The sequence below is a fragment of the Sorangium sp. So ce1335 genome (assembly GCF_051521615.1).
Lineage (GTDB): Bacteria > Myxococcota_A > Polyangia > Polyangiales > Polyangiaceae > Sorangium.
The window spans coordinates 12,246,661-12,362,003 of the sequence record NZ_CP150363.1 but is presented as its reverse complement, the minus strand read 5'-3'; the positions used below and the strand labels follow the sequence as shown (position 1 = coordinate 12,362,003).

Sequence of the window (115,343 nt, the reverse complement as noted above, 5' to 3'; positions counted from 1 at the left end):
GCGGGCGGCTGTGCACCGAGCTGGAGTGGGAGCGCGCGTGCAAGGGCCCCGAGGGGACGCCCTACGCGAGCGGCGCGGCGTGGGATCCGGCGTGCGCCACGGCGCCGGCGTCGTGCGCGTCGGGGTTCGGCGTCCTCGGCATGGGGGCCGCGCTGCGCGAGTGGACCGCGAGCGACGTCGCGCCGATCGAGAACCTCCAGCCCAAGGCGGCCGCCGTGCGCGGGGCGACGGCGAGCGCGAGCGGCGTGGATCACCGGTGCGCGCACCGCGCCGCGGTCGATCCGGGCGCGTCGGGCGACGACATCGGCTTCCGGTGCTGCCACGGCGCGCCGAACGCGGCGTCGATCCCGTCGCCGCAGTGGCAGCAGACGTTCCGGCGCGCGGAGATCGGGCCGCAGCAGGTCGCGGAGCTGCTCGCGTCGGTGCCGCAGCTCCGCGACCTCGGCGGGGAGATCGCGTTCTTCAAGGAGCCCGACGACGTGAGGGTCGTGCTCGGCCGCGCCCGGACGCGGCTCTCGCCGAGCGGGACCCCGGCGCTCCAGCCCGAGGCGACCCCGCCCCCGAACACGACGCTCACCACGTCGCCGCTGCTCTGGAACCCGGTCCCGGGCGAGGAGGTGCTCGTCGTGACGGGGAAGTCCGACGACGACGCGTTCATCGTCGCGTTCCTGAGGCTCCCCGGGGAGCGCTACCGGATCGCGTCGACGCTGCTGCTGAAGGGGGACCCGGGGCCGATCGCGCTCGGCTTCAACGGCTACGTGCGGCGGCGGCTCTCGTGGGCGACCTGCTGGGACTGCCGCGGCGAGTCGGGCAACGTGACGTACCGGGACGACAACCGCGTGGTGATCACGCAGAAGTGAGCGCCGCGACGCGGACGCGCCGCGGCCCAGGCGCGCGATGGCGCAGACGCGAGCGCGCGATGGCGCAGGCGCGAGCGCGCGATGGCGCAGGCGCGAGCGCGCAACGGCTCAGCCGGCCGCCGGCCGTCCCGGGCCTCTCAGGCGCCGGGGCCGAACAGCGTGTGCCGGTACGTCGCCGCGTACTCGATGATCCGCTCGACCGCGTCGACGAACTCGGAGCGGTCCAGCGACTCGGTCGGCAGCTCTGCGCACAGCAGGACCTCGTCGCGCTCGTCGAGGGCGAACTTGGCGACGCGCATGTCCCGGTTGGCCTCGAGCAGGTGCCGGAGCAGGCCGACCACCTGACCGGTGTCCTCGGCCAGGGGAGCCAGGGCAGCGTCGCCTTCGGCGCGGCCCTCCGTGTCGACCCCGTCGAGCACGCCGAACATCGAGAGCACGACCCAGTTCTCGGTGCACTGAACGTAGAACGGCGGGAGCTCGACGACCCCTTCCTCCCGCGGGCGGATGCGCAGGGTCGACGGCTTCTCCAGCTCAGCGCTGTAACCGATGTCCTCCGTCCAGCGCTGCAGCATCGTCACGTCGATCACGGCCCGCGTGATCGCCCTGCGGCCGCCGGAGATCAAGATCGGCACGCGGACGGGCCGGGCGCCGGTGCGCGCCGGGCGCGCGGCATCCGACAACGCCGGAGCAGGGCGCTCGGCGCGACGAGGGCGCGCGCTACAGGCTGAGCACCGCGTCCTCGCCCCGGTCGGCGATCTTCGTCTCGATGAGGCTGAGCAACGCCTGCCTGCGCTCCTCGAGCTCGACGAGGGCGCGCGGCGGCACCAGCTCCTCCTCGAAGCCGCCGGGGCGCAGCGCCGCGGAGGCCTGCTCGGGGCCGAAGCGCCGGATCGCGTCGCGGAGCGCCCGGGGAAACCGCGCGGCTTCCACGAGACGCTCGAGCTGTCGATCGAGCTCGCGGGTCCTCACGTGGAGCGGAAAGGCGCTCGCGTTGGCCTCCAGGCTCAGCGCCCCGGCGCCGACGTCGAGGATGATCTCCTTCCGGAGCCCGTTGCCGGCGAGGTAGTCGAGCGCGAGCACCTCCAGGTAGTCGCGGAGGATCGGGGCGCGCTCGCCGCGCGCGGGCGAAGGGGAGCGCGCCCAGCGCGCCCAGACGTCGAGCTCGGGCGCGTCGTCGAAGCGTATCGACCGCCGGCGAGGCGCCATCCAGCGCGGGCCGGGCGGACCGGGCGCGGGCGCGAGGACCAGCGCGTCGACCGTCCCGTCGTTCATGACCGCGAAGCGGCGCAGCAGCTTGCGCGCGGCCGGATCCCGACCGATGAGCGACGCGAGCTCGCCGATGCCGATCCGGCGCGCCACGGCCGCGGGCACGACGCGCGCGCCGAGCGCCCGCGCGAGTCGATAGAACGCGACAGGACGCCGGAATGCGAGCGGGTTCTTCTTCTGCGCCGGCGCGAGCTTCACCTTGGCCTCGCGCGGGGCTGCGCCGTCCTCGGCCGCGCCGAGCTCCAGCGTCGCCTCGAAGCGGCCGTCGGCCGGCTTGCCCGTGAGCCGCAGCGCCCGCAGCGGCGCGCGCTGGAGATCGCGCGCGGTGCGCCCGTCCGCCGCGGCGACGGCGACCGTCGCGGGGGCCGCCGGCGGCTCGCCCGACGACCGCGCCGGTGACGCGCCGGTCGCGGGCGCGGCCTCGGCGTCGGCCAGCGCCGCGATCGCGCCGGCAGGCGCGCCGCTCCGCTCGGACGAGCGCCGCGCGCACGAGGCCGCGAGCAACGCCGCGGCGACGAGCAGGCCGCGCGCAGCCGCGCCGACCACGCGCCGCAGCGGCCCGCGCGCTGGTCCGGGCGCGAGCTCGCCTGGCGCGCGCCGGCTCATGGGTCCTTCGCGAGCCCGCGGGGGTCGCCCGGCGAGGAACCTGCGTTCGCCGGAAGCTGCGAGCGCACCGCGTCGTCCGGAGGCTGCGAGCGCACCGCGTCGTCCGGCGGCTGCGAGCGCGCCGCGTCGTCCGGAGGCTGCGACGGTGGCGTGTCCGCGCGCTCTGCGCGCGCGGCCCCGCCGAGGACGCGCTCGTGCAGGAACTGCTCCACGCGCTCGATGACCATCTTCTTGCGCTCCAGCGGCACGACGTGCGTCCCGCCGCTGACCATCATCAGCTCCCCGCGCGGCAGCGCCGCCGCCATCTCCTCGGCGAGCCGAGGCGGGGTGAACGTGTCGCGATCACCGGCGATCACCAGCGCCGGGATGTCGATCTGCGGCAGCAGATCGAGCGTCGAGTGCTCGCCCGCGCTGCGCAGCATGTGGAGGAACATCGAGAAATCGATGTCGACCATGTGCCGCATGTACGGCAGCAGATCCGCCGGCGTGACAGCGCTCGCGTCGACCTCGCGGGCGAGCAGCGCGATCCGCAGCGCCATCGGCGCGGGGACGCGGCTCCAGATCGCGCGCGCGATGTGGGGGTACGCGTCGACCTGCTCGATGAGGCGCGGCAAGAGCTGCGCGAGCACGTCGGTGCCCTTGAAATGATGCGTGATCCGGCCGGATGAGCCGCAGATCAGCACGAGCCCGCGCACCCCCTCGCGGTGGGTCCGCAGGTGCTCGAGGATGACCTGGCACCCCATCGAGTGCCCGAAGAGCACCACGGGGCCGCCGCCGATCGCCGCGCGCACCGCGGCGAGATCGCTCGCGTGGTCGCGCAGCTCGATCGCCCGAGCATCGACCGGCAGACTGCTCCGGCCGTGCCCTCGATAGTGCCAGTGGGCGACGTTGACCGTACGCGCCAGGTCGTCCCACAGGTACTTCCAGATGAAGCCGTCGCACGCGATGCCGTCGCAGAGCACCGCGGTGAGGCGGTCCGAGCCCCCCCCGATCCCGCTGGCCAGGCTTCCGATGCCGCCGGGACCCTCTCGGTAGCGGACGTAGATCCGCGTACCGTCCTTCCCGGCGGCGAAGAGCTCTCGAGCCATCGATTCCCGAGCGACGCGGCTTACGCGAAGCTCGCGGCGATGTTAGTCGCCGCTGTCCTCGTCGTCAGCCACGTCATTGACACTCGGAAGCTTTTTGATGTCTATCCGCGCCAGCTTCCAGGCGCGCTGCACGACCCAGGAAAGCGAGCGATCGAGCCGCGCCGCTTCCTCCTTGATTTCCTGCAGCATCGACTCCGGAAAGTAGAGGCTCTGCTTCCGCTTGTCCGTCTTCGAGGCTTCGTTGTTTTTTGCCAGCGTGTCCTTGTCGGTCATACGCTCTTGGGGCTCCTCCCGATCCGCCACAGAAGAGCACCTTAGCGTACGGCGCACTTCCGTGGAAAGCATTCGTTTTTCCGTGTTGCCGATTGCGGGCACTATGTATGTAACTCCGCGATAGGCGCTCTGCGTCATGGTTCAGGAAATGCGATCTTCCCCGCAATCGCGCTCGCCGCGACGATCAGGGGACTGGCCAGGTAGACCTGGCCTGGGCCGCTTCGGCCCGGGAAATTGCGGTTGATCGCCGAGACCGTGACCTGCTCCTTCCGGTCGGACACACCCGGCCCGGCCTTGATACAAGCTCCACAGGAGGGGTCAACGAGCTCAGCACCGGCCTTCTGGAATATCTCCAGGTAGCCCCTCGCCTCGGCGTAGCGCCGGATGTCCTGCGAGCCGAACTGGATGTAGAGGTGCACGCCCTCGGCGACGCGCTTGCCCTGCTCCACCGCGCGGCGCAGCACCGATGCGTACATGTCCATGTCGGCCTTCTTGCCGCCCGTGCACGAGCCGCCGTACGCGATGTCGATCTTCACGTCGCCGCCGGAGATCTCGCGGAGCGATCGCAGCGGGACGCCGTTGCGCGGATCGCCGGGCGTCGCGACCATCGGCTCGATCGACGCGAGATCGACGTCGAACGTCGCCGCGTACTCCGCGCCGGGATCCGCGCGGACGATGCGCGCGCGCACGTCGTCCGCGGCGAGCCCGCGCTGCGCGACGAGGTAGCGCACGATCTCCTCGTCGGCCTCGATGATGCCGGTGAAGCCGCCCGCCTCGACCGCCATGTTCGTGAGCGTCGCGCGCTCGTCGAGGCCCATCGCGCGCACGCCGTCGCCCGCGAACTCGAGCACCTTGCCGATGCCCTGCCCCGTCTTCCAGAACGGCTGCGAGAGCAGGAACAGCATCACGTCCTTCGCCGTGACGCCCGGCCCGAGCCGCCCGGTCAGGTTGAAGCGCACCGACTGCGGCACCGCGACGCGGACGTCGCGCGTGAGCCACGCGTTCGCCATGTCGGTCGAGCCGACGCCGAAGGCGAAGCAGCCGATCGCCCCCGCCATGCAGGTGTGCGAGTCGGTGCCGGCCACGATCTGCCCCGGCAGCGCGAGCTCCTCGATCACCTTGTTGTGGCAGATGGCCTCGGACCCCACGGTCCTGCCGTCGCGCTCGACCTCGCCGTACAGCTTGATGCCGTGCCGCTCCGTGAAGGCCTGCTGCACCGTCGCGAGCGAGGCCGCCTGCTCCCGCAGGCCGAGCTTGAGGTGCGCGTCCGGCATCACGCGATCGAGGAACGTGAGGTGGTCCCGGAACGCAAACACGCTCTCCGGCTCGCTCACGACCGCATCTTGCCCGAAGCCCGCCCGGAAGAGCGACTCGGCCATCGGCGTGACGTACTCGTGCGAGAAGCGCACGTCGATGCGGACGAAGAGCGCGTCGCCGGGCTTCACCGCGGCCGCCCCGATCTTGCCCGCCCGGGCGTCGACGATCGCGTGCGCCGCAATGATCTTCTCGCACAGGGTCATCGGCCGCGGCGGCGTGGCGAGCGTCGGCGGCGAGACCTCGCCGGCCATGCGCGCCTTGTTGTAGGCGAAGAGCCCCCCGTACTCGACGACGTCGGCGCTGATCGGATCGAGCCCGCGCGTGAACTCGCCGATCGGGATCTCGTCGCCGCGCGCGAGCCGATCGAGGAGCGAGAAGTCGGTCGTCGTGAGCAGCCCGATGTTCTGGCAGTTCTGCCCGTAGATCTTCTCGATGCTGCGCGCGACGACGATCTGGATGCCGGCCTCGCGCTCCGAGTACGGCGCCGTCTCGCGCGAGCTGCCGCACCCCTTCGAGCGCCCGCTGACGATGACCCCGAAGCCGCCGTTCTTGATCGCGTCGCGCTCGATGAGCCCACCGCGCAGCCCGACCAGGCAGTACCGGGCGAGCGTCTCGTCGTAGTAGTAACAGACCCAGCCCGGCGTGAGCTCGTCGGTCGAGATGTTGTCGACGAGCGCGTGCTGCGCCGGATCGAAGCGGAGCTCGCCGCCCGCGAGCTGCTGCTTCAAGAGCGCCGGATCCTCGGTCAGGTAGAGGATCCTCCCGGTGACGTGAACGGACTTCCGACGCGGGATGGGCATCTGCACCTCGGACGCCCCGGGGCGCGGGGCAGGCGCGCCGGGACCCGATCACACCTAGTCGCTCTGCGCGGAGGCGCCAACCGTGGTCTTCGCGGACGTGCTCGGCGTTCGGCGCACCTCACGCTCCTGGCAGGAAATCCAGTTGTGCAGCGGGCGCGCCGCGCGGGGTCCGCGCCTTGACGGCGCACCGGGGAGGTGGTGTCTTCGCGGCCGCCGTCGGTCCGCGAGCGATGACCCGACCCACGATTTCCAGCATTCCCGTCGCGATCCTCGGAGCCGGCCTGACGGGCATGGCGGCCGCGTTCCACCTCGGCCGGGCCGGCGTGCCGCACCGGGTCTTCGAGCGCCTGCCGCGCCCGGGCGGCCACGCGATCACGGTCGAGGACGACGGCTTCCGCTTCGACCGGACAGGCCACCTCCTCCACCTGCGCGACCCCGCGACCCGGGAGCTCGCGCTCGGCTGGCTGGGCCCCGATCCGCTCGAGATCGACCGGCGCTCGATGGTCTGGTCGAATGGCACGTACACCCGCTATCCGTTCCAGGCGAACACCTTCGGCCTGCCGCCCGCGGTCGCCTACGAGTGCCTGCGCGGCTTCATCGAGGCGCACTTCGCGGCGGACAGGCCCGAGCCAAGGAACTTCGAGGAGTTCTGCCTGGCGCGCTTCGGCGAGGGGATCAGCCGCCACTTCATGATCCCCTACAACAGCCGCCTCTGGGGGGTGCACCCGAGCGAGATCACCGCCGCGTGGTGCTCCCGCTTCGTCCCGCTGCCCAGGCTCGAGGACGTGCTCGCCGGGGCGGTCGGGCTGAACGACCGGGAGCTCGGCTACAACGCGAGGTTCCTCTACCCGCGGCTAGGCATCGGGCAGCTCACGAACGGCATGGCGCGGGCGCTCGCCGAGCAGCGGCCGCGCGACGCGGCCACACCGGCGATCGAGCTAGGCCGTGCGCCCAGGGCGATCGACTGGCGCGCGCGCGAGCTCGTGTTCGACGACGAGATCGTCCGGTACGACGTGCTCGTGTCGTCCGCGCCGCTGCCCGCGCTCGTGAGGCTCCTCTCGGACGCGCCCAGGGCGGTCGGCGAGGCCGCGTCGCGGCTGCGCTGCACGCACCTCTACTACCTCGACGTGGCGCTCGACACCCCGTGCGGGAAGCCGCTGCACTGGGTCTACGTGCCCGAGGCGAAGTACCCGTTCTACCGCGTGGGCTGCTACTCGAACTTCTCCCCGGCCATGGCGCCGCCGGGCAAGGCCTGCCTCTACGTGGAGCTCGCCGATCGCGCCGAGCCCGATCTCGCGGCCCTGCTCCCGCTTGTCGCGGACGGCCTCGTCGAGATGGGGCTCATCCCCGCCCCGAGCGCCATCCGCTTTGCCCGGCTGCGCCGCATCGACCACGCGTACGTCGTGTTCGACCACAGCTACTTCGAGTCGCTGGAGGCGGTGCGGCCGTTCCTCGAGGGGCAGCGCATCCTCTCGTGCGGGCGCTACGGCGGCTGGAACTACTCCTCGATGGAGGACGCGCTCCACTTCGGGCGCGACGCGGCGCACCGGGCCGCGGCGCTGCTCGGACGCGCGGGGGGCGCGGGGGGCGCGCCGTGACGACCACCGAGCCTGGCCGCGGGGGCGCGGGCGACGCGCCGGAGATCTCCATCGTCATCCCGGTCTACAACGAGGAGGCGATCCTCCACGCCGCCGTCGTGGATCTGCGCGAGCGGCTGTCGCCGCTCGGCTGGCGCTGGGAGCTCGTGCTCGCCGAGAACGGCTCGCGCGACGGGACCCTCGCCATCGCCGGAGAGCTCGAGCGCAAATACCCGGAAATACGGCATTTCTCGATCGGCGAGCCGAACTACGGGGCCGCGCTCCGCGCGGGCATCGAGCGGGCGCGCGGGCGCTTCGTGCTCTGCGACGAGATCGACCTGTGCGACGTGGAGTTCCACCGCCGCGCGATCGCGATGCTGCAGGCGGGCGGGGCGGACATGGTGATCGGGTCCAAGCTCATCCGGGGGGCGCGCGACGATCGCCCGTGGGCGCGGCACGCGGCGAGCCAGATGTACAACGGGCTCCTCCGCGCAACGCTCGGCTTCCGCGGGACGGACACGCACGGGCTCAAGGCGTTCCTGCGCGAGCCGCTCCTCGGGATCGCGCGCGAGTGCGTCGTGGACAAGGACGTCTTCGCCAGCGAGTTCGTCATCCGCGCCTACCGCGCGGGCCTCCGGATCGAGGAGATCCCCGTCCGCGTTCTCGAGAAGCGGCCGCCCTCGATCAACCTCACGCGGCGCGTTCCGAACGTGCTGCGCAACCTGGCGAAGCTGACCTGGGCGATCCGCGTCCGCGGCTGACGGCCGATCTCTGCCGGAAGTTGCAACGCCGCGCGCAGGCGCAACGCCGCGCGCAGGCGCAACGCCGCGCGCAGGCGCAACGCCGCGCGCAGGCGCAACGCCGCGCGCAGGCGCAACGCCGCGCGCAGGCGCAACGCCGCGCGCAAACGCGTCGCCGCATACGGCCGAGCCCGCTCGTGGAAAAATTCTGGCATGCTATACGCCGCAGGTGACGATCCTCCTTCCGAGCGCCGCACGGCCGGCTCGCCGCGCCGACACCGACGTGGACGTCGTCGTGATCGGCGGCGGTGTGAACGGCGTCGGGGTCGCGCGTGACGCGTCGCAGCGGGGGCTGAAGGTCGCCCTGTTCGAGCGGAACGATCTCGCGTTCGGCGCGAGCGGGAACTCGAGCGGGATGATCCACGGCGGGCTCAGGTACCTGACCAGCGATCCGCACGTGACCGAGAACTCGTGCCGCGACTCGGGGCACATCCAGGCGATCGCGCCGCACCTGCTCTTCCGGATCCCGTTCCTCGTCCCGTTCGAGAACGCGCGGCACGCGCGGGTCCTCTACACGCTCGCCGACGGGTTCTTCGAGGCGTACGACAAGTACCAGCCGCTCAAGCGCGGCAAGCCGCACGCGCGCCTGACGCCCGACGAGCTCCGGGCGCTCGAGCCGGGGCTCCACGGCGACCTCGTGGGCGGCTTCAGCTTCGACGAGTGGGGCATCGACGGCGCGCGGCTCTGCGTCGCGAACGCCGTCGACGCGATCGAGCGGGGGGCGAAGGTCTACGTGGGGCACACGGTCGAGCGGATCGAGCGCCGCGAGGACACCGGCGAGATCGTCGCCGTCCGGTACCGCGACCGGAAGACCGGCGAGGGCGGGCGGCTCCGGACGAGCACCGTCGTGAACGCGACCGGCGCGTGGTCGCCGATCACCGCGTCGCTCGCGGGCCTGCCCGCCGCGAGCTCGCGGGTGCGGCCGGGCAAGGGCGTGCACGTCGTGTTCGACCGGCGCCTCACGAACTACGCGATCATGGCGAGGACGATCGACGGCCGGCAGATCTTCGTCGAGCCGTGGGAGAACATGAGCGTCGTCGGCACGACCGACGACGATTTCTACGGCGACCTCGACCAGGTGCGCGCGACGAGCGAGGAGGTCAGGTACCTCGTCCAGGGCATCGCCCGCGTGTTCCCGCAGATCCGCGAGGCGCGCGCGATCGGCACGTTCGCGGGCGTGCGGCCGACGCTCTATGCCTACGGGCCGAGCGAGGACGCCCTGTCGCGCGACCACCAGGTGATCGACCACGCGGCGCACGGCGCGCCGGGGCTCTACTCGATGATCGGCGGCAAGCTGGCCAGCTTCCGGCTCTTCGCCCAGGAGATGACCGACGTGCTCGCGCGGCGCTTCGACCTCGGCGCGCGCTGCGCGACGCACGTGACGGCGCTGCCCGGCGGCGATCGCGCCGTCGACGCGCTGGCGCTCTCGCGGCGCATGGAGATCGACGCGGTGGCCGCCCGGCGGCTCGTGTACCGGCACGGCTCGCGCGCGCTCCGGATCGAGGAGCGCGCGCGCGAGCGGCCGCGCGAGGCGGCGACGGTGTGCCCGTGCGAGCCCGTGATCGAGGCCGAGGTGCGCTACGTCCTGCGGCACGAGCTCGCCCGCAGCGTCGCCGACGTCGCGCGCCGCACGCGGCTCGGCCTCGGCGCGTGCGGGGGCATGCGCTGCGCGGCGCGGTGCGGGCAGATCGTGGCGCAGGAGCTCTCGCTCCCGCCGCGCGACGGGATGCGGCAGGCGGTGGAGTTCCTCTCGCGGCAGGCGGTGACGCGCGCCGTCGCGCTCGGCCCGGAGCAGGCGAGGCAGGAGGCGCTCGCGATCGCGAGCGTCCGGTCGGAGCTCGGCGCGCCCGCGGACGACGAGGCCGCGGCGGCGGCGAGCGAGGAGAGCGAGGCGAGCGAGCGCCGCGCGCAGCGACAGGCGAGGGAGCCGGAGGAGAGGGCGTGGGGCGATCGATCCTCGTGATCGGCGCCGGCGTCGCCGGGCTCGCCGCCGCGTGGAGCGCGCGGCGGCGCGGGGCGCAGGTGACGGTCGTGTCCGCGGGCGTCGGGGAGACGGCGCTCGCGGGCGGCGCGGTGGACGACGTCCCGTGGGAGCAGGTCGAGCGGGCCGCGCGGCTGCTCGGCGGCGACCTGCCCGTCGGCGACCTCGCGCCGGCGGCGCGGCAGTTCGCGGCGGAGCTCGGCCTGTGGGACGTGCCGCACGGGGCGGCCGCGCGCATCGCGACCGTCGCCGGGCGGATCCGCCCGGCCCGCGGCAGGGATCGCGCGCTGCTCGACCTCGGACCGCTGCGCCGCACGCGCGTGCTCGTCCCGCGCGCCGCGCGCGGGACGTGGGACGCCGACGCGCTCGCCGAGGCGCTCTCGGACGAGCCGTTCGCCCGGGCGCGGGGGCTTCGCTTCCTGCCGGTCGACGCGCCGGTCCTGCGCTTCGACGACGAGCGGCGCATCGCCGACGGCGACCTCGCGGCGCGGCACGACGACCCTGCGCGGCTCTCCTGGCTGCTCGAGCGGCTCCACCAGGCGCTCGAGGCCGCGGGCGGCGCGGGGGCGATCCTGCTCGGCCCCTGGCTCGGCGCGCGCGCGCCGCGGGCCGAGGCGCTCTCGGCGCGGCTCGGCGTGCCGGTGGGCGAGGCGCTGATCGGCGCCGGCTCGCCCGCGGGGCTCCGCTTCGAGGCGGCGCGCGACGCGCTGCTCGCCGCGATCGGGGCGACGCATCGGCACGGCCGCGTGCGCGCGGTCAGCGCGGGCCGCGGCGGGCCTGGGGACGCGGGCGACGGCGTGCTCGTCCACGTGGACGGCGAGGACGTGCCGCTCGCGGCGGACGCGGTGATCCTGGCGATCGGCGGCCTCGCCGGCGGCGGGGTCGCGTACGCCCCGCCCGAGCGCGGCGCCGGCCCCGACCTGCCGGCGCGCGGCGCCCCGCCGTTCGCGCTCTCGATCGCTGCGCCCGTGGCGCTGGGCGACGGGCGCGGCCCGCTCGGCGTCGTGAGCTCCCTGCACGGCCCGGAGCTCGACGTCGTCGCCTGGCCCCGCGGCGATCGGCCGGGGGCGCTCGAGGCGGTGGGCGTGCGGTGCGAGGGCGTCCGCGCCGCCCCCGGGATCCTCGCGGCCGGGGCGACGATCGCCGGGAGGGCGCGCACCGTGCTCGACGCGGTGACGACCGGGCTGCGCGCCGGCGCCGAGGCCTGACGCGCGCCGGACGCCGAGCGCTACCGGGCCGCGGGGATCATGCGGAGGAGCTGCTGGTAGCCGACGGCGAGCGTGAAGTCGCTCCCGCGGCTGGGATCGGCGGGGACGTCGCCCTCGGGGCCGCGCGTCGCGGCCGCCTCCGCGCGCTTCTCCACGAGCACGGCGCGCGGCGCGCCGGAGATGCTCGACCCCTCGGCGGGGAGGTGCCCCTCGAGGTCCTGCTCGCGGAGGATGGCGGCCGGGGCCTGCTGCTGCGCGCTCTCGATGACGACGTCCGGGCGGATGCCCTGGGCCTGGATCGAGCGCCCGTTCGGCGTGTAGTAGCGCATCGTCGTGAGCCTCACCCCGGCGCCGCCGGGCAGCTCGTAGATGGTCTGCACCGACCCCTTGCCGAAGGTCGTCGCGCCGACGACCGTGGCGCGCCCGCTGTCCTGGAGGGCGCCCGCGACGAGCTCCGCGGCGCTCGCGGAGTACTCGTTCACGAGCGCGACGACCGGCAGCGCGGCGAACGCGCCGCCGTCGTGCGCCTTCGCCTCGTCGACGACCTTGCCGCGCTGGCGGGTCGAGTAGATCGTCCCCGACGAGAGGAACTCGTCGGCGATGGCCTCCGCCTCGTGGACGAGGCCGCCGGGGTTGTTTCGCAGGTCGAGGATCACGCCGGCCAGCGGCGCCTTCGAGGCGGCGCGCAGCCTGGCCGCGGCGCGGAGCACCTCTTCATGGGTGCCGTCCTGGAACTGCTTCAGCCGGACGTACGCCACGTCCCGGTCGAGGCGCTTGGCCGCGACGCTCGTGACGTGGATCTGCTCCCGCGTGAGGTCGAACGAGAGCGGCTCGCCCAGGCCCTGCCGGCGGATCGTGAGCTTCACCCGGGAGCCGGGCGGCCCGCGCATGATCTTCACGAGCTTGTCGAGGCGCTCGCCGCGCACGGGGCGGCCGTCGATCGCGATGATGCGATCGCCGGAGCGGACGCCCGCCCGCGCCGCCGGCGAGCCCTCGATCGGCGCGATCACGGTGATGTCCTCGTCCCTGGCGTCGACCTCGATGCCGACGCCTCCGAACGTCCCCCCGGTCTCCTCCTGGAACTGGGCGAACTCGGCGGAGCTCATGTACGCGGAGTGCGGGTCGAGCTCCGCGACCATGCCCTTGATGGCGCCGTCGATGATCTTGTTGCGCTCCGCCGGCTCGACGTAGTGGTTCTCGACGAGCACGAGCACGCGCGCGAGCTGCTCGAGCGGCGCGTAGGGGCTCTCGGCCTGCGTGCTCGCGCCGGCGATGTGCGAGGTCGCCGCCCCTCCGGCGAAGGCCGCCGCGATGAGCCCCAGGGTGCGCACCCAACTCGAGAAGCGTCGCATCCGCCGACCATAGCAGCGCCGCGGGCCGCCGCGGCCTTGGCGCAGGCGCGCCGGCCGCGCTCGGCCAGGCGCCCCCGCCGCCCCGGCGGCTGGGCGCGGAGGCGGCGCGACGGATGGACGCGCAGCGGAAACGTTGGAGCGCGCCAGCACGGGCATACTGCCCGGCGCGTGCTGATCCGACGTCGCGCCGAGGCGCCCAAGGTCCAGGGCGCATGGTTTGTCCTAGGAAGAGTGTTCGGCTATCTTCGCGCGCCTGAACGTGGAACTTGCCTCCTCATCGTCCTGCGTCGCCGCCGCGAAGCAGGGCTCGCCGCGAGGGGCTTCTCTCGCCGAGACGGTCAGCGGCCGTGGCGAAGGGGTGTCCGTGGCTGCGCGGCCGTCCGTGCGGGGGAGACAGTTCGCACCCCGAGGCGGCTAGGATGGCCAAACCCACCGATCGTGAGCTCGTCGATCAAGCCCGGAGCGGAGATGCCCAGGCGTTCGGGGTGCTGGTTCGTCGATATCAGAAGCGCATCTTCCGGCTCGCGTTCCACCTCGTCCGCTCGGGCGCGGAGGCAGAGGACGTGACCCAGGAGACGTTCGTCCGGGCCTACCAGGCGCTCGACCGGTTCGACGGCCGGAGCGAGCCGTTCACCTGGCTCTACCGGATCGCCGTGAACCTCTCGCTGAACATGATCCGGGCGCGCAAGCCGAGCAGGAACTCGACCCCCGCGGACGACCCGCGGATCGAGGCGCTGCTGCTCGAGACGCGCCCGAGCCACGGCGTCGATCCGGCCGCGACGACCCAGCGTCGCGAGCTCGCCGCCGCGCTCTGCGACGGCATCGACACGCTCTCGGACACGCTGCGGACGACGCTCATCCTCGTGTGCATCGACGGCGTGCCGCACGAGGACGCATCCAGGATCCTGGGTTGTCCGGAAGGAACAGTTGCCTGGCGCGTCCACGAGGCGCGCCGCAAGCTCCGCGTGTACCTCGCGGAGCGCGGTTTCGGAGGGGACGCCGAATGAACGTCACCAGCAAGCTCGACCTCGATGGGATGCTCAACGATTGGCCCGCCCCCGCCCTCGACGAAGCGGCGTGGGAGGCGCGGGCAGCTCGCATCGTCGAGGTCGCCGTATCCCGTCGTTCGGAGGACGCGGTTGCGCAGGCCGACCTCCTCGCAGCCCCCGACCTCGCCGTGGAGCCAGGCGAGGAGCAGGCGGGGGACACTCTGCGCGAAGTACATGCAGCAGGAGACAGCACCATGGCGGATGGATCACAAGCAGGCAGGGCCGCGAAGTCTGAAGCGAGCCTGTCGAGCGGCAGCACCTCGCGCCCGCCCGAGAAGAGACGCCAGTCGCTGAAGGAGATCGCCGAGCGGGCCAGCCAGGCGCCGGGTCGCGCGAGCGGCGCGCCCGGGACGGGCGGCGCGGCGCTCTCGACGCCGCTGCCCGCCTCGGGGCGCAGCGCGCTGTCCACGCCGCTGCCCGCCTCGGGGCGCAGCTCGAACCCGCCGGGGCGCAGCTCGCTGCACAACAGCGGGATCCGCGCGGCGCCGCCGTCGCTGCGGTCGGCCGAGGGGGTCACCGAGGACTCCGGCGTCATCGATCTCAACCGGCTGAGCGCGTCGGTGCCGCCGGAGCACGTGGAGGCCGCCGGGAAGGCGCAGCCCGTCGCGGCCGACGCGCTGGACGAGAGGCCGGCCGAGGTGGCGGCGCTGTCCGCGCGGAGGCCGCGCGCCGCGATCGCGTCCGGGGCCGATGCCCCGGCGAAGAAGCGCTCGGGCGGGGTGATCGCCGGCGCGGCGCTCGCGGCCGTCGGCCTGGCCGCGGCGGTCGCGGTCCTGGTGAAGACGAACGGGGCGCCGCAGCAGCAGGAGATCGCGGCCGCGCCGCCCCCCGCCGTGACGCTCGCCGCGCCGCGCGAGGAGAAGGTGGTGGAGCCCGCGGCCCCGGTCGCCGCGGCGCCCGCCGCGCCGGAGGCGAGCGCGCCGGCCGAGCCGCCGGAGCCCGCGGAGCCGGCAACGGCGGAGAAGCTGGCCGCGGCGCCGAGGGTGCCGGCAGCGTCTGCCGGCGCCGGCGCCGCCGCGCGGACGGCCCCCGAGGCGCCCGCGGCGCCCGCGGTGCCGAACGCGGAGCCGCAGAGCAAGGTGGCTGCAGCGCCGACGGCGACCGGAAAGCCCGGGGATCTGGGGTCTGCCATGCAGGCCGCCGTGGGCGACGACGGGGAGAAGCAGCCGTCGGTCGTATCGGAGTCGCCGGTGCCGGCCTCGGGCCCGCTCCGGCAGCAGAACATCCCCGAGCAGCCGTCGCAGGGCTCGGTCCAGGCCGCGCTCGGCGCGGTCATGGGCAGCGCGAGGTCGTGCGTGGCGGGCGCCGACGACGTATCGCGCGCGCAGATCACGTTCTCGTCGACAGGCCAGGTGAGCAAGGTCAACGTGAGCGGCTGGGCGGCGGCGAACGGCCAGTCCGGCTGCGTCCAGTCCGCGCTCAAGGCCGCGAACGTGGGGCCGTTCTCCAAGCCGTCGTTCTCGGTCAACGCGACGATCCGGCCCTGAGCGGCTCCTGACGAGGCTGACGAGCCTGACGCGACTTACAGACTGGCGGAACTCGCGGGATTCAAGGGACTGGCGCAATCTGACGCGACCCGAACGCGACCCGAACGCGACCCGAACGCGACCCGACGGGGCCTGCTGGGGGCCGAGGCCACGCACAAACGTCCCGGTTGACACGAGGGGTCACGCAGGTAGAATGCGCGCCCCCATGGTTTCCGCGACTCAGCAAACCCAGCGCATCCGCCAGCGCAAAGCGCGCACGGCGGGAACCCGCCGCAAGCGCTTCGAGCGCGCCAACGGCACCCCGAAGTTCCCGATCCATCCGGCGGGTTACGATCAGAACGCGCCGGACGCCCTGCGCGCTGCCACGCCCGCCGAGGCGCAGGCGAAGAAGTAGGAGAGCTTTTCTCATGGCCAATCACGCATCTGCCGACAAGCGCAACCGCCAGCGCATCACGAGGACCGAGCGCAACCGCGCTGCCAAGTCGGAGCTCCGCACGACGATCAAGAAGGCGCGCACTGCGCTGAAGGGCGTCCCGCAGGAGTCCGCCGCGGTTGTCACCGCCGCGGTGAGCGCGCTCGATCGCGCCGCCTCGAAGGGGACGATCCCTGCCAAGCGCGCGTCGCGCGTGAAGAGCCGCCTGGCCCTTGCCCTTCACAAGGCGAGCGTCGCCGCCAAGACCGCCGCCGCGAGCTGAGCAACACTCTCCCGCACGTACGCCCCGCTCACCGCAAGGTGAAGCGGGCGTCGTCGTTTTGTCTCCCCGCAACGCCGTAGCCCCCGCTCCCGTTCCGCCGCCGCCATTCCGCCGCCGCCGTTACGGCCGCGAAGAGCGTGCCTCCACCCTCTCCAATCTCTCCCATCTGACGACGTCAGCGGGCGGGCGCCCGCACAGGAGACGGGTCCAGCTCGGCGTTTTCGGCGCGGAGGCGTACTCCTGTACGCCGAGCACCGAAAACGTCGAGATGGGCCCGTATCCGAAGCGGGCGCCCGCCCCTTCAATGTGCGTCGGCCCAGGTGGGGGCGTGCCCGATGTCGACGACGAGCGGCACGTCGAGCGGGAAGACCGACTCCATCGCCTCCCGCACCTTGGCCTTCGCCTCGTCCACCGCGTCGGCCGGCACCTCGAACGCTAGCTCGTCGTGCACCGTGAGCACCATGCGCGCGCCGGGGACGACGGGGCGCGGGACGCGCACCATCGCGAGCTTCAGGAGATCCGCCGCCGTCCCCTGGATGGGGGTGTTCTGCGCGATGCGCTCCGCCTGCGCGCGCCGCATGCGATCGCTGCTGCGCAGATCCGGGAGCAGGCGGCGCCGGCCGAGCAACGTGCGCACCGACTCGGAGCGCTTCGCCTCGGCCATCGTCCGCTCCATGAACTCGTGCACGCCGCGGTAGCGCGCGAAGTACGCGTCGATGAAGCGCGCCGCCTCCGCGCGCGAGATGTCGAGGCGCTTGGCGAGCGCCGACTCGCCCATCCCGTAGATCACGCCGAAGTTGATCGTCTTGCTCCGGCGGCGCATCTCGTCGGTGACGCCCGCCTCGTCCACGCCGAAGATCTCCATGGCCGTGCGCACGTGCACGTCCTGGCCGGTCCGGAAGGCGTCGACGAGCACCGGGTCCTTCGACAGGTGCGCGAGCACGCGCAGCTCGATCTGCGAGTAGTCGGCGCTCACGATCACGCTCCCGGGCGGCGCGACGAACGCGCGCCGGATCATCCGGCCGAGCTCCGTGCGGATCGGGATGTTCTGCAGGTTGGGGTCCTGGGACGACAGCCGCCCGGTGGCGGCCACGGCCTGGCCCCAGCGCGTGTGGATCCGGCCCGTGACCGGGTGCACGAGGCGCGGCAGCGCGTCGACGTACGTGCCCTTGAGCTTGGCGATGGCGCGGTGCTCGAGCACCACGCCGGGGAACGGGTGGTCCTCCGAGAGCGCCTCGAGCACGTCGGCGTCGGTCGAGCGGCCGGTCTTCGTCTTGCGCTGGGAGCGCAGCTTGAGCTCGTCGAACAGGACGGCCTCGAGCTGCTTCGGCGACGCCAGGTTGATGTCGTGCCCCACCATCTCGCGCGCCTTCTCCTCGAGCGCCGCGAGCTCGGTCGTCATCTGCGCGCCGAGCTGCGCGAGCGCCTGCGGGTCGACGAGGACGCCCGTGAGCTCCATCTCGGCGAGCACCGCGGAGAGCGGCAGCTCGATCTGCACGAGCAGGTCCTCGAGCCGCTCGGCGCGCAGGCGCGGGCGCAGCTTGTCGGTGAGCGAGAGCGCGACGTCGGCGAACGCGGCGCCGTAGCTCGACGCCTCGCCGAGCTCGATCTCGTCGAGGGCGCGCTGCGCCTGACCGCGGCGCTTCGGGGCCACCTCGTCGAGGGTCCGCATCCTGGCGCCGAGCTCGCGCTCGGCGAGCTCGTGGAGCTGGTTCTTCCCCTCGGGATCGAGCAGGTAGCTCGCCAGCATCGTGTCGAAGGCGACGCCCACGAGCCCGATGCGGTGCCGCAGGAGGATCACCTCGCAGAACTTCACGTCGTGGCCGACCTTCGGGAGCTCGGGGTCCGCGAGCAGCGGGCCGAGCACCGCGTCGATGTCGCTCATCGAGAGCTGGGCCGGCGCGCCGAGGTAGCGGTGGCCCAGCGGGACGTAGACGGCCTGCCCCGGCTCGCAGGCGAGCGCGACGCCGCAGACGTGGGCGCTCATCGGCTCGCGGCTCGTCGCGTGGATGTCGAGGGCGAGCCGCCCGGCGGCGCGGGCCGACCTGGCGAAGCCCTCGAGCTCCTCGCGCGTCGCGATGACCCGGTAGGTCGCCGCGCGCGCGGCGGGCTCCGGCGCGCGGACGCTCTTCAGGAAGCGCGAGAAGCCGAGCTCGGTGAAGAGCTCCCGGAGCCTGCCGGTGTCGGCGCCGCCGTAGCGCAGCGTCTCCAGGTCGAGCGTGACGGGCGCGGCGCCGTCGAGCGTCACGAGCTTCTGCGACAGCAGCGCGTCCGCCTCGTGCTGCTTGAGCGACTCGCGGATGCGGGGCTTCTTCACCTCGTCGAGGCGGGCGTACAGCGACGCGAGCGACCCGAACTGCGCGAGCAGATCGGCGGCCGTCTTCAGGCCGACGCCGGGCACGCCGGGGACGTTGTCCGAGCTGTCGCCGACGAGCGCGAGCAGGTCGCGCACCTGCTCCGGCGGCACGCCGAACTTCGCGGCGACCTCGGGGGGCCCGTAGACCTTGTCGCGCATCGCGTCCCAGAGCATCACCCGGTCCTCGTCGACGAGCTGCATGAGGTCCTTGTCGCTCGACGCGATGACCACGCGCAGCCCCCGCTCCTTGGCGCGCGCGACGGCGACGGCGATGAGGTCGTCCGCCTCGAGCCCCTCGTGGATGAAGATGGGGATGCGGTACGCCTCGACGATCTCCCGGCACCGGTTCATCTGCACCCCGAGGTCGGGCGGCGGCGGCGGGCGGTGCGCCTTGTAGCGGGGGTCGAGGTCGTCGCGGAACGTCTTGCCCGGGGAGTCCATCGCCACGCCGAGGTACGCGGGCTTCCGCTCGTCCACGAGCTTCGTGAGCATCGCGACGGTGCCGAACGTCGCATGGGTCGGCTCGCCGCCCGGGCTCGAGAGCGGGCTGATCGCGTGGTAGGCGCGGAAGACGTAGCCCGAGAGGTCGATCAGGTAGAGGACGTCCGGAGCTCCGGCCGGGGGGAGCACGGTGGGGCGCGTCGACATGACCGACCCTTAGCACCTCGGCGCCGCCGGTTCAGCGGACCACGACGTCGCGCTGCATCGTCACATCGAGGACGCGACCTTCCCGCTCGACGCCGACGGTGACGCGCGTCCCCGCCGGGCCGCGGAGGCGCTGGATGCAGTCCGCGAGCGGCAGCTCCGTGGCCGGCTCGCCGTCGATCCGGACGATGACGTCGCCCTGCACGAGCCCGGCGAGCGCCGCGGGCCCGCCCTCGACGATGCCCGCGATCGTCACGCCGCCCGGCGAGAGCGAGAGCATCGCGCCGATGCCCGAGAGCTCCTCGCGCGAGCCGCCGTCGCCGAGCGGCCGGAGCTCGATGTCGGCGCGCATCGAGCCGGCGCCGCGCGCGTCGAGGCCAGGCACGATCTTGGCCACGTACAGCTCGTGGCGCACGCGCACCGAGAACGGCCCGCTCGCCGGCACGCCTTCGAGCTCGTAGTCGCCGTTCGAGTCGGTGAGCGCGAGCGAGATCGCGTTGGCGCCGGACGAGGTCGCGGAGTCGAGCTCGACCTGAGCCTCGACGATCGGCGCGCGCGACTCGGCGTCGATGACCCGGCCCCTCAGCGTCGCGCCCTGCGGCAGGACGATCCGCACGGGGCGCGTCGTGCGGCCCGCCTCGACGTCGATGGGCGCGCTCCGCGCCGGCGGGCGGCCGGCCGCGCTCGCCGTGAGCACGTAACGGCCCGGCGCGAGATCGTCGAGCTGGAACGCGCCGCCCGGGTCGGACACCTTGCGCGCGCGGCCGTTCACGCGGCCGTGCGCGCCGGAGCCGGCCGGCACGAACGACTCGATCGCCAGCAGGTACGCATCGACGGGCCTGCCCGACGGATCGACGACCTCGCCCGCGATCGAGCCGGCGGCGATCAGGTGGAGGGCGTTGTCGGCCCCGGCGGCGACGCGCGTGGGCGCGGCGTCGCCGAACGGAGGGTGCGCCGCGGTCGCGGTGCAGCCGTCGGCCTCGGGCGGCAGCTCGAAGCGCCCGTCGGCGTCGGCGCTCGCCGACAGGCCCGGCTCGTCGCTGCAGCGGACCGTGGCGCCGGCGGCGGGGCGGCCCTCCGGATCGAGGACCACGCCGCGGATCGGCCCCGCGCTCGCCGTCGTCGTCTCGCGCGGCGGCGGCGGTGGTGGTGGTGGTGGCGGCTCGACCTCGACCTCGCGCGGCGCGGCGTGCTCCGGCTGCGCCGGGGCGACGAGGGCCGGCGCGGGCCCGCGCGGCGCCGGCATCACCGGGGCGGGGCGCGGCAGGAGCAGCCAGACGAGGAGCGGCGCGATCAGCAGCGCGACGGAGAGCAGGGCCGCCGAGAGCCAGGCCCTCCGTTGCGCGCCTGCCGTCCAGCTCCCCGCCATGCTGTCCCCCGCTGCCCGCTCAGCGGCCGGACTCGGTCTGGTTTGCCGGGCCTTCGTTCTCGCCCTCGGGGGGCGCGCTCGGATCGGCGTCACCGGCGGGCGACGCCTCGTCGGCGGGGCCGAGCGCGGGGCTCTCCGGCTCTGCGGGCCACGGCGTCTCGCTGGAGGAGCCGCCACACGCGCCGAGGAGCAGCGAGAAAGGTAGGAGCAAGGTGCCGGGCCGCATGCCCGGCATCCTAGCTCGTTTTGGTGGGGAGGTCATGACGGCCGGGCTCTGCGCCCGCGCACGCGAGCGCCGCGGCTCAGCCCGTGGGCTCAGCGCGCGGGCTCAGCGCGTGGCCTCAGCGCGTGGCCTCAGCGCGTGGCCTCAGCGCGTGGAGAGATTCGTCCGGGCGATCCAGAGGCAGGCCGCGGCGTTGACCGCGCACCAGACGACGAGCGCCAGCTGGCCGAGGGGGCCGGCGACCTCGCCGAGCGCGACGACCGAGGTGAGGTACGCCGCGGTGCCGACGGAGAGGCCCGCGATCGCCGGCCGCAGCTTCTTCACGCCGAAGAAGATCGAGGTCAGGCCGAGCGGGATGAGCGCGTTGGCGAGCGGCAGCCAGCGGTGGACCGACGCGCCGATCAGCAGGTCGAGGTCGGCGATCGGCCGCGCCAGCACGTCGACGGCGAGGTCGACGCGCGACAGGAGCCACGGCGCGAAGAAGAACAGCCCCGGCCCCGCCGCGAGCGCCGGGAGGAGGAAGCTCGCCTGCCACGGGCTCGCGGCGTTCGCCTCCTTCTTGCGGGCGCGGCGCCCGACCCACGTCGCGAGCAGGAGCAGCGCGACGAGCCGCACGGCGGCGTGGCTCTGCGTGACGCGCGCGACCGAGCTCGCGGCGTCGAGGATGCCGGCGCCGTAGAGGAGCTTGCCGTCGTCGGAGCTGTCGACGACGCGGGCGCCGGCGCGGATCGCGTCCTCGACCGCGCGCGGGTCCGACACGCCGAGGCCCACGAGCAGCGCCGCCGCGCCGGCGACGTGGGGCGCGGCCATCGAGGTGCCGTTGTACGCCGGATAGGGGGCCTCGCAGTCGCCGCGGCCGCGGTTGCAGATGGTCTGCTGCGTGACGTTCACCCCGGGCGCCGCGACGTCGACGCCCTGGCCGCGCGAGGAGAAGCGGGCGATCTTGTCGTTCGCGTCGGTGGCGCTCACGCCGATGACGCCGTCGGAGGCGCCGGGGTACTGCACCCGCCCGCCGGTGTTGCCGGCCGCCGCGACGACGACGACGCCGCGGGAGATCGCGTGGTCGATCGCGCTCTGGAGGACCTTGGAGTTGCGCGGGCCGCCGAGGCTCAGGTTGATGACGTGCGCGCCGTTGTCGGCGGCCCACCGGATGCCGTCGGCGACGTCGGCGGTCGTGCCCCAGCCGCTCTCGTTGAGCACCTTGACCGGCATGAGCCGCGCGTGGAACGCGAGCCCGGCGGCGCCGATGCCGTTGTTCGTCGACTGGGCGATCGTGCCGGCGACGTGCGTGCCGTGGCCCTGGTCGTCGTTCGCGTGGTTCGTCTTGGTGACGAAGTTCCAGCCCTCCACGCACTCGGTCGAGGCGAGGTCGGGCGCCTTGACGAAGGGCCCGTGCGTCTCGCACGCGATGCCGGTGTCGACGACGGCGACGGTGACCCCGCGGCCGGTGGCGAAGTCCCACGCGCGCTCGGCGCCGACGCGCGCCATGTGCCACTGCTCCTTCAGCAGCGGGTCGTTCGCGACGAAGGACGCGCGCACCCTGGCGAGGGGCTCGGCCGCCTCGACGCGCGGGTCCTGCGCGAGCCGCTGGAGCGTGGCGCTGATCGGGCCGTCCACGGTGGCGATCTGGATCCGGGTCGTGGAGGCGAGCGCGGTCGGGAAGAGGTGCAGCGAGAAGTCGCGCGCGAGCGCCGCGAGCGCGCTGTCGTCGAGCTCGTCGCGCGCGTCGACGACGATCTGCCCGGGGATGTCGTAGCTCGTCTCGTCGAGCTCGGAGGCGAGGCCGTACAGCGGCTCGCCCTCGGTCGCGACCGGCTCGTACAGGACGTCGAGGCCGCGCGACGGCGGCGCGATGTCGACCGGCAGCCCGGGGTTTGCGTAGCGCGGGAGGAGCGGCTCCAGCATCCCCGGCGAGCGCGCCGCCAGCGCGGTCCCGGCGCCTCGGCCGTCCGTGCCGTCGGCCCTGGCTGGGCCGGAGACGGCGACGAGCGCGGCGGCGGCGAGCAGCGACGCCGTGAGCGCGCGTCCGGTTGGATGAATGGAGGTCCCTGACCGACGCGGAAGGCGAGACTTGTGCATGGCGGCTCCTCCACGGGAGGGTAGCGCTGCTGCCCGCGAGCAGCCATCGCTCCGGGGGGCGCGAAGGCGCGCGCGCAGCGGTGGCGCGACAGCGGCGCTCGGTCGCCTGGGGGCAGCGGGAGGCGGCGTGTTGCCCGGTGTCACCAGGGGGCGGCGAGGGGCGGGGACGTCCCGAGCGCTCTTCCGATTCGAGCGATCACTGGAGGGGCCGCCGCCGTGGGAGGGGGAGCCGCGCGCGGGGGGTGGCGGGGGTCCCCCCACAAACTCGCGCCTTGTGGTGGCGATTGCCGTACGTGCGGGGGTGGGTGGGCTGGACGGGGGACGCTGCGATGCGGGCCGGCGCTCGGGTTTGTGGGGCCCACCCCCGCCACCCCCCGCGCGCGGCTCCCCCTCCCACGACGGCTCCGGTGCGTCCGGTGAGACCACCCGCGCGGGGCTGCCCCGGTGCGTCCGGTGAGACCACCCGCGCGGGGCTGCCCCGGTGCGTCCGTTGTGTCGAACCGGGGGCTTACGGGCGGGAGGACCAGAGTCCGGACATCCAGGACTCCACGTCGGGCACGGTTCGCGGGATGTCGCTGGACAGGTTCCGGTGGCCGGTCTCCGTGACGAGGATGTCGTCCTCGATGCGGACGCCAATGCCACGGTAGCGGGGCGGGACCGTCTCGTCGTCGAGCTGGAAGTAGAGGCCGGGCTCGACCGTCAGCACCATGCCGGGCTTGAGCTTGCCGTACTTGTAGACCTGCTGCCGGGCCTGCGCGCAGTCGTGCACGTCCAGGCCGAGCATGTGGCTCACGTTGTGGAGCGAGTAGCGGCGGTAGAACTGCTTGTCCTCCTTCAGCGCCTCCTCGGCGGAGACGGCGAGGATGCCGAGCCGCTCGAGGCCGCGGGCGAGCACGCGCATCGCGGCACGGTTCGGCTCCATGAAATCGTTGCCAGGCTTCACCTCGGCGATCGCTGCCTCCTGCGCCGCCAGCACGAGCTCGTAGATCTCGCGCTGCTCCGGGGAGAACTTGCCGCTGATCGGCAGGGTCCGGGTGATGTCGGCGGTGTAGAGCGCGTTGCCCTCGACACCGGCGTCGAGCAGGAGGAGCTTGCCCGGCTCGAGCACGCCATCGTTCCTCGTCCAGTGGAGGATGCAGGCGTGGTGGCCCGACGCGGCGATGGTGCCGTATCCGACGTCGTTGCCCTCGATCCGGGCGCGCAGGTTGAAGATGCCCTCGACCTCTCGCTCGCTCCGACCACCGGGGAGCGCGCGGATGACGTCCTCGAAGCCGCGCTTCGTCGACGCGACGACCGCCTCGAGCTCCTCGACCTCGAGGGCATCCTTGAGCAGGCGCATCTCCGAGAGCGCCTCGCCGAGCTGCTTGTCGCGGTCGTGCTGGGGGAGGAGCTTGTCCACGCGCCTGGACGTGCCGCGGAGCACGCGGTGGGGGCGCGTCACCGTGCCGATGAGGCCGCTCAGGTAGGCGTCGAGCTCGGGGAGACCACGGCACTCGTCGACGCCGAAACGCGCGCGGCTCTGCTCGACGCCGAGGCGGGGGCCGACCCAGAGCTCCCCCTTCACCCGATCGGTGAAGAACGTCTTGTCGCTGCGACCAGGGTTCGGCTCGACGAACAGGATGTCCCGGTGCCCACCCCCCTCCTGCGGCTGCATGACGAGCACGCAGTCAGGCTCGAGGTTGCCCGTCAGGTAGAAGAAATCCGAACCGGGGCGAAAACGGTAGTGCGTGTCGTTGGAACGGACCTTCTCGTGGCCCGTGGGGATGATGAGCGTCTCGGCAGGAAAGAGCTTCGACAGCGCGCGGCGGCGGGCGGCGAACACGTCCGCATGCGCGATCGGCTGAGGGAGCTCGCAGGCCGCAGGCGCCCATCGATCCAGCATGAACGCGATCAGCGCTTCGGGCAGCGTGGAGTCGTGGCTCGCCGGCTTGGCCTCCCCGGCGGCCGCAGCAGCGGGCGCCTCGCCCGGGCCGCTGCCGGTGGGCGCGCTGGAGGCGGGATCGGCCTGGAGGGGGGCGGCGCTGGTCTCGGGCGTGTGGCTCATGAGGCTCGAACTATGGGTCGATCAGGCGCGGTCGTTCAAGCCTTAGCGCGCGCCCGACCCGCCGCGCGGGTCTCCCCGTACCGGGCGCGGGACGTCACGCGACCGAGGCGCCGCCGTCGATCGCGAGGATCTGGCCGGTGATGAAGTCGTTCTCGGCGAGGAACACAACGGCGCGCGCCACGTCGTCGGCCTCGCCCAGGCGCTGGAGCGGGATGCGCTCGCGGAGGCGGGCGAGCGTGGCCTCCTCGTAGGAGGAGGGCGGCAGGACCGTCCCGGGCGCGATGCCGTTGACGCGCACCTCAGGGGCAAGCCCCACGGCGAGGCCGCGGACCAGGTGCGCGAGCGCGGCCTTGGAGACCGAATAGGGGATGTAGTTCCTCCAGGGGCGCTCGGCGCTCACACAGACGATCGCGACGACGCTGCCGCGGCAGGCGCGCAGCGCTGGAGCGAGCTCGAGCGTGAGCAGGTACGGCGCGGTCGCGTTGAGCGCCATGGCGCGATCCCACGCGTCGGCGGACAGCTCGGCCGGCGGGACGCGATCGAAGTTCGCCGCGTTGTGCACGAGGAGGTCGAGCCGGCCAGACGACCAGCCGAGCGCGGCACGGGCAAGGCCGGCGATCGCCTCGCGATCCTGGAGATCCGCCTGGAGCGCGACGGCGCGCCGCCCGAGCGCGCGCGCCTCGTCGACGACCGCATCCGCGCCGGCGCGGCTCGTGGCGTAGTGGACGGCCAGATCCGCGCCCGCCGCCGCGAGCGAGCGGGCAGTCGCGGCGCCGAGGCGGGTGCCGGCGCCGGTCACGAGGGCGACACGGCCGGTCAGGGGGGCGTGGGGCATGCGGGGCTGTGTAGCCACGTGCGACGGCGCGCGTCGAGGCGATCGGGCCGAGGCCGGCAAAGGACATCGGGCCGGCATCCCCCGGCGGCCATGGACGCGCCCGGATGTCCTCGATCCCGACCCGCGTGCCTCGCGGGTCGCCGAGCCCGACCCGCGTGCCTCGCGGGTCGGAGGGTTCGAGGGGCGCTCAGGCCCGCACGCCGGCCACGGGTCGCGCTGCGATCCCGATCAACAGCATCGACGAGCCGCCGAGGAGGAGGTCGACGCCGACGAGCAAGCCGATCGCCCACACGGCGGTGCTCGGCCAGCCCCACAGGATCAGGGCACCGAGCGCCAGCGTGACGATCCCGTCGAACAGGAGCCAACCCCAGGCGGGCATCTCGCGGTGCTGGATGGCGCGAACGATCCAGAGCAGGCCCTCCGCGAAGAAGAGCGCCGCGAGGATCAGGGTCAACGTCAACTTGCCTGTCACGGGAAAGGCCACGATCAGAACGCCCGCGACGAGCTGGACAAGCGCGCTCGCAAGGGACCATCCGGCGCCGGCCCACCGCCGGCTCCGGATGGCGTGGATGCCCTGCAAGAGGCCGCTGAGGGCCAGCAGGCAACCGATGGCGACCGCCGAGACCAGCGTGGCGATCGCGGGCATGAGGAGCGCGATGAAGCCGAGCACCATGAGGGCGACGCCGAGCGCCAGGAACGAGCCGCGGTGCTCCCGTACCGAATCCGCGTCGACGAGCGCCAACCCGAAGCGCGTCGTGCGAAACGATGCCTGCGAGCGATCAACCATGTGCGCACCCCCCTCTCCTGGAGCGGGACTCTTCAGCAGAATCCCCGGTGAGAACCTTCAACAACAACGGAATCGGGTAGAGTCCGGGCCCAGCGCCTCAACAGCGTGCTTGCCCGCCGCGATCAACCAGCGTCCCGCTCACTCCCCCGGAGCGGCACGGCACGGGCCGGTCCACCGCGAACAAGGTGCCAGCCGTGAACGGCGTCAAGGGACCGCCGCGCCGCCGGCGCCGCCGGCGGGTGCCGCCGCCGTTTTTTTTTCCCACGCCGCGGGCCATGGCAGGCTGGGGCGGCTTTGCCGACGCTCCCGACACGCCGCGTGACCGCAAAGAAACGGTCCCTGGAGCTGCGCCGCCTGGGCGCCGTCGCCGCAGCGCTGCTCTGCGCGGCCGGCTGCACCGAGAAGCTCGAGTCCGTCGATCTGCCCGACATCGGCCTGCCGGGCTTCGATCTACCTGGAACGAGCGCGCCCGCCGCGCAGGCGAGCGGCGCGCCGCGCGCAGGGGACGCGCCGCGCGCCGCCGGGACGCAAGGCGCCGCGCCGCGGGCCGCCGCGCCGCGGGCGCAAGACGCGCCGCGCGCCGCCGCGCAGGCGACCCAGCTCGAGTGCGACGAGCTGCCGTCCGAAGAGGAGGAGCGGCGGGCGAAGCTGCCGCCCCTGACGGCGCTGGGCAAGGCCGTCCCCACAGAGCCGTGGTCACCGCCGCCGTACGAGGTGCTGCCCGGCGTGACGCTGCCCCCGAAGATCGCCGCCAAGCTCGAGCAGATCGACCGCCGCTACGCCCGGCGCACGCGCGAGCACCTCGTGATCACGAGCGGGACGCGCGACGCGAACCGCCAGGCCAGGGCGATGTTCACGAAGCTCAGGCTCGGCGAGGATCTCCTCCAGCTCTACCGGAACAAGGCGGCTGTCCAGGAGATCAAGAAGGCGTATCAGGCGAACGCCGGCAAGCGGCCGGAGCAGGTGGTGGAGGCCATGGAGGCCGTCATCCAGGACCAGATCGACCGCGGGATCTATGTCTCTGCGCACCTGCGCAAGGGCGCCGTGGACGTGCGCAACAGGACCATGTCCGCGAAGGAGAAGCGCGCGTTCCTCGAGAGCGCCGGGGAGGTCGGGGGCGTCCTCGTCATCGAGGAGTCGACGCCGCCGCACTACCACCTTCAGATCGACTGAACCGCGCGTGAACCCGACCGACGGGCGGGGCGTGTTGCTCCGGACCGTGGCGCGGCCTATAAGAGACCGATCACGGGGTACACGAATGTCGAAGAAAGTCATCTTCTCAGGGATCCAGCCGTCGGGACGTCTCATGCTCGGCAACTACCTCGGCGCGCTCAAGAACTGGGTGAAGCTGCAGGACGACTACGACTGTCTGTACTGCCTGGTCGACATGCACGCGATCACCGTGCCTCAGGATCCCAGGGGGCTGCGCAACCGCACCTATGAGGGCCTGGCGATGTACCTCGCGGCCGGGATCGATCCGGCCAGGAACATCATCTTCGCCCAGTCGCACGTGCCGGCGCACGCGGAGCTCAGCTGGCTCCTGACGTGCAACGCGTACATGGGTGAGCTCTCGCGCATGACGCAGTTCAAGGACAAGAGCGCCAAGGAGCAGAACATCGGCGCGGGGCTGTTCGCGTACCCCGTGCTCATGGCCGCAGACATCCTGCTCTATCAGACCGACCTCGTGCCCGTGGGCCAGGACCAGAAGCAGCACCTCGAGCTCGCGCGCGACATCGCGATCCGCGTGAACAGCACGTATGGAGACGCCGAGACATCGAAGGACGGCACGGTGACGGTCAAGAACCCGATCTTCCGCGTTCCGGAGCCCTACATCCCGCCGGTCGGCGCCAGGATCATGAGCCTGCAGAACCCCTCGGCCAAGATGTCGAAGTCGGACGCGGACGTCAACGCGACCGTCTTCCTCGACGACAGCGACGACACGATCCGCAAGAAGATCAAGCGCGCGGTGACCGACTCCGGGAGCGAGATCGTCTTCGCGCCCGAGCGCGAAGACAAGGCCGGCGTGACGAACCTGATCTCGATCCAGGCCGCGATCACCGGCAAGGACCCGCACGCGATCGTCGAGGGCTACGCGGGCAAGCAGTACGGGCACCTCAAGGTGGAGACGGCCGAGATCGTCGTCGAGCTCCTGCGCCCGCTGCGCGAGAGGCATCAGGCCCTGCTGCAGGACAAGGGCGAGCTCGACCGCATCCTGGCGCAAGGCGCCGAGCGCGCGGCGGCGCGCGCCGAGCCGACGCTCCGGCGGATGTACGAGGCCGTGGGGTTCCTGACGCGCGCGCCTCGGTCCGCGGACCGCTGAGCCGAGCGCCGGCTCGACGACGAGACGAGGAAGGGCGGTATCCGGGGGACGTGTGCCCGCGGCGGCGCTCAGGGCGCCGTCGCGCAGCCGCGGCCGCGGAAGACGACGAGGCCGTCGCGCTCGACGCCCACCACGTCGGGGCAACCGTTGCAGTCGAAGTCGGTGACGCCGACGGCGAACCCGTTGATCGCGCTGGACGTGCTGGGGAACGTCGCCGGCCGGCCGTCGAACGTGCCCTCCGGGGTCTGGATGAGCGCCCACATCTCGGCGGTGTTGCTGCTGACCACGACGAGATCGCTCCGCCCGTCGAGGTTCAGGTCGGCGATCTGCAGGCCTGCGGAGACGGCGGACTGGTGAGCGTCGATGGTGAGCAGCAGCTGCGGCGCCGTCAGCTTGCCGAGGTCGTCTTGCAGCAGGATCCAGGCCCGCATCGGCCCGTCGGTGTGCTCGTGCGTGACCGCGGCGACGTCCTGGCGGCCGTCGTTGTTCATGTCGCCCACCGCGACGGAGACGAACGAGACCCCCGAGCTCGGCGGCGAGGTCTCGAAGAAGATCCGCTGACCGGTCGTGTCGAACCCGCGCGCGCCGTCGTGCGGGAAGACGGCGACGCCCGTGCCCGCGCCGCTCATCGCGATCACCGCGTCCGGGAGCCCGTCGCCCGTCACGTCCCCCGCGACGATCCTGGACAGGAACACGCCGGCTGGCTGATCGTGGGTCAGCTCGAAGTTGCCGTGGCCGTCGCCCAGGTAGACGAAGAGCCTGCTGTCATACCCGGACCCGACGATGTCGAGGTTGCCGTCGCCGTCGTGGTCCACGGCGCTCGGGCTGAACGTGGTCGGCCCGGCGATCGGCCTCGGGGGCTCGAAGACGCCGCCCCCCTGGTTGCGGAGGAAGATCGGCCCTTCTCCCTGCGTGGAGACGACGTCGAGCTCGCCGTCGTGATCCGCGTCGAGCAGCAGCACGCCCTCGATGGTGTCGGCCGGGATCGACGGGGTGTGGACGACCCGCCCGTTCAGCTCTTGCACCCGCGGGTGCGTCTGCAGGTACAGCTCCCGGCGATCCGTGCTGACGAAATCGAAGCGCCTGTCGCCGTCGACGTCGCCCAGCGCGAGCTGGCCCATGTACACCCCGGGGGAATCGACGGGGTACAGGAGGCCGGGCTTCAGGTAATAGCCGCTGCCGTCGGCCGGTTCCTCGCCGGGGAACGGGCCTGAGCAACGGTCGCCGTCGGCGTCGGCGACCGGCGCGCCGGTCGCGCGCTCAGGCCCCCCGCCGCCCCGGAGGAGCGGTGTGTCCGGCGCGCCGGCATCGGCCGCCGCGCTGGCATCGCCCGCTGCGTCGCCCTGCGGCGGGGCGGCCGGGCCGCCTTGCGGGGATGCATCGGGGAGGAAGACCGAGGGCTCGCACCCCGAGCCGAGGCCGATGAGCAAACAAAAAGCAAGAAATGCCCTTCCGCGGCTGTGTCGCGCGATGTTCACAAGCTACCTCCGAAGATTAAGTGCAATCCAGGACCTGAACGTCTCCAGGCCGCGCCCGCCCACCATGCTCGCGGTGGGCGGGGCAGAACTACGATAAGATGGAGCAACGAGCCGTGGGTTCATTCGAGCAAGAAAACCGCGAAGTTCGCCCTCGGGCCCGCGTCGAAGCGAACACGCGGAAGACGCTCGGGGTCTCGCGCACGGCGTCGACGCACCGCACGAAAGGAGAGAGAGGAGATGGCCAGGATCAAGATCACCGCATTTGGCTGGGTACCGCCCTTCGCCCGGGGGCTCGTGCGCGACCTCCGCGTGCGCTGGGCGCTCGAGGAGGCGGGGCTCGCTTACGAGGAGCTGCTGATCCGACACGGGGATCCCGCGTCCGAGGTCCATCTCGGCCTTCAGCCCTTCGGCCAGGTGCCCGCCTACGAGGAGGACGGGCTCTTGCTGTTCGAGTCCGGCGCCATCGTGCTGCACATCGCCGAGCGCTCCGACGCGCTGCTGCCGTCCGAGCCCGGCGCCCGGGCGCGAGCGACGTCGTGGATGTTCGCGGCGCTGAACACGATCGAGCCGCCGATCCAGAACCTCGCCGAGATCGACCTGTTCTACCCGAACGAGGAATGGGCGAAGCAGCGCCGGCCGTCGGCCGTCGAGGCGGTGAACAGCCGGCTGCTCAAGCTGTCCGAGCGGCTGGAGGGGCGAGCGTATCTCGAGGATCGCTTCACCGCGGCGGACCTGCTCATGACGACGGTGCTGCGCATCCTCCGGCACACGGATCTGCTCGCGAAGATGCCCGTGCTCGACGCCTACAGGAAGCGGTGCGAGGCGCGGCCCGCGTTCCAGAAGGCGCTGGCCGACCAGATGGCGGCCTTCCCGAAGGACGAGGAGAGCGACGCGCCGAGCGGCGGAGGCGGAAGCGGAAGATGAGGCGGCGAACGAGGGCTGGACGCTGTACCGAAGGGTGCTCATGATGGTACCTCCCCTGGTCAGCACGAGCCCTGAACAGCACGGCGTGATGACCGCTGCTCCCGAGGCGGCCTCTACACGACGACGCGGCTCGATGCGGCGGCTCGTCGCGGGCGGGTGGACCGACGAAGGCGTAACGCTCCACGCCGGCTCGCCCTGAGCTCGCCATGGCGGCGACCCGGCTCCGCCTGGCCGCGGGATCCGCCAGCACGCGCACGGCGGCCGCCTTGGTGCTGCCGAGTCGCGAGAGGAAGCCAGACCGACGCGCGACGCAGAGCTCGTCTTCGCATGTACGCCGCTGACTCCGGTCGTCGACCGACGCAGCAGCAGCGTCGCGAGAGTGGGACGTCAACGCCTCCTTGCCACACGCAGGACCATGCGGGTCGTCCGGTATGGCTCAGGACGTCTGCGGGCCCACCTGCAGCGGGGACGACCCGAAGATTCGGGCGAGCGTCCTGAACTGTGCTGTTCGTGGCGTCTCATCCAGATACCCTCGTTGATCCGGATCGGGGATGAGAAAAGCTGAGCCGCGCGCGCGGCCTGTTGCAACAGCGCTCCGTGGGGGTCGTGGTGACTGCCCAGAACGAAACATGGTGTTGGGCACTGCTCGACTTACATCTGGAGGGTGAGATGCATCGTGCGCGCGTACGCATGTGGGTCCTGGGTTGGATGGTGGGCGCGGGCATCTGTTCGGTCTCGGTGCTCGGATGCGGCGGCGGCGAGAGCGGCCAGGCGGCGAGCTCCACGAGCGGAGGCGGCGCTGGAGGCGACGCCGGGAGCGGTGGAGACGTTCAGGGGGGCTCGGGGACTGGCGGCGCTGGAGGTCAAGGCGGCAGCGGCCAGGGCGGCGCCGGCGGCGCTGGAGGTCAAGGCGGCAGCGGCCAGGACGGCGCCGGCGGCGCGGGGGGGCAAGGCGGCAGCGACGGCGCGGGGGGACAGGGCGGCGCAGGAGGGCAAGGCGGCAGCGGCCAGGGCGGCGCCGGCGGCGCGGGAGGGCAAGGCGGCAGCGACGGCGCGGGGGGACAGGGCGGCGCCAGCGGATCCGTGTGCGCCCCGACCGAGACGTTCTGTGATCCCTCGTGCGTCGACACACAGACGGACAACGCGAACTGCGGGGCTTGCGGCACCACGTGCGCACCCGGCTCGAGCTGCCAGGCGGGCGAGTGCACCTGCCCGCTGGCAGGGCAGACCTACTGCGATCCGCTCTGCGTCAACACGAATCTCGACCAGTTCAATTGCGGAGCGTGCGGCAACGTGTGCGGCGGCGGCTCCTTCTGCACCGCGGGCGTGTGCACCTGCAATGCGGGGCTCGCGTACTGCAATGGCCGATGCGTGAACCTCGGCAACGATGAGAGCAACTGCGGCGGGTGCGGCGCCGCCTGTGATGAGGGACAGACCTGCGTCACGGGCATCTGCCGCTAGGAAAGACACCCCGCCAGACGACGCTTGCCTCCGGCGAGGGCATGGGATCGCGCCGCCCGGGCTCGCTCCTGGCCGGAGGAAACGAGCCACAGAGGTACAGAGGACACAGAGAGCACGGAGGAGAGAAACGAAGAAACTCTGTGTCCCCTGTACCTCCGTGGCCCCTTGTCCACCCCACCACGGGACCAGGAGGAGCCCGGGCGCCCCGGGGATCATGTGGCTGCGACGCGCGCTCGCCTCGTGGCTGGGCGGCCGCGGCGCGCGGGCTTACAGGTCGGCGATGGGCCCGCTCGCCGGATCGCCGTACTTCGCCATCTCGACGCCGAAGTAGTTGAGGATGGAGCAGTGCAGCGCGCCGGTCGGGGGGGCGTTGTTCGCCTGGACGACGCGGCCTGTCTTGAAGCCCCCCACGTGTCCGGCCAGCATGACGGGCATGTTCTTCCGGCCGTGGGAGTCCCCGTCGCCGTTCTCGGACGTGTAGAGCACGAGCGACTCGTCGAGCAGGTTGCCCGTCGGCGTCGCCGCCGCCTTCATCGCGTTGAGCAGGTAGGCGAAGCGACGCACCTTGAACCGCGAGGTCTGGACGACGCGGGCGTTGGCGATCTTCATCGCCTCCGCCTGCGGCAGGCCGTCGAGATCGGTGGCGCGGTCGCGGTCGCCGAGCTTGTGCGAGATGAAGTGATCGCTCCAGGTCCCCACGCCGTCCGGCAGATCGTACCCGGCGAAATCGAGCCCCCAGCTGTTCGAGTACTGGAGGACGAGCACGCGCGTCAGGTCGCAGGTGAGCGCGAGCAGCCCGAGGTCGATCATCTGCTTGAACTTGCCGTGCAGATCCAGGCCCCGCTCGGGCTTGCCGGGGACGGTGCAGCCCGACGCCGCCGTCGACTGGATCTGCCTCTCCAGCTCGAACACCGAGGTCAGGTGCTGCTCCACGCGCGCCCGGTCCGCCGCGCCGAGGCGCTGGTTCAGGCGCTTCGCGTCCTCCCTCACCCAGTCGAGGACGCTGGCCCGGCGCCGCCGGATGTTCTCCATCTCGGCGTTCGGGTTGCCGAGGTTGCTGAAGAGCGTGTCGAACAGGCGGGCCGGGTCGCGGAAGGCGTCCTCGACCTCGCCGCCGTCCCGGAACGAGATGAAGCCCTGCGTGACCGCCGTGTCGCCCGTGGGAGACAGGTTCAGGCTGCGGTACGGGGTCCCGGCCGCGATGTGGTCGGCGAGGACCTGGTCGAGCGTCGCCTTGCGCGGGACGGCCTGCCCGCCGCCGTCGGTGTGGGCGCAGAGCGCCATCGCCGGGCTGTGGATGTCGGAGCAGATCGCCTGGTGATCGACGCCGGACACCATCGTGACGTCCTGCCAGATCGCGTCTCCCGCCGGCCACTCGCGCTCGGCCGCGAAGCCCTTCATGTCCACGAGGCACGGCGTCAGCCCTTCCGGCGAGAGCGGCCCCGCCGTGCGGGGGTGCCACGCCCCCGGGTCGGTGCCGTTCGGCACGAAGAACGCCACGAAGCGCTTCGGCGCGTCCTCCGGCGCGGCGCTGGCGCGCCGCGGTCGCATGGCGTCGAGCAGCGGCAAGGCGACAACGACGCCGGCCCCGCGGAGCAGCGCTCTTCTCGAGATCTTCATCGGCGACACTCCTCTTCCGTCTGTCGGACGCTGTGCGAGCCCATCACTCCGGCGCCCTCCGCAGCCGGAACGCCGGCGACTGGACGATGGTGGTCAGGAAGGAGCGGAACCGGTTGCCGTCCTTCGCGAAGCCCTCGGCGGCGGCGTCGATCGCGCAGCGGTCCTCGCTCGCCGGCTCGCGCCCCTGGGTGTAGACGAACAGCTTCTCCGCGACGCACGCGGCCAGGTCGGGGCTCCGCCGGAGCTCGGCCGCGAGGGCAGCGAGCGAGTCGAACGACTCGTTGGCCGCGCCCGCGAAGCGCGGCTCGATCCCGAACTCGTCGATGCCGATGCTCCCGTCGTACCGCCCGTGCTTGTCGTACTGGGCGAAGCCGACGCCGATCGGATCGATGCGCGCGTGGCAGCTGGCGCACCCCTCCTGCGTGTTGCGCATCTTGATGACGTCGACGTAGCTCAGGCCGGAGAGCTCGCCCTCGATCGCCTCGAGGAGCCCCGCGGGGATATGGATCTTCTCGCAGAGGAAGGCCGCCCGGATCCACTGGCCGCGCACGGCGATCAGGTCGCCGTCGTTCTTGGCGCTGATCAGGCTGGCGTGCGTGAGCAGCCCGGTGTTGGCCCTGTGGTGGTCGGCCGGGAACTCCACGCGGGTCATGCCGTCCCCCGACACCTCGAGGCCGTAGAACTTCGCGAGCTCCGGCGTCAGGTACGTGTGGTTGGCGGTGAGCGCGTCGAAGAAGTCGACGCCGGGGGTGAAGGCGTGCTCGCCGAGGACGCGCTCACTCTCGGCGATCATGTCCTCGAGGAGGGCGGGCGTCCACGACGGGTCCGGGTTCGCCGGGGGGCGGAGCTGCTCGAAGGTGAGCCACTGCTTGAAGAAGGCGTTGAAGAAGAGCTCGGTCCGCCCGTCCTCGATCATCTCCTCCGCGACGGCGCGCAGGCCCTCGGGGCTGTCGAGCTCACCGGCCTCCGCCCGCGCGAGCAGCTCCTCGCCCGGGGAGCGGCCCCACAGCGTGAACGAGAGGCGCGAGGCGAGCTCGAGCGGCGTCAGCGGCGACGTCTCCTGCCCGGACGCGCCGACCTCGACGCGGAACAGGAAGCTCGGCGACGTGAGCAGCGCCTCGATGACGAACCGGAACGCATCCATCCTGTCCTGCGCGACGTCGCTCGCCCGCGCGACAAGGTCGCTCGCCTCCTCGGCCGACAGCGGCCTTCGATAGGCCAGCTTGCCGAAGCGGTGGACGAAGCGATCGAGGCAGTCTTCGGCCTCCGGCGCGCAGCCGAGCACCGATGTCCGGCGCGCCTCGTCGGCCATGAGCTCCTGGCCGAGCGTCTCCGCCGTCGCCAGGTAGGCGCGCAGGTGCTGGTCCGACACGTTCTGGAGCGAGGCGATCGTCCGGAAGCCGCCCTGGCCGGTGTCCTCCGGGATGCTGTCCACGGCGGGCGGCTCGTCGAGCTGGAACAGGTCCTGAAGGGTGAGCTGGTATTCGATCCGCGACAGGCGGCGCAGGACGCTGGGGCTCGTTCGCGCGACGCTGCAGTCTTGCACCGTCGGCTCGCCCGTGACCGGGTCGACCTCGACAGGCGCCTCGTCGCCGTCGCCGAGCTGCCCGGTGCAGGCCGCCCCCGTCAGGCAGAAGAGCGCCAGCGCGGACATGCCCGCCGCGAGGGAGCGGCGGAGGAACGGGACCGGTCGATCGGTGTCGGGCGGCATTGTCTTGCTCCTGGAGTGACCAGCCATTCCGGTGGCGTGCGCCTGGCGCGTGCCGAGGCGCCCCGGCGATGCGCCGCGTCGGGGTCGGAGGTGAGCTATCAAAGCAAGGCGGTGCTGCGCGCCCCGGCGTCACCTCGGGGCTGAGAACAGAATTCCCGGCGGGCGCGCAAGTGATCACCGCCGGCGGAGGATCACTGTCCGCCGCGCGCGGGGCTCGTGTCAAGCCACGAGCGCGCGGCGAATCGCGAGCGCGTGTTCATGCAATATTACGTTGCCAGCCCCTGAATTTTTGCAAGGCGAGCTGCACCCCAGAGGGGCCGGGCGCGCTGGGCGGCGGGCGCGATGTGTTCGCGGAACGCGGGCGGGGCCGCTCGCCGGCTGGGGCTCCGCCGCTCCGGGGCGGCACTCCCGCGGTGAATCCGGACCGCCGGACGCTCCCGCCGAGCTGGTACCTCGTCGCCCAGGTTCCTCCCTGGTTCCGTCATGGAGAAGAATTTGAACCACAGAGGCACAGAGGGCACAGAGGAGAGAATAAAGAAACGCTGTGTCCTCTGTGCCTCTGTGTTTTTTTTACATGGAATCAGGGAGGAACCTGGGCGACGAGGTACTAGACTCGCGGCATGCAGCTGCGGATCGACGGGGATCGATTGACCCTCACCCTGCAGGGCGCCGAGCGGCTCTGGGCCTTGAAGCTCTCGCCCATCGTCGTGCCGCGCGAGCACGTGACGCGGGCGGAGGCGGCGCTTCCGCCCGCCACGTGGCGGGCGATCCGCGCCCCGGGGACGGCGCTCCCCGGGCTGATCAAGGCGGGCACGTACTACACCGATCGCGGCAAGGAGTTCTGGTACACGGTGAGAAGCCGGAAGGACAACCCGCTGACGATCGAGCTCGCGGGGGAGTCGTACCGGCGGCTCGTCCTCACCCTCGACGATTCCGCCGGCTGGGCGGAGCGGATCAGCGCCTGGATCAGGGGCTGAGTCGCCCGGGGAGCTCGCGTCGGGCCACGGCCCCGTCCGGCGCGGCTCGGCAGGATCGCGCCGCGACCACGCTCGGCGCTCCGAGCGGCGCGCCGCCGGCGCCGCGGCTTTCCGCCTCGTGCCCGAGCGCGCGCCAGCGCGGAGACGGGTGCCGCCCATGTCTCGTGGAGGCACGTCCACCAGGAGACGGGTGCCACCCATCTTTTCTTGGACGCACGTCCATCGCGGAGATGGTGCCATCCATCTTTTCTTGGACGCACGTCCACCAGGAGACGGGTGCCACCCATCTTTTCTTGGACGCACGTCCATCGCGGAGATGGTGCCATCCATCTTTTCTTGGACGCACGTCCACCAGGAGACGGGTGCCACCCATCTTTTCCTGGACGCACGTCCATCGCGGAGATGGTGCCATCCATCTTTTCTTGGACGCACGTCCACCGGGAGACGGGTGCCACCCATCTCCGGCGTGGACGAGCCAGTTCCCCGGATGGGTGCACGGCGCGCCACCCGCCCCGAGCGGGGGCGCCGGGACGGCTTCGCCCGACGCCGCGCCCCGGCAGGCCCCGTCCGCCGCTCAGCGCTCCGAGCTGCTCGCCGCCGGCACCGCCGCCTTCTGCCCTGCGCCGAGGCGCGCGCCGGCCTTGATGCGCGTCTCCGTCACGACCTCGTCCCACTGCGCGTCGTAGCCCTCGAAGTGGACCCGGTACGAGCCGGGCGCGACGACGCCGGTGATGATGGCGGGCTTGTACGAGCCCTTCCACTCGACCTCGACGCGGTCGCCGACCTTCCGCGCGCCGCCCCCGCCGGAGGCGCGCTGCTCCTCCTCGCGCAGGCGGCGGGCGCTGCCCTCGTGGAGGCACTGCTCGCGGTGGCAGGCGAGGCCGGAGGCGCAGTCGTCGTCGGCGCGGCACGGGGACCCGAGCGGGGCCTTCTTCCCGCAGGCCGCGAGCACCACGGGCAAGGCGACGACGACCGCGAGCGCTCTCAGGACGGTGAAGGCTCGAACGCGCACGAGACGGGATCCCAGCAGAGCGGCCACGGCCCGACAACAGAGATCGCACCGCCCGCGGACGGCAGCGGCACGGCATCGCCTTGCCCCACCGTCCCCCGCGGGCACGCCGCGACGTGTGCGCGGCGCCCCCCGCGGCCCTGCCGCAGCCCTGCGCAGCCCCCACGGCCCTGCGCGGCCCCGCGCGCCCCCCACGGCCCCGCGCGCCCCCCGCGGCCCCGGCAGCCGTCCCCCTGCCAGCGACGCCCCGCTCTGCTATGGTCGCCCCCGCTGTGCGACTGCTCGCCGCCCTCGCGCCCGTGGCCCTGCTCGTCGCGGCGCCGCCGCTCCTGGGCTGCGGCGCCTCCGCGTCGGACGCGGGCGTGTGCGCGGGCGCCGGCGTCTGCGGCGCCGGCCACTGCGTCGCGGGGCGCTGCCGGCCGGCGGGCGCCCTCCCCTCGCCCGTCGAGGCGCGCCGGGTGCTGCTCCCGCCGGCGGACCTCGCCGTGCTCCAGGAGGACGCCGCGGCCGCGCCCGGCGTCCCCGACGCCATCGCGCTCGGGCGCGCCAGGACCGGCGATGTCGTCCTGCTGCTCCGGTTCGCGCCGACCTTCGGCGTCGACGCCGACATCGCGAGCGCCTTCGTCGTGCTCGATCCGGTCCCCCTCGCGCCGCCCGCCGAGCGCGCGCTCCCCCTCGAGGTCGCGCGCATCCTCGAGCCGTGGCGCTCCGAGACGGCGACCTGGGGCCGGCAGCCGCGCCTCTCGATCCCCGAGCCCGCCGCCATCGCGCGGCGCCTCCCCACGGCGCCGCTGCGGATCGACGTCACCTCGCTCGTGCGCGGCTGGGCCAGGCGGCGCATGGACGACCACGGCATCGCCATCGTCGCGCCGGGCCGCGACGCCGTCGGGGCCGCCTACTCCATGGGCGTTTCCCAGGGCACCGGCCCGCTTCTCGAGGTGTACGTCCGGTGAGCAACGGCCAGGACGACGAGGACGACGACCTCAGCGGCCGTCCGTCTCTTCCCTTGCCCCTCGTCCGCCACGACGCCGGCCGGGGCAGGCCCTCCACGCCGAGCACCCCGCCGCCGGGGGTCGCCGGCGGCGCGACGTCGCCCAGCGCTCCGCCGTCGCCCGGCGCCCCCTCATCGCCCGGCGCGCCGTCGTCGCCCGGCGCGCCGTCGTCGCCCGGCGCGCCGTCGTCGCCCGGCGCCCCCTCGTCGCCCGGCGCCCCCTCGTCGCCCGGCGCCCCCTCGTCGCCCAGCACGCCGTCATCGCCGGGCGTCCCGACCTCCGCGCGCGGCTTCCGGCCCGTCTCCGGCGCCCCCGCGCCCGGCGCCCCGACGTCGTCCCGCGGCTTCCTCGACGACGACGAGCCCGCCATCACCCAGCGCTCGACGGCCAGCGTCCGCCCCTTCCCGCTCCTCCGCACGGCGCCGCCCTCGGCGTCCGGCGAGACCGCGCCGGCAGAGACGCTGCTCAAGGTCAGCGACCTGCGCGTCTCGTTCACCGCCGACGGCATCGTCACCCGCGTCCTCGAGCGCGTCTCGTTCACGGTGCCGCGCGGGCGCACCGTGGCGCTCGTCGGCGAGTCGGGCTGCGGCAAGACGATCACCGCGCTCAGCATCCTGCGGCTCCTGCCCGCGCCGTACGCGTCCATCGACGGCGGCGCGATCGAGCTCGACGGCAAGGACCTCCTCGCGCTCAGCGAACGCGAGATGCGCGCGGTCCGCGGCGGGAAGATCGGCATGATCTTCCAGGAGCCGATGACCTCGCTGAACCCCGTGTACACGGTCGGCGCCCAGATCGCCGAGGCGGTCCGCCTGCACCTGCCCATGTCCCGCGGCGACGCCCGGCTCTACGCCGTGAACCTCCTGCGCAAGGTCGGCTTCCCCGAGCCCGAGGTCCGCGCGAACAGCTACCCGCACGAGCTGTCCGGCGGCATGCGCCAGCGCGTCATGATCGCCATGGCCCTCGCGCCCGGGCCCTCGCTGCTCATCGCCGACGAGCCGACCACGGCGCTCGACATGACGACCCAGGCGCAGATCCTCGACCTTCTGGAGCGGATCAAGGCGGAGACGTCGATGAGCCTCCTGCTCATCGCGCACGACCTCGCCGTCGTCGGCGAGCTCGCCGACGAGATCGTCGTCCTCTACGCCGGCGTCGTCGTCGAGCAAGGGCCCGCGCGCAGCGTGCTCGCGGCGCCGTCGCACCCGTACACGCGCGCGCTGCTCCGGAGCATCCCGGCGCGCGGGCTCCGCCCGCACCGCGTGCGCGGCCAGCGATCGCTGCGCCTGCCGACCATCCCCGGCGGGCTGCCCGATCTGCGCGACCCGCCGCGCGGCTGCCGCTTCCAGGACCGCTGCGAGGCGGTGTTCGACCGCTGCCGCGTCGAGCCGCCGGACCTGTACGCCGTCCCGCCGAGCGCGGGGCACCACGCGGCGCGCTGCTTCCTCCTCACCGGCGCCGGCCGCCCGGGGGAGGAGGGCGCGGCGTGACGCGCGACAGCGACCTCCCGCTGCCCGCCGAGGGCGACGAGGCAGGCGCCGCCGCGGCCCGCGCGGAGAGCGCGCGCGGCGAGCGCCCGCTCGTCCAGGCGGAGCGGCTCTCCAAGCTGTACCCGGTGCGGCGCGGCCCGTTCGCGAAGCCTTCGTTCGTGCAGGCGGTGGACGGCGTGAGCTTCCACGTCCACCGCGGCGAGACGCTCGGCCTCGTCGGCGAGTCCGGCTCCGGCAAGAGCACGCTCGGGCGCCTCGTGCTCCGGCTCATCGAGCCCACAGTCGGCCGCGTCTTCTTCGACGGCCAGGACCTCAGCGCCCTGTCGAGCCGCGCGCTCCGCGCCGTGCGCCGGCGGATGCAGATCGTCTTCCAGGACCCGTACGGCTCGCTCAACCCGCGCATGACGGTGCGCGAGATCGTCGGCGAGGGCATCGTGATCCACCGCCTCGCGAGGAGCCGCGACGAGGAGACGGCGATGGTCGAGGGCGTGCTCCAGAAGGTCGGCCTGCGCGCGGACATGATGGAGCGCTTCCCCCACGAGCTCTCCGGCGGCCAGCGGCAGCGGGTGGCGATCGCGCGGGCGCTCGCGGTGCGCCCGGACTTCATCGTCTGCGACGAGCCGGTGAGCGCGCTCGACCTCTCGGTGCAGGCCCAGATCGTCAATCTGCTCGAGGAGCTCCAGGACGAGCTCGCGCTGAGCCTGCTGTTCATCTCGCACGATCTCCGGGTGGTCGAGCACGTGAGCCACCGCGTGGCGGTGATGTACCTCGGCAGGATCGTGGAGATCGGCCCGGCGCAGGGCGTGGCCGAGCGGCGGCACCACCCGTACACGCGCGCGCTCTTCGAGGCGACGCCCTCCATCGAGCGCGGCGGCAAGGCGCGGCGCGTGCTCCCGGGCGCGCCGGCGAGCGCGATCAACCCGCCCGAGGGCTGCGTGTTCCACCCGCGCTGCCGGAAGGCCGAGGAGGGCAAGTGCGACGTGGAGATCCCGCCGCTCGAGGAGCTCGTCCCGGGGAGCGGCCATCGCGTGGCGTGCTGGTACCCCGAGCTCGAGTGACCGCCGCGGGCCGGCGCGCAGCAGGCTTCGTCCACTGACCCAGTTCGGCACATTTGCGACTCGATGTGCCAGCGGCGAGCCCGGCTCTGCATGGATCGGCGCGCGACGAGCGCGGCATCTCTCTTGCTGCCCGTGCGCCGCCGCGCGCGCTGTGCGGCGGCGATGTTGGAGAGGTGATCGAATGGCGAGCGACGTGCTTCGAGCGCTGATGGCAGCCCTCCTGTCCGGTGCGTGCCTGATGGGATGTGACGGTGGCAATGGCGGCGGCAGCGGCGGTGCGGGCGGCCTCGGCGGCAGCGCCAGCGACGGCGGCGGCGGCGGCGCCAGCGACGGCGGCGGCGGCAGCGCCAGCGACGGCGGCGGCGGCAGCGCCAGCGACGGCGGCGGCGGCGCCAGCGACGGCGGCGGCGGCGGCGCCAGCGACGGCGGCGGCGGCAGCGATGGCGGCGGCGGCCCAGAAGGCTTGCCGTACGAGGAGGAGTGCACGGTGCGCGACGTGGAGGGCACGATCCCGGGGGTGAAGATCTCGATCTCGTCGAGCCGGTGCGTCTACCGCGTGGGGGAGGCGGCGGAGTTCATCTACGAGGTCACCACCGACTCGAGCGTTCCTCCGATCGACGTCGCGGCGTCCACCGGCTGCGGGCGTTGCGTCGATCCGTCGCGTGATCCGCTGTCGTTCGTCTCCTACAAGATCAGCGGCGTCTCGTCGGCCGGGCAGCCGCAGAGTTACTGCCTGTGCGATGTCGGGTGTTGCGCCCCTGACGAGGCGGAGACGGTGCAGGTCGACGCGACGACGGTGACGGAGACGATCCGCTGGTCGGGGCGGCAGTGGAATGGGCCTTCCGACACGAGCAATCCGGAGGGTGATCCCTTCGCGCCCGGGAGCTATGCTGTCGAGGTGACGTTCGACGGTCAGGCGCAGGGCGTCGTGCGGGCGACGCTGGGCATCGAGATCGTCCCCTGACGCTGGGTCGCGCGGTACCTTGGCCGAATTGCGGTGCTCTGGGGACCGCCGAGGCGCCAAGGACGCCAAGAAATCTCGATACTCTGGCGTCTTGGCGTCCTGGCGGTTCGACGCTGCGGCGCTGTCGGCGGTAAGTACCGCACCACCGGAGCTCTGCCCGTCCCTGCCCCGCGCGACGACACCCCGCTCCGGGGGCCGGGCGGCTCGGCGCCCGGGCTTTCTGCTAAGGTCGGCGCCCCATGCACGCCTGGCGCGGACACTCCTTCGGCTCCCCCGAGATCCTTGTCTGGGAACACGTGGACGACCCGCCGCTCGCCGAGGGGGAGGTCCGGATCGAGGTCGCCGCGTCGGCGATCAACTTCCCCGACGTGCTCTTCACGGCGGGCGCCCATCAGGTCAGGCCGACTCCGCCGTTCACCCCCGGCTTCGAGGTGGCCGGCGTCGTCGTCGAGAGCCGCGCGCCGTCGCTGCCGCCCGGCGCCCGGGTGGCCGCCACCCTCCCCGGCTCGGGAGGGTACGCGACGCACGCGATCGCCCGCCCGAGCACGACCTACGCGCTCCCCGACGGCATGCCGTTCGAGGACGCCGCCGCGATGACGATCACCTACCAGACGGGCTACCTCGCGCTCCACCGGCGCGCCGGCGTCAAGCCGGGCGACACGGTCCTCGTCCACGCCGGCGCGGGCGGCGTCGGCAGCGCGGCGATCCAGCTCGCCAAGGCGGCCGGCGCCACCGTCATCGCCACCGCCGGCGGCAAGGAGAAGGCGGCGGTCTGCCGCGCCCTCGGGGCCGACGTCGCGATCGACTACCGCAGCGAGGACTTCGTCGCCCTCGTCAAGGACCACACCGCCGGCCGGGGCGCCGATATCGTCTTCGACCCCCTGGGCGGCGACGTCTTCGACCGATCCACGAAGTGCATCGCCTTCGAGGGCCGCATCCTGGTGATCGGCTTCGCGTCAGGCCACTTCCCCGCGGCCCGCGCCAACCACCTGCTCGTGAAGAACTACGCCGTCCTCGGCTTCTACTGGGGCACCTACAGCCGCGCCCAGCCCGCCCTGACGCGCGGCGCGCAGGACGCGCTCTACGCGATGTACCGCCAGGGCACGATCAAGCCGCTGATCTCCGCCGCGCTGCCGATGGCCGACGCGAGGGCCGCCATGACCGCGGTCGCGTCCCGCGCGACCACCGGCAAGGTGGTGCTCATGACGCAGCGAGGAGAGGGGCGCGCCGCCGCCCGCGGGAGCGGCAGCGGCGAGGAGAGAGGCGCCGCCGCCCGCGAGGGCGGCAGCGGCGAGGAGAGAGGCGCCGCCGCCGCCCGCGGGGGCGGCAGCGGCGAGGAGAGAGGCGCCGCCGCCGCCCGCGAGAGCGGCAGCGGCGCGTAGAAGGCATCAGTTGCAGGCGGTCCCGGTGGACGCCTCGGGGAGCTCGCCGAGCGAGTCCTGGTCCGTCGTGGTCAGGCCGAAGCCGTAGGGGAACAGGGCCTCGTTCTGGTTCGCGTCACCGCGGTTGATCTTCTGGCACTCGCTCCCGGGCCACGAGAACGAGAGCTTGCCCTGGAACTCGTGCTCGCCGAACAGCACGTCGGCCACGCCGCCGCCCTCCGAGCCCGGGAGCCACGCCGCCACGAACGCGTCGGAGCGGTTCAGCTCCTTGTTCACGTAGAGCGGGCGGCCCGACAGGAACACCGTCACGATCGGCAGCCCCGGCGCGGCCGTGCGGATGGCCTGGAGCACCTGCAGATCCTCGGGGTGGAAGAGCGCGTGCTCCAGCGTCTTGGCGTGCGCCGTCGAGTCCGTGTTGTCGTTCGAAGGCTGGATATCCCCCTTCATCTCGGCGTAAGGCGTCTCGCCGATCACGACGATCGCGGCGTCGAAGTTCCCCGACGAGGCCGCGGCGCCGTTGGCGCTCAGCATCGCCTGGCCGCCGCCGGCCGACACGGCGTCCTGGATGCCCTTGAAGATGGACGTGGCGCCCGGGAAATCGGCGTTCGTGACGTCCGTGCCCTGCCACGTCCGCGACCACCCGCCCGCCTGGTTCGGGATGCTGTCCGCGGACTTGCCCGCGACGAGCACCCGGCTGGCCGGGGCGAGGGGCAGCACATGGCCGGCGTTCTTGAGCAGCACGAGCGACTTCCTCACCGCGTCGCGCGCGAGCTCCCGGTGCTCCTGGGCCCCGAGCACCGACTGCTGCCCCGCGAACATCCGCTCCGACGGGGCGCCCTTCGTCGTCTTCGGGCCGAGCAGCCCCGCCCGCATCTTGACCCGCAGGATCCTCGTCACGGCGTCGTCGATCCGCGCCATCTGGATCTTGCCGTCGTTCACCTGCTTGAGGGTGTTCTCGTAGAACGCCTTCCACTGATAAGGGACCATGATCATGTCCACGCCGGCGTTGATCGCGTCGGCGCAGGAGTTCTCGGCGCAGCCGGGCACCTGCGCGTGACCGTTCCAGTCGCCGATGACGAAGCCGTCGAAGTGGAGCTTCTCCTTCAGCACGCCGGTGAGCAGCTCCTTGTTCCCGTGCATCTTCGTGCCGCGGATGCTGTTGTACGACGCCATGACCGTCTGCACGCCCGCGGGGATGGCGGACATGTAGCCCTGGCCGTGGATCGCGCAGAGCTCCGTGTCGCTCGCCAGGTTGTTCCCCTGGTCGTCGCCCTTGTCGGTGCCGCCGTCGCCGATGAAGTGCTTGGCCGTCGCGATGACGCGCGTCGGGCCGAAGAGATCCGCGCTGTTCGCGGCGCCCTGGATGCCCGCCACGACCCGGCCGGCGTAGGCGTTCACGATCTCCGGATCCTCGGAGTAGCCCTCGTACGTGCGGCCCCACCGGTCGTCGCGCACGACCGCGAGCGTCGGGGCGAAGGTCCAGTCGATGCCGGTCGCGACGACCTCCTTGGCCGTCGCGGCGCCGATGCGCTCGAGCAGATCCGGGTCGTTCGCGGCGCCAAGGCCGATGTTGTGCGGGAAGAGCGTGGCGCCGCGGACATTGTTGTTCCCGTGCACCGCGTCGATGCCCCAGATGATCGGGATGCCCGCGCGGCCGCCGCTCTTGTCCACCGAGGCCTTGTAGAAGTCGTCGGCCATCTTGAGCCAGTCCGCCGCGCTCGCGCCCTTGTTCCCGCCCGGCCAGGAGCCCCCGCCGTTCAGCACAGAGCCGATGTTGTACTGCCTGACCTCCGCCGGCGTGATGTAGCCGATCTCGGCCTGCACCATCTGCCCGACCTTCTCCTCGGGGCTCATCCGGCCGAGCAGCTCCTGCACGGCCGCCTCTATCGCAGGATCCTTCGCGATCTTGCTCTCCACCTCGGGCCAGCCGGCGTCGCAGGGCAAGAGGGTCGCGCTGTCGCCGGCGCCGCTGCCGCCGTCGCCGCCGCCGCCGTCACCGCCGCCGCCGTCACCGCTGCCGCCGCCGCCCGTGCTGTCGCCGGCGCCGGTGCCGCCGCCGCCCGTGCCAGGGCCCGTTCCAGGGCCCGTGCCGGTGCCGGTGCCGGTGCCGGTCGATGAGCCGGCCGGATTCTCGGACGCGTCGCTGCCGCAGGCGGCCGGCGCGAGAACGACAGCCGCCGCCATGATCCATGTCGCATACCGTGTGAGGCGCATAGGTGCTCCCCTCTTTGTCCGTGAGATGAAGGATGGGATTCGAGCGAACCGTGACCGTCAAGCAAGATGTCGATCGGGGTGAGCCCCGCGCCGATCGGCGTAAGGCAACATAAGACAGGACGCGAACGTTCTAATCCATGTCTCCACCGGCACGCAAGGCCCCCTCACGCCGCGAGCGGCCGAGCTGCCGCGAGGCTCCCTGCGCGTCATCGTGGGCGCGCCATCGTGTGGGCGCGCCATCGTGTGGGCGCGCCATCACATCCCGCATCGCGCGCCGCGCGCGCGAGCCGCCGGCATGTCGCCGACTCGGTGCGCCGGATGACACGGTGCGTCCCTGGCGCCCTTGGTTTGACCATGGTTCGTGTCGGGCCGCAATCCGCAAACCGGATGGCGCAGCGCGATAATTCACCCGTGGCATAACGCCACAACGATGCAAGATGGCCACGCTCCGCCGGCCGCTCCTGCGGGACCGTCGGCACGGCGAAGCGTGGCCGCAGATTTGCAAAACGCGCGGCATTCCCAGGGAGATCCTGACGATGGCGAGATGCCCTCCCCTTGCGATTGCCGTGCTCGTTCTCGCTCCTGCGCTCTCCGCCGGCTGCGGCCAGGCGGACGCGCCCCCATCGAATCAGGCGGCGCCGCCGGGGCAGGAGAAGAAGGTCGACACAAAGATCCTCGAGAAGGGTGCAGAGGCGCTCCAGGATCTGAGTCCCGTGCGGGCGATCGACCACTACCTGGACGGATTCCACGTGATGAAGGACAACCCGGACCATCACATGGAGGCCCATCATTACTGCAAGGGGGTCAATGAAGAGTTCACGCAGTGTGTGATCTTCGATGGGAACACGAGCGACGCGAACATCATCGGGGTCGAGTACATCATCTCGGAAGCGATGTTCGAGGGGCTGCCCGAGGACGAGAAGAAGCGCTGGCACCCGCACAATTACGAGATCCTCTCAGGCCAGCTCATCCTGCCCGGCGTCCCGGCGGTGGCCGAGAAGGCGGCGCTCAAGAAGAAGATGAACAGCTACGGCAAGACGTGGCACATCTGGGACACGGGGCACCTGGGGCACCCGGCGGCGCACAACCTGCCGGTCGGCGAGCCGCTGCTCGCCTGGTCGTACAACCGCGACGGGGAGATGCCCGCCGCCCTCGTGGAGGCGCGCGACAAGCGGACGGAGATCAGCACCGCAGAGAAGCGGAAAGAGCGCGCCGATCTCGCGGCCATCGCGAACCCCCAGCGGGGCGTGGACGATCTCAAGTCCAGGTTTCCGAACGCGACAGGCGCTCCGGAGGGCGTCCGCGCGAAGTGACGCCGCCGCCACCCGGGGCGCGGGCGGCGCGGCGGTCGGACACCGGGTGAGCCGCGGGATCGCCGGCGAAACCTGGGCGAAACAACGGGGCGAGCTCGAGGACGAAGGGCGAAACAAGGAGAAGCTGGCCGCCGGGCTCGGGCGAGGGCTGCCGGGATTCGACGATGTGGAATCCACCGATGCGGCAATAGCAAAATCGTGTATCCGCCGTTGGCGGCATTTACCGGCGAGCGCGTGCGCGCTTATTCTCCGCGCATGCTCTTTATTCCGCGGACTTCGATCCGTTTGCTCATGACCACCGGCGCGCTGCTCGTCGCGCTCGCCGCGTGCGGTGACGACGACCCGGGCACGTTGGCAGGCAGCGGCGGCACAGGCGGTGAGGCCGGCGGCAGCACGACCGGCACCGGCGGCGACGGCGGCGCCACGGGCACCGGCGGCGACGGCGGCGCGACAGGCACAGGCGGCGACGGCGGCGCGACAGGCACGGGCGGTGACGGCGGCGCCACGGGCACCGGCGGCGACGGCGGCGCGACAGGCACGGGCGGTGACGGCGGCGCCACGGGCACCGGCGGCGACGGCGGTGCAACAGGCACGGGAGGCGACGGCGGTGCGACCGGCTCCGGAACGGGCACCGGCGGCGACGGCGGTGCGACCGGCTCCGGAACGGGCACCGGCGGCGACGGCGGCGCGACCGGCTCCGGAACGGGCACCGGCAATCCCACCACCACGACGACCACGTCCGCCGCAGGCGGCGAGTCCTCCTCCGTGGTCGGCAGCGGCGGCGCAGGCGGCGAGTCCTCCTCCGTGGTCGGCAGCGGCGGCGCAGGCGGCGAGTCCTCCTCCGTGGTCGGCAGCGGCGGCGCAGGCGGCGAGTCCTCCTCCGTGGTCGGCAGCGGCGGCGCAGGCGGCGAGTCCTCCTCCGTGGTCGGCAGCGGCGGCGCAGGCGGCGAGTCCTCCTCCGTGGTCGGCAGCGGCGGCGCAGGCGGCGAGGGCGGCGGCGTGGGTGGCGCCGGCGGCGGTGAAGGCGGCGCGGGCGGCGCGGGCGGCGGCGACGGCGAGGCCGTGCGGTGGGCCGACGTGGAGCGGATCCTGACGGCGAAGTGCGGGCCCTGCCACACGCGCACGGAGCCCCCGCCGTCCAGCGGCTTCGCGATCACCTACGAGTCCTCGCAGCTCGCCGCGAGCTCGGCCCAGTGCGCCGTGGCCGAGGGGGAGCCCCCGCTGACGCAGGGAGCGTGCGCCGCCATCCGCATCCACGACGCGGACGCAACCACCCGCATGCCGCGCAACCGAGGATGCACTGGCGACCCGGCGCTCGACGCCGACAACGCGGCCTGCCTGACCGCGGCGGAGCAGCAGACGCTCCTCGACTGGATCGCCGACGGCCAGCTCGACTGATCCGAGAAGGCGCGGCCGCGCGGCCGCGCCTCACCTCGGCGGCCGCGCCCCACCTCAGCTCGGCTGCGCCAGGAGCGCGCCGTCCCCGTGGGTCCCTGCTCCACGGGCCTGCTCCGCCGCGTTTCCCCTTGCGAGGCCGCATCGCCCGACTAGGCAGAGCCCCCGGGGGCGCGATGCAAGCGTTGAGACCCATGGATCCCGACCTGGCAGCGGGGCTCGACGGGCGCGCGTCCAGGGCCGAGCGCCTGACGCGCGGGGCCGGCCCCTTGCTCCGAGGGCAGAACCGGATCCTCCGGATGATCGCGTCCGGAGAGCCGCTCTCCCGCGTGCTCGACGAGCTCATCCGGCTCATGGAGGCCCAGTCGGGCCGCGCGCTCTGTTCCATCCTCCTCGTCGACGAGACGAGGAAGGTCCTCCGCTGGGCCTCGGCGCCCAGCCTTCCCGAGGCGTACAACCAGGATGTCAACGGGCTGAGCGTCGGCGCCGTCAGCGGCTCGTGCGGCACCGCCATCCTCCGCAAGCAGACCGTCGTCGTCTCGGACATCGCGCGCGACCCGCTGTGGGCGCGGTCGCGGGATCTCGCGCTCTCCCACGGCCTGAAGGCGTGCACCTCCACGCCCATCCTCGACTGCCAGGGCGAGGTGCTCGGCACGCTCGCGTTCTATTACCGCGAGGCGCGCTCGCCGGGCCCGCGCGACCTTGGCCTCATGGATATCTGCAAGGATCTCGCGGGGATCGCGATCGAACGCGGCCGCAGCGCGGCGCGCGCCGAGGAGGCGCTCCGCACGCGCGACGACTTCCTCGCCGTGGCGTCTCACGAGCTGAAGACGCCGATCGCGACGCTGCTCCTGCAGATCACCTCGCTGGAGCGGCTCCAGCGCGCGGCGGGGGCGCTGCCCATCCAGGAGATCGCGCCCAGGCTGGGCAACCTGGGGCGGCAGGGGAAGAAGCTCCTCCGGCTCGTCGAGCAGCTCCTCGACGCGACGCAGCTCCTGTCCGGCCGCATCGAGGTCGAGCGCGCGCCGGTCGACCTCGCCCAGGTGGTGCGCGACGTCGTGGACCGGCTCCTGGAGGGCGTGGCGGAGGTCGCGCCGGAGGTCGAGATCCGCGCGGAGGGGCCGGTTGTCTGCGAGGGGGACGGCTTCCGGATCGAGCAGGTGGTGGTGAACCTGCTGTCGAACGCGTGGAAGTTCGGCCGCGGGGCGCCCGTCGAGATCGAGGTCGAGCGGGGCGACGGCGCCGCGCGGCTGCTCGTCCGGGACCGCGGCATCGGCATCGCGCCGGAGGATCAGGCGCGCATCTTCCAGCAGTTCGAGCGCGCCGTCTCGGTGCGCAACTACGGCGGCCTCGGCCTCGGCCTGTGGCTGACGCGGCAGCTCGTGGAGAGGATGCGGGGCCGCATCTCCGTGCAGAGCGAGCTCGGCGCCGGCTCCACCTTCACCGTCGAACTCCCCCTGCACCATGACCAAGTCTGTCCTGATCATCGATGACGACGTCGCTCTGGCGACCACCCTGGCCGAGACGCTGTGCGACCTCGGGTACGAGGCGACGCCCTATTTCAGCGGGCGCGAGGCGCTCGACCGCCTGTCGCAGGGCGCGCGGCCGGGGGTGATCCTGCTCGATCTGATGATGCCGAAGATGAACGGCTGGAAGGTGTGCGAGGAGCTCTGCGCCGTCCCCGGGCTCGGGGAGATCCCCGTCGTCATCATGACCGCGGCGTCGAACATCAAGCAGCCGATGCCGACGCACGCGCGCGAGGTGATCAGCAAGCCGTTCGAGCTCGACGCGCTGCTCAGGACGATCGACGCCGCGTGAGGCCGGCGCGGCTCAGCGCGGGCCGCTGACGTCCTTCACGACGAGCTCGGGATCGGCGGCGATGTCCTTCTCCGTGAAGAGCACGCGGCGCCACGCCTTGCGCGAGAACAGCTCGGTCTGGTCCGCGAAATGGGGCGACGCGGGGTCCGACGACTGCGAGTAGCTGAGCAGCGCCTCGGCGCGGGGGCCGTCGGCCGTGTGCTCGACGGCCATCACGAAGCTCGTGCCGAAGTTGATCGGGTAGCCCGAGGTGGTGAGGCCCGTCTCCGCGTTGACGAGCTCTCCGCTGTTGAGCCTGGGCAGCAGGGTGCTGTTCAGGCCTCCCGGCGAGTAGCCGACGATGTTGGCCACCCCTTCGTGGCCGCTCCCGCCGTGGATGGGGATGACGTCGTCGCCCCTGCGCGTGAACTGCGCCTCGCCGAGCGGCGTGCTCGCGTCGAGCTCCGCCTGCGCGAGCGCGCGCACGGCCTCGGCCAGCGCCACGAGGATCGGATCCGGGCCCTCGGCCGGCGGCTCGACGAGGTCGCGCGGGGTCCCGAGCGGGTCGTCGGCGTCGAACGGCTGCGCGTAGAGCCTGCCCGCGTCCATCGTGTCGCCGAACGTGAACCGGCCGAGCAGCTCGCGCCACACGACCGCGCCGACGCTGTCGAGATTCACGCGGCCGTCCCACGACGCGAGCGCGAGGCACGCGTCGGCGATGTCGACGGCCTCGCCCTCGAGGTCGACGGGCTCGGCGCCGTCGCAGCGCTCGACGACCTGCGCGAGGAGGCGCTCGGCCGTCATCCCCCGGTTGCTCAGGATGGCGGCCTCGAGCTCCTCGCGCGAGAAGAGGCCGTCCTCGCCGGAGGCGGCGCCCTCGCCTTCCTCGGTGAGCAGGACGAGGTTCATGCGCGTGCGCGCCGAGATGGGGGAGCCCGGGGTGCCGAAGAGCGCCGGGTAGCCGGAGATCGGCTCGGCGGGGTTCGTGAGCCACGGCGTGTCGTTGGCGTTCATGACGAAGTCGGTCCGCGCGAGGGACGGGACATCGCCCCACGGCACGAGCGCGCCGGCGCCCTGCGTCTCCACCCACTCGTCGCGCGCCGTGCTCCCGTCGAGCAGCACGATGCCGGAGCTCGCGAGCACCGCGGTGAGGCCGTCGCGCTGCAGCGCGCGCTCGTAGGCGCGCACCGCCTCGGCGCTCAGGTGGGGCACGCGCGAGGCGTCCATGACGACGCCCTCCCCCTCGGCGTCCACCGCGGTCGTGAACACGAACGGGATGCCGCGCAGCTCCTCGTGGACGCGCCGGAGCTCGTCGAGGCTCTTCGCGCGGTCCATGCCGAGCCACTGGTCGAGCGCGGTCACGTTGTCCTCGTTGGCGTCGCGCAGGGCGAAGGCCTGCTCGGCGGACCAGGAGAGCACCGACGCCCCGAGCATCGGGCCGTGGTGGCTCCGGTACATCACGCGCGACACCTGCTCGACCGAGCCGTCGTCCGCCAGCACGCCGATCGTGTGCTCGCGGCGCTCCATCTCCCGGCGCTCGCCCTCGTGGATGTAGGCCGTCGGGTCGTCCGGATCGAGGGTGAGCCGGTAGACGGTGAAGTGCTTCGCCGGGGAGACCGTGTGCGTCCACGCGACGTGCTCGTTGAAGCCGATGTTGATGACGGGCAGCCCCGTCAGCGCGGCGCCGTACACGTCGAGCTCCCCGGGGATGGTGAGGTGCGCCTCGTAGAACTTGAGCTCCCCCTCCCAGGGGAAGTGCGGGTTGGCGACGAGCATCCCGCGCCCGCTCTCGGAGCGCTCGCGGCCGATCGCCCACGCGTTGCTCCCGAGGCCGAGGCGGGTGAAGTCCGGCAGCTCCGGCCCGCGCTGGCGCGCCCCCTCGTCCGACGCCTCCGGCGGCGCGGCGCGGCTGATGAAGTCGAGGAGCTGCAGGCCGCCGGCGAACATGTTCACGTGGACGAAGTACGCGGCGAGATCCGCGGCGCTGATCGGCTTGACCCACGGCGCGCCGACGCAGGGGGCGGGCAGGCCCTCCTGGCCGACGTCGGCGAGGTAGCGGTTGTAACCGGCGGCGTACCCCTCGACGAGCGCCCGCCCGTCGGGGGACAGGCGCTCCAGCATGCGCTCGCCGCGCTCGACGACCCCGAGCGCGAGGTAGCTGAAGTCGCTGTCGACGTTCGCGTCCCCCTCGCCGGGGCCGAAGGTCCTGGCGCGCTCGCTCCGCACCTTCACGATCTGATCGGCGAGCGTGCAGGCGAAGTCGCGCGCGCCGGCGTAGGCGAGCCCGAATCCGATGCTGCCGATGTCCTCGGCGAGGACGTGGGGCACGCCGTGGCTCGTCCAGCGGATGGTGGCCTGATAGTCGACCGGCACCGGCCGCACGCCGGATTCGTCGCTGCACGCGGTCAGGAGACCGAGGCAGCCAAGCCCAGCGATGATTCTACCGTACATGGAACACTCCTCTTTGCGCCGGGATCTGCGCGGGGGAGAGATAGCCCACGGGAAGGCGGGAAGATGTGAAGAAATCGAGCGCAGCTTTCGGTCGTCCCGGGGTTCCCGATCCCGATCCGTCGCAGCTCGGGCGACGCGCAACGCGCGACGCGCGACGCGCGACGCGCGACGCAGGCGGCCGGCCCTGCGCGACGCGCGACGCAGGCGGCCGGCCCTGCGCGACGCGCCCGGGGAGCGAGGCGCTGGCCGACGGACCGCAGAGCGCGCGGCGCGCGGCGCGCGGCGCGCGGCGGGCACGGTTGATGGAAGCCATCGCCGCTGTGCAATCCGTGCCACGCGCGCTCGCCCCGGGCCCGAAGGATGCGCCGCCGCGCGCGGGCGGGGCGGCGCGCCGCGCTCGCGCGGCCGCGGTCGCGGCGGGGGCGCTCGTGTGCCTTCTTCTCGCGTCGGCGTGCGTCCGCGAGGCGGCGAAGGAGGCGACGAGCGGCACCCTCGAGGCGCTCGATCGCGGCGCGCGCGAGCTCGCAGGGCCCGCAGGAGGGTCGGCCGAGGCGCCGGCCGAGGGCGCGCCGCCGCGCGCGCCGCGCGGGCGCCCGCTCGTGGGCGCGATCGTCCATGACGCGGTCCGGGCGGGCGCGGCGGAGCTCGGGCGGCAGGCGGGGGCGCTCGAGCCGGTCATCGCGCAGACCAGCGAGGCGGTGAGCAGCGCGGTCGTCGAGGGCGCCCTCCAGCACGACAGGGAGCTCCTCTCCCTCGTCGAGCAGGGCTCGGGCGCGGCCGCGAGGGCGGTGGCGCGCGAGGGGACGGCGGAGCTCGTGGAGCAGCTCGCGGGCTGCCCCGACGGGGACCCGGGCTGCTCGAGCGCGGCGATAGAGCGGGCGAGCCGCGCCGCGGCCACGGGCTTCGCCGACGGCCTGGGGCGGGCGATCCAGCCCTGGATCATCGGGCTCGCGTTCGGCGGGGGCTTCCTGCTCGCCGCGCTGATCGCCGTCGCCGTCGCGGCGGTGGCGAGGCGGCACGACCGCTCGGCGGCCCACTGAGGCGCGCTCGGAGGCGCACGAGCGCGTGAGGCGCGCTCGGAGGCGCACGAGCGCGTGAGGCGCGCTCGGAGGCGCACGAGCGCGCGCGGCGCCGCGGATCTTCGCGCGCTGGGGTCGCCGTGATACGCGCGGGCGATGACGCCGGGGCAGCGGATCGCGGGCCGCTTCGAGCTCGAGCGCCAGGCGGGCGTGGGCGGCATGGGCGCCCTCTACCGCGCCGTCGACCTCGAGACCGGCGCGCCGGTGGCGGTGAAGATCCTCCACGGCGCGCAGGAGGCCGACCTCGCGCGCTTCGCGCGCGAGGCGACGATCCTCGACCGGCTCACAGATCCCGCGGTGGTCCGGTACGTGGCGCACGGCATCACCGGGGCCTCGCGACCGTACCTCGTGATGGAGTGGCTCGAGGGCGAGGACCTCGCCGCCCGCCTCGCGCGCGCCGAGCTCACCGTGGCCGAGAGCCTCGCGCTCGCGCGGCGCCTCGCGGGCGCGCTCGCCGCGGTGCACGCGCTCGGCGTCGTGCACCGCGACATCAAGCCGAGCAACATCTTCCTCTGCGACGGGCGCGTCGAGCAGGCGAGGCTCATCGACTTCGGCATCGCCCGGCCCGAGCGCGCCACCGCCGTCGTCACGCGCACGAACAGCGCCGTGGGCACGCTCGGCTACATGGCCCCGGAGCAGGCGCGCGGGAGCGCCGGCGTCGACGCGCGCGCGGACGTGTTCTCCCTCGGGTGCGTGCTGTTCGAGTGCCTCACGGGCCAGCCGGCCTACGCCGGGGACAACCCGATGGCGGTGCTGGCCAAGCTGCTCCTCGCGTCGCCCCCGCGGGTGCGCGACGAGCGGCCGGAGGTGCCCGACGAGCTCGACGCGCTCGTCGAGCGCATGCTGCGCCGGGAGCCCACGGGGCGACCCGCGGGCGGCGCGGCGCTCCTCGACGAGCTCGCGGCGCTGCGCCCGCTCACCCCGGAGCAGGGCGCGCTCCGGGCGCCCGAGAGCCGCGCGACGCCGGCGCTCACCGCGGGCGAGCAGCGGTTCCTTTCGGTGCTGCTCGCCGGCGGCGAGGACGGCGCGGACGGCGAGCGGGCGGCGATCGGCGCGGGGGCGGCGCCCGGCGCAGCCCCGGGAGCGCCGCGCGCGGCCGCCGCGCTCCGGGAGCCGCCGCCGGCCGCGGCGGACCCGTCGACGTGGACCCTCGTGGCGGAGATGCCGGAGGCCCCGCCGCCGGACAGCGCCGAGGTCGCGCTGCGCGTCCTCGTCGCGGATCACGGCGGGGGGATCGATCGCCTCGCCGACGGGACGTGGGTCGTCACGTTTCTGGGCGTGCCGCGCGCGCCGGGGAGCGCGGACGCGCACGACGGCCAGCGGCCGTCCAGCGCCGGCAGCACCGGCGGGACGGCGACGGACCACGCCGGCCAGGCGGCCCGCTGCGCGCTCGCGATGCGGGCGCTCCTGCCGCGGGCACCGATCGCGCTCGCGACGGGCCGCGGCCGGGTGCGCGGCCGCTCGTCCGCGGGCGAGGCGATCGACCGCGCCGCCCTCCTCGTCGAGGACGCGCGGCGGGCCCGCGCGGCCGGCGAGGACGCCCCGGCGATCCGCGTCGACGCGCTGACGGCGGGGCTCCTCGAGGGCCGCTTCGAGATCGACCGCGCGGCCAGCGGCGCGGGGCTGCTCCGGGCCGAGCGGGCCGCGCCCGAGGCCGCGCGCTCCCTGCTCGGCAAGCGGACGCCCTTCGTGGGGCGGGATCGCGAGCTGCGCGCGCTCGAGGAGCTCTTCGACGAGTGCGTGGACCAGCCGGTCGCCCGCGCCGCCCTCGTGACAGCGGCCGCTGGTGTCGGCAAGTCGCGGCTGCGCAAGGAGCTCGAGGAGCGCCTGGGGCACGCGGAGCGCCGCGCCGCGCCGGCCGAGATCTGGCTCGGGCGCGGCGAGCCGATGCGCGCGGGGGCGCCGTTCGGGCTGCTCGGGCAGGTCATCCGGCGGTGCGCGCGGATGCAGGACGGCGAGCCGCTCGAGGCGCGCCGGCAGAAGCTCGAGGAACGCGTGGCGCGGCGCGTGGCCGAGGGGGACCGCGGCCGGGTGGCCGAGTTCCTCGGGGCGATGGTGGGGACGCCGTTCCCGGACGAGGCGAGCGTGCAGCTCCGCGCCGCGCGGCGCGATCCGGTGCTGATGGGCGACCAGATCCGGCGCGCGTTCGTCGATTTCGTCGACGCCGAGTGCCGCGCGCGGCCGGTGGTGCTGCTGCTCGAGGACCTGCACTGGGGCGACAGGCCGTCGCTGGAGTACGTCGGCGCGGCGCTCCGGCTGCTCGCGGACCGGCCGCTGTTCGTCGTGGGCTTCGCGCGGCCCGAGGTCGACGAGCTCTTCCCGCGGCTCTGGGCCGACGCCGAGGCGACGACGGTGCGCCTCGGCGCGCTGCCGCAGCGGCCGTGCGAGCGGCTCGTGCGCGAGGTGCTCGGCGCGGCGGCGGACGACGCGACGGTCGCGCGCGTCGTGGCGCGCGCCGCGGGCAACGCGTTCTTCCTGGAGGAGCTGGTGCGCGCGGTGGCCGAGGGGCGCGGCGACCACCTGCCCGACACGGTGCTCGCGATGGTGCAGTCGCGGCTCGAGGGGCTCTCCCCCGAGGAGCGGCGGGTGCTGCGCGCGGCGTCGGTGCTCGGCCAGGTGTTCTGGCGGGGCGCCGTGGAGGCGCTGCTCGGCGGCGAGGCGCGCGCCCCCGCGCTCGACGCCTGGCTGTCGGGCCTCGCCGCGCGCGAGTGGATCGCGCGCCGCCCCGAGCCGAGCCTGCGGGGCGAGGTCGAGTACGGCTTCCGCCACGCGCTCGTGCGCGAGGCGGCCTACGACATGCTGACCGACGAGGACCGCGCGCTCGGCCACCGGCTCGCGGGCGGCTGGCTGGAGGCCGCGGGCGAGCACGACGCGGCGGTGCTGGCCGAGCACTTCGAGCGGGGCGGGGAGCTCGGCCGGGCGGCGCGCTGCTACGCGAGGGCGGCGGAGCAGGCGCTCGCGGGCAACGATCTCGGCGGGGTGGTCCGCTCGGCGGACCGCGCCATCCGCTGCGGCGCGGACGGCGAGCTGCTCGGGGCGGTGTCGCTCGCGCGGGCGGAGGCGCACCGGTTCCGCGGCGAGCTCGACGACGCGGAGCTCTGGGCGACGGAGGCGCTCGCGCTGCTGCGCGAGGGCGGCGCCGGCTGGTACGCGGCGCTGAAGGTGGCGACGACGGCCGCGCTGAAGCGGGGCCGGACCGAGCGGGTGCCGGCGCTGCTCGCGGCGCTCCTCGCGCGCTGGTCCGACGCGTCGCCCGAGCCGGCGCAGGTCGCCGCGGTGGCGTGGGCGGCGGCGCTGATGTTCCTGACGGGCCGGTACGCCGACGCCGCGTCGCTGATGGCGCGGGTCGAGCCGGTGGCGGAGCGGTTCGCCGGGGATCCGCAGATCGCCGGGACGATCGCGTGGAGCCGGGCGACGGCGGCGCTGTTCGTGGAGGGGGATCTCAACCGGCACCGGGCGCGGCTGGAGGAGGCGATCGCGTGCTTCGACAGGTCGGGGGATCTGCGGGGCGCGTGCGGGCAGCGCGCGAACGCGGGGTTCGCGTGCAACGAGCTCGGGGCGTACGGCGAGGCGGCGGCGCTCCTGCGCGCGTCGCTGTCGGACGCCGAGCGGATGGGGCTGCGCAACATCGCGGCCTCGGCGCGGCAGAACCTCGGGGCGGCGCTGGCGCGCCTCGGCGAGCTCCCGGAGGCGCGCGCCGTGGAGGCCGAGGCGGTGCGGTCGTTCGCGGCGATGCAGGAGCCGCGGATGGAGGGGGCGTCGCGCGCGTACCTGGCCGGCATCCTGCTGTCGGCCGGCGACGCGGCGGGGGCCGAGGCGGAGGCGCGCCGCGCGGTGGCGATGCTGGAGGTGGCGAGGCCGCTCCTGCCGCACGCGCTCGCGACGCTGGCCGACGCGCTCCTCGCGGCCGGGCGGCGGGAGGAGGCGCTCGCCGAGGCGCGCCGGGCGGCGGAGATCTTGAAGGAGATCGGGCAGTTGGAGGAGGGCGACGCGCTCGTGCGCGTCGTCCACGCCGAGGCGCTCTGGGCGACCGGCGACCGGGAGGGGGCGCGGGCGGCGCTCGCCGAGGCGGAGGCGCGGATCGGCGAGCGGGCGGCGAAGATCGCGGATCCGGCGTGGCGGGCGAGCTTCGTCGAGCGGGTGCCGGAGCACGCGCGGGCGGCGGCGCTGCGGGGGGCGTGGGGGGCGTGACGGAGGAGGGGCGCGCCGGCCCGGCGGACAGGCCGGGAGCGCGCGGCTCAGGTCCCCGCGCGCCGACCTCCGCCCTCGCGTCAGCCCGACCGTGATCCACACCACGATCCCCAGCCTTCCGGCAGCCGGCCCTCACAAAAAAGATCTCCGCCATGTCGAGTCGGCGCGTCGAGCTCCGACATCCAGGCGAGGCGAGGGCGCGGTGACCCCGCCGCCCTCATTCCACCTTCCGCCGCCGGGCGCTGCCCGGCCAGGAGACCTGACGATGGCGACCACGCAGAAGATCAAGACGTTCCTCTGGTTCGACAACAACGCCGAGGAGGCGGTGCGGCTCTACACGTCCCTCTTCAAGGACGCGCGTATCCTCCAGGAGCTCCGCCGCGGAGACGCGGGGCCGGGGCCCAAGGGCTCCCTCTTGAGCGTCGACTTCGAGCTCCAAGGCCAGCAGTTCGTCGCCATGAACGGCGGACCGCACCACAAGTTCAACGAGGCGATCTCGATCTCCGTCACCTGCGAGACGCAGGCCGAGGTCGACGCGCTCTGGAGCAAGCTCACGGCCGACGGCGGCTCCGAAGGGCCGTGCGGGTGGCTCAAAGACCGGTTCGGCCTGTCCTGGCAGATCGTCCCGTCGGCGCTGCTGCGGCTCCTCCAGCACCCGGACCCGGCCAGGGCGGCGCGGGTCATGCAGGCGATGAGGCAGATGAAGAAGCTCGATATCGCGCGGCTGGAGGAGGCCGCCCGGTAGGCGCCGGCCAGACAACCCGGACCGGAGCAACCGCTCTTCGTCGATGGAGTCGGCGGCACGGATCACCGACTCACGCATTGCGCTCGGCTCGGCGAGCTCATTTGCGGTTCGGCGCGGATGCGGGGTTTTCCTTGCCGCGCCGCTTTGATCCCACGACGACGCACAAACACAGATCATCCAGCGCGGGTGTCCGCAAAACACAGGGAGGAGCCAGCCGCTTCTCGCCGGCGTTGCCCGCGGGCAGGCACGCCCTCGTGAGACGCATTCCCTGCTGGCCCGGCCGAGAGGACCCCCCATGCCGTCGATGATCCATGAGGCGCTGCTGCAACTCTTCCACAACCGGCCGGAGCTGGCGGCCGAGGTGCTCCGCGACGCCCTCGGTGCGCCCGTGCCCGGGTTCACCGAGGCGCGTATCGAGCCGGCCGACCTGACCCAGGTCGTCCCTGTCGAGCACCGCGCTGATCTGGTGGTGCTCCTGCTCGACGGCCGACCCGTGCTCGGGATCGTCGTGGAGGCGCAGCTCGGTCGCGATCCTGACAAGGAATACGCCTGGCCGTCCTACCTCGTGGCCGTGCGCGCGCGCTACCGGTGCCGGGCGTGCTTGCTTGTCGCGACCACCGACGAGGCGATCGCCGCCTGGTGCGCCGAGCCGATCGACCTGGGCCCGCCCGACTGGGTGCTCAGGCCGTACGTGCTCGGCCCCAGCGCCGTCCCGGTCGTGACCGAGCCGTCTGAGGCCAGGGCGAGGCCCGAGCTCGCAGTGCTCTCGGCGATGGCGCACGGGAAGAGCGCTGCCGGCCTGGCGATCGCGACGGCTGCCCTGGCGGCCGCTGCGGGGCTGGACCAGGAGCGGCAGGACCTGTACCTCGACGTGGTGCTATCCTCCCTGAACGAGGCAGCGAGGCGGAGTCTGGAGGAGAGGATGAAGAGCGGTTACGAGTTTCAGAGCGATTTCGCGCGCAGCTACGTGGCCAAGGGGCGGCTCGAGGGACAGCGGGAAGGACGGCTCGAAGAGGCCGCGAGCGCCGTGCTGAAGGTGCTCGAAGCGCGGGGCCTGGACATCCCCCCCGGGGTCCGCGAGCGCGTCCTCGCGAGCACCGACATGAGCGAGCTCGATCGCTGGCTGCGCCGCGCCGCGGTCATCGCCGACGCCGGCGCGCTGCTCGACGCGACGAGCTCCTGATCAGGCCCTGACGCCCCGGAAGGCGCAGCGCTGGAATCGCGGATACACCACCTCCCGGCTGGCTCCCTCCGGCTCTACACGCCGCGGGAGGAGGTGCGACCATGACGAAGGCACCGCGCGACGCGCGCATCGACCTGAACAGCGCATCGGCGGAAGAGCTCGAGGGCATCGAGGGCATCGACGGTGAGCGGGCCCGGCTCCTCATCGAGCACCGGAGCGAGAGCGGCACCTTCCGGAGCTGGGAGGACGTGCTCAGCGTCCCGGGGATCGACAGCGTGCTGCTCGGCAAGCTCCAGGAAGGCGGCTCGCTGGGCACCGCGGCCGGGTCGCCCGCGGAGGGCGCCGGCGCCGCGAGGACGCCGCGCTCCGCGGGAGGGGGCGAGATCGGCGACATGACAGCCCTGGAGCAGATCATGGGGTTGATCCTGCTCGACCTGGCGGCCGTCGAGGCGTACCGCGTGGCGATCGACGCGTGCAAGACGCCGGAGATCAAGCGACAGCTCGAGGCGTTCCGGGGAGACCACGAGCGGCACGCGCGCGAGCTCTCGGACGCGCTCGGCGCCTCGTTGCCCGAGGGGGTCGACGAGCGGGGTCAGTGCATCCGGCGCTATACCGAGCTGTCGGCCCGGGAGGAGCGCACGGCGCTCGTGGCGATGCGCGGCAACGAGGAGCTGACGAACGACGCCTATGCGTCGGCGCTGGCGAGCGACCTACCCGACGACGTCCGGCGCATGGTGGAGGCGAGCTGGCAGGACGAGCGGCGCCACATTCGCTGGATCACCGAGGAGATCCGGACGCGCGGCTGGGAGCTGCCGGAAGTGCCGTCGTCGCTGGCCGAGGCCGCCTGAGGGCGGCGCCCGGGCGCGCGGGCCGCGGCGCCCCGGCCGGACGCGCCCGGGCACAGGCGGATTGACCGGGGATCGAGCAGAGCAGCCGGCGCAGGAGGCCGGCCCGACGCGCGACCGGCGAGGCCCGGCTTGTGACGCGCCACGCGGGCGGAGTAAGCTCGCGCGAGGTCGGCTGAGCTCGCGCGGGAATGGCCTCTCGAACCAAGGGAACGCGCGGCGGTGGTCCTCCTGCCGCTGCCGTCGTCGACGAGGACGAGGTCGACGACCTCTACAAGAAACCGCTCGGCGACTTCACGCGAGCCCGCGACGAGCTGGTCAGGCGCCTGCGGCAGGCCGGGGACAAGGCCGCGGCGGAGCGCGTGAAGGCGCTGCGACGACCGACCGCGGCGGTCTGGACCTTGAACCAGCTCGCGCGCCGCTATCCGCAGCGCATGGAGGCCCTGATCGACGCGGGCGAGCGGCTGCGCGAGGCCCAGCGCGGCGCGCTCGCGCCGGGCGGCGCGCAGGGGTTGAGGGAGGCGAGCCAGAGCCACCGCGCGATCGTCAATGAGCTCCTGCGCGCGGCGCCGGCGCTCTTCGCCGAGGGGGGTTACAGCGAGAAGGGGAATCCGATGGATCGCCTGCGGGACTCGCTGCTTGCGACCCCCACGGCGAGCGCCTCGGATCTGGACCTGCTCGCGCGAGGGCGGCTGTCCGGGGAGATCGAGCCGGGCGATCTATCGGACATGCTCGGGTTGCTGCGCGGGCGGCCATCCGGGAGGCCCGCCGAGACCGACAACGACACGAAGGCAGACCGCGGGCGCAAGACAGCGAAGGCGGAGGCGCCGCAGAAGAGAGCGCGCGACGTCAGGGACGCGCCGGAGCAGCGAAGGAGAGCGGGCGAGGAGCGAGCGCGCGAGGGGCAGCGCTCCGCCAAAGGGCGAGAGCGAACGGCGGCCAAGGAGGAACGCGAGCGCACGGCGGCCGAAAAGGAACGCGAGCGCACGGCAGAGAGGGAGCGCAAGAAGCAGCGCGCCGCAACGGAGCGCGAGCAAGGGGCCGAGCGCGCCGCGAGGGAGCGCGAGAAGCAGCGCGCCGCGAAGGAGCGTGAGCAAAAGGCGCGGCGCGCGGACGAGGAGCGCGAGCGGAAGGCGCGGCTCAAGGCTGAAGAGCGCGAGAAGGCGGCGCAGCTCGCGGCAGAGCGGCGCGCGCGGAAGGAGCGGCTCGCGGCGGAGCAGCGCGAGCAGAAGGCGCAGCTCGCCGCGGCGGAGAGGGAGCGGGACCAGGCGAGCCGGGAGGCCGGGCGCGCTGCCAAGGAGGCGGATCGGCTGACCAGGGAAGCCGCCAGGATGAGCCGCGCCGCAGAGAAGGCCGAGGAGGCCGCCCGGGCGGCGAGGAAGCGCGCGGGCGAGGCCGAGCGCAAGGCCGCGGACGCGCAGCAGAAGGCGGCCGACAGCGCGGGCCGCCTCGAGGCCGCAGAGGACAGGCTGGACCGGCTCGGCCGGTGAGGCAGCGGCTCCGCCGGTCGAGGAGCACCGCGGGTGCAGGGTGGGGACCTCGCGCACGCGGGGCGGCCGAGCTGATCTGCCCTCGCGGAGCGGAGAGTCGGTCAGCGCGAGGGCGCCACGAGCGAAAGAACACAAGAGCGCAAGGGCATCTATCTGTCTTTTTGCGCCTTTGCGCCTTTGCGTTCGAATCTTTCTCCGGCGCCTGGCGCGACTTCGCACGCCGAGGATCAGCGCTTCTTCGATCGCGCCTTCGGCGGGGCTGTCGGCTTTATATCGATGGTCGCCGCCGCCTGGCAGGGCACCAGCGCCGTCACCCCGGCGCTGGCCCACTCGGGGAATTTCGTCTTGCCGGGCCGGCCGACACGCACGAAGAAGCGGCCGCAGCGCACGACCAGCGGCTCGTTCACCGGCCCTGCGTGCTTGCCGGTCACATACACAGCCCCCGGCTCGGGGAACCCCACGGTGAGCACACCGTGCCCCTTGGGCACCGTGGCCGGGTTGACCCCGCGTGCAGCGCTCGCGGCCTCCTTCGCGGCGGCCTCCTTCGCGGCGGCTTCCTTCGCGGCGGCTTCCTTCGCGGCGGCTTCCTTCGCAGCCGCCTCCTTCGCGGCGGCCTCCTTCGCGGCCTCCTCCTTCGCGGCCGCCTCCTCCTTCGCGGCGGCCTCCTTCGCGGCGGCTTCCTTCGCCGCCGCCTCCTTCGCGGCGGCCTCCTTCGCCGCCGCCTCCTTCGCTGCAGCTTCCTTCGCGGCGGCTTCCTTCGCGGCGGCTTCCTTCGCGGCGGCCTCCTTCGCCGCCGCCGCCTCCTTCGCCGCCTGCGCCTTCCCGACCGGCGCCCGCTTCGCGGGCGGCGCCGCGCTCGCCGCCGGCACCGGCGCCGGGAGCGGCTCGACCACGGGCGCCTTCTCCACCAGCGCCTGCTCCACCGGCGCCACGACGATCGGCGCAGGCCGCTCCCGCCGCGCGATGTAGATCCACAGCCCCGCCACCACCGTCGCCGTGAGCGCCGACACCGCGACCGTCCCGACCGTCGACAGCGAGCGCGGCGCCTGCCACGGCACGGTCGGCGATCGCTCGCGCCGCATCGGCGAGCCCGGCGGCGACGAGCCCGCCGCAGGGCCGCCCAGGACCGCCGTGCTCGGGTACGGCACGCCCCCGGGCGGCGTCAGCCCCGACGCGCCGCCGCCGCCGACCGGCAAGGTCAGGCCAGGCGGCGTCAGGCCCGTCGTGCCCATGGGCACGGTCACGCCCGACGGCGTCACCGGCGAGTTGGACGGCGGCTTCGCGGGCGGCGGACCGAAGAACGGCGGCGCGAGATCCGCCGGGAGCGCGGGCGGCGGGCCGAAGCGGATCGCCTCCGGGATCACCGACGTCGACGCGCCGAAGCGGGTCGACGGCACGCTGGTGCCCGGGATCGTCGCGCCGTCGTCCTCGAACGTCGGCTCGACCTCGGGCAGCGTCGCCGGCCCGCCCCCCGCCAGCACCTCCTCGGCCGCCGCCGCGTCGCGCTCCGCAGCGCGCTTCGACGCCTCGAACAGCCGGCCGAACGTCTCGCGATCCGGCAGCGCGGGCTTGCGCCCCCCGGCGCCCTTGAGCGCCTCGCCCCTGCCGTCGGGCAGGGGCGGCGGCGCCTGGTCCGCCGGCACCGGGATCGTGATCGGCTCGGCCGCCGGCGCGCCCGCCGACGCCTTGCCGTCGCGCCGCGCAGCCCCCGCCAGCGCCTCGGACGCCGCCGCCGTCGGCGGCGCGGTCTTCGCCTGCGCGCCGCCCACGCCGGGCCGCAGCCTCGCAGCGCCGCCGTCATTGCCCGCCGGATCCCTGGCGAACAGATCCTTCGCGAGCCGCTTCGCGGCGTCGGCCGCGGGCCGCGCCGTCTGCCCCCCCTTGCCCTTGACCGGGATCGTCGGCCGCCGATCCTCCTCGGGGTCGGCGTCCTCGACCTCGATGGTCGCGTGCGCGGACTGCACGCGGGTCACGAGCTCGGCCTTCCCCTTCTCCGGCCGCGCGACCTTCGCGAGCGCCTGCTCGATCTCCTGGCTCGTGATCTTCCGGTCGTCCGGCGACAGCGCCAGGGCCGTCTCGAGCAGCGCCACGACCGGGCGCGGGATCTCGGGGCGAATCGACGCGATCGGCGCCGGTCGCGTGCCGTCCGACGGCGGCCGCCGCCCCGAGAGCAGCGACCAGAGCAAGAGCCCCACGCCGTAGATGTCGGCCTTGACCGTGACGCGCTCGGCGCGCACCTGCTCGGGCGCCATGTACCCCGGCGCCCCCTTGACCACGCCCGCGATCGTGTCCGGCGTGCGCCCGAGGATCTTGCCGATGCCGAAGCCCGTCAGGCGCACCTGCCCGTCCCACCCGATCACGATGTTGTCCGGGTGCAGGTTGCGGTGGATGATCGGCGTGGGGCTGCCGTGCTCGTCCGTCGCCCCGTGCGCGTGCGCGAGCGCGCCGGCGATGCAGTGGACCAGGTAATAGACCGCCGCGTCGGCGAGCTTCTGCTGCCGGTTCGAGAGGTGCTGGAGCAGCCGACTCAGGCTCACCCCCTCGACGTGCTCGAGCACGAGCGCGAGCCGGCCCGAGTGCTCGAAGAAGTCGAACATCCGCACGATGGCCGGGTGGTTCAGCGTCGCGCAGATCGACGCCTCGCGCGCGAGCTCGTCGGCGAAGCGCGGGTCGCCCTCGGCGGTATTCGGGACGAGCTTCAGCACGCAGACGCGGCGAAACCCGAGCGGGCCGTCCAGCCGCCCGAGATAGACGCTGGTGGGCCCAGAGCCGGCCAGGCGCCGGAGGATCTTGTAGGCCCCAATCGTCTCGGGAGCGGGCTCCGTCGGAAACATCCGGGGCCGATCATACCCAAGCGCGGCGAAGCCCCCAAGCCAACGACCAACACGGATCACTTCGCGGCGCCGAGAGGCGTCCCCGGGCTCCTCGGTAAGACGCCATGCTCCACGCGCCCTGTACGGCGCGTCGCTCTTCGGTTTTCCGGAGCGCGGTACGGCTGATCAGCAGAAACCCGAACAGCGGTGACGGATTACGGCCCAGCGTGCGCCGCGCGGCCGGCCGGGATCTCCGGCGGCGGCGCGCAGAACCCCGCCGGGATCTCCGGCGGCGACGCGAAGAACCCCGCCGCGCGGCCGGCCGGGATCCCTGACGGCGACGCGCGCGCCCGCGCAGCGCGACCCGGCGCGAGGCGCCGGGCATCGCCGCGCCGGACCGGAGCGTCCCCAGCCGCGCTCGCGCGGCCGCGCCTCCGGCTTTCGAGCGGCGCTCGGGCTGGGTTATAAGCCGCGGCGATGAAGCTCCGCACCTGGCATCGACTGCTCGCCGTCGCCCTCCTCGCCGGCTGCGAGGCTGCCGTCCCGCCCCCGCCGCCCGCGCCGCCGCCGCCCCCGCCGCCGAGCGCCGCCGCGCCTGCGCCCGCGCCTGCGCCGGCCGCGCCGACCGCGCCGGCGTCGCGCTTCCCGGCCGGATGGCCGTACCCGGAGGGCGCCCCGCCGGTGCGAGGCCCCTCGATGGTGTCGACCGACGCCGCCCTCGCCACCAAGGTGGGCGCGGACGTCCTCTCCTCGGGCGGCAACGCGGTCGACGCGGCGATCGCCACGGCGTTCGCGCTCGCGGTGGTGCACCCGACCGCCGGCAACCTCGGCGGCGGCGGGTTCATGGTCGCGCGGATCGGCGACAAGGAGCACGCGCTCGACTTCCGCGAGACCGCGCCGGCCAGGGCGACCCACGGCATGTTCCGGGGCAAGGACGGCAAGCCCACGGAGGCCTCGCGCGTCGGCCACCTCGCCGTCGGCGTGCCCGGGAGCGTGGCAGGGCTCTGGGAGGCCTACGACAAGCTCGGGTCCAAGAAGAAGACGTGGGCCGAGCTCATCGCGCCGTCGATCCGGCTCGCGAAGGAGGGCTTCGCCGTCGACGAGAACTTCGCGACCACCGTCAAGGCGGCGTCGTCCAAGCTCGCGCGCTTCCCGGCGTCGGCCGCGCTGTTCCTTCCGGACGGCAAGCCGATCGAGATCGGCGCCATGTGGAAGTCGCCCGAGCTCGCGGCGACGCTCGAGCGCATCGCCGACAAGGGGCCCGCGGGCTTCTACGAGGGCAAGACCGCGGAGCTCCTCGTCGCGGAGATGCGGCGGGGCAAGGGGCTCATCACGGCCGCCGACCTCAAGAGCTACAAGGCGAAGTGGCGCGATCCGGTCGTGTTCGAGTACCGCGGGCGCCGCGTCGCCTCGATGCCGCTGCCGTCGTCGGGCGGGCTCGCCCTCGCGATGATCGCGCACCAGCTCGAGGGGCTCGACGTCGCGAAGCTCGGCTGGCACTCGCCGTCGCACGTGCACGTCGTCGCCGAGGCGATGCGGCGCGTCTTCATCGCGCGCAACGAGATCCTCGGCGACCCCGACTTCGTCAAGAACCCGGTGGAGGAGCTCCTCTCGGTCGCGTGGGCGGAGAAGCAGCGCGCCACGATCTCGCCGGACCGCGCCACGCCGACCGAAGAGCTCACCCGGGGCGCGGCGGTCAAGGACTCGGGCGGCCGCGGGCCGCACACGACGCACTTCTCCGTGGTCGACGCGCAGGGCAACGCCGTGGCGCTCACGACGACGCTGAACGGCTGGTACGGCGCCGGCGTGACGGTGACCGGCGCGGGCTTCGTGCTGAACAACGAGATGGACGACTTCGCCACCGTGCCCGGCACCGCGAACCAGTTCGGCCTCGTGCAGGGCGAGGCCAACTCCATCGCGCCCGGCAAGCGCATGCTCTCGTCGATGTCGCCCACGATCGTGACGGGGAAGGACGGGCGCGTGGAGCTCGTGCTCGGCGCCGCGGGCGGCCCGACGATCCTCACGGCGGTGTTCCAGATCCTCTCGAACGTCGTCGATTTCGGCTTCGACGTGACAACGGCGGTCAACGCGCCGCGCTTCCACCACCAGGACTACCCCGACAGGCTGTTCATCGAGAAGGGCGGCTTCCCCGACGAGCTCCGGAACGCGCTCGGCGCGATGGGCCACGCGCTCGACGAGCGCGGGCACATCGCCGACGCGCCCTCGATCGGCCGCGAGGGCGCCGGGTTCGCGGGCGCGCGCGAGCCGCGGCGGCCCGGCTCCGAGGCGGCGGCCGGGAAGTAGCCGGGCGCGCGCCCGGCGGACGCGACGCCCGACGTCACGGCGGACGCGACGCCCGACGTCACGACCGACGCGCGCTGTCCCGGCCATGCCGCGGCACGGCGTGCGTCGGCAGAGGAGCGCCGCGGCCCATCTCACGACGGGGCGATTCGCTTCCTTTCAATCCCCCATTGGCGCGCGCTGGTCGTGGCCATCAGGAGCTCCCTGAAGGCCATGTGGCGTGACGCGCGGCGTCTGCGGCGGGGCGGACGTGTCTGCGGCGTGGGCGTGTAGACCGCGCGATCCGCGCGCCCTGCGCGCGGGCGGCGCCGCGGTTCGACCTTGACATGCGGCGTTCGATTCGATTGCTTACCAACTGTGTCCCGCCGAGCACGCTCGCTCCTCGACGGCCCGCGCGAGCGTCCGCTGACGCAGCCGGCGTCCGTGCGCCTGGCGAGCGGCCATGTGCCAGCGGCCTGCATCTCGACATGGACCGAGGGCCGCGTCGGGTAGACAGCTCAGGGATCCGAGGGGGTGGCGGTCATGGTCGAACTGTTGCATCACGAGTTGCTCGACACATTGCACGACGGTTCGCGCAGCAGCGTCTACCTCGGCCGCAAGAAGAGCACGGGCGCGATGTGCGTCATCAAGGTCGCCCGCAAGGATGTCAACGGCACCCGCAACGTCGCGGTCCTCAAGCGTCAGTACGAGATCATGAGGCATCTCGATCTCGACGGGGTCGTCAGGGTCTACGATCTCGAGGTCCGCCTCGACTACGCCGCGCTCGTCATGGAGTACTTCGCCGGCCGCTCGCTGCGGACGCTCATCGACGAGAGCGGCGACGGCGTCGAGCTCGCGTGCGCCGTCAGGATAGCGCTCCAGCTCGCGGACACGCTCGGCGCCGTCCACGAGCGGAACATCATCCACAAGGACATCAAGCCGACCAACATCATCGTCGATCACGACGCGAGCACGTCGAAGCTCACCGACTTCTCCATCGCCTCGCTCCTGCCCGGCGAGCGCGCGGCGGTGTACGACCCGTGGTCGCCGGGCGAGGGCACGCTGCAGTACATCTCCCCCGAGCAGACGGGCCGGATGAACCGGTCGATCGATTTCCGATCGGACTACTACTCGCTCGGCGTCACGCTCTACGAGCTCACGACGCAGCGCCTCCCCTTCGAGACGACCGATCCGCTGGAGCTCGTGCACCACCACATCGCGAGGACGCCGGTCGCTCCGCACCGGATCCGGCCGGACATGCCGGAGGCGCTCTCCCGGGTGATCATGAAGCTGCTCGCGAAGACGGCGGAGGAGCGTTACCAGAGCATCTTCGGCCTGAAGGCGGATCTGAAGACCTGCCTCGACATGCTCGAGGACAGGGCGCCGGCGCTCGATTTCGAGCCCGGGCGCAAGGACCGGCCCACGAGGCTCCAGGTATCGCAGAAGCTCTATGGCCGGAAGGAGGAGGTCGACGCCCTCCTCTCGGCCTTCCGGAGCGTCAGCGGCTCCGCGCCCGAGGCGGCCGAGGGCGGCCGGTCGGAGTTCGTGCTCGTGGCCGGCTACTCCGGGGTGGGCAAGTCCGCGGTGGTGAGCGAGATCCACAAGCCGATCGCGAAGGAGGGCGGCTACTTCGCGGCCGGCAAGTTCGACCAGTTCACGCGCAACGTCCCGTATGCGGCGGTGATCGCCGCGCTGCGGGAGATCGTCCGGCAGCTCCTCACGCAGAGCAAGGACGAGATCGCCGACTGGCGGGCCAGGATCGCGGCGGCGGTCAGCCCGAACGGACAGGTCGTCGCCGAGGTGATCCCGGAGATCGAGCTGATCATCGGCAAGCAGCCGCCGGTGCCCGCCCTGGGCTCCATGGAGACGCGGAACCGGTTCAACCTGACGTTCCGGAACTTCATCGGGGCGATCGCGCAGAAGACGCGGGCGCTCGTGCTGTTCCTTGACGACCTGCAATGGGCGGACACGGGGTCGCTCAACCTCATCGAGGTCCTCGTGCAGGACGCGGACATCCGTCACCTGTTGCTGGTCGGATCGTACCGGGACAACGCGATGGACGAGGCGCACCCGCTCAGGATGATGCTGAGCGCGCTCGGCAAGAGCGAGGCGCGCGTGAGCACCATCGCGCTGAATCCACTCGCGCGCCAGCACGTGAACGAGCTCATCTCCGATTCGCTCGGCTCCTCTCTGGACGACTGCCGACCGCTGTCGGACATCATCTTCGCCAAGACGCAGGGGAACCCGTTCTTCACGATCCAGTACCTGGAGAGCCTCTGCCGCGAGGGACACCTGCGCTTCAGCGCGGAGGCGGGCGCATGGCGGTGGAGCGTCGCCGACATCGAGCGCATGGCGGTGGCGGACAACGTGGTCGATCTGATGATCCGGCGGATCCAGGGCCTCGCGAGCCCGACGCAGCGGGTCCTCGAGCTCGCCGCGTGCGTCGGGAGCCAGTTCGACCTGAAGCTCCTCGCGCTCCTCCATCAGAAGGCCCTGAGCGCCACCGACGAGGATCTCTGGGACGCGCTCGACGCCGGGCTCGTCGTGCCCCTGGACGGCGATTACAAGCTCGCGCGCTTCCTCGACGACGCGGACGGGCGCACGGTCACGTTCCGGTTCCTCCACGACCGCGTGCAGCAGGCCGCCTACAAGCTGCTGAGCGAGGGCGAGCAGAAGAGGATTCACCTGGAGCTCGGGCGGCTCCTGCTCCGGGAGACCCCGGCCGAGTCGGTCGACGACCGGATCTACGACATCGTGATGCACCTCAACATGGGCGCCGAGATGATCGTGGACGCGCAGGAGCGCCGCGAGGCCGCGGCGCTCAACCTGAGGGCCGGCCAGAAGGCGAGGCGCTCCACGGCGTACGGCCCCGCGGTGCAGTGCCTCCGCGCCGCCGCGGCCTTCCTGCCCGAGGGCTCGTGGGAGACGGACCACGAGCTATCGCTCGCGGTCTACACGGACCTGGTCGAGCTCGAGTACCTGACGATCAACTTCGACCGGGCCGAGGCGTGCGCGCAGATCGTCGTCGATCACGCCAGGGACGTCCTGGAGAAGCTCCGGGTCTACGAGACCCGAATTCAATTTTACATATCGCAGAACCGCATGCCGGAGGCCATCGACGTGGCGCTCGGTGTGCTGGCGATGCTCGACGTACCGATGTGCGAGACGCCTCCGGCCGACCTCGACATGCACCGGCTGGCGCAGCTCCCTGTCCTCGTCGACAGGCGTATGCTCGCCGCGAACCGGATCCTCGTCTCGGTGTTCCCTGCCGCGGTCCTCGCGAAGCCCTACTTCGTCCCGCGGATCGCGTTCACGATGATGAGCATCTGCACGCAGCACGGGATCTCGCCGCTGGCGGCGTATGCCTGCGCGATCTACGGCCACATCCAGTGCAGCGTCATGGACAACATCGAGCTCGGCTACGCGCTCGGCCGGCTCGCCATCGATCTCATCCAGCGCTTCGGCGCGATCGAGCTCGAATCCAAGATCTACACGCTCAACTACGTGGCGATTCACCACTGGAAGCGCCCTCTGAAAGAGACCATCGAGCCGGTCCGCCACGCGGTTCAGGTCGGCCTCGAGACGGGTGATATCGAGTACGCCGGGTACAGCTCCAGCCAGCACTCCACGTACTCCCTCTTCGCCGGGGAGCATCTGAGGACGACCGAGCAGCGCATGACGCACTCGATCGAGCTCGCGTCGAAGCTCAACCAGCAGTATCAGCTCTATTACGTCAAGATCTGGCAGCAGCTCGTGCGCAGCCTGCGGGACCCGTGGGCGGAGAAGCTGCGGCTCGTCGGGGAGAGCTTCGATGAGACGACGATGATCCCCTGCCTCGGGCCCAACAGGACATCGGTATTCTGCCTCTACCTCGCGAAGGGCATGCTGCTCTACTACTTCGGCGAGCCGAAGCTCTCGTACGAGTGCCTCCGCACCGGGGAGGAATACCAGGACGCCGTGGGGTTCGTCACCGTGGTGGAGCAGAACCTCTACTGTTCCCTCTCGGCGCTCGCCGCCTTCGATCAGCTCTCGAAGGAGGAGCAGGAAGACGCGCTGGCGAAGGTCGACGCGAACCAGCGCAAGCTGGAGGCATGGGCCCTCCACTCCCCGGAGAACAACCGGCACAAGCATCACCTGGTCGGCGCGGAGCTCTCGCGCGTGCGGCGCTCCGCGGTCGAGGCGATGGAGCTCTACGACCGCGCGATCGAGGGGGCCCGGGCCAACGGGTACATCCACGAGGAGGCGCTCTCGTGCGAGCTGGCGTCCTCGTTCTACCGGAGCCTGGGCCGGCACGAGATCGCCCGGCACTACATGACGATGGCGTACCGCGGTTACGCCCTGTGGGGCGCCACGGCGAAGTGCCAGAGCCTCGTCGCCGCCTTCCCTCACCTCGTGCTCGAGGGGACGCCCGACCGGGCGACGCCGCAGACGGTCGCGTCCGATCACGGCGGCGCGGCGCTGGACCTGCTCAGCGTCGTCAGGGCGTCGCAGGCCATGGCGAGCGAGATCGTCCTGGAGCGGCTGCTGGAGAGCCTGATGACGATCGTGCTCGAGAACGTCGGCGCGCAGCGCGGCGTGCTGGCGCTCGCGCAGGGGGATGCGCTCTTCGTCGAGGCGGAGGGGACCGTGGAGCCGAAGCTGGTCACCGTGCTCGAGGCGATCCCCTTGAGCTCTTTCAGGAAGGTTCCGCTCTCCGTCATCAGCTACGTGCAGCGGACGCAGACGAGCGTGCTGCTGGACAACGCGGCAGAGCAAGCCAGGTTCTCTGCAGATCCCTACATTCGAGCGAGCAAGACGAGGTCGCTCCTGTGCTCACCGATCATCCGCCAGGGTCGGCTCGTCGGCGTGCTCTACCTCGAGAACGATCTCTCGACGGGCGTCTTCACGAAGGATCGGCTCGAGCTCCTGAGCCTCCTCTCGACGCAGATCGCGATCTCTATCGAGAACGCGAAGCTGTACGAGGGGCTCGAGCAGGAGGTCGCCGCGCGCACCGAGGAGCTCCGGCTGTCCAACGAGCGCCTCCGCGATGTGAACGACCGGCTTCAGGTGGAGCTGACAGAGCGCGTCCGGCTGCAGGAGGAGCGTGTCCGGATGCAGGAGGAGATCATCCAGACGCAGCGGGCTCGGCTCTTCGAGCTCTCGACCCCGTGCATCCCGATCACGGACGAGATCATGGTGATGCCCATCATCGGCACGATCGACGACCTGCGGGCGGCGCAGATGCTCGAGACGGCGATGGAGAGCGTCGCGGCCAGCGCTGCCAAGGTGGTGATCGTCGATGTCACGGGCGTGAAGAGCGTCGACACGAGCGTGGCGAGCCGGCTGACGAGCCTGGCCAAGGCGGTGGGATTGCTCGGGAGCAAGGCGATCCTGACAGGGCTGCGCCCCGCGGTGGCGCAGAGCCTGATCGCGCTCGGCGTGGACCTCGGCTCGATAGAGACACGCTCCAACCTCAAGGCGGGGATCGCATACGCCATGAGGCGCACCGCCGCGCGGCTGCACGCCTAGCGAGCGCCGCCCCCCCAGCGCTCGCCGGCGGCGGGCCGGCCGCGCCTCATCCGACGTGCGCGATGAGGCTCTCCAGCCCGGAGTACCGGCGAGCCTGGAGCGCCCAGCGCTGGTTCCCGGCGATCAGGGCATCGGCGGCGTCCAGGTAGAGGCGAGTCGCGTCGTCCGCCCAGAGCTCGAGCGCCTTCTCCCTGACGTCCTGGTACTCCGCGACCCGCTCGTCGTGCATCCGCTTGAGCTGCGCGACGGCCTCCTCCAGCGTGATCGCGTGGTTGTCCCGGAGGACGATGATCAGGTTGTGCACCTCGCCGGAGGTCAGCTCCTTCCCCAGCGAGAAGTAATCGTTCGTCCAGCAGAGGATGTCGTTGCAGATGTCGCGAACACTCTGGATGGTCGGGTGCTGGACGACCTCCAGCGGCAGCGGCCGATCGAGCAACAGCTCGAGCAGATCACAGTACGTGTAGACAGCTCCGCTGTAGCGCCTCATCAACAAGTATTCGTCGACGCAGGGAATTCTCGTCTGCTTCCGGTTGTGTGCCTCCCATAGGTTCGCCTCGAAATAGTACTGAAAGTGCGCGAGCCAGCGGTTGAGGAAGAAGTGCGGATGGCTGCGCTTGATGCGATCGCGGATGTCGAGGAACCCGCGCGTCAGGGGATCGCTCATGTCCGGCTCGACGTACCCGAAGAGCTCGCCCAGGTACTTCTCGTTGAGGCGCTCGACGGCCTCTGGATCCGTGCTGAGCTCGCCCTCGTCATACGCGTCATCCAGGAGAAAGAGCGCCGCGGTGAAATCCGACGCGAGCTGGAGGGTCTGCATGTTCGCCGACGGCAGCAACCATGCCGCCAGTTGAGCGAAGTTGGTCGCCTTCAGCCGCGACAGTGTTCGCCCCTCCGGGGCGAGCTGGAGGCGACGGATCCACTGGAGGGTTCTTCGTTCTGCGGCGTCCACCTTCGCGTTGCATGATGCGGGGAACGGGTAGTTGAAGGTCCCTACCTCGTTCTTGCTCACGACGACGCTGCGTCGTTCCGATGGCATGATAAGCTCCACCAAAAGCCAGTGTAAAACTGCAGGGTTTGCTGCGCGACGACGGGACCGGCCTACCAGCTTCCCTGGACGGCGGGTTGCTCGCGCGCGGCGGTGGCTGAGGTGGGGGCCACCTCGATGGGGAGCGCCACCGGGCAGCGGGTGTTGAGGACCGCGTTCCACTCGAGGCGATCCGCGCGGAGCTCGATCCGGCTCCATCGGCGCACCAGCTCGCTCAGCACCACGCGGGCCTGCGCCCGGGCCAGGAAGACCCCGAGGCAGAAGTGAGCGCCATGGCCGAAAGCCAGGCTGGCCTGGTCGCGGCGCTCTGGATCGAAGCGGTCCGGATCCTTGAACCGCGTCTCGTCGCGCAGACCCGAGCCGACGAGCAGCGCCACCACCGCGTGGGCGGGCAGGCGCACGCCACCGAGCTCCGTCTCGGCGAGGGTGAGCCGCATCGTGGCGTGCACGGGCGGCTCGAATCGCAGCACCTCCTCGATGAAGCGCGGGATCAGGGCAGGCTCGGCCCGCAGGCGGTCCAGCCACGCCGGACGCCTGGCGAGGATCAGCACCATCTGCGTCATCAGCGATGTCGCGGTCTCCAGCCCCGCCACGAGGAGCAGGAAGAGGAGGGATACCAGGTCCTGGTCCGTGATCGCGTCGTCGTTGCTCCGAGATCGGAGCAGATCGCTCACCAGATCGTCCTCCATCCGTCGTCGGCGGCTCGCCAGCAGATCGAGCATGTACCGCTCCATCTCGTCGATCGTCCTGCGCACCTCGTCGAGCCGCGCCTCATCCTCGGGAGAGATGGTGCCGACGCTGACGAGGTCCGTCGTCCATCGCTCGAAGTGCTCCTCGAGCGACGGGTCGAAGCCGATCAGCTTCGCGAGGGCGCTGATCTGCGCGCGGCTCGCGAAATCACGGATGAAGTCGGCCCGGCGGCGCTGCACCAGGTCGTCCGCGAGCCGCGCGGCCGTCGAGCGCATGTGCTGCTCCAGCGAGCTCACGGTGGCGGCGGTGAACGCCCGGTTGGCGAGCCCGCGCAGCGCGCCGTGCCGCGGCGGGTCCGCGAGGATCATGGATCCGGACAATGGGTTATGGCGCCGCAAGTAGGGTGGTTCCGTGGCCACGCGCATCCCGGCGGAGGAAAATACCTGGGTGTTCTTGAACGCGGTCAACAGATCATCATGACGAGTAACAACCCACATTCCATGGGGATCCACCTGGCACACCGGCGATTTCCGGCGCAGCTCCGCGTAGAACGGATACGGGTTCTCTCGAACATCGGGGGCAAACAAGTTCAATCGACTCATCGCACTCTTTCCTGTGACGTGGAGGACACGCCCACCGCTCGGCGGCGCGCGTTGACCGCCCGCTGGATCGCAGGCGGTCAGATGGCGTCATCGAAGAAGCGCCATGACGAGGCAGCGGCCCCCTCGCGGGTGCGGCTCTCTCGCGGCGCTGGGAAGAGCACGAATACGCCGTCGCGGGGCGCATCGATGCGATGCTCCAGCGCGTCGTCTCCTGGACGCATCTCTCGCCAGCAGCCATGAACAGCCGCTGCGCGGCCCGAGGCGACGCTCGAGCTCCCGCGCGAGACGTGCTGTATCCGTCGATCGCCCCTGCGCTCGCCAGGTGCGAGCGCGGGAGTCACGTACGGTCGGACTGCTGCGAGGACGTCGCCCGGTGCATCAGGAGACCAGGGCCAACAAGCGCGCGTTCAAGCGCTCTTGCTGACTACCGGTTTCCGATGGTTTGGTCGGTGCTCCTCCATTGAACGACACGATGGTATACCAAGCGGATGAATAAGCAAATGTATTCTTTCGTGTTCCGCGCGTGACGGCCACCGCGCGATCGACGCGCCTCCGACTCCGGATCTGCAGACGCGGTCGCCGAGCCAGGGCACGCCCCATCGCACAAAAATCACACGCTCCTGCAAGGCAGGCGGGCGCGCGTCGACCGGGCATCCGCGACGCCTGCTTCAGACCAGCGAGCCCCTGCGGGCGTCCCGTGGAGGAGCGTCGCGCCCGGCAGCCGGGGACCGGTCGATGTGCATGACGCCTCCCGGGCGCGACGGTGCAGCATTGAAAGCTGCCATCGCCTCGGCTTTCATCCGTGAATGCCTGACGCGCCATTTCGATACGGCTTCGGTGCGCCCCCCTCGGAACAGGCCGTGACGTGAGATGGCCCGGGACCAGCGCACGAACGAGCGCCAGGCGCTCTCCCCGAGGGTGCTGGCGGCAAACGATTTCACCAGGAATGTGGACGTGCATTGCAGCGTGACAGGACGAAGGAAGAGTACGCTTGCTCGCCATGCAAGATGAACGCCTCGGTCCATCGGGGCGCGTTCCACGCGCCTCAATGCCCTCGTGGCGGCGTCGGTCGCGGGTCGCTCGACGTCGTGCGCGACGCGATTTTCATCGCGGCGGAGAGATCGTCTCCGGGACGCCTCGCCCCCGCCGCGCGCCGCCTATGCCGGAAGCGCCTCGATGACGGCGTTCGCGCTGGCCGTGGGCAGCACCCGCGTCAGCCGGAAGCCGGCGGCGGCGAGGAGGGCGCGGAACTCGGCCTCCGTGCGCTCCCGGCCGCCGCCGACGAGCATCATCGCCAGGTCGAGGAGCTTGCCGAAGTCCGGCGCGTCTCCCGGCATGATCACGGACTCGACGAGGAGGAGCCTGCCGTCGTCGGCGATGGCGCGGCGGACGTTCCTGAGAAGGACGAGGGCGTCGTCGTCGCTCCAGTCGTGGACGATGGCAGAGAGGATGTACGCGTCCGCTCCCTCCGGAACCGCGCGGAAGAAGTCGCCGCCCGCCACCTCGCAGCGCTCTGCCACCCCCGCCCGCTCCAGGCCCGCGAGAGCGTCGCGGACCACGCGCGGCAGATCGAAGAGCACGCCGCGCATCTCCGGGTGACGCGAGAGGATCGACGCGAGCAGCGCCCCGTGCCCGCCGCCCACGTCCACGAGGCGGCGCACCCCGGAGAAGTCGTACGCCGCCACCGCCGCGCTGTGGATCTGCCGGGCGAAGGACGACATGGCCTCGTTGAAGTTGGCCGCCGCCGCCGGCTCCGCGTCGAAGTGCTGGAAGATGTTGTCGAGGCCGTAGAGCCGCGTCGTCGCGGGCGTCCCCGTCTCCACGCAGCGCGAGAGGTCGATCACGCAATGCTGACACCACGCGTCCCCCGTCATGAGCGCATACGCGCGGAGCGAGCCCGGGGCGTCGCTCCGCAGGCAGTCGCCGACCGGCGTGAGGCCGAAGCTGCCCTGCTCCGTCTCCGAGAACACCCCGAGGGAGGCGAGCGCGCGCAGGACGCGATAGAGGGAGGGCGCGTGGGCGCCGGTGGACTCCGCGAGCGCCTCGACAGGGAGGGGGCCGTCCTTGAGGCGATCCGCGATGCCCAGCTTCGCGACCGTGACCACGGATTGCGTGATGAAGGACGCGTTGATCATCTGAAAAAGGCGCGCCGGCGGGGGCATCGATGGGTCGAGCATTGTCAAGTTTCTCCCGTGATCGTGCTACGTGAACGGCGCCGCCATGGCAAGCCTCGCCCGGGGGCGCTGCCCGCGCGGGGCGAGGCCTCGCCGCCGTGCGCGGAGGTTGCAGGACGTGCGAGGAGCACGCTCGCCGCGGTCCCGGCGGCGGTTCACGCTTGCGGCGAGCGCTGCCACGCGCTCCCCTGGATCCTCGCGCGCGGCGGGGTCGCGCGCGTCGCCGCCGGGTCCTCGACCTCACCGCATCTCGGCACACCACAACGGAGCTCTCATGCAACAGAAGAGGCAGATCGCGTTCCTCATCTATCCTGACATGACGCCGCTCGACCTCATCGGGCCGCTCCAGGTCGTCAAGAGCCTCGAGCGCTTCGGCGCCTTCGACGTCGTCACGGTCGGAGAGCGCCTGGAGCCGATGCCCACCGACGTGGGGATCGGCATGCTGCCGGAGCGGACCTTCGAGCAGGTGCCCGAGCCGTTCGCGCTCGTGATCCCGGGCGGCCTCGCCGGCCCCATCAAGGCGATCGCGAACGACCGGCTGATGGCCTATGTCCGCTCGGCGGGGAGGTCCGCCGAGGTGCTCGGCTCGGTGTGCACCGGGTCGATCATCCTCGCGGCGGCGGGGCTCCTCGAGGGGCGCAGCGCGACGACGCACTGGACGTTCCTCGAGCACCTCGGCCGCCTCGGCGCCGTCCCGGTCCGCAAGCGGTGGGTCGAGGACGGCAACGCCATCACCGCCGCGGGCGTGGCGGCCGGCATCGACATGGCGATCGCCCTCGTCGCGCGGCTCGCGGGCGACGACGTGGCGCGCACGATCCAGGCGATCATCGAGTACGACCCCGAGCCGCCGCTCGGCCCCATCGACTGGCGCTGGGTCGAGGACGCGAAGATCGGGCCCGCGCTCCTCGAGAGCGCGACTCCCGCGCTGCGGGAGATCCTCGCCGGCAAGCCGGAGCTCGCGAAGAAGCTGTTCCCCTGAGGGCAGCCACCCCGGTTGCACGGACCGCGGCGGTCTGTTACACATGGCCGCTGACGCAAGAGGAGAGTGCTCCGGTGAAGATCAGCTCCTGAATCGGTCTCCGTCGCAGGTCGCGAGCGCGCAAGGTCCACAATCCCTGGCCGCGCGACGCAGCCTGCCCGTCCCGTGACCGGGCCGCTGGCCCTCAGGATTCAGGAGCTTGTATGTCGTCGTTGCGCGCGCATCGTCTCTCCTTTTGTTATTCCGACGCGTCCCCGATCCTCGCGGACGTCGATCTCTGCCTGACGCCCGGCTGGTACGGGATCGTCGGGCCGAACGGCGCCGGCAAGACGACGCTCCTGCGGCTGTTCGCCGGCGAGCTCGAGCCCGAGTCGGGCGGCGTGCGCCTCGAGCCGCGGGGCGCGTCGGTCGCCGTCTGCCCGCAGACCGTCGAGCGCGCGGACGCGGCGATCCGCGCGCTCGGCGCGGCCGACGACGGCGCGGCGCGCCGGCTGCGCGGCGAGCTCCAGCTGGATCCGGCCGGGCTCGAGCGCTGGGCCACGCTGTCGCCCGGCGAGCGCAAGCGGTGGCAGATCGGCGCGGCGCTCGCCGCCGCGCCCGACGTGCTCCTGCTCGACGAGCCGACGAACCACATCGACGCGGACGCGCGCGCGCTGCTCGTCGGCGCGCTCGGCGGGTTCCAGGGGATCGGGGCGTGCGTCTCGCACGACCGCGAGCTCCTCGACGCGCTCACGGTGGGCACGATCCGGGTCGACCGCGCCGCGGCGCGGCTCTACCCGGGCGGCTACAGCGCGGCCAGGGAGCTCTGGGAGGCCGAGGCGCGCGGGCGCGAGGAGGCGCACCAGCGGCTGCGCGCCGAGGAGCGGCAGCTCCGCCGCCGGCTCGGCGAGGAGCGCCGGGAGCAGGCCGCGGCCGACGCGGAGCGCAGCACGCGCAAGCGCAGCAAGGGCCCGCGCGATCACGACTCCCGGGGCCTCCTGGCCAATTTCCGCGTGTCCTCGGCCGAGGCGCGGCTGTCGCGCAACGTCGGCGTGACGCGGCGCAAGCTCGAGAAGGTGTCGGCCGAGGCGGGAGAGCACGAGCTCGAGAAGGCGGTGGGCCGCAGCGTGTTCGTCGGCTACGAGCGATCGCCCGCGCCGTGGCTGTTCGTGCTCGACGCGCCGGAGATCCGCGCGGGCGGCGGCGGCGGCCCGGCGATCCTGCGGGACGTGCGGCTCAGCGTCGGCCGCGAGGACCGCATCCGCGTCGCCGGCCCGAACGGGGGCGGCAAGACGACGCTCGTGAAGGCGCTGCTCTCGAGCGCGCGGGTGCCGGCGGACAAGGTGCTCTACGTGCCGCAGGAGCTCGGCGAGGCCGAGGAGCAGGCGCTCATCGCCTCGGCGCGGCGCCTGCCCCCGGAGGAGCGCGGGCGGGTGATGTCGCTCGTCGCGGCGCTCGGCGTCGAGCCGGGGCGCCTGCTCGCCTCGGCGCGGCCGTCGCCCGGCGAGGCGCGCAAGCTCATGATCGCGCTCGGCCTCGGCCAGCACGCGTGGGCGCTCGTGCTCGACGAGCCGACGAACCACCTCGACCTGCCGTCGATCGAGCGGCTGGAGCGCGCCCTCGCCGACTATCCGGGCGCGCTGCTCCTCGTCACCCACGACAGCGCGTTCGGGAGGAGCTGCACGTCGATCCTCTGGACCGTGACCGAGGGCGACGTGCGGGTGTCGTCCGACGACGCCGCGGCGTGACGCCGACGTCGCGAGGCGTGATGGTGACTGATTGATGGTGAGCTGCGCGGCGCCCGGCGCCGGCGCGAGATCCCGCGCCGGCGCCGCCGCGGCCGCGCTCACTCGAGGACGGGCGTGCCGCCCATCTCCTTGAGCACGGCGTCCGCGCCCGACACCGCGTCCATCACCCACTGCATGTAGCGGAGATCGACGTGGATGGTCCGCGTGATCGACGGCATGAAGAGCCAGTCGGACGCCATCGCCTCGTAGTTGCCGTCGAAGGCGAGGCCCACGAGCTCGCCGCGCGCGTTCAGCGTCGCGGAGCCGGAGTTGCCGTTCGTGATGTCCAGATCGCTCAGGAAGCAGACAGGCACCTCGCCGAGGTCGTCGTCCACGTACGGGCCGAACCGCTTCTCGCGCGCCGCCTCGAGCAGCGCCTCCGGCGCGTTGAACGGCGGCTTGCCCGTGTTCTTCTTCACGAGCTCGCTGACCACCGTGAACGGCCGGTACACCGGCTTGTCGATCTCCGGCTTGTAGCCCCGCACGGTGCCGTAGGTGATGCGCAGCGTCCCGTTCGCGTCGGGCGCCAGCATCCCGCCCCGGTACGCGCGGAGCGCCTCGACGAAGCGCGGCTTCACGAGGGTCATCGCCCCGAGGTACGCCTTGTCCCGCGCCTCGAGGCCCTTCTCGACGGGCGCGACCTCCAGCGCCAGGCGGATCATCGGATCCCGGCTCTCCTTGAGCTCGTCGACGGTGGCCGTCTTGAGCAGCTTGACCCGGGTCGTCGCGTCCTCGAGCGTTGTGCCGGCGTAGATCGCGTCGATCGCCGCGCCGAGGGCGGCCTCGGTCGACGCCCCCCCGCCCGCGAGGCTCGCGAGCAGCGCGGGCCGCTCCTTCGGATCGAGCCGCAGCGCGCGCTTCACGGCCAGCTTGAAGGTGCTCTTGTCGATCGAGCGGCCGTACGACTTCTGGAGCGACACCTGCGATTGCTCGAGGCGCTCCCAGTTGCGCTGCTGGTACTCCGCGTCGCGCTCGGCGTCGGCCTTGGGCCGCTCCTCCGCCATGCGCACGATCGTGACCGCCGCGTCGAGCAGCCTCGCGGACGACAGGATCTCCGACAGGGCCGCGTCGTGCTCGCGCGTCTTCTGGTGCTCGGCGAACGCCGCGGCGATCTGCTCGATCGCGCCGCCGTACGCCGCCTTGCGCGCCGGGTCGGCGTCGATCCAGGCCTTGAGCTCCTCCTCCAGCTTGGCCTTCTCCCTGGCCAGGCCGCCCTCGACGAGCCCGTCGAGCATGCCGCGCGTCTTGACCAGGTAATTGCTGTACCCCTGGATGGTCGGCTGCGCCTTGATCCGCGCCTCCGGGTCCCGCTCGCCGAGGTCCTCGAGCAGCGCGATGGACTCCTCGTAGAACGACACCCGCTTCGGGTACTGCCACGACACGGCGGACTCCACCTCCGCCGCGGTCCGGAGCCGGTTCGTCGTGCCGGGATACCCGGCGACCATCACGAGGTCGCCCTGGTTGAGCGGCGCGGACGCGAGCTTCAGGTGGTGCGCCGGGCGATACGGCACGTTGTCCTCGGCGTGGCTCGCCGGGCGGTTGTCCTTGCCGACATACGCCCTGAAGAAGGCGAAATCGCCGGAGTGGCGCGGCCAGCGCCAGTTGTCGATGTCACCGCCGAAGTTGCCGATGCCCTCGTGCGGGACGTAGACGATGCGGACGTCCTTGATCTCGAGCTGCTCGATCAGGGAGACCTTGCCGCCGCCGAAATATTCGGCGATCGAGCAGCGGACCTCGGGGCGCCCCTCCTCGCACGCGGCCACGAGCCGCTTCTTGCGCTTCTCGATCTCCTCGTAGCGCTCGAGGTCGCCCGAGATCGACTCGATGCCGCGCCGCACCTCGCCGGTGACGTCGCGGAACGCGCGGGTCACGAACACGCGCGCGGTGGGGCCGGCCCACCTCTCCTCGGCGCGGCTCCTCGCCAGGTAGCCGTTCGTCAGCAGGTCCTGCTCCGGGGTGGAGTTGTACTGGAGCGCGCGCGTCGAGCAGTGGTGGTTCGTCGCGATGAGCCCGTCGGCCGAAACGAACGAGGCCGAGCAGCCGCCCAGGCTCACCACCGCGCCGAGCGGGAACGCCATGGGATCGGTGAGCGACGCGGGATCGATCTCGAGGCCGAGCGCCTTGAGCTGGTCCTTGTGCTGCGCCATCTGCTCGGGCAGCCACATCCCGCCGGGGTTCTCGAACGGCGTCCCCTGCCCCGGCCCTGACGCCGGCGGCCTCGTGTCGCCCGCCTGCGGCCGCTCCGACCCGCAGCCCGGCGCGAGCGCGGAGAGCGCGAAGAGCGCAACGAGCGCATGACCACGTAGAGAGAAATGCAACATGGGGTCTTGTTATCATCGCCGGTGCGTAAAGCAACCACACCGGCCCTTTCCAGCAGCGCGAGACAGGCCTCCCTCACGCCCGCTGCGAGGACCTCAATCCCCGCGCGCGCTGCGGACATGCGCATTTCGACCCCGGGGCCATTCCCTCGGTGGCGACGGACACCGGGGCTCTCCGATGTTCATGAAGGCGAGATTCGTCTTCTTCGGCGCGCTTGCCACACTTCATGTTCTCGGCGTCCGGCGGCCCCGCTGGAATGCGCGGCGGCGCGGTCATTCGCGGCGCGGGCCGCCGCGCGCGGCGTGGGCGCCGAGCGCCTCGTCGACGGCGCGGTCGATCTCGCGCTGCCCGAGGGCGCGATCCCCGGCGCGGGCGCCGAGCCGCTCCAGCACCTCGAGCGACGGATACGTGAGGTTCCGGAGATCCGCGGCGTTCACCTGGGTGTGGCCGCTCCACTGCCGGAAATAGGTGTCCACGAGCGTCGAGCTCAGGAAGGCGCGGAGCCCGCGGGCGAGGAGCGGCGGCAGCCCGGCGCCGCGCCGGTGCAAGACGTTGAGGTGGTTCTCGAAGCCCACGCGCGCGCACGGCACCACCGCCGGGTCGAAGAGGGCGGCTGTGATGCGCCGCGGCTCCTCCTTCGAGGAGAAGCGCTTCACGACGACGTACGTCCCGCTCGGCATCCAGAGGTGGGCCGTCGCGGCGCAGTCGACCAGGGCGTTCGGCTTCTTCCCGGGCTTCGGCCAGCGGACCACGCCCGCGTCGAGGTGCGCGGGGTAGATGAGCGGCGACGTGTCCGCCGCCGGATCCGGGCGGAGGAGCTCCCGGGCGCGGAAATCCACGACCTTGCCCGTCGAGATGGAGACGCCGAGGTCCTCGAGGCGCGCCGGGAGCCGCGCGAACGTGTCCGCCACGCCCTGGCCCGCGCGATCCGGGACGACGTGGATGAAGCGCTCCGGGTCGTCGGGCCGCACCACCTCGGCGTACGGGACGAGCCGCGCCGCGGTGGGCCCGTCGTCCGGGCCGCGGCTCGACGAGACGAGCACGGCGCCCGGCGGCGCGCCCTTCACGCCGCAGAGGACGACGTTCTCCTGCAGCACGTCGTCGTCCGCGAACGCCGCGGAGCGGGACTCGAAGACATGGACGCGGCGGAGCGCCATCTCGCGCAGGAACAGCGCGCGAAAGGCCCTGAAATAAGGGCCGTTGCAGAAGCTCCGCGGCGTGATGGCGACGAGCTCGCCGCCGGGATCGAGGACGCGCACGGCGAGCGCGAGGAAGGCGGCGTAGAGGTTGCTCGCCTCGACGCCCGCGCGGCGGAGCGCGCATCGGGTCGCCGAGCCGGCGCCGAGCTTCCGGTAGGGCGGGTTCAGGATGGCGTGGGAGAAGCGCGCCCGCGGCGTGGGCCGCGAGAGCTCGTCGACCGCCGCGGCGATGAAGTCCGCGCAGACGGCGCGGCCGCGGAACGCGACGCCCGCGGCGCGGCACGCGTCGCGGCAGGCGCGCATCACTTTGGAAAGGCTGTTTACCATCGCCGGATCGAGCTCGTAGCCGACGGCGAGGATGTCGGTGGGGGGGTCTGGCCGGCTGCACGCCTCGGCGACGAGCGCGGCGGTGAGGGTGCCGACGCCGGCGCCCGCGTCCAGGACGCGGACGGAGCCGCCGAGCTCCTGGAAGAGCGAGGCCATGAACGAGGCGAGCCGTGGGGGCGTCAGGAACTGGCCGAGCTCCGACCGCCGCGCGGGGTCGATGTCGCGGGAGGCCTGCGCCCGATGGAGGTCGGCCGCCTGGAGAAGCGCCGCCGTCGCCGCGTGGAGCTCCGGCGCCGGCCGCGCGCCGGGCAGCGACGCCGGCGGCGCGCGCCGGCGCTGTCGGGCTGCGCTCATCGGCGGGCCGCCATGGCTACCGAGGGCTCGATCGAGCGGCGCGCGCTCGCCGCTCAGTCCACCTGGTGCGCCCGGAACGAGACGACCGCCCTGCTGCCCTCCAGGCAGCGGTGGATCCACGGCGCGTCGCGCGCGGCCACGGCGATGAGCCGCACGTCGCCGGCGCCGTCCAGCGCCTGCAGGCCCTGGAAGCCGACCATCTCGGCTTCCTTGAGGGTCATGATCTGCGCGCCCGTCTCCTTCAGCACCTCGGCGCTGAGCAGGTCGGCGCTCCCCGTTCCCTCGGCGAGGTACACCTCGAACACGGTCATCATGGGGCCATGGTCGCCGGGCGGCGCCGCGTCGACAAGGGCCGTCGCGCCGTCGCGCCCCTGTCAGGCCTTGCCGGCCGCCTCGCGCTTCGTCTCGAGCTCTTCCCACCGGCTGACGAGGCGCGCCGCCTCCTGCCTGGCGCGCTCGAGCTCCGAGAGCATGCCCGCGACCTCGGCGCCGCGGCTCGCGTAGATCGTCGGGTCGGCGAGCGTCGCCTCGAGCTCGCGGACCTTCTGCTCGGCCTCGTCGATCCGCCCCACGATGCCATCGAGCTCGGTCCGCTCGGCGAACGTGAGCTTCGGCGCGCCGCCCGCCTTCGCGCCGGCCTTCGCCGAGGCCTGCGCTGGCCGGGCCTCCGCCTGCGCCTTCGCGGCCTGCGCCGCCGCCGCCACCTCCGCCTCGGCGGCGTGGGCGCGCTGCTCGCGGTAGGCGTCGTAGTTGCCCGCGTACCGCACCACCCGGCCGCCGCCCTCGAACGCGAGGATCGACGTCGCCACCCGGTTCAGGAACCAGCGGTCGTGGGTCACGACGAGCGCCGAGCCCTCCAGCTCGATGAGCATCTCCTCGAGCGCGGCGAGGGTCATCACGTCGAGGTCGTTCGTCGGCTCGTCGAGGATGATCACGTTGACGCTCTGGGTGAGCATCTTCGCCAAAGCGACGCGCGCGCGCTCCCCGCCGGAGAGCGAGCCGACCGGCTGCCGCGCCTTGTTCGGGTCGAAGAGGAACCGCTCCAGGTAGCTGCGCACGTCCATGGATCGGCCGCCGACCTCGACGCGCGTGTGGGTGCCGGCGATGTTCTCGAAGATCGACTTGTCGAGGTCGAGCCCGCTGCGGTGCTGGTCGAAGTAGGCGACGCTCGTGTTCTTTCCGAGCACGACCTCGCCCTCCATCGTGGGCCCTCCGGCGCCGTCGCCGCCGGCGTCGAGCTGGCCGAGGATCGCCCGGAGCATCGTCGTCTTGCCCGTCCCGTTGCGGCCGACGATGCCGACGCGCTCGCCCTTCGTGAGGGAGAAGTCGAGGCCGCGCACGAGCCAGTTGCCGTCGACGGCGAGGCCGAGCTTCTTCAGCTCGAGGATGGTCTTGCCCGTGCGCACCGACTCGACCGAGAGCTGCGCCGTGCGCTCCGCCTTCGGCGGCGGGGCGGCCTTCGTCGTCTCGGCGCGCTGGATGCGCGCCTTCTGCTTGCCGGTGCGCGCCTTCGGCTGGCGCCTCAGCCACTCGAGCTCGGTGCGCAGGAAGTTCTGCCGGTTCGACTCGGTGCGCTGCTCGAGCGCGAGGCGCTCGGATTTCTGCTCGAGGTACTCCTCGTACCCGCCGTCGTAGCTGTAGACCTTGCCCTTGTCGATCTCGAGCGTCCGCTCGACGACCCTGTCGAGCAGGTAGCGATCGTGGGTGATGAGGAGCAGGGCGCCGGGGTGCTCCTCGACGAGGTAGCGCTCGAGCCACTCGACGGTCTCGACATCGAGGTGGTTGCTCGGCTCGTCGAGCACGGCGAGGGCGGGCCGCGACACGAGGAGGCGCGCGAGGGCGACGCGCCGGCGGTCGCCGCCGCTGAGCACGCTCATGGGCGCGTCCGGCCGGGTGACGCCGACGTGGCCGATGATCGCGTCGACCCGGTGCATCATGTCCCAGCCGCCGAGCCGCTCGACGTCGGCCGCGGCCTCCGTCTGCTCGGCGAGCAGCGCCTCGGCGTCGCCCGAGCCGGCGGCGAGCGCGCGGCTCACCTCGTCGTGGCGGGCCTTCGCCGCGTGCCACGCCGACAGCCCGGCGAGCACGACGTCGCGCGCCGTGTCCGACGGCGCGAAGACGGGGTCCTGGGAGAGCACGCCGATCTCGGCGCCGCGGCGGCGCGAGATGGTGCCGCTGTCCGGCTGCTCGACACCAGCGAGGATGCGGGCGAGCGTGCTCTTGCCGGAGCCGTTCAGCCCGACGAGGCCGACGCGCTCGCCCGTGCGGATGGTGGCGGAGACGCCGTCGAGGATGGTCTGCGGGCCGAAGGATTTGTGGAGATCGTGGGCGGTGAGGACGGGCACAGGGCGCGGAGCTTAGCGCAGCGGCTGCCCCATGCGCCCGCTTTGCTGACGGAGCGGGCGCTGCCGGCGCGCCCCCGGCGCCCCCGATGGCGCGCGGCGGCCCCGGGGGAGAAGAGCACGCCGGGTGCGCTGGTCCGGCGGACGAAGCGCCTGTACTGCGACGCATCTCCGCACGTCGTCCCCGGGAGCAGCGCTGTCCTCGTCGCTCGGGGAGAGAGGCCATGTCGCCCGGCCCCGTTCAAGCGCCGTGGCTTCGAGCGCCGATGGCGCATCACAGCAGCGCGCGCGGCGGCACGAGCGTATGACTCGGACGAAACAGCGGCACGTTTATGGCCGGAGAGAACAACTCCGGTCCTCCGGCAACGCCTGTCGGTCGCTCTCTCGGCTGTTGTCAATCGCGCACGAAGCGGGTATTTCAGGGCGCATGGGGGTGAACGACCGGCCCTGCGAGCCGCACTGGCTCGTCGTGACTGCCGTGCTCGCGGTTTCCGCAGCCCTGAGCCTCAACGCGCTCCGCGTGGAGCCGCCTGCGAGGGGCGCCGTCGGGCGCGAGGCGGAGTCGTCCCGGGCCGTGAGCTCACAGGAGCGCCTGCCAGCGCGCGACGGCGCGCCGCGCCCCGGCTCCCCGAGCACCGGAGACCGCCGCGCGGCGCCCCTCGTCCGGGGCCCGACGGACACGCCGGATGACACGGCGGGGAGCGGGTATCCGGTGGATCCAGGGCGCCCGCGTTCGCAGCTCCCCGACAACCTGTCCTGGCAGCTCGGCGCGCAGACGGACGATCCTCGCGAGGTCGAGGCGCGCGCCGCAGAGCAAAGGCGCTGGGAAGAGCTGTTGGGCAAGGTCCAGTCGAGCACGGCCTCGGAGGAAGAGATCCTCCGCTATCACGAGCATCGCCGGAGCGCCGGCGCAGCGCAGCGGCCGGGGGGATCGGCCCGGTAGCCCCGGAGCTCGGGCTCCGCGGCGGCGACGGACCGGCCCCGCCCGAGCCGCCGCGCCCGGCGGAGGTCGCTCTCCAGAGCAGGCTCTTCTGTACTCGGGCTCTCCGTGCTCTCCGACAACTCACGATTTTCGGGATCGCCCCGGCGCGAGACGAAGGATTCTCCCCGGTGGCGACGGGCGCCGACGCGACCCAATTTCGTCGTCCAAGCCACCTGGCCAGCGCGATTCATCGCACGTCGGCGACGTGCCGGAGGCGCGTTGCTCGCAAGGAAGAAAGGAGGCGCACGATGCGAGATCGATTCGACAGGGACACAGGCTACGGACGAGACGAGCGCGGCTGGGACCAGCGCTACGGAGACGACCGGAGCCATTTCAGCGAGCGAGGCTATCCTCGCGACGAGCGCCGCGCCGCGGGCTCGATCCATGATCACGGGGCCGCCCCGCGCGACCACCGCGACTGGGACCGCGAGCACGCGCGCGCGTACGGGCCCACGGCGCACCGCGACCCCATGGGCCGCTCTCCCGGCGGCGGTCGGTTCGCCAACAGCGACAGTCGTCCGGGCGACCAGGAGCGCGGCTGGCCCCACGACGACCGCGGCGGCGATCTCGTCGGCGGCCGCGATCACAGCCGCAGCTTCGGCGGCAATCCCCTCCCCCCCGTGGGCAGCGCGTACAGCTTCAACCTCGGCGGCGCCGCCTACCTCGGCATGACCCGCGTCGTGAGCCCCGATTACGGCCGCGACGAGGCATGGCATGGCGGCCCGTACCGCGGCGAGAGCCACGACCTCCGCGAACCCGGCCGCTCGGCGCTGGAGGGCGTCGGCCATGTGCTCGGCGAGATCGGAGACCGCGTGCGCAGGGCGTTCGGCCGCGGACCGAAGGGCTACAAGCGCTCCGACGCGCGCATCCAGGAGGACCTCTGCGAGATGCTCTCGGATCGCGACGACATCGATGTGAGCGACGTCACGGTCCGGGTGGAGAGCAACGAGGTCACGCTGGAGGGAACGGTGCCCCAGCGCCACCACAAGCGCATCATCGAGCTCGTCGCCGAGGGCGTGCGGGGCGTCGAGGACGTGCACAACCGGATCCGGGTCCAGCGGGCCATCGAACCGACGAGCCGCTCGACCGCCACGGCGGGCACGATGGGCGACGCCGCCCTGGCGGGCACGCAGCAGGGCGCGCCTCGCCCGACAGCGAGCCACGCGACCCGGTTCTGAGCCCGCGCGACGCGCGCGCCGGCGCCCCTCCAACGAGGTGCCGAGAGCCTGCGCGGCCCCGCTCGAGGCCGCCCTCGGTTCGAAGACAAGCGGTGTGTCACGACCGGCGCCGAGCCGCCGAGCTCGTCATGCTCACCTCGCGGCTGAGGAGCCGCCAGTCACGTACAAGGACCGCGATCTCCGAGGTTGGAGCCTGGCCACAGCGGTTCCCACAGCAGCTTGGCGCGGCTCCCGAATCCAGATCTGAAGCTTCTGCCTTGTACGCCGCTTGACATGCCGCTCCTCGCTGTGATGCGGTGTCCCTCAGCTCGCGCATGCGCTATCTGCGCGCGGGGGCACCGCGCGCGACCGCACGAACGCGTACGGACGAGCGACGACGTACCAGGAGGGGGATTGATGACGATGACTCGGCGAAGTTGGGCGGCGGCCACCGGGCTCATGCTGATGACGGCGGCCTGCGGAGCGAGCGATACGGACGCGGCGCGGGCAGCCACACCCATCCAGCGGATACAGCTTCCGCAGAACGAGTTCATCCCGGTGAAGATCGAGGCGACGATCGACAAGCTCGTCGCCGAGATCAACACGACCTCGATCCAGCCGATGCAGATCGCGGTCTTGCTGAAATCCCTCGACGGCTTCTTTGCGCCGATCGCCACGGGCGCGAACCGAGCCATGGGTGAGCTCGGGGTCTCCGGGAGGGCCACGGGGAACGTGCTCGGGTCCACCGACACTTCGCCAGATCAAGAGGAATCGACGGAGCTCCAGAGCGAGCAGATACGACAGGCGGTGGCGGAGGGCGCCGAGGGGATCGCCATCACGCCCTTCGGCGAAGGCAACGGGGCTGCGCTCGACGAGGCCAGCGCGAAGGACATCCCCGTGGTGACGCTCGACACCGACCTGGTGGGCTCGAAGCGCCGGATCTACGTCGGGATACTCAGCGGGCGTGCCGGGGAGGCGGCGGGGAAGACCCTGCTCAAGATGCTGCCCGAGGAGCCGGGCACGGTGCTCATCCACGGCTGGGACGACCCGAGCTGGCTCGACGGTGTCAAGCGGACTCAGGGCGCCAGGAAAGTGTTCGAGGACGCCGGTTACGAGGTCCTGGTACATCAGTCCATCTATGATGACGAGACCAGGGACGTCGAGGTGATGAGAGGCAAGATCGAGGACGCGGCCCCGCCCGTCGTGGGCCTGATCGGGATGTTCAGCGACTCGTATCGATGCGTGCTGGCCGCGGACGCCGCGGGCGCGCCGGGCCTCCCCATCGTGGCCTTCGACTTCGCGCCGCAGACCGCCGCCTACATGCGCGAGAGCCGTATCAAGGCCACGCACGTCCAGCGGCAGTACTACGAGGGATACCTGGGGCCCTACATCGTCTACGGCATCAAGAGCATCGGCCTCGACGCGACCAGGAAGATCCTCGCGCCGCAGCTCGAAGGCGACCAGTTCGACCTCGGCGTCGACGTGGTCCCGTGGGACAAGGTCGACGCCTACAACGACTTCCTCGACGAGATCGGCGCAGAGCAGTAGCGGTGTCGCGGCGCGAGGGGACGTTCACGGCTGGTCGGGGGGGCCGGCCCGGTGCTGCTCTCGATCGACTGCCCCGGGGGGCACCTCCTCGGGGTGCTTTCGCCAGAACTCCCGCTGACACCACGCCGGGAGGAGCTGCTCCACGATGACCCCTTCTGCGGAGAGCGCCTCTGCGTGCTCGTGCCAGTCGGTGTCGCACGCGTTGACGATGGTGCTCTGGCCGCCTTCCGCCCGGTGCGCGAGGTGCGCCGCCACGAGCTTCTTGTCGGAGTTGTCGAAGCGAGCGAGCCCCTCGGGCACGACGGCGTACTCCCCGTCGTACTTCACGGAGACGAACGCCGCCGTCCGGAGCTTCTCCATCGCCACGACGATGCCGTAGTCCTGGGCCGTCAGCTTCTTTCTGTACTCGCGCAGGATGCCGCGGGCCCTGTCCATGATCAGACGGCGCCCGTCATCCGCTCGAAAATCCTTGAGCCACGCGAAGACGACCCTCCGCTCGCTCGCCGGGACGTGCGTGTCCTTGAACGGCGAGGCAGGATCGGCGGCGCTCGCGACGATGAGCACGTTGGTGTCGACGACATGATCAGCCACGTTGCTCGTCCTTCTCCATGCGGTCGAGCATCCGCTCCATCTGCCGCTCGACCTCGCCCACCGTGTCACCGAAGAACCTGTCGGGCCAGTTCGCGACCCTCCCGTACTCGTTCACCTGGAGCGGCTCCAGCACCGAATCCCCTCCACTGCAGCGGGCGAAGTACATCGCGCACTCGTCCGGCGTGATGCGCTCCTCGGCCATCAGCGTCTGGATCCGCCGGAAGAGGTGCTCCGAGTGCGTCTCCACGAGGAGCTGCACCCTGCGCTCCCGCACGGCCTCGACGAGCAGGTCGCCGAGCGCCGATTGCGCCAGCGGGTGCAGGTGGAGCTCGGGCTCCGACATGATCACCGTCGAGCCCACGGGCGCGAAGTACGCCGCGGTGACGACGGGCAGGACCTGGGAGACCCCGAAGCCGACGTCGAGGAGGTTCGTCCGGTGGCCCTGGAAGGTGATCATGACCTGAAAGAACGTCGTCGCCTGGCGCTCGATCTCCATCCTGTCCGCGACCCCGAGCCGCGCGAGCCCCGCGGAGACCTGCTCGACGAGGCGGCCCCGCTCGGACTCGTCGGCGTGGCGGCCGACGAGGCTCGCGATCAGCGCCGGGATCGCGTGCTCACCGCTCGCTCCGAGCTGTCCGATGGAGCGCCCCGTCCAGGCGTAGTGGCGCGTGGGCACGCTCCGGTGGGGCCCGAGGTAGGCGAGCCGCTGGAGCTCGCGCGTCAGCGCGAGCGCGAGATCCTGCGCGTCCGCGCCCGCCGCGCCGAGGGCGGCGACCGCATCGGCCGAGAAGCCGACGGAGCGCTCGGGCTCGTAGGTCCGCCGGGCTCGCCGGTCGTCGGGCAAGGGGCCGCCCGGCGCCGAGAGCGCGTAGGCGCCGTCTCGCTGGCGTGCGACGGCGTAGGCGCCCTCGGCGGTGGCGTACGAGATCCGCTCCACGTAGGGATTCTCGTCCTCGGCGGCGCCATACTCCACCTCGTAGTCCACGGAGCCGAGCGTGCGCGGCGCGGCCCCCTTTCCGATGCTCACGGGGCCGAACGTCAGGCGGAAGCCGAGCCCTGCGCGGACGTCGCCCCCGGAGACGACGTCGGAGAGCCTGCCGAGGTCCAGCATCTCACCGGGCTGTCCGCCCAGGTTGAGCGCCAGGAGCCGGTCGGGCGACTCGATGGTCTGCTTCAGGAGCAACAGCGGCTGGAGCAGGCTCGTCTTGCCGGCCGAGTTGACGCCGAGGACCAGGGTGAGCGGCCTGAGGTCGAACGCGTGTGCGCCGCGCCAGGACTTGAAATCCCGGAGTCCGAGCTTGGTGAACATCCTCTGTTTCCCTTTCCGCGGGGATCTGGCGCCGCGGGCGTTCGTGCCCCTGCCCGCCCGTGGCCGTTAGCACGACCCCCTCCTCGATGGGTACAGGTTCCAGGCATCGGGTCATCGACGGGCGAGGCGCGCGTCGGCGCGCCTCGCCCGCCGGGTGAAGGGCGCTTGAAGAGCACACACCAGGCGAGGCGCGCCTCGCCCGCCGGGCGTCATCGCATCCGGCGCCGCAGGTAGTTCAGCAGATCGATCGGCGTGATCAGCCCGACGAACTCGTCGCCGTCGACCACGATGGGCACGAGCCCCGCGTCGAACATCGGCAGGAGCTCCGGGATCGGCGTGCGCACGTCGACCGTGCGCAGCCGGGTCGTCATCACCTTCTCCACCGGCTCGCGGAAGCGCGCCTCATCGTCGACCGCGGCGAGCAGGAGATCCGACTCGTCCACGATGCCCACGATCCGGCCGCCCGCGAGCACCGGGAGCTGCGATACGTCATAGAGCTTCATCCGCGCGTACGCGACGAGGAGCGCGTCGCCCGGCTGCACCGTGACGACCTCCCTGTCGGCGTAACGCCTCGTGATCACGTCGCGCAGATCCCTCGTCGGCTGCCGGTCGATGAAGCCGTGATCGGTCATCCAGAAATCGTTGTACATCTTCGACAGGTACTTGTTGCCGCTGTCGCAGACGATGGTGCAGACGCGCTTCGGAGAAGCCTGCTCGCGACAGTAGCGCAGGGCCGCGGCGACGAGCGTGCCGGACGACGAGCCCCCGAGGATCCCCGACCTGGAGAGGAGCTCGCGCGCCGTCTCGAAGCTCTCCCGGTCGGGGATGGTGTAGGCGCGCTTCACCCGCGAGAGATCGAGGATCTTCGGCAAGAAATCCTCGCCGATGCCCTCGACGAGCCATGAGCCCGCCTTGCCGAGGGTGCCAGTCTCCACGTACCCCGCGAGCACCGACCCCTCGGGATCGGCGAGCACCATCTCGCACTCCGGGATCGCCCTGGCGAAGTACCGGGACAGGCCCGTCATCGTCCCGCCGGAGCCGACGCCGCACACCATCGCGTCGAGCTTTCCCCCGAGCTGCGCGGCGATCTCGGGCCCGGTCGAGGTCTCGTGCGCGAGCGGGTTCGCGGGGTTCTCGAACTGGTTCACGTAGAACGCGTTCTCCTCCCGCGCGAGGCGCTCGGCCAGATCCTGGTAGTAGTCAGGGTGGCCCTTGCAAACGTCGGTGCGGGTCATCACCACGTTCGCGCCGAGCGCCTTGACATGGAAGATCTTCTCCTGGCTCATCTTGTCGGGGATCACCAGCGTCAGGCGATAACCCTTCTGCGCCGCGATGAGGGCGAGCGCGAGCCCGGTGTTCCCCGCCGTGGCCTCCACGAGATGGCGCCGCTCGCCGCCGAGCAGCCCTGCCCGCTCGGCCGCCGCGATCATGGCGAGCCCGATGCGGTCCTTGATGCTGCCGCCGGGGTTCTGGTTCTCGAGCTTCAGGAAGAGCTCACAAGGACCCGTGTCGAGCTGGTCGACCTTGACCAGCGGCGTATCGCCGATCATGGAGAGGATGTTCCCGGCTGAAGAGGGTGCGCTCATCATGGCGAGTCTACCTAGATGGGTCTCGCGGAGCCCACCGCGCGTCCGTCGCGATGGACGCTCCGGGTGGCACACGCGTAGCGTTCGGCGTCGTTCATGTGACGGGTGAGCGCCTCGGCGAGCACGGCGACGTGGGGGGGCCGAAGCATCGAGCGGTGATCGCCTGGGATCGAGTACGTGGCCAGGCCTGCCGAGATGCACGCGCTCCACCCCCGGTCCGCGGCTGACGTATCACTGCCCCACGTCGTCTCTGCGCGGAATAGCGCCGCGGCGCCCGGATAGGGGCTGGGCGTGTAGCGCAGGAGCGCATCGAGGTCGCGGCGAAAGGCTCGGTACCAGCGCTCCGCCTGATCGAGGTCGACCATCGGGTCACCGTCCCCTCGGGCCTGCTCGAGCACGTAGGTCAGCCTGTCTCGTGGGCTGATGGCTCTCAGGTGATCGATGTCCCATTTCAGGAATTGCCCTTGTAGGCCCAGCATGGAGCAGAATGCAGCCAGCGAGGTCAGCTCGTCCGGCGCAGGCGCCAGCTCTGGCGTGGGCGCATAGCTGTCGACCAGCGCCAGCATCGCCACGGATTCGCCGGCCGCCCTGAGCTGCTGCGCCATCTCGAAGGCCACGACGCCGCCGAAGGACCATCCTCCGAGGAGGTAGGGCCCGCTGGGCTGTGTTTTCCGTAGCTCGGAGAGGTAGCTGCGCGCCATCGCCTCCACGGAGGCCGGGAGCGCCTCGTCGCCATCCAGCCACGGCGCGTGGATCCCGTAGAACGGCCGCGCCGGATCGAGGTGGCGGACCAGCTCCGCATAATCGAGGACGCTGCCGCCTGCCCCATGGACGAAGAACCAGGGCCTGACGTCGTCCCTGCCGGCCTGCATGCACACGAGAGCAGCGTGTGCCGGGCGCGGAGGTGCCGCCCCGTCGTCCGCTCCGCCCACGGCGGCCTGCTCGGACTCGATGGCGGCCGCGAGGGCGGCGAGGGTCGGCGCCTGGAAGATCCGGTGAGCCGGCACCTCGACGCCCCAGGTCTCCTGAATCCTGACGAGCACCAGCGTCGACGAGAGCGAGTTTCCTCCGAGTTCGAAGAAATTGTCGTGAGCGCCGACGCGCTCGACCCCCAGCACCTCTCGCCAGAACTGCGCGAGCGTCTCCTCGATCGGCGTACGCGGCGCGACGTACTCCTGCGGCTCGCTCGCCCCGGCGGCCGCCGACGCCGGGGCTCCCCGTGTCGACGGCGCTGCGGCGGCGCTCGACCACCGCAACAGCTCCTCTCGCTCGAACTCCGGCAGCATCTGCAGCTCGCTCACCCGCTGCCCGGGATCCCGCGCTGCGCTCTCCAGCAGCGTCAGGTACCGCTTCGCCATCCGCTCGACGGTCTCGCCATCAAACAGGTCGGTGTTGTACTCCAACCACCCTTGCATCCCCTCCCCGGCCTCCGCCAGCATCAGCGACAGGTCGACCTTCGATGTCGCGCTGTCGGCGATCAGCGGGCTCAGCGTCAGCTCCTCCAGCACCAGCGGGGGCAGCGGCGCGTTTTGCAGCGCGAACGCCACCTGGAACAGCGGTGAGCGGCTCAGATCCCGCGGCGGCTGAAGCACGTCCACCACCTGATCGAACGGCACATCCTGGTGCTCGAACGCGCCCAGCGCCACCTCCCGCACCCGCGAGAGCAGCTCCTCGAAGCTCGGAGCTCCCGACAGGTCGGTCCTTAGCACCAGGGTGTTGACGAACATCCCTATCAACCCTTCCAGCTCCATCCGGTTGCGGCCCGCCACCGGCGTGCCCACGCACACCTCCTCGACGCCCGCATACCGCCCCAGCAGCACCTGGAAGCCCGCCAGCAGCGTCATGAACGGCGTCACGCTCGCGCGCCGGCTCAACCGCGCTAGCGCCGCGGTCAGCTCCCCCGACACCTGGAACGACAGCGTCGCTCCCCGGAAGCGCTGCATTGCGGGCCGCGGCCGGTCGGTCGGCAGCTCCAGGTACGGCGGAGCGCCGGACAGGTGCCGCTTCCAGTACGCGAGCTGCTCCTCGCGCGCCTCGCCCTCCAGCCACCGGCGCTGCCACACCGCGAAGTCGCCGTACTGTATCGGCAGCGCCGAGAGAGGCGACGGCTCACCGCGCCGGAACGCCGGATACAGCGCCGCGAGCTCCTTGAGCAGCACCCCCACAGACCACCCATCCGAGATGATGTGGTGCATCGTCAGCAACAGCACGTGCTCTTGCTCCTCGAGGCGCAACAGCTCCGCACGGAGCAGCGGGCCCCTGGCCAGGTTGAACGGCCGCTGCGCTTCCTCGGCGGCGCGCCGCTGCACCAGCTGCTCTCTCTCGGTCTCGCCCACCGCCCCGAGCTCCACCACCGGCAGCGCCAGGGCCGACTCGGGCGCGATCACCTGCCGCGGCTGCCCGTGCACCGCGATGATCGTCGTCCTCAGCACCTCGTGTCGGGCGACGATCTCCCGCAGGCTCCGCTCCAGCGCCTCGGTGTCCAGCGGACCCCGGATGCGCACGGCCGCAGGGATGTTGTAAAACGAGCTGTCCGGCTCGAGCTGATTGAGGAACCAGAGCCGCTGCTGACCGAACGAGACCGGCGAATCGCCGCTGCGCGCAACCGGCACGAGCGGTGGATAGGCCGGGCGCCGAGGCGTCGCCCCGTCGTCCGCTCTGCCCACGGCGGCCTGCTCGGACTCGATGGCGGCCGCGAAGGCGGCGAGGGTAGGCGTCTGGAAGATGCGGCGAGCCGGCACCTCGACGCCCCAGGTCTCTTGAATCCTGACGAGCACCAGCGTCGACGAGAGCGAGTTCCCGCCGAGATCGAAGAAGTCATCGTGGGCGCCGACGCGCTCGACCCCCAGCACCTCTCGCCAGAACTCAGCGAGCGTCTCCTCGATCGGCGTACGCGGCGCGACGTACTCCTGCGGCTCGCTCGCCCCGGCGGCCGCCGACGCCGGGGCTCCCCGTGTCGACGGCGCTGCGGCGGCGCTCGACCACCGCAACAGCTCCTCTCGCTCGAACTCCGGCAGCATCTGCAGCTCGCTCACCCGCTGCCCGGGATCCCGCGCTGCGCTCTCCAGCAGCGTCACGTAGCGCTTCGCCATGCGCTCGATGGTCACTTCATCGAACAGGTCGGTGTTGTACTCCAGCCACCCTTGCATTCCCTCCCCGGCCTCCGCCAGCATCAGCGACAGGTCGACCTTCGATGTCGCGCTGTCGGCGATCAGCGGGCTCAGCATCAGGTCTTCCAGCACCAGCGGGGGCAGCGGCGCGTTTTGCAGCGCGAACGCCACCTGGAACAGCGGTGAGCGGCTCAGATCCCGCGGCGGCTGCAGCACATCCACCACCTGATCAAACGGCACATCCTGGTGCTCGAACGCGCCCAGCGCCACCTCCCGCACCCGCGAGAGCAGCTCCTCGAAGCTCGGAGCTCCCGACAGGTTCGTCCTTAGCACCAGGGTGTTGACGAACATCCCTATCAACCCTTCCAGCTCCATCCGGTTGCGGCCCGCCACCGGCGTGCCCACGCACACCTCCTCGACGCCCGCATACCGCCCCAGCAGCACCTGGAAGCCCGCCAGCAGCGTCATGAACGGCGTCACGCTCGCGCGCCGGCTCAACCGCGCTAGCGCCGCGGTCAGCTCCCCCGACACCTGGAACGACAGCGTCGCTCCCCGGAAGCGCTGCACTGCGGGCCGCGGCCTGTCGGTCGGCAGGTCCAGGTACGGCGGAGCGCCGGCCAGCCGCCCTTTCCAGTACGCGAGCTGCTCCTCGCGCGCCTCGCCCTCCAGCCACCGGCGCTGCCACACCGCGAAGTCGCCGTACTGTATCGGCAGCGCCGAGAGAGGCGACGGCTCGCCCCGCCGGAACGCCGGATACAGCGCCGCGAGCTCCTTGAGCAGCACCCCCACCGACCACCCATCCGAGATGATGTGGTGCATCGTCAGCAGCAGCACGTGCTCCGCGTCACCCAGCTGGAGCAGCTTCGCGCGCGCCAGGGGACCGCGCGCCAGGTCGAACGGCTGCCTGGCCTCGTCGGCGGCTCGACGGCGCACCTCCGCCTCCTGCGCCGACCCGACGAGCGCCCGGAGGTCGATGATCTCGAACGGCAGACGCGCGTCGGGTGCAATCACCTGGCGCGGCGTCCCGTCCACGAGAGCGACCGTGGTCCGGAGCGCCTCGTGCCTGCGGGCGACCTCTTGAATGCTCTCCTCGAGCGCCGCCCTGTCGAGCGGGCCCTGAATGCGCGCGGCGCCGGGGATGTTGTAGAACGCGCTGTCCGGCTCGAGCTGGGCGAGGAACCAGAGCCGCTGCTGCGCGAAGGACAGCGGCAGCGCGCCCTCGCGCCGGACCGATCGCAGCGGCGGCCTGTGGATCCCGGCGCTGGCGCGCTGGGCGGCCTCCACGCGCTCTGCCAGCCCGGCGAGGGTCGGCGCCTCGAAGAGCGCGCGCAAGGGGAGATCGATCCTGAAGGCCGAGCGCAGCCGCGCGAGGACCTGGGCCGCGAGGAGGGAGTGTCCCCCGAGCTGGAAGAAGTCGTCGTGCGCGCCCACCCGCTCCAGCCCCAGGACGTGAGCCCAGATGCCTGCGAGCACCTCTTCGACCGGGGTGCGCGGCGCCGCGAGATCTCCGCCGGCATCCACCGCCAGCGGCTCCGGAGCCGGCAGCGCGCGCCTGTCGACCTTGCCGTTGGGCGTCAGCGGCATCGCCTCCAGCGCAACGAACGCCGAGGGGATCATGTACTCCGGCAGCTTCTCCTTCAGGTGAGCCCGCAGCTCCCCCGGCGTCGGAGCGCCGCTGCCGCGCGCGGTCAGATAGGCGACGAGGCGGCGATCGCCGCGCCGATCCTCGCGGGCGACAACGACCGCCTGCCCGACGGCAGGGTGAGCGCCGAGCACCGATTCGATCTCGCCGAGCTCGATCCGGAAGCCGCGGATCTTGACCTGGTGATCCAGCCGGCCGAGAAACTCCAGCGTGCCGTCTGGCAGCCATTTCACCAGATCTCCGGTCCGGTACATGCGACCGCCCGGCTCGGCCGCGAAGGGATCGTCGACGAACCGCTCCGCGGTCAGATCGGGCCTGCGATGATAGCCGCGAGCGAGCCCCGCGCCGCCGATGTAGAGCTCGCCGGGGATCCCCACCGGGAGCGGGTGGAGGCGGTCCGACAGCACGTACACGCGGGTGTTCGCGATGGGCCGGCCGATCGGCACCGGGCCTGGGCCCTTCGCGATCGGGTGCCCGCAGGAGTAGATCGTCGTCTCCGTCGGTCCATACAGGTTCCAGACCGACGCCGCGCGGTCGACGAGCGCGTCGGCGAGCTCTCGGGGCAAGGCCTCTCCGCCCACGAGGATCTTGAGCTCCTTCGACCCTTCCCACCCGGCCTCGAGGAGGAGGCGAAATGTCGCGGGGGTGGCCTGCAGCACGGTGATGCCCGCGCGGGAGAGGTGCTCGGAGAGCGCCGCGCCGTCCACCGAGAGCTCCCGGCTCGCCACCTCGAGCAGCGCGCCCGTGGAGAGCGGGAGGAAGATGTCCAGCGCTGCGATGTCGAAGGACAGGCTCGTGACGGCGAGCAGGCGATCGCGCTCTCCGAGCCCGGGGCGCTCCCGCATCGACGTGAGCAGGTTGACCACGGAATGATGGGTGATCTCGACCCCCTTGGGCGTGCCCGTGGAGCCCGAGGTGTAGATCACATAAGCGAGGGATCCGCTGCGCACGTCCACGGCCGGCGGGGTCGTGCTCTCCCGGTCGATCTCGGCCCGATCCGCGTCGAGCCACACCCGCGCGACGCCCCCATCGGGCAGCGCCTGGGCGAGCCTCCCCTCGGTCACGAGCACGGCCAGCTGCGCGTCCGACATGATGAAGGACAGCCGCTCGCGCGGGTACGCCGGGTCGAGCGGCACGTAGGCGCCCCCCGCCTTGAGGATCCCGAGGAGGCCCACCACCATGTCGAGCGATCGCTCGAGGCAGATCCCGACGAGCGCGCCCGGACCGACGCCGCGCCTCCTCAGATGGTTCGCGAGCTGATTGCTCCTCCGATCGAGCTGCTCATGGTCGAGCCGCTGGTCTCCGCACACCACCGCTCCGGCGTGGGGCCTCCGGCGCGCCGCGGCCTCGATCAGGTGATGTACGCAGGCGTCCTGCTCGATCGTCCGGGCCGTCTGGTTCCAGGCGACGCAGATCGTCTGCCGCTCCTCCGCCGTGAGGAGCGGCAAATCGACGATCCGTCGCGCGGGATCTGCGGCGATGCCCTGAAGGAGCGTGCGAAAGTGATCGAGCAACCGGCCGATCGTCGCGGCGTCGAAGAGATCCGCGCTGTACTCCAGCGCGACCTGCATCCCCTCCGCGCGGTCCGTGACCGTCATGGTCATGTCGAAGGCTGCCCCGCCCGTCCCGGTCTCCAGTGTCCTGAGCGTCAGGTCGCCGAACGAGAGCTCTGGCATCGGCGCGTTCTGCAGGACGAAGACCACCTGGAAGATGGGGGTGCGGCTCGGATCCCGATCCGGCTTCAGCGCCTCCACGAGCCTCTCGAACGGCAGCTCCTGGTGCGCGTAGGCCCCGAGCGTCACCCCCCGCACCCGCGTCAAGAGATCGAGGAACGTCGGCGCGCCGGACAGATCGACGCGCAGCGCCAGCATGTTGATGAAACAGCCGATCAGCCCCTCGGTCTCTGCGCGGCTGCGACCCGCGATGGGCGAGCCCACCACGAACTCTTCCTGTCCCGTGTAACGGTGGAGCAGCGCGTTGAACGCCGCGAAGAGCAGCATGAACAGCGTGACGCCCTCCGCCCTGCAGAGCTCCCTCAGCGCGTCGGAGAGGTCCCTGGGGAGCGCCATGGATCGCGTCGCGCCCAGGGTCGTCCGCAGCGGCGGCCGCGGGCGATCCGCGGGGAGATCGAGCATCGGGAGGCTGCCGCCGAGCTGGCGTTTCCAGTAGACGAGGTCGGCCTCCAGCGCCTCCTCGCGACGCCGCTGCCAACCCGCGAAATCGGCGTACTGGATCGGTAAGTCCAGCAGGCTCGGACGCCGGTTCGCGCAGAAGCACTCGTAGAGCGCGAAGAGCTCGCGCACGAGGATCCCCATGGACCAGCCATCGGCGACGATATGGTGGATCGCCAGGAGCACGACGTGCTCGCGCGGGGCGAGCCTGAGCAGGCGGACCCGGAGCAGCGGTCCCCCGGAGAGATCGAAAGGCTGCCGCGCCTCCGCGTGAGCGAGCCGCCTCCACGCCGCGTCCCGCTCCCGGGCCGGCAGCCCGCCGAGATCGACGATCTCACCGAACGGTGAAGGGCACGCCTCACCGGGAGGCGCCGCTTCAGCGATGACCTGGAGCGGCGTGCCATCCACGGCCGGGAAGGTCGTGCGCAGGCTCTCGTGGCGGCGCACCAGGGCGTCGAAGCCCTGCGCCAGCGCCGCCGCGTCGAGGGGGCCTTCCAGGAGCGCCGCGACGAAGATGGTGCTGGCGCAGCTCCCGGGCTGCAGGTGATCGAGAAACCAGAATCGCTCCTGGGCGAAGGACAGCGGAGCGCCGCCTTCCCTGGGAACCGGCTGGATGGAGTCCACCCGCGCATCGGGCGAGCTCTCCAGCTCGACGAGGAGCTGCGCGGCGATCTCGGCCACGCCCGGCGCCACGAGGAAGCTCGACATGGGCACGGTCAGCCCGAGGTCGGCCTCGACGGCGTTCTTGAGCTCGATAACCTGGATCGAGTCGAGCCCGAGGCTGCTCAGCGACCGCCGCGGGTCGAGCCGGGACGGGGCGATCCCCAGGACGCGGGCCACCTGCCTCGACAGGTGCTCCTCGAGCAAGGGCCGGCGATCCTCCGGCGCAGCGGACCGGAGCAGGTCGCGCGTCAGCGGCCCTCGGCCGGGCTCCGGCTCGGCGTCGACCTCCAGGGGCAAGGTATCGATGGTCAGGGCGTTCAGCTCGCCGGACAGGAAGCCGGCCCGGCACGCACGCCGCTGGATCTTGCCGCTCGAGGTCTTGGGAATGCCCCCAGGCGCGAGGAGCACCACCGCGTGTACCTGCAGCTCGTGCTGCTCGGCGACGGCGCTGCGAACGGCGCTCACGAGCGCGGCCACATCGGGCGCCCCGGAGACGTTGATCTCTGCGACCACGACGAGGCGCTCCTCGGCCGCGGCCTCGACCGAGAAGGCAGCAGAGCAGCCTTGCCGCACCGCCGGGTGGCTCCGCTCGACCGTGAGCTCGATGTCCTGAGGGTAGTGGTTCCGGCCCCGGAGGATGATGAGGTCCTTGCTCCGCCCGGTGACGAAGAGCTCGCCGCCCTGCAAGAACCCGAGATCGCCGGTACGGAGGAACGTGCCATCCCGGTCTTTGAGCCTGGCGCCGAACGTCTCGGCCGTCTCCTCCGGCCTGTTCCAGTAGCCCCGGGCGACGCTGGCGCCGGAGACCCAGATCTCTCCGACATGCCCCGGAGGCGCCGCCGTCATCGAGCCAGGGTCCACGACGAGCACCTCGTGCCCCGGGATGGTGGCGCCGCAGCCGACGAGGCGCTCGCCGTCGCCGCGCTGAGGATCGGCCGGCTCGGCCACGGCCCGGCTCCGCTGAAGCTGCCCCCGGTTGAATGCCTGGACGGTCGGCGAGCGCTCCTTGCTCGCACCGGAGACGATCAGGGTCGCCTCCGCGAGCCCGTAACAGGGGTAGAACGCCGCTCGACGGAAGCCGCAGGGCTCGAAGGTCGCGGCGAACCGCTCCAGGGTCTCGGCGCGGACCGGCTCGGCCCCGTTGAAGGCGAGATCCCAGCTGCTCAGGTCGAGCGTGGCGATCTCCTCCCGGGTGATCTTCCGGACGCAGAGATCATAAGCGAAGTTCGGCCCACCGCTGGTCGTCGCCCGGTAGCGCGAGATGGCCTGCAACCACCGGAACGGCCGCCTCAGGAAGTCGATGGGGGACATGAGGACGACCGGAAAACCGCCGAAGAGCGGCTGCAGTACCCCGCCGATGAGCCCCATATCGTGATACGGCGGCAGCCAGATCACGCCGCGGCTCTCGGACGTGTGCTCGAAGCACCGGTGAATCGCGGCCAGGTTGTGCAGCAGGTTCCCGTGCGTCAGCATCACGCCGCGGGGCGCGGCCGTGGATCCTGACGTGTATTGCAGGATGGCCAGCGTGTCACGGGTCGCGCCCGGGTCCCGCCACGCGCCCGCCGAGGCGTCGTCCACGTCGTCCGTCGCGAGCCAGACGAGCGCCTTCATCTCCTCGGACTGCTCGGCCAGGACGCCGGCCATCGGCAGGATGTCGCTCGTCGTGAGCGCGAAGGACGCCTTCGAGTCGGCGATCAGCGCCAGGAGTCGAGGCAACGTCCGGCTCAGGCGAGCTGGATCGGGCGGATAGGCCGGGACCGCCACCGCGCCCGCGTAGAGGCAACCGAGCACCGCGACGGCGTACTCGAACCCGGGGGCATACAGCAGCAGGACCCGCGCGCCGCGCGCGCCGCGCGACGCGAGGGTGGCGCCGATGGCCCTCGCCCGTCGGTCGAGCTGCCCATACGTGAGCCTCGCCTCCTGGGCCTCGCCGTCCAGCAGGAAGGTGTAGGCGAGCAGGTCCGGCTGCTCCGTCGCCCTCCAGCGGAGCAGATCGTCCAACGTGGTACACGACGCGAGCAGATCCAGTGCGTTCATGTCAATCGCAGGTCCTGTGATCGCCGTCTCCGGTCGAGGTCATGCCCTGGGCCCTGGCGCCGCCGCGGGCGATCGGGACGAAAAGCGAGCGCCCAGGCGCCAAGGGCGCCAATGATCCAGGGGGGTCATGCGGCGAAGCCCCCAGGGCGGACGTCCCCCCTCCGCCTCGCGCCCTCGGCGGCTCGGCGCTCTCGCCCCTGATTCCTGACAACCTTCCGCTGCTGTGCCGGGCGTCGGCTCAACCAGGCGGATCCGCGACGGATGGCCGCGCCGGCACGGACGCCGGCGATGCCCGCGAGGAAGGGGCGCGCCCCTGCTCGGCCGGAGAGCGCGCGCTCCCTCGCTCGACGAGCGCTCGCGCCCCTCCCCGCGCCATCAACCGTCCCCCGCGAGCGGCCGCGTGATCTTGTTGTGCGCGAACGTATCTTCCCCTGCCACCAGCATCGCAGCATACCTGTCGAGCGGGAAGACCTCGCCGAAGTGGACATACTGCCCACTGTGCCTCGAATAGACCTTCACGTCGGTGGGAACGTAACGAATTGCGAAGCCCATGCGAGTCTGGTCCTTGCTGATGTTGGGCTCCGATCCGTGCAGGCATCGAGACGTGAACATGAGGACCTGCCCCGCTTGCATCTCGAAATGGAGAGCCTGCGATTCATCGGGCTTCCACTGGGGATCGATCTTCAACTTCTCGAAGTCATAACCGTAAAATCCGGCGCCCGTCCCCTTCATCGGCATGCTGGGGTCGTAGGGGACGTTCCTCCGCTCATCGAAGAACCAGGTGCGATGGGTCCGGGGGATGACCTTCAAGCAGGCCGTGTCCCGCTTCGCGTCGGTGAACGCGAACCAGACGGTCAGCTCCCACGAGCCCTCGTGCGGCTGCGTCGGCACGAGCTTCGACTCGCCCTCGAACGCCACGAAGCTCTCCGCCTGGTGCCACGTGGTGGCCTCGTCCCCGGGATACTTGGGGAACCACTCCGTGCGCCAGCACAGGATGTTCGGCCCCAGGATGCTCTGGACCCTCCGGACGATGTCGGGGTGACTGACGATGTCACTCAGGATCTTGACGTCCAGGTGCCGGTCGTAATTCATCTTGTTGTTGCCATAGATCGCCTTCTTCTTGTCCAGAAGCTGCAACCTCACCTTCTTCCACATCTCGCTCACGACCTCCGGCTGGTAGATCGTGAACGGCCCGATGTAGCCGTTCTCATCGAAGAAGGCTTTATCCTGCTCCGCCGCGGACGAATCGCCGTTCCGCGCGGCTTGACTGACTATCGACATGGCAGCACTCCTCGGTTCCTGACTTCGCCCCCGCGGCTCGACGCGAGAGATCGCCTTCGCTCCCTACTGCGACTGCTCCGGCTCCTTCGCGAGCACGTCGTCCAGATGCTTCGCCAGGTCGAGCAGCGAAGACCTCTCTTCATCGAAGAACAACGGAGCCTCGAGCGACGCGCCCTTCTCCGCTTCGACCCTGTTCAGGATGACATTGAGCGTCAACGAATTGCCGCCCACCTCCAGGAATTTGTGCGGCAGCAGCACCTTCTTCAGGCCGATGATCTCCGCCCAAAGCGACGCCATGTACTTCTCGCTGGGCGACTTCGGCTCCAGATCTTCGGCCTTCTGTGCTTGATCGGCAGCCTGCCCCGAGCTCTGGGCTCCCACTTCCGAATCGAGTGACATTGCACGCTCCAATCGTGATGACTCTTGCTTCACCTACAAGAGGCGACGACCATTCGCCGCTGCTGGAATCCAACCCAACCATCCGAGCATCGAGGCCTCGCCCCTCCCCCGGCCGGGTCCGCTGAGCGGCGTCGCTTCTACTGGGCCGCCCCTCGATCTCGTACAAGAACGTAATTCTCTGCGAGCAAACGTGTCAGGATCTCCGACGCCCGCTGCCTGCCCTGCTCGAGGGGCACGCCCATCGCCCCGGCATACCTGCCGACGACCGACGACCATGGCGCCTCGCCATCCATGAGCTCGAGCAGCTTGCAGGAGTCCTCGTCCAGCGGCGCGACATTCCGGCCCAGCAGCCACGAGCTCGTGGACGAGAACACCGGCCGGTCCCGATCGAACGAGACGCCGTGCATCGGCTCCAGCGTGTGGCTGTTCCGGTTGATGCGCCACGTCGACTCGAGCCTCCCGTTCACGACCGGGATGTCTCGATCGTCCAGGCTGCCGGCGGACTTCAGCGTCCCGCTCGCCATCTTCTCGAGGTCAGGCACCGCTTTCATCTCGTCCAGGGGGTGGTCCAGGTTCCTCATGAACTGGTGGAACAGCGGGATCTGCTTCTGGAGCGCCGGGTGAGGGTTGCCGGGGATCGTGTTGATGAAGAACGAGAACGCCTGCTTCGCGCCGATGTTCTCGTCGAACTTGAGCATGCGGCGAGCCTCCCAGAAGAGCTCGTTGGGATGGGCGCTGGCGTTCCCGGCGTAGAAGTAGTGCAAGAAGTCGCGGGTGACCTCGTACATTTGCCGGTAGTTGTTCGAGTAGAACGTCGCCGCGGCCTTCTCCATGCTCGGATCGAGCAACGCGGTGTGAATGCACACCGACGCCGAGTATCCCGCGAGCATGGCCAGGGATACGCCGGTCGACAGGAGCGGGTCGAGGAACGCCGCGGCGTCGCCGGCCAGGTAGTACCCAGGCCCTGCCGTCTCGTCACACGTGTACGCCCAGTCGCGAACGGTGTACATATCGTCGATGCGCGTCGCCTGAGGCCCCAGGAGCTCGGTGATGTACGGCGCCTCGGAGCGCGCCTCGTCATAGAACGCCTGGGCGCCCTTCGCGCGAACCTCGTCCTCGAACTCCCGGCCGGTGACCAGCCCGAGGCTGACGTCGCCGAGCCGCTCGCTGTTCATCGGGATGAACCAGAACCACCCCTTCGGGCAGCTCTCGATGATGATGTGGGCGCGCCGGAAATTGTCCGCGCCGCGCACGTTCTTGAAGTAGCCGTAGAGGGCGATCTGCCGGAGCTGATCGTCGTAGCGGCGCTCCGTCACGCGCCGACCGACGACAGACGACGAGCCGCTGGCGTCGACGACGAACTTCGCCTGAGCCGACGTGACCGCGCCTGTGTCGTTGTCGCGGTAGCTCACGCCGGTGACCCTGCCCTCGTCCATCGTCGCGCCGAGGACGGTCGCGTTCATGTGCACTTCGGCGCCGCAGCGCCTGGCATTGTCGAGCAGGATCTGATCGAACACCGAACGTTCGACGTGAAAAGCGATGCTCGACGGCAGGAATGGGGTATCGGCGAAGCAGATGTCCCAGGGCTCCCTCGTTTTTCCCCAGATGAACGTGGCGCCCGTCTTCTCGACGAACCCGGCCTTTCGACAGGCGTCGACGACGCCGAAGTCCTCGAGGACAGGCATCAGGCTCGGGAGCAGCGATTCACCGATCCGATGCCTCGGAAATCGGCTCCGCTCGAGGAGCAACGTGCGATGCCCGTGCCGGGCCAGATAGGCTGCCGTCGTGCTCCCAGCAGGTCCTCCTCCAACGACGATCACATCGTACCGATTATCCATGATCACTCCGCTTGCCGTGCTGCTTCAAAGATTGAGACCCACGCAAACAAGCCCCTCGACCGTGAACCACGGCACCTCGCGAGGGGCGCCCCGAGCTACCTCGCGAGGTGCGCACCAATCGCCTCCAGGGTCGATGAGCCGGCGCGACAGAACTCGTAGTGGTCGCCCCCGTCGTCGACGAACCTCTTCGCTCCGGAGATGGCGCCCCCGATGGCCTCGGAGTTCTCCGTGTTGGAATGCTCGTCCCGCCGACCCGAGATCACCAAGGTGCGCTGCCTCACCCCTCCGGCGACGGCCAGAGCGTCGAAGTTCCTGTATGCCACGTAGTTCTTCGCATATCGGAAGAGGCACTCCTCCTTGCTGAACGGCCGATTGATCTGCTCGTCCAGCTCTGATTGAACCCCTGTCTTGCTCACCTTCGAGATCTCGCCCATCTTCGCGAACACGAGCTTCGCTTGCTGGCGGCCGGTCGCCACGACGGGGAGGAACGCGTCGATGCTGCGCTGATAGTCGGTCGACACGTGGCCCTTCCTCTTGAAGAGCTGATACTCCCCGTTCACGAGGATCAGCTCGACGAAGACGTCCGGGTGCTCCCTCGCCGCGACCAGCGAGATCCCTGCGCCAGAGCAGTAGCCGATGAGGTAGCAGGAGCCGATCTCCAGCGCCTTGAGGATCGAGAGCATGTCTCCGACGTGCTCCTCCGGCCCCATCTTCTCGCTGCCCGAGAATTCCTGGTCCAGGCTCAGGATGTATCGACTCTCCCATGTCACGACGTTGAACCGGGGCTCGAGCTTCTGAAACGCGGCGCGGGCGACGCTGGCCGGAACCCCGAACGGGAGGGCGATCAAGATGCTGGGCTTGTCCTTGTCGAGCGCGGTATGGACGCAATCCAAGATCGCGCCACTGCTGCCCGGTACGGAGCGTCGAACGAGTTCCATCTGGCTCATCCTCCTGTTGCCGGCCTAGGCCCGGGGCGCCTGGAGGTCCCCGGCCGACACATGGGTCTCTTCGGCGTCCTGCCGGAGCGCCCCCGCGCCCCCGCCCACGAGGCGCCGGAAGGCGCTCTTCGCGTCGATGCCGAGCTGCTTCGACAGCCTCTCGACGGCCGCTGTGTTGCGCTTGATGTTGTTCTTGATATCCGCCCAGAGCGCCGGCGGAGGCAGGGTATTGCCGGACGCGATCTGGTGCCCGACCAGCGCGGCGCTCGAGCTGTTCGCCACGACGTCCGGCACGACCCTGACGGACCTCGCATGGAGCGCTCCGATCGCGTCGGGCATCAGGGCCATGTTGGCCCCCTCCACGACCACGGGCGCCCGGATGCGCGCGGCGGCGTCGCCATCGACGAGGTAGGAGCCGGCCGCCAGCACCAGCACGTCCGCGGGCTGCGCCAGCAGCTCGTCCCGCGCGGCGACGACGCAGGAGCCCGGGAGCCTGCTCTCGGCGAGCAGACCGCTGTCGTCCTTCGCCGCCAGCAGCGCCCTCGGATCGAGGCCGTCGGGACCGAGGATCGCCTTGTCGCGGTCGCTGACCCCGACGACCCTGGCGCCGGCCCGCTCCAGGTGCCAGGCCACCCCGGCCCCCACGACGCCGAACCCTTGAATCGCCACCCGGGCGCCGCGCAGCGCGCCTCCCAGCGCCTCCTCGATCGACCAGAAGACGCCCTGGCCCGTCATGTTCGCGATGTAACCGTCGAGCTCGAAGAGCCGCTCGGGACACCTGTTCGTGGGACGGTGCCTCCGCGCCACCCCGAGCTGGGGCATCTCCAGCGTCCGGTAGATCTCATCGAGCATCCACTGCTTCGCGCCCATGTCCTTGCCGAGGATGGTCGTGCTCGTCAGCAGATCGCGGCACGCCTCGGCGAACTGGCCGAGGAACTGCTTCAGCCGCGGGTCGTCGGGCGACGCGCGCAGCCCTGCCTTGGCCCCTCCGACGGGCGATCCGTGCCCGGCGAGCTTCAGTGACATGTTCTCGGCCAGCTCGACCACCATCCCCCGCGTGACGGAAGGATCGATGCGCGTGCCTCCGAAGGAGACGTCTCTGTCGGACGAGTCGACCACGAGATAGGCCGCGAAGCCGGCCTCGTCGTCTTCGAGCACAATTTCGCTATAGCTTCGCACCGTGATGTCTCCTCACTCCTTGTCCGGGCAGGCGGCCGTCATGTGAAGCCGACCAGCGGGACCGAACGGCAGAACAGCAGCAGCTGCTCGATTCTCCGAGCATCACGACGATCGAACCACCCGCGTCCTCGTGCCTCCTCGTACGTCTCCTTCACGAGGATGCCGAGATTGTGGACCGGGGTGGACTCCATCGTGGACAGCACGTGTCGCAGCTCGACCACGCACGCCGGCGCGTCGGCGCCGGCGAGCGCCTCCTGCAGCCTGCGGACATAGTCGGGGAGGAACATCAGGTAGGCGCCGACCCTCCTGACCTCCCCTGCGACGCCCAGCTCCTCTTCACCCAGGTGGATGAACCTCGGCCATCCAGGCAGGCCATGGTTCGTGATGACCCGCGAGACCCGCTCGTTGACCGCGCCGATGTGGATGGCGTTGAGCGCGCTCCCGTACTGCGTCCGACAGTATTCAAGCCGGTAGCTCAGCACGTGCCGGTAGAAGCCGAGGCACCTGAACTCCGGCATGATACAGCAGCGGCCGAGCACGCAGAACCCGGAATGAGGGAAGTCCCGGTTCAACTTGTCCGCGACCGCGCTCGCCGCGACCAATCGCATCTTGTCGCCGCGCTTCACGTGAAAGAAGAAGAGCTTGGTCGGGCGGCGCGCGTTCTCCCACTGCAGCAGCCCCTCCAGGGTCCCCTCCGGGCCGAAGTTCCTCCAGCTGTGGACGCAATCTTCGTTCACCAGAGACTCGAGCAGGCACCGCAGGCTGTCCGGATCGACAGACTGGCTCACGACGAGCTGCTCGGCCGCGATGGGTTGGGCCTCGTTGAATCCAATCGGGATGTTTGTCGACATGATCATCCCCTGCGGTCTGATACCTGGTCACAGGTGAAACGCGAACGCTCGATATCCCAGGTAGTCGCAGGCGCGATCCGTCACCTTTCGACAGCCCGCCTGAGCCCCGAGATCGATCCATGCTTCTCTGCTGAGAATCCTCCCGTTGCCGATCAGGTGGTGGATGAGAATGTTCGACTGCGAGTAAAGCCACAGCGTCTCCGGAACGCTCGCCCTGTCGCCGTGAGGCAGCCGCGGCTGCTCGAACGCGAGGACGACCCAGTTCGGAAGCAGGGATCTCAATCGGCGCAGCGCCTCCACGAACTGGCTCTCGCCTCCTGCCATGAGCTCGTGGAAGTGGACCGAGAACACGAGGCCCCTGCGCTTCACGTCGATGGCGTCGGCCCAGCGGTCCACGTCGAAGAAGTCACTCCGCATCCACCGGATGTTCGTGAGGCCCCTCGCGGAGGCGCCCGCGGCGTTCCGCTCGATGACCTGCTCGCTCTTGTCGAGACCGTACAGGCGATGTCCGGGGTACGTCTCCGCCAGCCGCTCCACGAGGCCGGTGGTCAACCCGACCTCGACGACGCTGCCGGTGTCCAGATCCTCGACGTGCTCGATCAAGCTGCCCCAGAAGCGCATGGCGAGCTTGAACACGCCGTTCTCGGCGTACCGGCCCTCGCGATGAAAGTCTCTCCCGTACCGACCATCTCCGCTCAGCATCCTGCCGAGGTTCTGCCAGACGGGCCCATACGCGCCGACCCGCACGTCGAACATGTTGATGGACTGCCGGCCGGTGTCGGCCTTCATGTCCGAGAAACGCTCGATGACCTTCCTGCCGAACTCGGACAAGGAGTACTTGCCTTCTTGGTCTCGCTCCAGCAGGTCGTCCACCTCGAAGATGTAGTCGAGGAGCGCGTCGGCCGCGCCGGCGTCCAGGTGCAGGGAGTCGGCGATCTGCCGTGCCGTGCGAGGGCCACCGCTCTTCAACAGCTCCCACACGCCTACCTGGTTCAGGTGAAACAGGATCTGCGCTTCGACGTAAAACGTCGCCCGACGGTGAAACCAGCTCTCCGGCGATTCCATTCGACTCCCTTCCGCGTCACGGGGGTCCACGTTCATCGACACGACGCTCCCTAGGAGCAGACGAAGCGCGTCGAGCCGCCGTCCGCTTCACGGATGCACTGATCGACCCGCGCCAGGATCGCCTTCTTGTCCGTCTTCCCCGACGGCAACGCCGGGAAGCGGTCGAACATGAAGTACAGAGAGGGGACCATGTAGTACGGGAGCTCGTGCTTGAACACCGTCTGCAGGTGCGCGAACATCTCCTCGCCGGTGTTCTCGCCGCCGGCTCGGGTGAAGCACGCGGCGATGACCTTCCCCAGCGCTGGGTGGACGGTGACGACGGGGTGACCTTCCGCCACGCTCGGCGTCGCGTCCATCACCCGCTTGATCTCGTTCAGGTTGATCCTGAACCCGGACAGCTTGATCTCGTCGTCGTTCCGCCCGACGTAGTCCAGGTCTCCGTCCGGTCGCCACTGGCAGATATCGCCGGATCTGTAGTACCGCTTCCCCCCGATGACGGTGATCCTGTCGCTGGTCTGCCGGTCGTTGTTCCAGTAGCCCTTCATCACCTGCGGGCCCCCGATCAGCAGCTCGCCCTTCACGCCCGGCTCGGAGATGACGCGATCTTCGTCCAGCAACAGCACCTCGGTGTCGCGCATCGGCTTGCCGATCGGGTAGAACGCGGTCCGGCCCGGCTCGACACGATCGATGATGTAGGCGGTACAGATCACCGTCGCCTCGGTCGGCCCATAGCCGTTGACCAGCGAGAGCCCCGGAACTCGCCGCAACCACTTCTGCATGGTGTCGACGTTGATGATCTCGGCGCCCGTCATGACGCGCGTGAGCGACGACATGTCGGCCGTGTTGAACAGGCTCCCCTCGGTCATCATGGTCATGACCGGGCCGACCGCCGTGAAGTGCGTGATTCGCGCCTCTTCGATCTTGCGGAGCAGCTTGTTCGCGACGTGTGGCCCGCAGGTCAGGTGAACGGTCGCCCCACGGTGAAGCGGGAAGAACAGGTCCATCACATGGACGTCGAAGTACAGCTCGGAGGTGTTCATGCACCTCGATCCGGGGTCGATCGTCATGATCTCGGCGAGCGCACGATAGAACACATCGACGCTGCCATGCTGGATCAGCACCCCCTTCGGCCGGCCGGTCGAGCCCGACGTGTAGATGCAGTACGCGACGTCCTCCTGCCCGATGCTCGGCAGCGACGCGCCTTCCGCGGCAAATCGAAGGTGCTCCGGGAGACAGCTCTCGTCGATCAGGCTGCTCGTCGTGGTGAGGTCCGCCGCGACCCTGTCGTAGAGCGCTCGGCTGGACACGATGAACCGAGGAGAGACGTCGTTCAGAATGAACAGCAACCGTTCCGTCGGCAGCTTGCAATCGACGGGCACGTAAATTGCCCCGGCCTTCAGACAGCCGAGGATGGCGGCGATGAGCGGGGCGCCCTTGGGCGAGCAGAACGCGATCCTGTCGCCCTTTTGCGCCCCGCGGGATATCAAGAATGCCGCAAAGTTTGTGCTAAAACTTTCCAGCTCCCCGAAGGTGTAGTGTTGCCGCTCGTCGAAGAGCGCGTCCTTGTCTGGATACAGTCTGGCAGCGTCATGAAGCAGATTCGCCATGCTCATGAGGAAATTTCCAAGCTCGTGCTGCGTTGCACCAGCTGCTGAGGAAGCCGCGCCCTATCACGCCGTCGGACGTTTGGCCTGAAGCCAAATTTTCCGATTCCATGGACTGCACTCGCGTGGTTCATCAGCGAACGCGAGCGTGTCGAGGCGGCCGCGCACAAAGAATCGCGGCCGACGTGCGACATCTGTGGATGCTACGGAGCGACCGAGGTGATGCTGCAAAATTCCTTCGGCACGCTCAGCAAAGCACGCATCAAACCATTCAATCTCATCAACTGCGACACGCGGAGACACAACGCGCGGGAACTCTCCGGGACGCTCGGCCCCCATTGGAGTTTTCCGGCGAATCGTTGGCGGTACGGTCCTTTGATCCGCTACATCGCGGGCCCGCTGGCCCCGGAAGGACCAAAGGCAGCACCACCCCCAGTTGTTTCCGCCCTTGGCAAGCCATAGCACGCGACCAGTTGGAGCTGCAAGCGAATTCGGGCGCGGCGCCGACCACGTGATCAGCCCGTAACCGTGCGGAAACAGAACGGCAGACGAGCCTGACGACTGTTAATTATTGTAATGCTTATGCACTCCGGCCCTGTTCTTGCGTTGCTGGACGCGTACCGCGAGCCGGGCGCTCGGCGCGATACGCACGAGCTCGCCGTGGGGGGTGAAGCGGGGATCCACCGGGCCGTCGAGCTGCGCTGATCGGGGGCATCGCCCGGCGTGGTATACGTCGGGCGAGCCCGGCGCGAGTCCAACCAAGCGGGCCATCTGGAGGACGCACCATGAGCAGCAGCACGCTGGCATCCGACGCCGATACAGGAATGGCCATGACCGAGGTCGACTGGCTGCGCGTTCATTACGATGCTTGCGCTGGCGGCTACAGCGAGCAACTCGCCTTCTGCGAGCTCGAGCGCGGCTCCCGCATCATCGACGTCGGCTGCGGGCCCGGCTTCTTCCTCCCGCTCCTCGCCCAGCAGCTCGGCCCGGGGGGAGAGATCGTCGCCTGCGACCTGTCCCAGTCCCACCTCGATCACGCCCGGAAGCGCCACGGCGACGAGATCGACGGCTGCACGATCCGCTACCAGTTCGCCAACGCCGTGGAGCTACCGTTCCCCGACGGCAGCTTCGACGCCTACTGGACCGCCAACGTGTCTCAGTACCTCGACGACGCCCAGTTTCGCCGGATGCTCGCCGAGGCCCGCCGCGTCACGCGCCGCGGCGGGCGCGTCGCCTTCAAGGACTGGGATGCCGCCCTGTTCCGCGTCGAGCCCTCCGAGACCGGCACCGCGCAGCGGCTCATGGATGCCTGCAACCGCGCGTTTCTCGCCGGTAGCTCGGCGCCGGTCACGATGAACATCCATCGCGCCACGACCTACTCCCACATCCGCCGCTGGATGACCGCCGCCGGCTTCCGCGACGCGCGTCAGCACAGCACGCTGATCGAGTTCTCCGCCCCCCTCTCCGAGGGGCACCGCATCTGGTGCGAGCGTCTCCTGAAGATGTTCGCGCAGGTCGCCCACGAGGTGCAGAGCCCCGACCAGGAGTTCTGGTCGCAGTTCTCGACCAAGGCGCCCGCCGAAACCATCCTCGCCGACCCCGACTTCTACTGCGCGGAAGGCTCCATGGTCGGCGTTGCCTTCGTCCCCTGAAGCTCGAAGCGCCGGACGCGCAGCTCAGCGGTCCGGCGGATCGCGCCTGGTCGCTGGCCGGGCCGGCGCTGACAGGACAGCGTATCAGCACCCGCTGTTTCGATGCCGGCGACGGATCGCCAGCAGCGCGAGGCCCATGGCGATGGCCGCTGCGTGGGAGCTCTTCGGCCCCCCATGGCCGGCGGCCTGGGCGCACCCGCCGGATCCGGATGCGGGAGCTGGGCCCGCGCCGGGGTCGTCGCCACCGGCGGCGCCGCTCGAGGCGCTGCCGCCCGTCACGCCGCCGGCGCTTGCGCCCTCGCCCGCGATGCCGCCGCTTCCCGCAGCAGGTCCGGCGCCGCCGCCGCCGCCGCCGCCGCCGCCGCCGCCGCCGACGTTCTGATTGCCCCCGTCGTCGCCGCCCGAGCCGCCCATGCCACCGCTGCCGCCGGGGCCCGAGCAATCGACCTCTGGATCGGTACCACCGGCCGTGTCCAGACCGAAGAACGCAAGGATGGCGTCGTGCTCATACGGCATGGAGTGCGCGCCGTCTTTTCCTGACCAGGCCTCGAACACCGTGTTG

General features: G+C 71.7%; 76 protein-coding genes and 1 pseudogene (2 of these 77 only partly in view). 37 read left to right on the top strand and 40 right to left on the bottom strand.

The features are described 5' to 3' along the window. On the top strand, nucleotides 1–860 hold the 3' portion of the coding sequence (locus tag WMF24_RS46085) for a formylglycine-generating enzyme family protein (protein ID WP_437733848.1). It extends 439 nt beyond the left edge of the window; 860 of the gene's 1,299 nt are visible here — the last part of the coding sequence; its start codon lies beyond the left edge, outside the window; its stop codon occupies nucleotides 858–860. A gap of 137 nt (nucleotides 861–997) precedes the next feature. Here the strand turns inward: WMF24_RS46085 and WMF24_RS46080 are convergent, their stop codons facing one another. The 5 genes from WMF24_RS46080 to WMF24_RS46060 all read right to left on the bottom strand — a co-directional run bounded on the left by WMF24_RS46080 (nucleotide 998) and on the right by WMF24_RS46060 (nucleotide 6,210). After that, nucleotides 998–1,492, bottom strand: coding sequence for a YbjN domain-containing protein (locus WMF24_RS46080; RefSeq protein ID WP_437733847.1), 495 nt, complete (start codon nucleotides 1,490–1,492; stop codon nucleotides 998–1,000). A gap of 85 nt (nucleotides 1,493–1,577) precedes the next feature. Then, the gene (locus tag WMF24_RS46075) at nucleotides 1,578–2,732 is read right to left on the bottom strand and encodes a hypothetical protein (RefSeq protein WP_437733846.1); all 1,155 of its coding nucleotides are present in this window, start codon (nucleotides 2,730–2,732) and stop codon (nucleotides 1,578–1,580) included. After that, on the bottom strand, nucleotides 2,729–3,820 hold the full coding sequence (locus WMF24_RS46070) for an alpha/beta fold hydrolase (protein WP_437733845.1): 1,092 nt from the start codon (nucleotides 3,818–3,820) through the stop codon (nucleotides 2,729–2,731). The genes WMF24_RS46075 and WMF24_RS46070 overlap by 4 nt, the downstream gene beginning before the upstream one ends. Nucleotides 3,821–3,862: 42 nt before the next feature. Further along, a complete protein-coding gene (locus WMF24_RS46065) occupies nucleotides 3,863–4,093 on the bottom strand; it encodes a TIGR04563 family protein (protein ID WP_012241296.1) in 231 nt (76 codons plus the stop codon). Nucleotides 4,094–4,227: 134 nt separating this feature from the next. Beyond that, a complete protein-coding gene (locus WMF24_RS46060; RefSeq protein WP_437733844.1) occupies nucleotides 4,228–6,210 on the bottom strand; it encodes an aconitase family protein in 1,983 nt (660 codons plus the stop codon). Between the two features lie 230 nt (nucleotides 6,211–6,440). Here WMF24_RS46060 and WMF24_RS46055 point away from each other — a divergent pair, with 230 nt between their 5' ends. The 4 genes from WMF24_RS46055 to WMF24_RS46040 all read left to right on the top strand — a co-directional run bounded on the left by WMF24_RS46055 (nucleotide 6,441) and on the right by WMF24_RS46040 (nucleotide 11,776). Further along, nucleotides 6,441–7,808, top strand: a complete 1,368-nt coding sequence (locus WMF24_RS46055; RefSeq protein WP_437733843.1) for a protoporphyrinogen/coproporphyrinogen oxidase — start codon at nucleotides 6,441–6,443, stop codon at nucleotides 7,806–7,808. Beyond that, nucleotides 7,805–8,548, top strand: a complete 744-nt coding sequence (locus WMF24_RS46050; RefSeq protein ID WP_437733842.1) for a glycosyltransferase — start codon at nucleotides 7,805–7,807, stop codon at nucleotides 8,546–8,548. The genes WMF24_RS46055 and WMF24_RS46050 overlap by 4 nt, the downstream gene beginning before the upstream one ends. 208 nt (nucleotides 8,549–8,756) lie before the next feature. After that, nucleotides 8,757–10,550, top strand: coding sequence for a glycerol-3-phosphate dehydrogenase/oxidase (locus tag WMF24_RS46045; RefSeq protein WP_437733841.1), 1,794 nt, complete (start codon nucleotides 8,757–8,759; stop codon nucleotides 10,548–10,550). Continuing rightward, nucleotides 10,529–11,776 carry an FAD-binding protein gene (locus tag WMF24_RS46040; protein ID WP_437733840.1) on the top strand — a complete coding sequence of 416 codons (1,248 nt, stop codon included), beginning with the start codon at nucleotides 10,529–10,531 and terminating at the stop codon, nucleotides 11,774–11,776. Before WMF24_RS46045 ends, WMF24_RS46040 begins: the two co-directional genes overlap by 22 nt. 20 nt (nucleotides 11,777–11,796) lie before the next feature. Here WMF24_RS46040 and WMF24_RS46035 read toward each other — a convergent pair whose 3' ends face one another. Further along, nucleotides 11,797–13,128, bottom strand: a complete 1,332-nt coding sequence (locus WMF24_RS46035) for a S41 family peptidase (protein ID WP_437733839.1) — start codon at nucleotides 13,126–13,128, stop codon at nucleotides 11,797–11,799. Between the two features lie 419 nt (nucleotides 13,129–13,547). Between WMF24_RS46035 and WMF24_RS46030 the strand changes: the two genes are divergently transcribed. From WMF24_RS46030 to rpsT, 4 genes are all read left to right on the top strand, one after another. Next, on the top strand, nucleotides 13,548–14,135 hold the full coding sequence (locus WMF24_RS46030; protein ID WP_437733838.1) for an RNA polymerase sigma factor: 588 nt from the start codon (nucleotides 13,548–13,550) through the stop codon (nucleotides 14,133–14,135). Continuing rightward, nucleotides 14,132–15,664 (top strand): hypothetical protein, encoded by a 1,533-nt coding sequence (locus WMF24_RS46025; protein ID WP_437733837.1) that lies wholly within the window; start codon nucleotides 14,132–14,134, stop codon nucleotides 15,662–15,664. The genes WMF24_RS46030 and WMF24_RS46025 overlap by 4 nt, the downstream gene beginning before the upstream one ends. Nucleotides 15,665–15,869: 205 nt before the next feature. After that, complete coding sequence (locus WMF24_RS46020) at nucleotides 15,870–16,058, top strand: hypothetical protein (protein WP_437733836.1); 189 nt, start codon at nucleotides 15,870–15,872, stop codon at nucleotides 16,056–16,058. A 13-nt stretch (nucleotides 16,059–16,071) separates the two neighbouring features. After that, nucleotides 16,072–16,359 (top strand): 30S ribosomal protein S20, encoded by a 288-nt coding sequence (gene rpsT, locus WMF24_RS46015; RefSeq protein ID WP_437733835.1) that lies wholly within the window; start codon nucleotides 16,072–16,074, stop codon nucleotides 16,357–16,359. Nucleotides 16,360–16,660: 301 nt separating this feature from the next. On the opposite strand, the gene polA is transcribed toward rpsT, so the two are convergent. The 7 genes from polA to WMF24_RS45980 form a co-directional block, all read right to left on the bottom strand. Further along, the gene (polA, locus tag WMF24_RS46010) at nucleotides 16,661–19,363 is read right to left on the bottom strand and encodes a DNA polymerase I (RefSeq protein WP_437733834.1); all 2,703 of its coding nucleotides are present in this window, start codon (nucleotides 19,361–19,363) and stop codon (nucleotides 16,661–16,663) included. A 31-nt stretch (nucleotides 19,364–19,394) separates the two neighbouring features. Next, complete coding sequence (locus tag WMF24_RS46005) at nucleotides 19,395–20,729, bottom strand: carboxypeptidase regulatory-like domain-containing protein (RefSeq protein WP_437733833.1); 1,335 nt, start codon at nucleotides 20,727–20,729, stop codon at nucleotides 19,395–19,397. Between the two features lie 19 nt (nucleotides 20,730–20,748). Further along, nucleotides 20,749–20,955 carry a hypothetical protein gene (locus WMF24_RS46000; RefSeq protein WP_437733832.1) on the bottom strand — a complete coding sequence of 69 codons (207 nt, stop codon included), beginning with the start codon at nucleotides 20,953–20,955 and terminating at the stop codon, nucleotides 20,749–20,751. A 141-nt stretch (nucleotides 20,956–21,096) separates the two neighbouring features. After that, on the bottom strand, nucleotides 21,097–23,031 hold the full coding sequence (locus WMF24_RS45995) for a S8 family peptidase (RefSeq protein ID WP_437733831.1): 1,935 nt from the start codon (nucleotides 23,029–23,031) through the stop codon (nucleotides 21,097–21,099). Nucleotides 23,032–23,539: 508 nt separating this feature from the next. Next, nucleotides 23,540–25,075 (bottom strand): aminopeptidase P family protein, encoded by a 1,536-nt coding sequence (locus WMF24_RS45990; protein WP_437733830.1) that lies wholly within the window; start codon nucleotides 25,073–25,075, stop codon nucleotides 23,540–23,542. Between the two features lie 94 nt (nucleotides 25,076–25,169). Then, nucleotides 25,170–25,910 (bottom strand): SDR family oxidoreductase, encoded by a 741-nt coding sequence (locus tag WMF24_RS45985; RefSeq protein ID WP_437733829.1) that lies wholly within the window; start codon nucleotides 25,908–25,910, stop codon nucleotides 25,170–25,172. A 187-nt stretch (nucleotides 25,911–26,097) separates the two neighbouring features. Continuing rightward, entirely contained in the window at nucleotides 26,098–26,652 is a 555-nt protein-coding gene (locus tag WMF24_RS45980) for an HdeD family acid-resistance protein (protein WP_437733828.1), read from the bottom strand. A gap of 363 nt (nucleotides 26,653–27,015) precedes the next feature. Between WMF24_RS45980 and WMF24_RS45975 the strand changes: the two genes are divergently transcribed. Together WMF24_RS45975 and trpS are read left to right on the top strand one after the other, a co-directional pair. Then, complete coding sequence (locus tag WMF24_RS45975) at nucleotides 27,016–27,870, top strand: hypothetical protein (RefSeq protein ID WP_437733827.1); 855 nt, start codon at nucleotides 27,016–27,018, stop codon at nucleotides 27,868–27,870. Between the two features lie 85 nt (nucleotides 27,871–27,955). Beyond that, nucleotides 27,956–29,017 carry a tryptophan--tRNA ligase gene (gene trpS / locus WMF24_RS45970; protein WP_437733826.1) on the top strand — a complete coding sequence of 354 codons (1,062 nt, stop codon included), beginning with the start codon at nucleotides 27,956–27,958 and terminating at the stop codon, nucleotides 29,015–29,017. A 68-nt stretch (nucleotides 29,018–29,085) separates the two neighbouring features. On the opposite strand, the gene WMF24_RS45965 is transcribed toward trpS, so the two are convergent. After that, nucleotides 29,086–30,447, bottom strand: coding sequence for an FG-GAP repeat domain-containing protein (locus WMF24_RS45965; protein WP_437733825.1), 1,362 nt, complete (start codon nucleotides 30,445–30,447; stop codon nucleotides 29,086–29,088). 285 nt (nucleotides 30,448–30,732) lie between these two features. Between WMF24_RS45965 and WMF24_RS45960 the strand changes: the two genes are divergently transcribed. Both WMF24_RS45960 and WMF24_RS45955 read left to right on the top strand, forming a co-directional pair. Next, nucleotides 30,733–31,419 carry a glutathione S-transferase family protein gene (locus tag WMF24_RS45960; RefSeq protein WP_437733824.1) on the top strand — a complete coding sequence of 229 codons (687 nt, stop codon included), beginning with the start codon at nucleotides 30,733–30,735 and terminating at the stop codon, nucleotides 31,417–31,419. Nucleotides 31,420–32,088: 669 nt separating this feature from the next. Next, nucleotides 32,089–32,880: an MXAN_6577-like cysteine-rich protein gene (locus WMF24_RS45955; protein ID WP_437733823.1), complete on the top strand. Its 792-nt coding sequence runs from the start codon at nucleotides 32,089–32,091 to the stop codon at nucleotides 32,878–32,880. Nucleotides 32,881–33,147: 267 nt separating this feature from the next. Here WMF24_RS45955 and WMF24_RS45950 read toward each other — a convergent pair whose 3' ends face one another. Beyond that, on the bottom strand, nucleotides 33,148–34,500 hold the full coding sequence (locus WMF24_RS45950; RefSeq protein WP_437733822.1) for a DUF1552 domain-containing protein: 1,353 nt from the start codon (nucleotides 34,498–34,500) through the stop codon (nucleotides 33,148–33,150). A gap of 43 nt (nucleotides 34,501–34,543) precedes the next feature. Then, nucleotides 34,544–36,211: a DUF1592 domain-containing protein gene (locus tag WMF24_RS45945; RefSeq protein ID WP_437733821.1), complete on the bottom strand. Its 1,668-nt coding sequence runs from the start codon at nucleotides 36,209–36,211 to the stop codon at nucleotides 34,544–34,546. 620 nt (nucleotides 36,212–36,831) lie between these two features. Here WMF24_RS45945 and WMF24_RS45940 point away from each other — a divergent pair. After that, nucleotides 36,832–37,188: a hypothetical protein gene (locus WMF24_RS45940; protein ID WP_437733820.1), complete on the top strand. Its 357-nt coding sequence runs from the start codon at nucleotides 36,832–36,834 to the stop codon at nucleotides 37,186–37,188. Between the two features lie 574 nt (nucleotides 37,189–37,762). Here WMF24_RS45940 and WMF24_RS45935 read toward each other — a convergent pair. After that, nucleotides 37,763–38,200, bottom strand: a complete 438-nt coding sequence (locus WMF24_RS45935; protein WP_437733819.1) for a hypothetical protein — start codon at nucleotides 38,198–38,200, stop codon at nucleotides 37,763–37,765. 269 nt (nucleotides 38,201–38,469) lie between these two features. On the opposite strand from WMF24_RS45935, the gene WMF24_RS45930 reads away from it, so the two are divergent. The 5 genes and pseudogenes from WMF24_RS45930 to WMF24_RS45910 form a co-directional block, all read left to right on the top strand. Then, nucleotides 38,470–39,150: a hypothetical protein gene (locus WMF24_RS45930; protein ID WP_437733818.1), complete on the top strand. Its 681-nt coding sequence runs from the start codon at nucleotides 38,470–38,472 to the stop codon at nucleotides 39,148–39,150. Beyond that, nucleotides 39,147–40,673, top strand: a complete 1,527-nt coding sequence (locus WMF24_RS45925; protein ID WP_437733817.1) for an ABC transporter ATP-binding protein — start codon at nucleotides 39,147–39,149, stop codon at nucleotides 40,671–40,673. The genes WMF24_RS45930 and WMF24_RS45925 overlap by 4 nt, the downstream gene beginning before the upstream one ends. Continuing rightward, nucleotides 40,670–41,731, top strand: a complete 1,062-nt coding sequence (locus WMF24_RS45920) for an ABC transporter ATP-binding protein (RefSeq protein WP_437733816.1) — start codon at nucleotides 40,670–40,672, stop codon at nucleotides 41,729–41,731. The genes WMF24_RS45925 and WMF24_RS45920 overlap by 4 nt, the downstream gene beginning before the upstream one ends. Nucleotides 41,732–41,912: 181 nt before the next feature. Next, complete coding sequence (locus tag WMF24_RS45915; protein WP_437733815.1) at nucleotides 41,913–42,695, top strand: hypothetical protein; 783 nt, start codon at nucleotides 41,913–41,915, stop codon at nucleotides 42,693–42,695. Nucleotides 42,696–42,934: 239 nt separating this feature from the next. Beyond that, nucleotides 42,935–43,906: pseudogene (locus WMF24_RS45910) on the top strand (NADPH:quinone oxidoreductase family protein); the annotation flags it as partial. 177 nt (nucleotides 43,907–44,083) lie between these two features. Here WMF24_RS45910 and WMF24_RS45905 read toward each other — a convergent pair. Next, nucleotides 44,084–46,291, bottom strand: a complete 2,208-nt coding sequence (locus tag WMF24_RS45905; protein WP_437733814.1) for a glycoside hydrolase family 3 protein — start codon at nucleotides 46,289–46,291, stop codon at nucleotides 44,084–44,086. Between the two features lie 566 nt (nucleotides 46,292–46,857). Here WMF24_RS45905 and WMF24_RS45900 point away from each other — a divergent pair. The 4 genes from WMF24_RS45900 to WMF24_RS45885 all read left to right on the top strand — a co-directional run bounded on the left by WMF24_RS45900 (nucleotide 46,858) and on the right by WMF24_RS45885 (nucleotide 50,817). After that, nucleotides 46,858–47,604, top strand: coding sequence for an OBAP family protein (locus tag WMF24_RS45900; RefSeq protein WP_437733813.1), 747 nt, complete (start codon nucleotides 46,858–46,860; stop codon nucleotides 47,602–47,604). 291 nt (nucleotides 47,605–47,895) lie between these two features. Then, complete coding sequence (locus WMF24_RS45895) at nucleotides 47,896–49,002, top strand: hypothetical protein (protein WP_437733812.1); 1,107 nt, start codon at nucleotides 47,896–47,898, stop codon at nucleotides 49,000–49,002. Between the two features lie 191 nt (nucleotides 49,003–49,193). Beyond that, the gene (locus WMF24_RS45890) at nucleotides 49,194–50,492 is read left to right on the top strand and encodes a sensor histidine kinase (protein WP_437733811.1); all 1,299 of its coding nucleotides are present in this window, start codon (nucleotides 49,194–49,196) and stop codon (nucleotides 50,490–50,492) included. Continuing rightward, nucleotides 50,464–50,817, top strand: coding sequence for a response regulator (locus tag WMF24_RS45885; protein WP_437733810.1), 354 nt, complete (start codon nucleotides 50,464–50,466; stop codon nucleotides 50,815–50,817). The genes WMF24_RS45890 and WMF24_RS45885 overlap by 29 nt, the downstream gene beginning before the upstream one ends. A gap of 12 nt (nucleotides 50,818–50,829) precedes the next feature. Here WMF24_RS45885 and WMF24_RS45880 read toward each other — a convergent pair whose 3' ends face one another. Further along, entirely contained in the window at nucleotides 50,830–53,247 is a 2,418-nt protein-coding gene (locus WMF24_RS45880) for a penicillin acylase family protein (RefSeq protein ID WP_437733809.1), read from the bottom strand. Nucleotides 53,248–53,567: 320 nt separating this feature from the next. Here WMF24_RS45880 and WMF24_RS45875 point away from each other — a divergent pair, with 320 nt between their 5' ends. From WMF24_RS45875 to WMF24_RS45850, 6 genes are all read left to right on the top strand, one after another. Continuing rightward, a complete protein-coding gene (locus WMF24_RS45875; RefSeq protein ID WP_437733808.1) occupies nucleotides 53,568–54,287 on the top strand; it encodes a hypothetical protein in 720 nt (239 codons plus the stop codon). Nucleotides 54,288–54,422: 135 nt separating this feature from the next. After that, nucleotides 54,423–58,517: a serine/threonine-protein kinase gene (locus tag WMF24_RS45870; RefSeq protein WP_437733807.1), complete on the top strand. Its 4,095-nt coding sequence runs from the start codon at nucleotides 54,423–54,425 to the stop codon at nucleotides 58,515–58,517. 265 nt (nucleotides 58,518–58,782) lie between these two features. After that, nucleotides 58,783–59,262: a VOC family protein gene (locus WMF24_RS45865; RefSeq protein ID WP_437733806.1), complete on the top strand. Its 480-nt coding sequence runs from the start codon at nucleotides 58,783–58,785 to the stop codon at nucleotides 59,260–59,262. A gap of 304 nt (nucleotides 59,263–59,566) precedes the next feature. Further along, nucleotides 59,567–60,445: a hypothetical protein gene (locus WMF24_RS45860; RefSeq protein WP_437738937.1), complete on the top strand. Its 879-nt coding sequence runs from the start codon at nucleotides 59,567–59,569 to the stop codon at nucleotides 60,443–60,445. 101 nt (nucleotides 60,446–60,546) lie between these two features. Further along, nucleotides 60,547–61,293, top strand: coding sequence for a helix-hairpin-helix domain-containing protein (locus WMF24_RS45855; RefSeq protein WP_437733805.1), 747 nt, complete (start codon nucleotides 60,547–60,549; stop codon nucleotides 61,291–61,293). A gap of 188 nt (nucleotides 61,294–61,481) precedes the next feature. Next, nucleotides 61,482–62,780, top strand: coding sequence for a hypothetical protein (locus WMF24_RS45850; protein WP_437733804.1), 1,299 nt, complete (start codon nucleotides 61,482–61,484; stop codon nucleotides 62,778–62,780). A 227-nt stretch (nucleotides 62,781–63,007) separates the two neighbouring features. On the opposite strand, the gene WMF24_RS45845 is transcribed toward WMF24_RS45850, so the two are convergent. Continuing rightward, a complete protein-coding gene (locus WMF24_RS45845) occupies nucleotides 63,008–65,614 on the bottom strand; it encodes a serine/threonine-protein kinase (protein WP_437733803.1) in 2,607 nt (868 codons plus the stop codon). A gap of 456 nt (nucleotides 65,615–66,070) precedes the next feature. On the opposite strand from WMF24_RS45845, the gene ggt reads away from it, so the two are divergent. Together ggt and WMF24_RS45835 are read left to right on the top strand one after the other, a co-directional pair. After that, on the top strand, nucleotides 66,071–67,897 hold the full coding sequence (gene ggt / locus WMF24_RS45840; RefSeq protein WP_437733802.1) for a gamma-glutamyltransferase: 1,827 nt from the start codon (nucleotides 66,071–66,073) through the stop codon (nucleotides 67,895–67,897). Between the two features lie 519 nt (nucleotides 67,898–68,416). After that, nucleotides 68,417–73,381, top strand: coding sequence for an AAA family ATPase (locus WMF24_RS45835; RefSeq protein WP_437733801.1), 4,965 nt, complete (start codon nucleotides 68,417–68,419; stop codon nucleotides 73,379–73,381). A 46-nt stretch (nucleotides 73,382–73,427) separates the two neighbouring features. Here the strand turns inward: WMF24_RS45835 and WMF24_RS45830 are convergent, their stop codons facing one another. From WMF24_RS45830 to WMF24_RS45820, 3 genes are all read right to left on the bottom strand, one after another. Next, the gene (locus WMF24_RS45830) at nucleotides 73,428–74,390 is read right to left on the bottom strand and encodes a terpene synthase family protein (protein WP_437733800.1); all 963 of its coding nucleotides are present in this window, start codon (nucleotides 74,388–74,390) and stop codon (nucleotides 73,428–73,430) included. Between the two features lie 89 nt (nucleotides 74,391–74,479). Beyond that, nucleotides 74,480–75,718 carry a cytochrome P450 gene (locus tag WMF24_RS45825; RefSeq protein ID WP_437733799.1) on the bottom strand — a complete coding sequence of 413 codons (1,239 nt, stop codon included), beginning with the start codon at nucleotides 75,716–75,718 and terminating at the stop codon, nucleotides 74,480–74,482. 1,157 nt (nucleotides 75,719–76,875) lie between these two features. Beyond that, nucleotides 76,876–77,895 (bottom strand): methyltransferase, encoded by a 1,020-nt coding sequence (locus WMF24_RS45820; protein ID WP_437733798.1) that lies wholly within the window; start codon nucleotides 77,893–77,895, stop codon nucleotides 76,876–76,878. Nucleotides 77,896–78,166: 271 nt separating this feature from the next. Between WMF24_RS45820 and WMF24_RS45815 the strand changes: the two genes are divergently transcribed. Both WMF24_RS45815 and WMF24_RS45810 read left to right on the top strand, forming a co-directional pair. Next, entirely contained in the window at nucleotides 78,167–78,871 is a 705-nt protein-coding gene (locus WMF24_RS45815; RefSeq protein ID WP_437733797.1) for a DJ-1/PfpI family protein, read from the top strand. A gap of 203 nt (nucleotides 78,872–79,074) precedes the next feature. Continuing rightward, complete coding sequence (locus tag WMF24_RS45810; protein ID WP_437733796.1) at nucleotides 79,075–80,598, top strand: ATP-binding cassette domain-containing protein; 1,524 nt, start codon at nucleotides 79,075–79,077, stop codon at nucleotides 80,596–80,598. A 98-nt stretch (nucleotides 80,599–80,696) separates the two neighbouring features. On the opposite strand, the gene WMF24_RS45805 is transcribed toward WMF24_RS45810, so the two are convergent. From WMF24_RS45805 to WMF24_RS45790, 4 genes are all read right to left on the bottom strand, one after another. Then, complete coding sequence (locus tag WMF24_RS45805; RefSeq protein WP_437733795.1) at nucleotides 80,697–82,958, bottom strand: S46 family peptidase; 2,262 nt, start codon at nucleotides 82,956–82,958, stop codon at nucleotides 80,697–80,699. 270 nt (nucleotides 82,959–83,228) lie between these two features. Beyond that, entirely contained in the window at nucleotides 83,229–84,836 is a 1,608-nt protein-coding gene (locus WMF24_RS45800) for an Eco57I restriction-modification methylase domain-containing protein (RefSeq protein ID WP_437733794.1), read from the bottom strand. A gap of 53 nt (nucleotides 84,837–84,889) precedes the next feature. Further along, entirely contained in the window at nucleotides 84,890–85,150 is a 261-nt protein-coding gene (locus tag WMF24_RS45795; protein ID WP_437733793.1) for a hypothetical protein, read from the bottom strand. A 60-nt stretch (nucleotides 85,151–85,210) separates the two neighbouring features. Beyond that, a complete protein-coding gene (locus WMF24_RS45790; protein ID WP_437733792.1) occupies nucleotides 85,211–87,181 on the bottom strand; it encodes an ABC-F family ATP-binding cassette domain-containing protein in 1,971 nt (656 codons plus the stop codon). Nucleotides 87,182–87,605: 424 nt separating this feature from the next. Here WMF24_RS45790 and WMF24_RS45785 point away from each other — a divergent pair, with 424 nt between their 5' ends. The 3 genes from WMF24_RS45785 to WMF24_RS45775 all read left to right on the top strand — a co-directional run bounded on the left by WMF24_RS45785 (nucleotide 87,606) and on the right by WMF24_RS45775 (nucleotide 90,865). Beyond that, complete coding sequence (locus tag WMF24_RS45785) at nucleotides 87,606–88,121, top strand: hypothetical protein (RefSeq protein WP_437733791.1); 516 nt, start codon at nucleotides 87,606–87,608, stop codon at nucleotides 88,119–88,121. 287 nt (nucleotides 88,122–88,408) lie between these two features. Beyond that, nucleotides 88,409–89,338 (top strand): BON domain-containing protein, encoded by a 930-nt coding sequence (locus WMF24_RS45780; RefSeq protein ID WP_437733790.1) that lies wholly within the window; start codon nucleotides 88,409–88,411, stop codon nucleotides 89,336–89,338. Between the two features lie 396 nt (nucleotides 89,339–89,734). Next, entirely contained in the window at nucleotides 89,735–90,865 is a 1,131-nt protein-coding gene (locus tag WMF24_RS45775) for a sugar ABC transporter substrate-binding protein (RefSeq protein ID WP_437733789.1), read from the top strand. A gap of 24 nt (nucleotides 90,866–90,889) precedes the next feature. Here WMF24_RS45775 and WMF24_RS45770 read toward each other — a convergent pair whose 3' ends face one another. The 12 genes from WMF24_RS45770 to WMF24_RS45715 form a co-directional block, all read right to left on the bottom strand. Further along, on the bottom strand, nucleotides 90,890–91,456 hold the full coding sequence (locus WMF24_RS45770; RefSeq protein ID WP_437733788.1) for a hypothetical protein: 567 nt from the start codon (nucleotides 91,454–91,456) through the stop codon (nucleotides 90,890–90,892). After that, on the bottom strand, nucleotides 91,449–92,765 hold the full coding sequence (locus WMF24_RS45765; RefSeq protein WP_437733787.1) for a DUF3696 domain-containing protein: 1,317 nt from the start codon (nucleotides 92,763–92,765) through the stop codon (nucleotides 91,449–91,451). The genes WMF24_RS45770 and WMF24_RS45765 overlap by 8 nt, the downstream gene beginning before the upstream one ends. Nucleotides 92,766–92,974: 209 nt before the next feature. Next, nucleotides 92,975–94,351 carry a pyridoxal-phosphate dependent enzyme gene (locus tag WMF24_RS45760; RefSeq protein ID WP_437738936.1) on the bottom strand — a complete coding sequence of 459 codons (1,377 nt, stop codon included), beginning with the start codon at nucleotides 94,349–94,351 and terminating at the stop codon, nucleotides 92,975–92,977. A 14-nt stretch (nucleotides 94,352–94,365) separates the two neighbouring features. Next, the gene (locus WMF24_RS45755) at nucleotides 94,366–103,974 is read right to left on the bottom strand and encodes an amino acid adenylation domain-containing protein (RefSeq protein WP_437733786.1); all 9,609 of its coding nucleotides are present in this window, start codon (nucleotides 103,972–103,974) and stop codon (nucleotides 94,366–94,368) included. Between the two features lie 375 nt (nucleotides 103,975–104,349). Beyond that, complete coding sequence (locus tag WMF24_RS45750) at nucleotides 104,350–105,255, bottom strand: chlorinating enzyme (RefSeq protein ID WP_437733785.1); 906 nt, start codon at nucleotides 105,253–105,255, stop codon at nucleotides 104,350–104,352. Between the two features lie 63 nt (nucleotides 105,256–105,318). After that, nucleotides 105,319–105,654, bottom strand: coding sequence for a phosphopantetheine-binding protein (locus WMF24_RS45745; RefSeq protein ID WP_437733784.1), 336 nt, complete (start codon nucleotides 105,652–105,654; stop codon nucleotides 105,319–105,321). 137 nt (nucleotides 105,655–105,791) lie between these two features. Next, on the bottom strand, nucleotides 105,792–107,492 hold the full coding sequence (locus WMF24_RS45740; protein WP_437733783.1) for an NAD(P)/FAD-dependent oxidoreductase: 1,701 nt from the start codon (nucleotides 107,490–107,492) through the stop codon (nucleotides 105,792–105,794). A gap of 95 nt (nucleotides 107,493–107,587) precedes the next feature. Continuing rightward, a complete protein-coding gene (locus WMF24_RS45735) occupies nucleotides 107,588–108,430 on the bottom strand; it encodes an alpha/beta fold hydrolase (RefSeq protein WP_437733782.1) in 843 nt (280 codons plus the stop codon). A gap of 24 nt (nucleotides 108,431–108,454) precedes the next feature. Next, a complete protein-coding gene (locus tag WMF24_RS45730) occupies nucleotides 108,455–109,609 on the bottom strand; it encodes a Glu/Leu/Phe/Val dehydrogenase dimerization domain-containing protein (protein WP_437733781.1) in 1,155 nt (384 codons plus the stop codon). Nucleotides 109,610–109,647: 38 nt separating this feature from the next. Then, nucleotides 109,648–110,460 (bottom strand): hypothetical protein, encoded by an 813-nt coding sequence (locus tag WMF24_RS45725; protein ID WP_437733780.1) that lies wholly within the window; start codon nucleotides 110,458–110,460, stop codon nucleotides 109,648–109,650. Nucleotides 110,461–110,487: 27 nt separating this feature from the next. Continuing rightward, on the bottom strand, nucleotides 110,488–111,525 hold the full coding sequence (locus tag WMF24_RS45720) for a hypothetical protein (RefSeq protein ID WP_437733779.1): 1,038 nt from the start codon (nucleotides 111,523–111,525) through the stop codon (nucleotides 110,488–110,490). Nucleotides 111,526–111,575: 50 nt separating this feature from the next. Beyond that, nucleotides 111,576–113,138: an amino acid adenylation domain-containing protein gene (locus WMF24_RS45715; RefSeq protein ID WP_437733778.1), complete on the bottom strand. Its 1,563-nt coding sequence runs from the start codon at nucleotides 113,136–113,138 to the stop codon at nucleotides 111,576–111,578. Between the two features lie 776 nt (nucleotides 113,139–113,914). Here WMF24_RS45715 and WMF24_RS45710 point away from each other — a divergent pair. Beyond that, a complete protein-coding gene (locus WMF24_RS45710; RefSeq protein ID WP_437733777.1) occupies nucleotides 113,915–114,781 on the top strand; it encodes a class I SAM-dependent methyltransferase in 867 nt (288 codons plus the stop codon). Between the two features lie 84 nt (nucleotides 114,782–114,865). Here WMF24_RS45710 and WMF24_RS45705 read toward each other — a convergent pair whose 3' ends face one another. After that, a protein-coding gene (locus WMF24_RS45705; protein ID WP_437733776.1) for an extracellular catalytic domain type 1 short-chain-length polyhydroxyalkanoate depolymerase crosses the window boundary here: on the bottom strand, nucleotides 114,866–115,343 show its final stretch. Its footprint extends 839 nt past the window's final position; the window shows 478 of its 1,317 coding nt (coding positions 840–1,317); its start codon lies beyond the right edge, outside the window; its stop codon occupies nucleotides 114,866–114,868.

Excerpts from the sequence above, each read along its gene's own strand:
- WMF24_RS46075 (WP_437733846.1), bottom strand. The coding sequence starts at position 2,732 with ATGAGCCGGCGCGCGCCAGGCGAGCTCGCGCCCGGACCAGCGCGCGGG.
- WMF24_RS46070 (WP_437733845.1), bottom strand. The coding sequence starts at position 3,820 with ATGGCTCGAGAGCTCTTCGCCGCCGGGAAGGACGGTACGCGGATCTAC.
- WMF24_RS46065 (WP_012241296.1), bottom strand. The coding sequence starts at position 4,093 with ATGACCGACAAGGACACGCTGGCAAAAAACAACGAAGCCTCGAAGACG.
- WMF24_RS46060 (WP_437733844.1), bottom strand. The coding sequence starts at position 6,210 with ATGCCCATCCCGCGTCGGAAGTCCGTTCACGTCACCGGGAGGATCCTC.
- WMF24_RS46055 (WP_437733843.1), top strand. The coding sequence starts at position 6,441 with ATGACCCGACCCACGATTTCCAGCATTCCCGTCGCGATCCTCGGAGCC.
- WMF24_RS46035 (WP_437733839.1), bottom strand. The coding sequence starts at position 13,128 with ATGCGACGCTTCTCGAGTTGGGTGCGCACCCTGGGGCTCATCGCGGCG.
- WMF24_RS46030 (WP_437733838.1), top strand. The coding sequence starts at position 13,548 with ATGGCCAAACCCACCGATCGTGAGCTCGTCGATCAAGCCCGGAGCGGA.
- WMF24_RS46025 (WP_437733837.1), top strand. The coding sequence starts at position 14,132 with ATGAACGTCACCAGCAAGCTCGACCTCGATGGGATGCTCAACGATTGG.
- WMF24_RS46020 (WP_437733836.1), top strand. The coding sequence starts at position 15,870 with ATGGTTTCCGCGACTCAGCAAACCCAGCGCATCCGCCAGCGCAAAGCG.
- rpsT (WP_437733835.1), top strand. The coding sequence starts at position 16,072 with ATGGCCAATCACGCATCTGCCGACAAGCGCAACCGCCAGCGCATCACG.
- polA (WP_437733834.1), bottom strand. The coding sequence starts at position 19,363 with ATGTCGACGCGCCCCACCGTGCTCCCCCCGGCCGGAGCTCCGGACGTC.
- WMF24_RS46005 (WP_437733833.1), bottom strand. The coding sequence starts at position 20,729 with ATGGCGGGGAGCTGGACGGCAGGCGCGCAACGGAGGGCCTGGCTCTCG.
- WMF24_RS46000 (WP_437733832.1), bottom strand. The coding sequence starts at position 20,955 with ATGCGGCCCGGCACCTTGCTCCTACCTTTCTCGCTGCTCCTCGGCGCG.
- WMF24_RS45995 (WP_437733831.1), bottom strand. The coding sequence starts at position 23,031 with ATGCACAAGTCTCGCCTTCCGCGTCGGTCAGGGACCTCCATTCATCCA.
- WMF24_RS45990 (WP_437733830.1), bottom strand. The coding sequence starts at position 25,075 with ATGAGCCACACGCCCGAGACCAGCGCCGCCCCCCTCCAGGCCGATCCC.
- WMF24_RS45985 (WP_437733829.1), bottom strand. The coding sequence starts at position 25,910 with ATGCCCCACGCCCCCCTGACCGGCCGTGTCGCCCTCGTGACCGGCGCC.
- trpS (WP_437733826.1), top strand. The coding sequence starts at position 27,956 with ATGTCGAAGAAAGTCATCTTCTCAGGGATCCAGCCGTCGGGACGTCTC.
- WMF24_RS45960 (WP_437733824.1), top strand. The coding sequence starts at position 30,733 with ATGGCCAGGATCAAGATCACCGCATTTGGCTGGGTACCGCCCTTCGCC.
- WMF24_RS45955 (WP_437733823.1), top strand. The coding sequence starts at position 32,089 with ATGCATCGTGCGCGCGTACGCATGTGGGTCCTGGGTTGGATGGTGGGC.
- WMF24_RS45950 (WP_437733822.1), bottom strand. The coding sequence starts at position 34,500 with ATGAAGATCTCGAGAAGAGCGCTGCTCCGCGGGGCCGGCGTCGTTGTC.
- WMF24_RS45945 (WP_437733821.1), bottom strand. The coding sequence starts at position 36,211 with ATGCCGCCCGACACCGATCGACCGGTCCCGTTCCTCCGCCGCTCCCTC.
- WMF24_RS45940 (WP_437733820.1), top strand. The coding sequence starts at position 36,832 with ATGCAGCTGCGGATCGACGGGGATCGATTGACCCTCACCCTGCAGGGC.
- WMF24_RS45915 (WP_437733815.1), top strand. The coding sequence starts at position 41,913 with ATGGCGAGCGACGTGCTTCGAGCGCTGATGGCAGCCCTCCTGTCCGGT.
- WMF24_RS45905 (WP_437733814.1), bottom strand. The coding sequence starts at position 46,291 with ATGCGCCTCACACGGTATGCGACATGGATCATGGCGGCGGCTGTCGTT.
- WMF24_RS45895 (WP_437733812.1), top strand. The coding sequence starts at position 47,896 with ATGACCACCGGCGCGCTGCTCGTCGCGCTCGCCGCGTGCGGTGACGAC.
- WMF24_RS45890 (WP_437733811.1), top strand. The coding sequence starts at position 49,194 with ATGGATCCCGACCTGGCAGCGGGGCTCGACGGGCGCGCGTCCAGGGCC.
- WMF24_RS45885 (WP_437733810.1), top strand. The coding sequence starts at position 50,464 with ATGACCAAGTCTGTCCTGATCATCGATGACGACGTCGCTCTGGCGACC.
- WMF24_RS45880 (WP_437733809.1), bottom strand. The coding sequence starts at position 53,247 with ATGTACGGTAGAATCATCGCTGGGCTTGGCTGCCTCGGTCTCCTGACC.
- WMF24_RS45870 (WP_437733807.1), top strand. The coding sequence starts at position 54,423 with ATGACGCCGGGGCAGCGGATCGCGGGCCGCTTCGAGCTCGAGCGCCAG.
- WMF24_RS45865 (WP_437733806.1), top strand. The coding sequence starts at position 58,783 with ATGGCGACCACGCAGAAGATCAAGACGTTCCTCTGGTTCGACAACAAC.
- WMF24_RS45860 (WP_437738937.1), top strand. The coding sequence starts at position 59,567 with ATGATCCATGAGGCGCTGCTGCAACTCTTCCACAACCGGCCGGAGCTG.
- WMF24_RS45855 (WP_437733805.1), top strand. The coding sequence starts at position 60,547 with ATGACGAAGGCACCGCGCGACGCGCGCATCGACCTGAACAGCGCATCG.
- WMF24_RS45850 (WP_437733804.1), top strand. The coding sequence starts at position 61,482 with ATGGCCTCTCGAACCAAGGGAACGCGCGGCGGTGGTCCTCCTGCCGCT.
- WMF24_RS45845 (WP_437733803.1), bottom strand. The coding sequence starts at position 65,614 with ATGTTTCCGACGGAGCCCGCTCCCGAGACGATTGGGGCCTACAAGATC.
- ggt (WP_437733802.1), top strand. The coding sequence starts at position 66,071 with ATGAAGCTCCGCACCTGGCATCGACTGCTCGCCGTCGCCCTCCTCGCC.
- WMF24_RS45835 (WP_437733801.1), top strand. The coding sequence starts at position 68,417 with ATGGTCGAACTGTTGCATCACGAGTTGCTCGACACATTGCACGACGGT.
- WMF24_RS45825 (WP_437733799.1), bottom strand. The coding sequence starts at position 75,718 with ATGAGTCGATTGAACTTGTTTGCCCCCGATGTTCGAGAGAACCCGTAT.
- WMF24_RS45820 (WP_437733798.1), bottom strand. The coding sequence starts at position 77,895 with ATGCTCGACCCATCGATGCCCCCGCCGGCGCGCCTTTTTCAGATGATC.
- WMF24_RS45815 (WP_437733797.1), top strand. The coding sequence starts at position 78,167 with ATGCAACAGAAGAGGCAGATCGCGTTCCTCATCTATCCTGACATGACG.
- WMF24_RS45810 (WP_437733796.1), top strand. The coding sequence starts at position 79,075 with ATGTCGTCGTTGCGCGCGCATCGTCTCTCCTTTTGTTATTCCGACGCG.
- WMF24_RS45805 (WP_437733795.1), bottom strand. The coding sequence starts at position 82,958 with ATGTTGCATTTCTCTCTACGTGGTCATGCGCTCGTTGCGCTCTTCGCG.
- WMF24_RS45800 (WP_437733794.1), bottom strand. The coding sequence starts at position 84,836 with ATGAGCGCAGCCCGACAGCGCCGGCGCGCGCCGCCGGCGTCGCTGCCC.
- WMF24_RS45795 (WP_437733793.1), bottom strand. The coding sequence starts at position 85,150 with ATGATGACCGTGTTCGAGGTGTACCTCGCCGAGGGAACGGGGAGCGCC.
- WMF24_RS45785 (WP_437733791.1), top strand. The coding sequence starts at position 87,606 with ATGGGGGTGAACGACCGGCCCTGCGAGCCGCACTGGCTCGTCGTGACT.
- WMF24_RS45780 (WP_437733790.1), top strand. The coding sequence starts at position 88,409 with ATGCGAGATCGATTCGACAGGGACACAGGCTACGGACGAGACGAGCGC.
- WMF24_RS45775 (WP_437733789.1), top strand. The coding sequence starts at position 89,735 with ATGACGATGACTCGGCGAAGTTGGGCGGCGGCCACCGGGCTCATGCTG.
- WMF24_RS45765 (WP_437733787.1), bottom strand. The coding sequence starts at position 92,765 with ATGTTCACCAAGCTCGGACTCCGGGATTTCAAGTCCTGGCGCGGCGCA.
- WMF24_RS45760 (WP_437738936.1), bottom strand. The coding sequence starts at position 94,351 with ATGAGCGCACCCTCTTCAGCCGGGAACATCCTCTCCATGATCGGCGAT.
- WMF24_RS45755 (WP_437733786.1), bottom strand. The coding sequence starts at position 103,974 with ATGAACGCACTGGATCTGCTCGCGTCGTGTACCACGTTGGACGATCTG.
- WMF24_RS45750 (WP_437733785.1), bottom strand. The coding sequence starts at position 105,255 with ATGTCGATAGTCAGTCAAGCCGCGCGGAACGGCGATTCGTCCGCGGCG.
- WMF24_RS45745 (WP_437733784.1), bottom strand. The coding sequence starts at position 105,654 with ATGTCACTCGATTCGGAAGTGGGAGCCCAGAGCTCGGGGCAGGCTGCC.
- WMF24_RS45740 (WP_437733783.1), bottom strand. The coding sequence starts at position 107,492 with ATGGATAATCGGTACGATGTGATCGTCGTTGGAGGAGGACCTGCTGGG.
- WMF24_RS45735 (WP_437733782.1), bottom strand. The coding sequence starts at position 108,430 with ATGGAACTCGTTCGACGCTCCGTACCGGGCAGCAGTGGCGCGATCTTG.
- WMF24_RS45725 (WP_437733780.1), bottom strand. The coding sequence starts at position 110,460 with ATGTCGACAAACATCCCGATTGGATTCAACGAGGCCCAACCCATCGCG.
- WMF24_RS45720 (WP_437733779.1), bottom strand. The coding sequence starts at position 111,525 with ATGGAATCGCCGGAGAGCTGGTTTCACCGTCGGGCGACGTTTTACGTC.
- WMF24_RS45715 (WP_437733778.1), bottom strand. The coding sequence starts at position 113,138 with ATGAGCATGGCGAATCTGCTTCATGACGCTGCCAGACTGTATCCAGAC.
- WMF24_RS45710 (WP_437733777.1), top strand. The coding sequence starts at position 113,915 with ATGAGCAGCAGCACGCTGGCATCCGACGCCGATACAGGAATGGCCATG.